Consider the following 98574-nt stretch of genomic DNA (forward strand, 5'->3'; position numbering starts at 1 on the left):
AACGCTCCCGCCGGCAACGCCGCAGCAACCCCGCAAGCGCTGGCCCCGACCAAGCTGCCGCCGGCCAATACGCTGCCCGTGCCCGGCACCCCCGGCGGGCCGCCGCCGGCCAGGGCAGGGGCTGCGCCCGGGACTGTCCCATCCCCTGGCAAGCCCGCCGCGACCGCCACGGCGCCGAGCGGCAACGTTCCGCCGGCGCAGCCGAACGCGGCAACGACGCCTAATCACCCGCCGGCTTCCGGAACCGCGGCGAGCCCGTCCGCGGCCCTGGCCAGGCCGCCGGGGACAACGACCCCGCCTGTGCCTGACCTGCGCGGCAGGCCGGGCGGGCCCCAGCCGGGCGCTTTGCCGCCGCCGAGCGCGGCCACCGGCAAGCCCGCGGCCCCGACTGCGGTCAAACCCGTGACACCTGCGCCGCCGCCCGTAGCGGCGCGGACACCGTCCGGAGTTCAGGGTCATCGGCCCGCGCCACCGCCGCCGCAGGCCGCCAGGCCCGCCGCTCCGCCGCCGCCTCCTCAGGCTCTGGCAAGGCCGACGCCGCCGCCTCCGCCGCGCGTTGCGCCACCTCCGCCGCCGCGAGCGGCGCCTCCGCCCGTGGCCGTGGCACGGCCGGCGCCGCCGCCACCTGTTGCCCGGCCGGCGCCGCCGCCGCCTCCGCCAGTAATGGCGCGGCCGGCACCACCTCCGCCGCCGGTTGCGCGGCCAGCGCCGCCGCCGCCGCCACCTCCGGTCGCCCGACCGGCGCCGCCGCCGATGGCCGCCGCGCCGCATGCGCCTCCGCGGCCGGCCGGACCGCCACCGAAGAGCTGCCCCCCGGGCCAGCCCAGGTGTTAGGAGGCGCGAGGGGCAGGGGATGCCGGGATGCGACAGCAGCCTAGAGGCGTCCCCAAAGGCCGTTATTTCCTTGCTTCTGGCCGAAATGGCGCTATATAGCGCGCCATCTCACACGGAAACATGGCTCACAAGGCCGTCCGGTGGCAACCGGGGCGTGAACGCTCCGTTTTGCTCACACGTTTCCGGAGGAACCAACCGGAGAATTAGAACGATGGCACTGCCCGATTTCACTATGCGTCAGCTGCTCGAAGCTGGCGTGCACTTTGGTCACCAGTCTCACCGCTGGAATCCGAAAATGGCTCCGTTCATTTTCGGCACCCGCAACAACATCCACATCGTCGACCTCGCCCAGACCGTGCCGATGCTGCATCAGGCCCTCCAGGCCGTCAGCGACACGGTGGCCAAGGGCGGCCGCATCCTGTTCGTCGGCACCAAGCGCCAGGCGCAGGACGGCGTTGCCGACGCGGCCAAGCGCTGCGCGCAGTATTTCGTCAATTCGCGCTGGCTCGGCGGCACGCTGACCAACTGGAAGACGATCTCGGCTTCCATCAAGCGCCTGCGTCACCTCGACGACGTGCTCTCGGGCGGCGAAGCCAATTCCTACACGAAGAAGGAGCGCCTGACGCTGCAGCGCGAGCGCGACAAGCTCGACCGCTCGCTCGGCGGCATCAAGGACATGGGCGGTCTGCCCGACCTGATCTTCGTGATCGACACCAACAAGGAAGACATCGCGATCCAGGAAGCCCAGCGGCTCAACATCCCGGTCGCTGCGATCGTCGACACCAATTCGGACCCGAAGGGCATCACCTATGTGGTGCCGGGCAATGACGACGCCGGCCGCGCCATCTCGCTGTACTGCGATCTCGTCGCGCGTGCGGCGATCGACGGCATCTCGCGCGCGCAGGGCGATTCGGGCATCGACGTCGGCGCATCGGCCCAGCCGGTCGCCGAAGAGCTGCCGGCGGCGTCCTCGAGCGGCTTCCAGGGCCTTGCGGGTCCCCGCGGCACTGCCGACGACCTCAAGAAGCTCCCGGGCGTGTCGGGCGCGATCGAGAAGAAGTTCAACGACCTCGGCATCTTCCACTATTGGCAGCTCGCCGAGCTCGACCACGACACCGCGCACACGATCGGCGAAGAAGTCGGTCTGCCGAGCCGTGCGGATGCCTGGGTGGCCAAGGCCAAGGCGCTGACCGCGGAAGCGGAATAGTCAAAAAGAGCGATGGGTTGGCCGGATAGGATCCGGCCACCATTTCAGTTGACGCGAATTCCTGAGATGGACCGCGGCGGGGCGATTCGATGCCGCGCCGCGGCAAACCGGCAGGCACAAAGGATTTTCAACGATGGCAACGATCACAGCTGCGATGGTCAAGGACCTGCGCGAATCGACCGGCGCGGGCATGATGGACTGCAAGGCCGCGCTCACCGAAAACGACGGCAACATGGAAGCGGCGCAGGACTGGCTGCGCAAGAAGGGCCTGTCCAAGGCCGCCAAGAAGTCGGGCCGCGTCGCCGCCGAGGGCCTGATCGGCGCGCTCACCAAGGGCACCAAGGGCGTCGTGGTCGAGGTCAACTCCGAGACCGACTTCGTTGCGCGCAACGGCCAGTTCCAGGGCCTGGTCAAGATGATCGCCCAGGTCGCGTTCGACGTCGGAGCGGACGTCGAGAAGATCAAGGCCGCCAAGGTCGGCGACGTCACGATCGAAACCGCCATCAATGATGCGATCGCCACCATCGGCGAGAACATGACGCTCCGCCGCGCCGCCGCGCTCGAGGTGAGCCAGGGCGTTGTCTCGCACTACGTCCATGGTGCCGTCATCGACGGCGCCGGCAAGATGGGCGTGATCGTGGCGCTGGAATCGCCGGGCAAGGCCGATGAGCTCGCAGCGCTCGGCCGTCAGATCGCGATGCACATTGCGGCCGCCAACCCGCTGGCGCTCGATCCGTCCGGCCTCGATCCGGCCGTGGTCAAGCGCGAGAAGGACGTACTGGCCGACAAGTACCGTCAGCAGGGCAAGCCCGAGAACGTGATCGAGAAGATCGTCGAGTCCGGCCTCAAGACCTACTACAAGGAAGTCTGCCTGCTCGAGCAGGCCTTCATCCACGACACCGGCAAGTCGGTGGCGCAGGCGGTGAAGGAGGCCGAGGGCAAGGTCGGCGGGGCTGTGAAAATCGCGGGCTTTGTGCGCTATGCTCTCGGCGAGGGAATCGAGAAGCAGGAAAGCGACTTCGCGGCCGAGGTCGCCGCGGCCAGCGGCAAGAAGTAAGCGCCGGAAGTTCCTTCCGGCGTGCCGCCGGAAGCGGCGCCCGGACAAGGAAAGTGCTCATGACTGATCCGGTCTATCGTCGCGTCGTGATCAAGCTGTCCGGCGAGTATCTCGCGGGACGGCAAGGCTTTGGCATCGATCAGCCGACCGTCGACCGGGTTGCGGACGATCTGATCGCGGCCCGCCATCTCGGCACTGAGGTCGCGGTCGTGATCGGTGGCGGCAACATGGTCCGCGGCGTCGAGGTCTCATCCCGCGGGGTGTCGCGCACCACCGGCGACACCATGGGCATGCTGGCCACCATGATGAATTGCCTCGCGCTGGAAGCGGCGATCGAGCGCAAGGGAACGCCGGCGCGGACCCTGTCGGCCTTCGTCATGCCCGAGATTTCCGAGCTGTTCACCCGCACTGCGGCACACAAATACCTGGCCGAGGGCCGCATCGTGCTGCTCGGCGGCGGGACCGGCAACCCGTTCTTCACCACCGACACGACCGCGGTACTGCGGGCCGCCGAGATCGGCGCGCAGGCGGTCCTGAAGGCGACGAATGTCGACGGGGTCTACTCGGCCGATCCGAAGCAGGATCCGACCGCGACGCGGTTCGACCGCCTGACGCATTCGCAGGCGATCGAGGGCGGTTACAAGGTGATGGATGCGACCGCCTTCGCGCTTGCCCGCGAGACATCGCTGCCTATCATCGTATTCTCGATCGCGGAGCCGGGCTCGATCGGCGCGATTCTGCGTGGCGTCGGCCACGGAACCATCGTCGCCGGCTGACGGCTCATCTGGCGCGCCGAACGGACGGTGCGGAGCGGTCGCCGGGATTTTGAAGGAGAAACGTGATGGCCACGGGTAATTTCGATCTCAACGAAGTGAAGCGTCGCATGCAGGGCGCCGTCGCCTCGCTCAAGCACGAGCTCGGCGGCCTGCGCACGGGACGCGCCTCCGCCTCGATGCTCGATCCGGTGCAGGTCGAGGCCTATGGCAGCCACATGCCGCTCAACCAGCTCGCCACCGTCAGCGTGCCGGAGCCACGGCTGATCTCGGTGCAGGTCTGGGACAAGTCGATGGTCAAGGCCGTCGAGAAGGCGATCGTCGATTCCAATCTCGGCCTGTCGCCCGCGACCGAGGGCCAGGTGCTGCGCCTGCGCATTCCCGAGCTCAACGAGGAGCGCCGCAAGGAGCTGGTGAAGGTCGCGCACAAATATGCCGAAGCCGCCAAGGTCGCCGCGCGCCATGTCCGCCGCGACGGTCTCGACGTGCTCAAGAAGCTCGAGAAGAATCACGAGATGTCGGAGGACGACCAGAAGCGTCACGCCGACGAGGTGCAGAAGGCGACCGACGGCACCATCGCCGAGATCGACCAGTTGCTGGCCGCCAAGGAAAAAGAAATCCTCACCGTCTAAAGCGCGATGAGTATCATCATCGCGCTTTAGGCTATTGTTCGCGCATGATCTTGTCGGAAAACCGCTTCGCACTTTTCCGGATCATGCTTTAAGGCATCGCCTTCATGTCCAACGCCGCCGCGCCCGCAACCGAAGGACCCGACAGGTCCGAGGCGCCTGCGCATGTCGCCATCATCATGGACGGCAACGGGCGTTGGGCGGCCGCGCGCGGTCTGCCGCGTGCGGAAGGGCATCGCCGCGGCGTCGACGCGCTGCGCCGCGTGGTGCGCGCCTCGCACGAGCTCGGCATCCGCTATCTCACCATCTTCTCGTTCTCGTCGGAGAACTGGTCGCGCCCGGCGAGCGAGATCGGCGACCTGTTCGGCCTGCTGCGGCGCTTCATCCGCAACGACCTGGCGAGCCTGCATCGCGACGGCGTCAAGGTCCGCATCATCGGCGAGCGCGAGGGGCTCGAGAGCGACATCTGCGCCTTGCTGAACGAGGCCGAGGAGCTGACGCGCGACAACACGCGCCTGACGCTCGTCGTCGCCTTCAACTACGGCTCGCGGCAGGAGATCGCGAAAGCGGCGCAGAAGCTGGCCCGCGAGGTCGCGGAGGGCAGGCGGGATCCTGCCACGATCGACGCCGAGACGCTTGGCGCGCATCTCGACGCGCCCGACATCCCCGACCCCGACCTCATCATCCGCACCAGCGGCGAGCAGCGCCTGTCGAACTTTCTGATGTGGCAGGCCGCCTATAGCGAGCTCGTGTTCGTGCCGATCCATTGGCCCGACTTCGACAAGGCGGCGCTGGAAAGCGCGATCGCCGAATTTGCCAGGCGCGAGCGCCGTTTCGGCGGCCTGGTTGCGAAGACCGCCTCGTGAACGAACCCGATCCTGCATCGGCGGGCGCCAAGCCTGCCCCGAGCAATCTGGTGATGCGGGTCCTCGCAGCGCTGGTGCTGGCGCCGCTGGCCATCGCGATCGCCTATGCCGGTGGCTGGTTGTGGGCGCTTCTCGTCACCCTGGTCTCGATCGGGCTGTTCGCGGAATGGCTGATGGTGGTGGGCGCAGCATCGGCCGCGCTGACCGGGGCAGGGACGGTCGTGATCGCCATGATGGGAGCCTCCGTCGCTTTCGGCGCGCTCAAGACCTCCGTCGTCACCGGCCTCATTGGCGGTGCCATCGTGACGCTGATCGCCCGGGGCAAGTTCTTGTGGGCGGCGAGCGGGTTTGCCTATGCGGCGGCGGCGCTGCTGGCCTCGATCCTGGTGCGCAAGGATCTCGTCAACGGCTTCTCCGCGCTGATGTTCGTGCTGCTCGTGGTGTGGGCGACCGACATCGGCGGCTATTTCGCCGGACGCAGCATCGGCGGCCCGAAATTATGGCCGCGCGTGAGCCCGAAAAAGACTTGGGCCGGCGCGCTCGGCGGCTTTGCGGCGAGCCTTGCGGTCGCGGCCGGCTTCGCCGCCTCCGGGATCGGAAAGCTGATTCCGCTGCTGCTCGTCGGCGCCGTCCTGTCGATGGTGTCGCAGCTCGGCGATCTCTTCGAATCCGCCGTGAAGCGGCGCTTCGGTGTCAAGGATTCCAGTCACTTAATTCCCGGCCATGGCGGCCTTATGGACCGCCTGGACGGATTTGTCGCCGCCATCCTGGCGGCCTGGTTTATCGGCTTTTTCCGCCATGGTGTGCATAGCGCCGGAAGCGGTCTTATGGTTTGGTGAGGATATGAGCGCCGTTCCCTTGCGTAACAACAGGCTTGCTGCGTCCGACATTCGCAGCGTCACGGTCCTCGGTGCCACCGGCTCGATCGGCGACAGCACGATGGATCTCTTGCGCGCCTCGCCCGAGCGCTACCGTGTCGAGGCGCTGACGGCGAACGGCAATGTCGCAGCGCTCGCCAAGCTCGCCAAGGAATTCAACGCGCGCTATGTCGCGATCGCCGACACCTCCAAGCTCGCCGAGCTCAAGGCTGCGCTCGCGGGCACCAGTACCGAATGCGGCGCCGGCGAAAGCGCGGTGATCGAGGCCGGCGCGCGTCCGGCCGACTGGGTGATGGCGGCGGTCAGCGGCGCTGCCGGGCTGAAGCCGGCGCTCGCCGCGGTCGATCGCGGCGCGCATGTCGCGCTCGCCAATAAGGAGTGCCTGGTCTGCGCCGGCGACTTCTTCATGCAGCGCGCGGCAAAAGCCGGCGCCTGCATCCTGCCGGCCGATTCCGAGCACAACGCGCTGTTCCAGGCGCTGAGCTCAGGCAATCGGGACGAGCTCGTCCGCGTCATCATCACCGCGTCCGGCGGCCCGTTCCGGACCTGGAAGCCCTCAGACATCGAGCAGGCGACGCTCGAGCAGGCCCTGAAGCATCCGAACTGGAGCATGGGCCAGAAGATCACGATCGATTCGGCCTCCATGATGAACAAGGGGCTCGAGGTGATCGAGGCGTCCTATCTGTTCGCGCTCTCGCCGGACGAGATCGACGTGCTGGTTCATCCGCAGTCGATCATTCACGGCATGGTCGAGTTTTCCGACCGCTCGGTGGTGGCCCAGCTCGGCGCGCCCGACATGAGGACGCCGATTGCCCATTGCCTCGGCTGGCCCGATCGCATCAAGGGCCCGGCGGCCAAGCTCGACCTTGCCAAGATCGGCCAGCTGACCTTCGAAGCGCCGGACTTCGAGCGCTTCCCTGGACTGCGGCTGGCCTACGAATCGCTCCGGACCGGGAAGGGCGCGACCACGGTCTACAATGCCGCCAACGAGGTCGCGGTGGCCGCCTTCATCGGCGGCAAGATCCGGTTCGGTGCGATTGCCCGGCTGGTCGAGGCGACCCTTGAGGATTGGATCAAAGGCGGCAACCAGGCGCCCCTGACCTCCGCAGACGATGCAATCTCTGTTGACCATGTTGCGCGAAATAGGGCTGCCGCCCTATTGCCTCAAATTGCCTTAAAGGCATCCTAGTTGGTTCGGGACCAGGGCCTTGCGGCGCTGGGTGAGGGAATTCGATGATCGACTTTTTCGTCCATAGTTTCAATACTTTGAGCCATGGGCTCCTCGGCTACGCGGTTCCCTTCCTGTTCGTCCTGACCATTGTCGTGTTCTTCCACGAGCTCGGCCATTTCCTGGTCGCGCGCTGGGCGGGCGTACGCGTGTTAACCTTTTCGCTCGGCTTCGGCCCCGAGCTGGTCGGCTTCAACGACCGCCGTGGCACCCGCTGGAAGATCTCGGCGATCCCGCTCGGCGGCTACGTCAAGTTCTTCGGCGACGAGAGCGAGGCCTCGACCCCGTCGGCCCAGACGCTGGCGGCTATGTCGGCCGAGGAGCGCGCCGGCAGCTTCCACCACAAGAAGGTCGGTCCCCGGGCGGCGATCGTCGCGGCCGGACCAATCGCCAATTTCATCCTGGGCGCGCTGATCTTCGCCGGAATGGCGCTCTATTACGGCAAGCCGAGCACGATCGCCCGGGTCGACGGTGTCGTCGCCAACGGCGCGGCGGCTGCCGCCGGCTTCAAGGTGGGCGACGTCGTCATCCAGATCGACGGCAAGCCGATCGAGAGCTTTGCCGACATGCAGCGAATCGTTGCGATGAACGCCGGTTCGGCTCTTACCTTCCAGGTGAAGCGCGACGGCGCCGTCGTCTCGCTGACCGCGACCCCGGCGCTGCTGGAGCGCAAGGACCCGTTCGGCAACAGCCACCGTCTCGGCGTTCTCGGCATCGAGCACAAGTCGCAGGCCGGGGAGGCCTCGACCACCCCGGTCGGCGTCGGCGAAGCGCTCAAGATCGGCGTCGAGCAGGTCTGGTTCATCATCACCAGCACTTTCAAGTTCCTGGGCTCGCTGTTCGTCGGCCAGGGCAATCCGAACGAGGTCAGCGGCGTCCTGGGAATCGCGAAAATGTCGGGGCAGGCGGCCAGCGCCGGGTTCCAGTTCGTGATCAATCTCTGCGCGGTGCTGTCGGTGTCGATCGGCCTTTTGAACCTGTTCCCGATCCCGCTGCTCGATGGCGGCCACCTGATGTTCTATGCGGCCGAGGTGGTCCGGGGCCGGCCTTTGTCCGAGCGGACCCAGGAAATGGGGTTCCGAATCGGGCTTGGCCTGGTGCTGATGTTGATGGTGTTTGCGACCTACAACGACATCCTGCGGATGGCAGCTTCCTGATAGGGGCTTTTTTGTGGCGTTGCTGTTGAGCAACGTCTTGGAATGAAATTGAAATTACGGCGCTTTCGGCCGTTTGCGGCGTCGGCGAAATTGGCTACAAGCGGCCTGAACTTGGGGAATCTCCGGACCGGCGTTGGGGTTGGGTCTGGCAGGGAATGATAAGGGCGCGTTGCGCGATGAAGTTTGGACTGCGACTCCGGGGGGGCTTGCTCGCGACCCTGATCTTGTTCGGCGCGCCGGTGGTTGCCCCGGTTGGGGCTGTTTTCGTGTCTTCGTCTGCGCTCGCCCAGACCGTGCAGTCGATTTCCGTCGAAGGGAATCGCCGCGTCGAGGTGGAGACGATCCGCTCCTATTTCAAGCCGGGTCCCGGCGGCCGGCTGGATCAGGCCGCCATCGACGACGGCCTCAAGGCGTTGATCGAGACCGGCCTGTTCCAGGACGTCAGGATCAACCGCGGTTCCGGCGGCCAGCTCATCGTCTCCGTGGTGGAAAACCCGGTGATCGGCCGTATCGCCTTCGAGGGCAACAAGAAGATCAAGGACGAGCAGCTCACTGCTGAAGTCCAGTCCAAGGCGCGCGGCACCTTCTCCCGCGCCATGGTGCAGTCGGACACGCTCCGTATCGCCGAAATCTATCGCCGCTCCGGCCGCTACGACGTGCGCGTCACGCCCGAGATCATCGAGCAGCCGAACAACCGCGTCGACCTGATCTTCACGGTCGAGGAGGGCGTCAAGACCGGCGTCCGGTCGATCGAGTTCGTCGGCAACAATGCCTTCTCGTCCTACCGCCTCCGCGACGTGATCAAGACGCGCGAGACGAATCTGCTGAGCTTCCTCGGCAGCGGTGACGTCTACGATCCCGACCGCGTCGAAGCCGATCGCGATCTGATCCGCCGATTCTACCTCAAGAACGGCTTCGCCGACGTGCAGGTCGTGGCGGCGCTGACCGAATACGATCCGGAGAAGAAGGGCTTCAACGTCACCTTCAAGATCGAGGAAGGTCAGCAATACCGCGTCGGCGCGGTGGATTTCCGCAGCAGCATTCCGAACTTCGATCCGAGCTCGATGCGCGCCTATTCGCGCCTCAATGTCGGCTCGCTCTACAACGTCGAATTGGTCGAGAAGTCGGTCGAGGAGATGCAGATCGAAGCCTCCCGCCGCGGCTATGCCTTTGCCGTGGTCCGGCCCGGCGGCGATCGCAACTTCGAAGCGCACACCGTGTCCGTCGTGTTCAACATCGACGAGGGCCCGCGCACCTATATCGAGCGCATCAACCTGCGCGGCAACACCCGCACGCGCGACTACGTGATCCGCCGCGAGTTCGACATCTCGGAAGGCGACGCCTACAACCGCGCGCTGGTCGACCGTGCCGAGCGGCGCCTGAAGAACCTCGACTATTTCAAGAGCGTGAAGATCACGACCGAGCCGGGCTCGTCGAGTGACCGCGTCATCCTGATCGTCGACATGGAAGAAAAGTCGACCGGCGACTTCTCGGTCTCGGGCGGTTACTCCACCACCGACGGCGCGCTGGCCGAAGTCTCGATCTCCGAGCGCAACCTGCTCGGTCGCGGCCTGTTCGCCAAGGCTGCGGTGACCTATGGCCAGTATGCGCGCGGCTACTCGCTGTCGTTCGTCGAGCCGTACCTGCTCGACTACCGCGTCGCGCTCGGCCTCGACCTCTATCAGCGTGAGCAGAAGTCCAACAGCTACATCTCCTACGGCACCAAGACGCTCGGCTTCTCGCCGCGCCTCGGCTTCTCCTTGCGTGAAGATCTCTCGCTCCAGGTGCGCTACTCGATCTATCGGCAGGAAATCACCCTGCCGGGCTACCTGGCGAACTGTAACAACGTGGTTGGTTCGGCGGCCTTCAATCCCAGCCCGGCCTTCTCTGCTGCCACCGGTATACCTCTGGATCCGTCCACCAACGGCCTCGGCTGCTACAACGATGGCGAAGCCTCGCTGCCGGTGCGCAAGGAGCTCGCCAACGGCAAGACGCTGACTTCGGCGCTCGGCTACACGCTGACCTACAACACGCTGGACAACAACAAGAACCCGACCGACGGTCTGCTCGTCGACTTCCGGCAGGACTTCGCCGGCGTCGGCGGCGACGTCTCCTATCTGAAGTCGGTCGTCGACGCGAAGTACTACACTCCGCTCGTGTCCGACATCGTCGGCCTCGTCCGCTTGCAAGGCGGCATGCTGAACAAGATCGGCACCGATCTGCGCATGCTCGACCACTTCCAGATGGGCCCGAACCTCGTCCGCGGCTTCGCCCCGAACGGCATCGGTCCGCGCGACTTGAACCCGTTCGGCACGCAGGATGCGCTCGGCGGCACCCAGTATTGGGGTGCTTCGTTCGAATTGCAGATGCCGTTCTGGTTCCTGCCCAAGGAAGTGGGTCTGAAGGGCGCGGTCTATGCCGACGCCGGCGGCCTCTACGACTACAAGGGACCGACGAGCTGGACCACCACCAACGAGGTCAATGCGCCGGGATGTATCCCGTCGAGCATCAATCCCTCGAGCACGGGGACCTGCACCGGTCTCGTCTATGACGACAGCAAGGTCGTTCGCTCGTCGGTCGGTGTCGGCGTGATCTGGCAGTCGCCGTTCGGACCGCTGCGCTTCGACTACGCCGTGCCGCTCAGCAAGGGCAAGTACGACCGCACGCAGGAATTCCGGTTCGGCGGCGGCACCACGTTCTAATTCGATCAGCACGGCACGATCCGGATCACCGGAACCGGTTTCGGAAAGGGATCGTGCCGATCCAGGACATGAGGCATGATGCGGCCTGACCGCTTCATGCCGAAGCCGGACCGCGACGGGGTGGAATGGCGCAGCCGATCTTCTTCACAAAGCCGCCTGCCGCAGCGTTGGCCGACATTGCCACGCTGACAAAGGCGCAGCTGGTCGACCCCGCGAGGGGCGGCCACGTCATCACAGGCCTTGCTTCGCTCGACGAAGCTGGCCCGATGCATCTGGCGTTCTTCGACAACCTCAAATACGCCGATCAGCTCAGGGCGACCAAGGCGGGGGCCTGTCTGGTCAGTCCGCGCTTCGAGGCCGAGGTGCCCGAACATGTGGCCGTGCTGCGGGTGGCGCAGCCATTCCGCGCCTTTGTCCGGATCGCGCGGGAATGGCACGCCGACGCGCTGCGGCCGCAATCCTGGGTCGGCAACGACGGTATCGCGCCATCGGCCATCATCGATCCCACGGCCCGGCTCGAGGACGGCGTGGTCGTCGACCCCCTGGCCGTGATCGGCCCGGACGTCGAGATCGGCAGCGGCACCGTGATCGGCGTCGGGGCGGTGATCGGCCCCGGCGTCAAGATCGGCCGGGATTGCAATGTCGGCGCCCGGACCGCTATCCAGTGCGCCCTGATCGGCAACAACGTGCTGATCCATCCCGGCTGCTCGATCGGCCAGGACGGCTACGGCTTCATCTTCTTCGGCCCGGAGGGCCATCTGAAGGTGCCGCAGACCGGGCGCGTGCTGATCCAGAACGACGTCGAGGTCGGGGCCAACACCACGATCGACCGCGGGTCCTTGCGTGACACCGTGATCGGCGAGGGGACCAAAATCGACAATCAGGTCCAGATCGGCCACAATGTGACGATCGGCCGGCACTGCCTGCTCGCGGCCCAGATCGGGCTCGCCGGCAGCCTGACCATCGGCGACAACGTGGCGCTCGGAGCGAAGGTTGGCATCAACAATCACCTCAAGATCGGCGACGGGGCGCAGGTGACGGCGATGAGCGCGGTCAAGGACGACATCCCGCCGGGCGGCCGCTGGGGCGGGCACTTCGCCAAGCCGACCAAGCAATGGTTCAAGGAGATCATCGCGGTTGAGCGGCTGGTACGCGACAGCAAGGCCGATCCGAAGGACGAGGGACGGGAATGACGGCGGAATCACCTGTTAAGTTCGAGCTGGTGGACATCAACGCGATCCTCCAGACACTGCCGCACCGCTTTCCGATGCTGCTGATCGACCGCGTGATCAACATCCGCGCCGATTACAGCGGCATCGGCATCAAGAACGTCACCTTCAACGAGCCGGCGTTCCAGGGACATTTCCCCGAGCGTCCGGTCTATCCCGGCGTCATGATGATCGAGGCGATGGCGCAGACCGCGGGCGTGATCGGCATCAAGTCGGTCGAGGGCACCGAGAAGCCGCGGGCGGTCTATTTCCTCACCATCGACAAGTGCAAGTTTCGCAAGCCGGTGCTGCCGGGCGATACGATCGAGTATCACATGCGCTCGCTCGGCCGCCGCAAGACCATGTGGTGGTTTCACGGCGATGCAAAGGTCAACGGTCAGGTCGTTGCCGAAGCCGACGTCGGCGCCATGTTGACCGATTGAGCGGCACTGGGCTCAGGTGCAATCGTAGCGGCCGCCGGCCGCCTCCCGCCTGATAGTCCGGTTGAAGAACTGGCCCATGGAGGGCGCGACGAGGAGGCGTTCGACCGTATCGGCCGTCACACCGCAATAGCGGTGATAGGCGCCGTTGCTCGCGACGATCAGGTCCTGCTGCGCGCGATCGTAACAGACCCGCTGAAGCACCGTGCTGCGGGTGATGTCCCGGCACTCGAATGTCCGGAGATCGACCAGGCGGTGTTCGCCGGTCTCGACCGCCTCCGACACGATCGGAGTATCCGCGAGCTGCGCCAGCAGAAGGATCAGGGCCCTGACCACGATCGTTGAAGCTCCGCATGAACCTGACGACGGGACGGGAAGGCCGCCTCATCCGGCACTTGAAACACGGCGAGATGATACGTCACTGGACAGATCGGGCATAGTCGCGCTAACCAGCCGAAAACCGAGCGACTTCAATACATAACCCGACCTTCTTGACGAGTAAGATTGGCTTGATGAGCAAGATTGATCCCACCGCGCGGATCGCGGACGGCGCCGTGATCGGCGAGGGCACCGAGATCGGACCCTATTGCATCATCGGCCCGAACGTCGTCATCGGCGCGAACTGCAAGCTGATCGGGCATGTGCACATCACGGCGCAAACCACGATCGGCGACGACTGCACCATCTATCCGTTCGCTTCGCTGGGCACGCCGCCGCAATCGCTCAGCTATCGTGGCGAGCTGACGCAGCTCAGGATCGGCGCGGGCTGTACCATCCGCGAATCCGTCACCATGAACGCGGGTACCGTCGCTGGCGGGGGCGTCACCTCGGTTGGCGACCGCGGCTATTTCATGAACTGCAGCCACGTCGGCCACGACTGCCATCTCGGCAACGACGTGATCTTCGCGACCTCGGCAACGCTCGGCGGCCATTGCGAGATCGGCGACTTCGTCTTCATCGGCGGGCTGTCCGCCGTGCATCAGTTCACCCGTATCGGACCGCAGGTCATGGTCGGCGGCGTGTGTGGCGTGCGCGACGACATCATTCCGTTCGGTCTCGTCAACGGCCAATATGCCGTGCTCGAAGGCCTCAATCTGATCGGCATGAAGCGTCGCAAGTTCACCAAGCAGCGGCTTGCCACCGTGCGTGCGTTCTACCAGAAGCTATTCCATGGCGCCGGCACCTTCGCCGAGCGGCTGGAGGCGGCGCGGCCGCTCGCGGGCGAGGACCCCGCGATCGCCGAAATCCTCGACTTCATTGGCAAGGGCAAGCGCCCGCTCTGTCTTCCCGCCATCGCGAAGTGATCTTGAAATGATCTTGGAGTGATCTTGGGATGGCCGCGGGCACGACATCGGCGGCTTTGCAGGTTTCGTCACCGGTCGGCATCGTCGCCGGGGGCGGAGCCATGCCGTTTGCGGTCGCCGAGTCGCTCGCCGCGCACGGCATCACGCCGGTGCTGTTTCCGCTACGCGGGGCCTGCGATCCCCAGCGGGTGGAGAAGTACCGGCATCGCTGGATCTCCGTCGGCCAGCTCGGACGCGCGATGCGGCTGTTCCGCGAGGAGGGCTGCCGCGACCTGATCTTCATCGGCACGTTGGTGCGGCCTTCGCTGTCCGAGATCCGGTTCGACTTCACGACGCTGCGCCTGCTCGGCAACGTCATCCGCGCCTTCCGTGGCGGCGACGATCATTTGCTGTCGGGTGTGGGCCGCATCCTCGAGCAGGACGGCTTCCGGATGGTCGGCATCAAGGACGTCGCGCCGGATCTCCTGATGCCCGAGGGCTGCATCAGCCGCGCCTGGCCGAGCGATGCCAGCAAGGCCGACATCGCACGCGGCCGGGCGGTGCTGACCGCGCTCGGCCCGTTCGACATCGGCCAGGCCGTGGTCGTGATCGATGGCCACGTGGTGGCGGTCGAGGACATCGAGGGCACCGACGCGCTGCTCGCCCGCGTCGCGAGGCTGCGCGAGGAGGGCCGCATCCGCGCCGCCACCGGACGCGGTGTGCTGGTGAAGGCGCCGAAGAGCGGCCAGGACCTGCGCTTCGACCTGCCGACGATCGGTCCGCGCACCATCGAGGGCGTCGCGGCTGCCGGCCTTGCCGGCATCGCCGTCATCGCGGGCAACACCATCGCCGCCGAGCCGCAGACGATGATCGCGCTTGCCGATGCCAAATATCTCTTCGTCATCGGCCTGCCCGCGTGATGTCGCGTGATCCCAAGCGGAAGATCTTCCTGATCGCGACGGAGGAGTCCGGCGACAGGCTCGGCAGCGCCTTGATGAAGGTGCTGCGCCAGCGCCTCGGCGACGGCGTGCAGTTCGTCGGCGTCGGCGGCCGCACTATGGCGCGCGAGGGCCTGGAATCGCTGTTTCCGATCGAGGAGCTCTCGATCGTCGGGTTTGCCGCGGTGGTGCAGCAATTGCCGAAGATCCTGCGGCTGATCCGGCAGACCGCCGACGCAGTGACCGAGGCCGCGCCCGACGTGCTCGTCATCATCGACAGCCCCGACTTCACCCATCGCGTCGCCCGCCGCGTGCGCGCGCGCAATCCCGCGATCCCGATCGTCGACTACGTCTCGCCGCAGCTCTGGGCATGGCGGCCAGGACGGGCGCGGACCATGCTCGGCTATGTCGACCACGTGCTCGGCCTGCTGCCGTTCGAGCCCGAGGAATACCGCAAGCTCGGCGGCCCGCCCTGCAGCTATGTCGGCCATCCCCTGATTGAGCAATTGGGCTCGCTGCGGCCGAGTGCGGAGGAGCAGGCGCGCCGCGACAGTGAGCCGCCGGTGCTGCTGGTGCTGCCCGGCAGCCGCCGCAGCGAGGTCAGGCATCATCTCGACGTGTTCGGCGCAACGCTCGGTCGCTTAAGGGGTGAGGGCTGTGCGTTCGAACTGATGCTGCCGACCATGCCGCATCTCGAAGCCACCATCCGCGAAGGCATCGCGAGCTGGCCGGTCAAGCCTCAGATCGTGATCGGCGAGAACGAGAGGCGTGCGGCCTTCCGCATCGCTCACGCCGCGCTGGCGAAATCCGGCACGGTGACGCTCGAGCTCGCGCTGTCGGGCATTCCGATGGTGACGGCCTATCGCGTCGGCGCGATCGAGGCGTTCATCCTGCGACGCGCGATCCGTGTCTCCTCGGTGATCCTTGCCAATCTCGTGATCGGCAAGGATGTCATTCCCGAGTATTTGCAGGAGGAATGCACGCCGGAGAAGCTGGCGCCGGCGCTTCGGGACGTGCTGACGGAGTCTCCGCTGCGCCGGCAGCAGGTCGAGGCCTTCGCCAGGCTCGATCAGATCATGTCGACCGGCAACACATCGCCGAGCGTGCTCGCCGCCGACATCGTGCTCGCAACGATGCGCCAGAGCCGGCGAACGAGCTAGGGTGTTTCAAAAAGGCTGCTTGAGCTGCCCCCTCCAAAGCGTGAGCTGCCCTCAAAGACCAGACGCCAAGAAACGCAACAGCGAAGGCGTGAGTTACGCTAAAGCGACGTGGATCACTCCTGTTGCGAAGGCAGACTAAAGTGAAACACCGCCCCCCGTGGTTCATTCGCACCAGTCCAAAGTCGTCCTCCGTGAGCCTCGATGATCGATTGGCAAATCGACAAGCCCATGCCGGTCCCGTCCGGCTTGGTGGTGTAGAAGGGCTCGAACAGGCGGTCAACGATTGCGACGTCAAGTCCAGGTCCGGTATCCCGTACGGCTACAACAACGCGATTTGAAGCATCCGCAGCCGTGCTGATCCGCATCTCTCGTCCGCCAACGTCGACGCAGTTCATTGCCTCGATCGCGTTGAGGATCAAATTGAGAACCACCTGTTGCAGCTGAACGCGATAGCCCTTCACGAGCGGCAAGCCCGGAGCGAGGTCGGTCTGGATCGAGACATCATGTTTGAGCAGCTCGCTACGGGCGATGGTGATCACGTCCAGGATTGCACCATTGACATCGACGCTCTCCTTCGGCGCCGGAGCTTTCTTGATCAAGGAACGGATCCAACTGATAATCTCGCCGCCTCGCTTGGCTTCTGCGACAATGGATACGAGCGCCTGCTGTGCCTTTTCGAAATTCGGAGATTGTGTTCCTAGCCAGTTCAGTGCGGCCTCTGCGTCGCAGAGCACCGCGGTGATTGGTTGGCTTAGTTCGTGTGTCACCGAAGCCGTGACCTGGCCCATTGCCGCCGCGCGATTGGCGTGTGTTAGTTCAGCCTGCATCTCGCGGAACGTCTCGGCGGTTCGCTTGCGTTCGGTGATGTCGCGGCTCAGACAAATGATTCGTGACTGTCCGACTTCGCAGAACTCGCGCATACGAACTTCGACGGGAAACACAGTGCCATCCTTTCGGCAATAGCGCCTCTCGAGCGTAGCGATGCCGCCGGCCTTGAGACGCTCGCGGTTGCGACGCCAAGTCGCTTCATCCATCTCCAGATCGAACAAGGCCGCAGTTGCCCCAACCAGTTCGGTCCGGCTGTAGCCGAGACTTTCGCAGGCATTCCGATTCACATCGAGAACGTGACCATCTTCACTGTGCAGCATGAACGTATCGGTCGCGTGGTCCACGAAGGTACGAAAACGGGCCTCGCTCTCGATCAGCGCCTGTTCGGCGCGCTTGCGCTCCGTGATGTGGCGCCCCACACCTCGGTAACCCACGAAGTTCCCTGTCTTGTCAAAGATGGGCAGACCAGAGACGGAAATATAGCGCTTGCCGCCGTCGGGCATCGGCCGCGCGAGCTCGAAATCGCGAAACGGGAGGTGAGCGTCGAGTATCTCCCGGTGTTTGCGCCAGCCATCTGCGTCAGGTTCGAGATACGGGACCTCCCATCGCGTCCTGCCGATCTCGGAGACCGGCGGCTCGGGAAGCGTCTCGGCGAACTCTTGGCGGATGAAGCGATGCTCCGCGTCCGTTTCCCAGTACACATCGAAGGAGAATTGCACCAGCGTGCGAAAGCGCTCCTCGCTCTCGCGCAGTGCCTCCTCGGGGCGCTTGCACTCATTCGAATCGAGGGCGACCGACGGCACTTCAATCGCATGTTGCATGATCATCTCTTGCTCACGCGTGATGGATCAATCGACAGATTTCTCGTGCCGGATCGCGTCCCCCCGGAGCCGATCAAGATCGATCGGGAATATGCCTTTGGCGACTATACTCCCGTATACAGGGCTTCTCTATAGCGACGTGGCTGTGACGACCCCGAGCCGAAACAACGCGAGCTAAAACCCGGTTCCATCAACGTATGCGTGTGAGGTGGGCCCTGTTTCTGTCTCGCGGGTGGCCGACGCTCATTTGCAAAGTAACGACGCGGCCGACATGGACGGGAGGGCAAGGACGTTCGTGGTGAGCTCTTAACCAGTGTTTCTGACCGCCTCAGCCAGAATGGCGTAAAGCTGCTGCCGGCTGAATTCCTTTGGCAGCTCCCTCTCTGCTGTACTCGGCGACACCCTCCGCGCGATGGGACGGGCGCAGGCGGCCGACGACGGCCTCAGCTTCGGGGCCGGCCTTATCTGGGGCTGCGCTGTGGGCGGCTTGTGGCCGCGCTTCAGGCCCAGACGGTTCAGCATACCGCATACCGCGTTACGACTGCAGCCGAGATGACGCGCAATCTGCGCCGCGCTCTGTCCCGCGGACCAGAGCCTTTTGAGAAGCGCTATGTCTTTCGCATCCCAGCCCATGAGAGATAGTATAATGGCGACTGCCAGACACCGGCTAGTCTAGTCTTCGTCCGGCTCGCGCACGACCGCCGGTTCGTCGGCATCATCTTGCTCATCCTCGTCTTCGTCCTCCTCGTCTTCGTCCTCCTCGTCTTCATCCTCCTCGTCTTCATCAGGATCCCTGGGTGGCATCACGATGCGCATCCGCATGAGCAGTTTCCTGGCTGTGGTGGAAAATGCTTCGGAGGTGTGTTGCTTCATGGCATTGTGCTCCTCGAAAATTTGCGCAGTCGCCAGATTCTTGGCCGGCATATGCCGGTGTCGGGGCGCGACCGCCGCAAACGCGATGCAGGTCGGGTAGACTGCACGATCAACGGGCGGCGGGCCATGCAACAGGCAGCGTTTTCGGCTACTTGATGCCCGAGGACCCATTGGGCTCTATGTTCACCAAAACCTCGCCGGCAGCGATTTCAGGAACTCCAAGTTCGAGGTCCGGTAGACTGGCTTGAACAAATGCCAGTATCTTGGCGTTCGCTGCGTTGGCGCTTTCGCGGTCGTCAAATATCATCACCGCGATACCGACACCGTCGCCCGCATCCAGCACATGGTAAGATTTGAATCCCTGCGATTGTCTTAGGATCTCACCAACGCCGCTCTTGGCGCGACGAGCGGCGTCCGCGACCGAACGAACCTTGCTGTACTTGCGAATGACCATGTACATGGGGCCACCCACGCGCCATACGCTCCTGCGCATCAAAGCATTTCGGTCCCGCTCGGACTAGTGCCAACTTCCGGGATGGGCCACAGCGTCCGGCTGGCGGACCGCAACGCGCCTGTCCAATGAGCCGTCCTCGCCCGAAGCGGCGAGGTGCTGAGGCTCAGGAGCCCTCGAACTTGAACGATACGTTGAGCTTGGCGCGATAGGCCTCAACTTTTCCCTTGTCATCCAGTTGCATATCGAGCTTGACGACCTCTGCAATGCGGAGATCTCGGAGAGATTTAGCAGCTTGCTCGACTGCGTTAGCGGCCGCCTTCTCCCATGAGTCGCTGCTGGTACCGACCAGTTCAATGACCTTGTAGACGCTATCGGGCATGTTCGTCCTCCCAATCGCTAGGAGCAGGAAGTCTAGCACTGGGATCTCGACGCTGATACATCTCGGGATGCCGCGGAAAGGGTCCGATTGGCTGTCACTTTCCTGTTCGACCCAAAAGAAGAACTCGGGTCGTCCTGTCGGAAATTATGTTCGCATTTTCAGCCCGAACGAACGCGGACAGGTATCTTCTTCGCGCTCTCCGGCTTCCGAGTATAATTTTGCGCGCCTAAGTCGTCATTGCCGCCAAGGTTCCGATCCATGAAGCGATGGCACCGCGTAAGCATCAGCAGCTTGGTGATTGCCCTGAGTCTGGTGTGTGCCGGGGCCCTGGTGGTCAATCAATCGCACGTGCCATCGGAAGCCATAGCGTCATCGGTCACACGTACTCCGGAGCTTATTGAGCGTGCGTGGCACCTGCCTGTGGCAGCAACATTTGAACGACACGTTGATTGGCAGTCAAATGGCTCTCGCTGCGGACCTGCCGCTGTTGCAAACGCGTATCGGTCCCTTGGCGAGGCGGCAAGGACGGAAGGCAAGGTGTTGGCCGGGACGTGGAGTTGCTGGACAGGCGTATGCATCATGGGGCTCACGCTTGACGAACTGGCCAACGTCGCCCAGTCCAACACCAGCCGGAAAGTTACTGTCTTGCGCGATCTCAGCGAAAACGAGTTTCTGGAGCATCTCCGTCGCTCCAACGATCCGCGGCGACGCTACATCGTGAATTTCGATCGCGCTCATATTTTTGGTGCTGGTAGTGGACACCATTCCCCAATTGGGGGCTATTTCGAAGCCGAAGACCTCGTTTTCGTGCTCGATGTCAATTTCGATTTCCAGCCGTGGCTAGTCGAACGGAAGCGGCTGTTCGACGCTGTAAATACGTTTGACGGCGATAAGAAGAGGGGACTGCTGTTCATAGAGTAACATCCCGCTCTAGGTCGCACCGTGTCCCTTAGCCGGATAATTTGAGGCAGCTTGGATGTCGGCTATCGGCGGTGGACAGAACGCGGAGGCCGTCCTTGCCTCGACTGGCGCTTGTGCGCCCTATGACGGCCCGCCACTTGCCCCCGGGGTCTCGCTCCACGCGTACACTGAGCGCGACATACTGACCCCGGGAGGACATTTGGGCGGCAACCAGGCGGACGACACGCTAACCCGGGACGGCATGCGACCCGTGAATTGGCCACTTCCGGCGCCCGCGCAACTCGCCGTAGACGCAGAGCAGGCCGAGTGTTCTATTTCGGAGTGCCGGTCTGGCCACCCGAACCCGTGGTCTGCTCACTTCCCGGTCGGCCCGGAGGATGCGCCGAAGCGGCCGGCTTGTCTTGATCGGCCACGTATCCGGACTCTCCGGAGTTGCGGGTCTTGATCCCTTTGTCCGCATCGCGCTGCATCTGCTCGTTGGGCTGGCCAGCCTTGAGCTCCCGGTCCACGTCGCGCTTCATCTCCTCCTTGGTTTGCTCACTGGGTGCGGCCTTTTGCTGTTGGGCCGTTGCTTGGAAGCTCATTGCGCTTCCGGCAACTACAATCAATGCGAGAATTGCTGTTCGCATGCTTCTCCTCCACGGCTTGCTCCGGCCCCTAAACGCGCGAACCTCCCAAGGTTTCCTAGTTCCAATCACTATTGTCGAACGTCACGTAGGGCCAAGGAAAGGGCACTCGAACGGTCTTATGCGCACCGGCCTAGGCGAGTCCGCCATCAACCCTGAAACACTGGCTGGTGATGCGCTGGCTTTCGTCGGAGGCGAGGAACAGTGCCATATTGGCAATGTCTTCGGGCGTTACCGCATCGGGCACCGCCTGGCGCGAGCGTATCTCGGCGATGACCCGATCGTCCGGATACCACAGCCTGCGCTGGCGCTCGGTGATGACCATGCCCGGCGCGATCGCGTTGACGCGAATGCGGTCGGGACCGACGGAGCGCGCCAGCGAGTTGGTGAAGCCGACGATCGCCGCTTTCGCCGCGGCGTAGACCGGCAGTGCCGGCGCGCCGCGCATCCAGGCGATCGACGACATGTTGATGATCGAGCCGCCGCCGCGCGCCTGCATCTGTGGCACCACCGCTTGCGCCGCGAAGAAGACGTGCTTGAGATTGACGCCGATCATCCAGTCGAACTCGGACGGCGTGACCTCGGCGAGAGCCTGGCGCTGATCGTTGGCGGCGTTGTTGACGAGAACGGCGGCGTCGCCAAGCGAGCGGCGGGCCTCTGCCATCGCGCTGCGCAGGGCATCGATGTCGAGGAGATCGCAGGGCACGAACAGCGGCGCGGGCCCGGACGAGGCCGCTATTTCCCGCACCAGGGCTTCGCCGGCGTCCTTATCGATGTCGAAGCAGGCGACCCGGGCGCCTTGGCCCGCGAAGGCCCGGACGAAGGCGGCGCCGATGCCGCTGGCGCCTCCGGTGATCAGCACCACGCTACCGGCTAGGCTGGAATAGGTCGTCTTCGTCATGCGATCAGGCGCTCCGTCTCGGGGTCGAACAGGCAAATGCGGCGGGTGTCGAGCGCGAAGGCGGCGGACGTGCCGGGCGCGGGGCGGATATCCGGCGAGACTCGTGCCATCGCGGGCTCGCCGCCGAGCCGCAGGAGCACCATCGTCTCGGCGCCGGTGGGCTCGACCAGCTCCACCGGCGCCTCGACGAGGACAGGCGCTTCGCTGGAAAACGTGCGGCTCCCCTCAGCGATGCATTCCGGCCTGATTCCGAACACCACCTTGCGCCCGACAAAGGGTGCTGCGGCGTCATACCCCGTAAGGCGCAGACGAAGCTCGTCGGGCCGTCCCGCGCCGATCACGACGACCGGACCGTCATTTTCGGCCTCGAGCCGCGCCGGCATGGTGTTCATCGGCGGCGAGCCCATGAAGCGTGCGACGAACAGATTGGCGGGATAGCGGTACACGGTGTCGGGATCGGCGAATTGCTGCACGCTGCCCTGATGCATCACGGCGATCCGCGTCGCCATCGTCATCGCCTCGATCTGGTCGTGGGTGACATAGATGATGGTGGCGCCGATGCGCTGATGCAGGCGCTTGATCTCCATCCGCATCTCGACGCGCAGCTTGGCATCGAGATTGGAGAGCGGTTCGTCGAACAGGAAGAGCAGGGGATTGCGCACCAGCGCGCGTCCCATCGCCACGCGCTGGCGCTGGCCGCCGGACAATTGCGAGGGCTTGCGGCCGAGCAGCGGCTCGATCTGGAGCAGTTTTGCGACATTGCCGACCGCAGCGTCCTGCTCTGCTTTGGGAACGTGACGGCATTCCATGCCGAAGGTGATGTTCTGGCGCACGGTCATCGAGGGATAGAGCGCGTAGGATTGGAACACCATGGCGATGTCGCGGTCCTTCGGCGCGACGTCATTGACGACGCGGCCGCCGATTTCGATCGTTCCCGCGCTCGGGCGGTCGAGCCCGGCGACGATGTTGAGCAGGGTGGACTTGCCGCAGCCGGACGGGCCGACCAGCACGGTGAACTCGCCGCTCTCGATGTCGAGCGCGATGTCCTTCAGCACCTCCAGATTGGCGTAACGCTTGGACAGGGCGCGAATGCTCAGTGCTGCCATGACAACTCCATCATTTCACGGCCCCGGCAGTCAGGCCGCGGACGAAGTACTTGCCGCCGAGCAGGTAGATCAACAGCGTGGGCAGCGCGGCGATGATCACCGCTGCGCTCTGCACGCCATGCTGCGGGATATCCGCGACGGCGGCGGACAGCGCGATAAGCGCTGCGGTGACGGGCTGCTGCTGGCCGGTGGTGAACGTCACGCCATAGAGGAACTCGTTCCAGATATGGGTGAACTGCCAGATCACCGTGACGATCAGGATGGGACCTGAGAGCGGCAGGATGATGCGCCAGAAGATGCGGAAGAAGCCGGCGCCGTCGATGCGGGCGGCCCTGATCAGTTCATGGGGAATGGCGACATAATAATTCCGGCAGAACAGCGTGGTGAATGAGAGCCCCTGAATGGTGTGAATCAGCACGAGGCCGGTCAGGGTGTTGATGAGGCCGACGTCCCGCAGCACGATGGTCCAGGGCAACAGGCGCATCTGCTGGGGGAGGAACAGGCCCAGCGTCACGATGCCGTAGATCCAGTTGTCGCCGCGAAAACGCCAGAGCGACACGGCGTAACCGGCGATTGCGCCGAGCAGGGTGGAGAAGATCGTGGCGGGAATCGTGACCAGCGCGGAGTTCAGCATGTAGGGCCGGATGCCGGCGCAGGTCTCGGCGACACAGAAGCCGCTCCAGGCTGCGGCGTAGTTGCTCCAGGCCAGATGCTGCGGCCAGCCGATCATCGATCCCTGCGCGATCTCCTCGTTGGTCCGCAGCGAGTTCAGCACCACGACCACGAGCGGCGCGAGCCAGGCCGCGGCGATCAAGAAGACGGCGAGATAGATCAGGATCCGGGTCGGTGCGAAGCTGCGGTCAGGCATGGGCGCCTCGCCGTCGCTGGATGTATCGCCACGCCGCGTAGGGCAGCAGCACCGCGAGAAGAATGAGCAACATCAGCACGGCCGCCGCCGCGCCGCGGCCGAGCAGGCTACGCTGGAACATCAGGTCGTAGACGACGAGTGCCGGCAGCTGGGTCGCGATTCCCGGTCCGCCGTTGGTGAGCGCGCGCACGAGGTCGAAGGTCGAGATCGCGAACTGCAACTGGATCACCACGACGGTGACCGTGATCGGCCACAGCGACGGCAGGATGATACGCCGGTAGGTTCGGACCGGTCCCGCGCCGTCGATCTGCGCGGCCTTGATGATGTCGGGATCGACCGAGCGAAGGCCGGCAAGGAACAGCGCCATGGAAAAGCCGCAGGATTGCCAGATCGCGGCGATGACAATGGTCCAGATCGCCATGTCGCGGTCGATCAGCCAGTCGAACTTAAAGGAGGTCCAGCCGAGGTCGTGCACCAGCTTCTGGATCCCGAGACCGGGATTGAGCAGCCAGCTCCAGACCGTGCCGGTGACCACGAAGGACACCGCCAGGGGATAGAGGAAGATGGAGCGCAGCACGTTCTCGCCACGAATGCGCTGATCGAGCAGGATCGCGAGGATGAGGCCGGTCGCTGCGCTCAGCAGCACGAAAGCGCTGCCGAACAGCAGCAAATTGTCGAAGGCGATTTGCCAGTTGCGCGATGCCGTGACCGCCGTGTAGTTGCGCAAGCCGACCCAGCCCGCAACGGGAACGAGGGTGGACGGCGTGAACGAGATCCAAATCGTCCAGAGCGAAAACGAGACGAGGTGCGCCGCCGACAGCAGCAGCGGCACCCAGATCGTCAGATATTCGGGCAGCCGGCGCACCCATTCGGGAAGCGCCGGCCGGCCCGGTCTCATCGTGGCGGCATTGCTCAACGCGCGCCCTCGACGGCCTCGGCGAGGCGGGTGGCCGCCTGCTCCGGCTTGATCGTCTTGTTCTTCACGTACTCCGTGATTACGTCGATCATCGCCGCGGTCATTCCGTTTTCCTGCGCCATGTTGTGCGCCATGCTGAGGACGGCCTGATTGCTGGCGATGGCCTCCTTCAAGGCCTTCGAGGTTGTTCGTTGCCCCTCCGACCAGCCTTCGCCTGTTAGATCGACGTCAGTGCGCACGGGGATGGAGCCGGTGATCTGCGAGTACATGGTCTGGATCGCCGGATCCATGACGAGCTGAGCCATCAGGGTCTGGCCGGCTTGCAGGTCCGCCTCCTTGCGCTGCCAGAAGATGAAGGCGTCGGCATTCAACAGGAAGACCGGCTTGCCGTTGTCGCTCGGGCCTGGCGCAATCATGAAGTCCTCGAGCTTGAAGCCGGCATTGCGCAATACGCCCTGCGCCCATCCGCCCATGATCATCATGCCCATGTCGCCGTCGATGAAGCGCTTCAGGTTGGTCGAGAAATGCTGGGCGCCGACGTTGGGGTCCATCCAGTCGGCGATCTTGCGCACCTGGGCGAACGCGGCCTTGATCTCCGGACCCTCGAGGGCCTTCTTCTCGAGATTCATGATGGCCGCGCGATAGGCGAGCGGACTGATGCCCGCGAGAGCCGCCTCGAATTTCTGTCCGTCGTCCGGGCGGGTGCCGCCATTGGCGATAGGAGAGGCGACTCCGCCCGCCTTCATCTTTTCGGCGAGGTCGTTGAAGTCGGCCCAGGTGACGGGGACCTTGTCCGCCTTCGCCTTGTCCATCGCGCGCTTGGACAGGAAGAGCATGTTGGTGCTGTAGATCTGTAGCGGCAGCGCAATCCATTTGCCGCCGGGCTTGTGCAGCTTTGCAAGGTCCGGAGCGACGACCTTCTCGTAGCCGGCGGCCGCGACGAGGGCATCGAGATTGACGGTGGGCGCAATCTTCGACCAGGCCGCAATCTCGGGCCCCTTGAGCTGCGAGCAAGCCGGCGGATCGCCGGCCATGATCTGCGCGCGCAGCTTGTTCATCATCTCGGTGGTGAAGCCGGGGACGGGCGAGTGCTGCCAAACGCCGCCCTTCTCCTCGAATTTCTTGCCGAGCGCCGTAATGGCCGCCCCGTCGCTGCCCGCCGACCATTGCGAGATCGCGGTCAGTCGCGGCTTGGCCGCGCCTTGCGCGCGGGCAAGGTGCGGAAATGCGAGCGCGGCAGCGGAGCCAGCGAGCAGACGACGCCTTGTTGTTGTGATCGGCATGGCAGTTCCTCCCGGTGTGAAATCTTTCGCGCTTTATAGGCCGTTTGGGCTCAGCGCATGTCAGGCCGCCTCCGTCGATGCCGCGGGCATGCCGCCACGGCTGGCGAGACAAAAGGCGGCGAAGGCGAGCGCAGCCTGCGGATCGTTGCCGGTCGACGGCGGCACGAAGGCGAGGGAGACCTGCGCCAGTTTGCGTCCGCCCAGCAGGCAGGCGTCGATGCCATCGACCAGTGCTTGCCGATCCTCTTCAGCGAGAAGCGACGGCCAGCCGCTGATCGCAACGCCGCCGCACGGCTTGACGTTCAGCGTATTGCCGATCGCAAGGCCGAGCCGGAACAGCCGACGGCGCAAATCCTGCCGCACGCGCGATGAGATCGGGACCGTGTTGACCCATTCGTTGCCGAGCTGGAGCAGCTCGGTCTCGGAAACGCCGAGAAGCGCAGCCAGCGCGGGAATCGACGTATAGGCCTCGACGCAGCCGTGATGTCCGCAGCGGCAGCGCGGTCCGTCAGGCCCGAACACCATGTGGCCGAGCTCGATCGGCTGCAGAGCATCGGTCTCGGCCGGATCATCCATCCAGGCGCCGGCGACGCCGTGGCTGACGAGCACGAACAGATGCGTGTCGTTGAACGGGTAGTTTTCCGTGCGGCAGCGGTGAAAGGTGGCATGCGCGACGACCGAATTGGTGAATTCGAGCGGCACGCCGGCGAACATCTCGCCGAACATGTCGCTGATGCGAGCGACGTCGCAGGGAATGATCGGATTGGCCGATATGCTGAGACGGCCGAGGCCGGGAATCGAGACGCCGATCTGCGAGAGGGTGATCCGGCGGCGCCGCGTCCAGTCGCGCAACAACGTCATCGCTTCGCGAAATGCCCGGCCGACGGTCTCGACGTCAGGCGTCTTCGGGAGCGGCACACGCTCGGTGTAGTGCAGCTCACCCGACAGGCCGCCGACCCCGACGCTGAGCCGCTGCGTCGTCAGCTCGAAGGCTGCCAGCGCCACCGCGCCGTCCAGCGACACGAGACCGGTCGGGCCGCCGACGTAAGGGGCAGGGCGCCGCACTTCCTCGATCAGGCCTTCGGCCTTCAGGTCAAGCAGGATGCGCGACAGGCTCGCTTCCGACAGACGCACGGCCTTCGCCAGCGGCGGACGAAACGAGCCGCCCGACTGAAGCAGATGAGTCAAAATGGCAGCGCGCGTCTGCCGCCGACTTCTCGGCTGCTCCGGCATTTCCATCCCTGTCGTCATTCTTACTTAGAGTAAGAATGCGCGCGGAGCATTTCGGCTGTCAAGGCGCTTGCCGCCGTGAGCATGGACTTGTTGTTGTGCGCGGCAGCACGAGGAAAGTGCGGGCGCAAAACAAAACGGCGCCATCTTGCGATGGCGCCGCTGCGAAAGCGTGATGGCCTGACGTTAGCGCTTGTCGATCGGCACGTAATCGCGCTTGGCGACGCCGGTGTAGAGCTGGCGCGGGCGGCCGATCTTCTGCTGGGGATCCTCGATCATCTCGCTCCACTGGCTGATCCAGCCGACGGTGCGGGCGACCGCGAACAGCACGGTGAACATCGAGACCGGGAAGCCCATCGCCTTCAGCGTGATGCCCGAATAGAAGTCCACGTTCGGGTAGAGCTTGCGGTCGATGAAGTACTGGTCGCTGAGCGCGATCTTCTCGAGCTCCATCGCCACCTTCAGCATCGGATCGTCGCCATGGCCGGTCTCCTTGAGCACGGCATGACACATCTTCTGCATGATCTTGGCGCGCGGATCGTAGTTCTTGTAGACCCGGTGGCCGAAGCCCATCAGGCGGACTTCGGAATTCTTGTCCTTCACCTTGGCGATGAACTCGGGGATCTTGTCGACCGTGCCGATCTGATAGAGCATGTTCAGCGCGGCTTCGTTGGCGCCGCCATGGGCCGGGCCCCAGAGGCAGGCGATGCCGGCCGCGATGCAGGCGAACGGGTTGGCGCCCGAGGAGCCGGCGATGCGCACCGTCGAGGTCGAGGCGTTCTGCTCGTGGTCGGCGTGCAGGATGAAGATCTTCTCCAGCGCGTCGGCGAGCACCGGGCTGACCTTGTAGTCTTCGCAAGGCACCGCGAAGCACATGTTCAGGAAGTTCTCGGCAAAGCCGAGCGAGTTCTTCGGATAAACGAAGGGCTGGCCGACGGTGTATTTGTAGGCCATCGCAGCCAGCGTCGGGATCTTCGCGATCATGCGCATCGAGGCGATCATGCGCTGCTTCGGATCGTTGATGTCGGTGCTATCGTGATAGAACGCGGCCAGCGCGCCGACGGCCGCGACCATGATCGCCATCGGATGGGCGTCGCGGCGGAAGCCCTGGAAGAAACGGGCCATCTGCTCGTGCACCATCGTGTGATGGGTCACGCGGTAGTCGAAATCCTTCTTCTGCGCGGCGGTCGGCAGGTTGCCGTAGAGCAGGAGGTAGCAGGTCTCCAGGAAGTCGCCATGCTCGGCGAGCTGCTCGATCGGGTAGCCGCGGTATTCCAGCACGCCCGCGTCGCCGTCGATATAGGTGATCTTGGACTGGCAGCTCGCGGTCGAGGTAAAGCCCGGATCGTAGGTGAACAGGCCGGACTGGCCGTAGAGCTTGCCGATATCGATGACGTCAGGCCCGACGCTGCCGCTGAGGATCGGAAGATCGAAATTCTTGTTTCCGACCGTCAGCGTCGCGGTCTTTGGGCTTTCTTTTGCGTCCATCAGAGGTCCCCGATGTGTGGTGAGACGGGCCGGAGCCGGAGACCCCCAGGGCGACCATGGGGGCAGGCCGGATGTTCCAGAATGTGGGGGAGATGGGTATATTATTGCTATGTGCGCTGCAAGATCGCCGCACGCATGGTCGACTTACGTCGTAGACTGATCCCTAAGCCGGCCGAGGCTTTCCTGGCGTCCAAGCACCTCCAAAACCTCAAATATACCAGGGGACGTCGTCCGTCCGGTGAGCGCCGCCCGAAGCGGCTGGGCGACCGCGCCGAGCTTGAGACTATTTTCCTCGGCAAAGGCGCGCAGCGCGGCCTCGGTGGTGGCGCCGCTCCACGTCTCGACTTTCTCCAGCGCGGAATGTAGCTGGCCGATCAGCTTGCGGTTCTCGGGCGTCAACAGCGCCTGCGCCTTGGGATCCGGCGCCAGCGGCCGGTCGGCGAAGATGAAATGGGCGCCGTCGATCAGCTCGATCAATGTCTTGGCGCGCTCCTTGAGCGCCGGCATGGCCTTGAGCAGCTGCGCGCGCGTGGTGTCGTTTAACTTGGCCTTGATCTCGTCGCGGCTCGGCACGACGTGGTCGAGCACGTCCTCGAACATCTTCACGAGCGATTGATCGTCGGCGTGGCGGATGTAGTGGCCGTTGAGGTTTTCCAGCTTGGCGAAATCGAAGCGGGCGGCGGCGCGGCCGACGCTGCCGAGATCGAACGCGTCGATCATCTCCTCGGTCGAGAAGATCTCCTGGTCGCCGTGGCTCCAGCCGAGCCGGACCAGGTAGTTGCGCAGCGCAGCCGGCAGGTACCCCATCGCGCGGTAGGCATCGACGCCGAGCGCGCCGTGCCGCTTGGAGAGTTTCGAGCCGTCCGGGCCGTGGATCAGCGGGATATGGGACATGCTGGGCAGCTCCCAGCCCATCGCATCGTAGATCTGCTTCTGGCGGGCGGCGTTGATCAGGTGGTCGTCGCCGCGGATCACATGGGTGACGCCCATGTCGTGGTCGTCGACCACCACGGCGAGCATGTAGGTCGGGTTGCCGTCGCCGCGCAGCAGGACGAGATCGTCGAGGTTCTCGTTCTGCCAGACCACGCGGCCCTGGACCTGGTCCTCGATCACGGTCTCGCCGGTCTGCGGCGCGCGCAGGCGGATGGTGGGCTTGACGTGGCTCGGCGCCGTGGCCGCGTCGCGGTCGCGCCACATGCCGTCATAGAGGCGGGTGCGCCCCTCGCTGCGCGCCTTCTCGCGCATGGCGGCGAGCTCTTCGGCGGTGGCGTAGCAACGGTAGGCCTTGCCATCGGCGAGCAGCTGCTCGGCGACCTCGCGGTGCCGGGCGGCGCGGGCGAACTGGTAGATGACCTCGCCGTCCCAGCCGAGCTCGAGCCACTTCAACCCGTCGAGGATGGCGCCGATCGCCGCTTCCGTGGAGCGTTCCCGGTCGGTGTCCTCGATCCGCAGCAGCATCTTGCCGCCGTGCTTCTTGGCATAGAGCCAGTTGAACAGCGCCGTGCGGGCGCCCCCGATATGGAGGAAGCCGGTCGGCGAGGGAGCGAAGCGCGTGACGACGGAATCGGACATTCTTGGCAGGGCCTATGCATTGGAGGCGGTGGTGTATAGCAGGAACGGGACATAACTAAAGGGCGACGGCGGACCCGGCAGGCCTTGCTTAAGCTCTTGTAAGCTCTTGGCGCGGCCACGCGAATTTGGCAGAAGGACCGCTGATTTCCCTACAGGATTTTCGTAATGACAGAACCGGTGGCAGCTGAGGTTGGGCGCGATTTCATTCGTGACATCATCCAGGCCGACCTCGATCAGGGCAAATACAAGGAGATTGTGACCCGGTTCCCGCCGGAGCCGAACGGCTACTTGCATATCGGCCACGCCAAGTCGATCGCACTCAACTTCGGCGTCGCCCAGGAGTTTCCGGGCCGCTGCCACCTGCGCTTCGACGACACCAACCCGGTCAAGGAAGAGCAGGAATATATCGATTCAATCCAGGCCGACGTGCGCTGGCTCGGCTTTGACTGGGGCAAGAACCTGTTCTTCGCCTCGGACTATTTCGACCGCCTGTACGAATGGGCGGAGCAGCTGATCCGCGACGGCCTCGCTTATGTCGACGACCAGACCCAGGAGGAGATCCGCCTCTCGCGCGGCACGTTGACCGAGCCCGGCAAGAATTCGCCGTTCCGCGAACGCTCCGTGGAGGAGAACCTCGACCTGTTCCGCCGCATGAAGGCGGGCGAATTCCCCAACGGCGCGCGCGTGCTGCGGGCCAAGATCGACATGGCCGCGGGCAACATCAATCTGCGCGACCCAGTGCTGTACCGCATCCTGCATGCGCACCATCCGCGCACCGGCAACGCATGGTGCATCTACCCGAGCTACGACTATGCCCACGGCCAGTCGGATGCCATCGAAGGCATCACGCATTCGATCTGCACGCTGGAGTTCGAGGACCACCGACCGCTCTACGACTGGTTCATCGAGAAGCTGCCGGTGCCCTCACAGCCGCATCAGTACGAATTCGCGCGGCTGAATCTCACCTATACGCTGCTGTCCAAGCGCGTGCTGACCCAGCTCGTCCGCGACGGCCATGTCGCGGGCTGGGACGATCCGCGCATGCCGACCATGGCGGGCATGCGTCGCCGCGGCGTGCCGCCGGCTGCACTTCGCGAGTTCGTCAAGCGCATCGGCGTCGCCAAAGCCAACAGCGTGGTCGATGTCGGCATGCTGGAGTTCTGCATCCGCGAGGAGCTGAACCGCACGGCGCAGCGGCGCATGGCGGTCTTGAAGCCGCTCAAGGTGGTGATCGAGAATTATCCGGAAGGGCAGACCGAGGAGCTCGAGGCGATCAATCATCCCGACGATCCCTCGGCCGGCACGCGGAAGATCACGTTCGGCCGTGAGCTCTATATCGAGCAGGACGACTTCATGGAGAACCCGCCGAAGAAGTTCTTCCGCCTGTCGCCTGGCAACGAGGTGCGGCTGCGCTATGCCTATTTCGTCAAGTGTACCGGCGTGATCAAGAACGACAAGGGTGAGGTGGTGGAGCTGCGCTGCACCTATGATCCCGCGACCAAGGGCGGCAACGCGCCCGACGGCCGCAAGGTCAAGGCGACCATGCACTGGCTGCCGGCGGCGGCCTCCAAGCCGGCGGAGATCCGCATCTACAACCAGCTGTTCGCCAATCCGAGCCCGGATGCCTCGAACTTCGCGACCGATCTCAACCCGAACTCGCTGGAGATCCTCGCCGATGCGCGGGTCGAGGCGTCCGTTGCGGAGAGCAATTCGACCGAGCCGATGCAGTTCGAGCGCCAGGGCTATTTCGTGCGTGACAAGGACTCGACGCCCGGCAAGCCGGTGTTCTCGCGCACGATCGGTCTGCGCGACACGTTCGCGAAGGAAGTCGCCAAGGGTTGAGAAGGGCTGAGCAGGACATGAGCAGCGAGGCCGACGCCATCGTTTCCGCCATCATCGCGAAATGGTGCGCCGGCTTCGCGGCGCTCGATGCGGCCGCGCTGTCCTCGCTCTATGCGAGGAACGCGTTCTTCTTCGGCTCCAATCCGAAGCTCTATCGCGGCCGAGATGGCGTCGCCGACTATTTCAACGGCCTGCCGCGCTGGGGGAGGCCGAGCGCGACCTTCTCCGACGTGCACGCCGCGCAGGCCGGCCCTGATCTGATCAACATGGCCGCGACCATCACGTTCGATCTCGCGGGCGAGCGGGATGATCTCGTCGTCAAGATGAGCTGGGTCATCATCCGCGAGGACGGCGAGTGGAAGATCGTCAATCACCACGCCTCCTCGCAGGCGCCGCTGATCTAGCAACGGGCGCCAGCCCGGAGAAAAGTAGGGCGCTCTTCGCCTGTTCCCGATCCGTACCGCTATTCGTGCAGCCGCACGGTCCGGTAGCCTCCGCAGCCGTCGCGTATCGTAAGGTGCAGGGGAATGGCGGAGCCGGGCCGGCCAGGACGGTCCCAGGGAGTTGCCGGGACGTGGCCGGTCGGCCGCGCCGCCCCGGCCGGCGGCTTGGCGCCAGCGGGCCTCGGCATCTGGCCGGCGATCATCGAGACGCTGCGCCAATGGGCTCGGGGCGAGGCCGGGCCTGGCCGGCTGTTGCCGTGGGTGCCGGTCGCCTTCGGCGGCGGCATTGCGCTTTATTTCGCCGCCGATCATGAGCCGGTGCTGTGGGTGGTTGCCGCCACAGCCATCGCGCTGATGCTCGGCGCGGTGCTGCTCCGGCGGAGCCGGCTGTTTGCGCCCGCCATCATGCTCGCGGCGGTCGCGGCTGGTTTTGCCGTGGCGACCTGGAAGACCGCGCGTATCGCGCACACCGTTTTGGCAAAACCGCTCTATTCGGTGTCGCTGTCGGGCTTCGTGGAAGCGCGCGACATCCGCGAGCGCACCGACCGTTTCGTGCTGCGCGTCAGCGCGATGGAGGCGCAGCGCAGCGACGTCAAGCTCGAGCGCGTCCGCCTCTCGGTGCGCAAGGGCACGGCGCCTGAGGTTGGCAGCTTCGTGCAGCTGAAGGCGCGGCTGCTCCCGCCGATCTCGCCGGTGCGCCCCGGCAGCTATGATTTCTCGCGCGACATGTTCTTCCAGGGCATCGGCGCCTCCGGCTTCGTGATGGGCGCGATCACGGCGTCCACGCCGCCGGATGCTGGCGGCCTGCGGCTGCGCTACGCGGCCTTCATGCAGGGCCTGCGCGATGCGATCGATGCGCGCATCCGCGCAACGCTCGAAGGCGATAACCGCGCGATTGCGACGGCGCTGCTCACGGGGCGGCGCGATGCGATCACCGCGCCCGTGAACGATGCCATGTTCGTCTCGGGACTCGGCCATGTGCTGTCGATCTCCGGCTATCACATGGCGGTTGTCGCCGGCGTCGTCTTCTTCGCGGTGCGCGCGCTGCTGGCCTTGATCCCGGGGCTGGCGGCCGGCTCTGCCATCAAGAAATGGTCGGCCGCCGCGGCGCTGGTCGCGGCCGCGTTCTACCTGTTGCTGTCGGGCGCGGAGGTTGCGACGCAAAGATCGTTCTTCATGACGGCGGTGGTGCTGATCGCAGTGATGGTCGACCGCCGCGCCATCACCTTCCGCACGCTGGCGGTTGCCGCGCTGATCGTGCTTGCGGTCGCGCCGGAGGCGTTGGTGCATCCAAGCTTCCAGATGTCGTTTGCGGCAACGCTCGGGCTGGTGGCGCTGGTGCAGATCGGCATGCCGAACCTGCTCGCCTCGCCCGATCATTCCGCGACGGCGCGGATCGCGTTGTGGGGCGGCCGCGAGATCGCGATGCTGTTCCTGGCCTCGCTGATCGCGGGGCTCGCGACCACGCCGTACGCCGCCTTCCACTTCCATCGCGTGACCCCATACGGCGTGCTCGCCAATCTCGGCGCCATGCCGGTGGTCTCGGCGCTGGTGATGCCGGCCGGGCTGTTGGGGCTGCTCGCGGCGCCCTTCGGGCTCGACGGCGTGTTCTGGTGGTTGATGGGGATCGGCATCGAGTGGATGGTCCTGGTCGCGCGCTGGGTGGCGGCCCTGCCGGGCGCCGTCGGCCGCATTCCCGCCTTCGGGATCGCGCCGCTGATCGCAGCGAGCCTCGGGCTCATCGTGATGGGCCTGTTGCGCACGCCCTTGCGCTGGTCCGGCGCCCTGGTGCTGCTGGCAGCGATCCTCTGGGGACTGTCGGTGCGGCAGCCCGATATCCTGATTGCCGGGGATGGCGCGAGCGTCGCGATCCGGGGCGGGGATGGGCGCTTGCAGGTGATCCGCGCCAGCAAGGACAGCTTCCTGCTGAAGGAGTGGTTGGCTGCCGATGCCGATCCGCGCGATGCCGGCAACGCCTCGTTGGCGAGTGGGGTGTCGTGTGACGAGACCGGCTGCGTGGCGCCGCTCGCGGACGGACGACTGATCGCGTTGGCGACGCGTATCGACGCGCTGGCCGATGATTGCAGCCGCGCCGCGCTGGTGGTGACGGCGCGGCCTGCGCCACCCGATTGCGCGGCGATGGTGGTCGATCGGGCGGGTCTTGCCAGTCAGGGCGCACTGGCTCTGACGAGACGCGGCGAGGGCTTTTCGGTGCAGGCGGTGAGGACGAGGGGAGCAAGCCGTCCCTGGCTGCCGGCCGGCGCCGGCGAGGGAGATTTCGACGGCAGCCTCGTGCCGAAGGCGGCCGTGCCCCGCAACCGGGACGCAACGCCATCGGAGGCCGACTTGCAGGCCGACGATTGACGCGGATCACAAATACCAGGCCAGCACGGCGTCAAGCCTTCCGTTGCCGATGACCGGCAGGGCCACCATTCGGCTCAGCCCGGCTGCGCAGGCTTCGGAGCCGGCGATCGAGCCGTCACGGGTGAGATCGTCGTTGAGCGCGGGCATGCCGGCGGCCCAGGCGCCGCCAATGCTGCCTTCGCCCCTGGCGATGGACTGCGCCGCATAGCGTGCGGCGAGGTCGGTCTGCGCGCTGCAATCGCCGGCGCGAAAGACCAGCGCCGAACGGTCCTCGTTCGGGACCCAGATCTCGAAGCGTCGTGCAATCGGCGTTGCCTGCGCGGAGAGGAATGTCAGAACCCAGGTCTGGTCGGTACCGGTTCGGTAGGGCACGCCGACGCCGAGATTGATCCCGACCTTGGCGGCGTCCTCCCAGCGCAGGAAACTCTTGGCGTCGTGCAAGTCCTTGATGATCAGCGGCAGGCCCGCCTTCCAGGTGCGTCCGGGCAGGCCGAAGCCGCGCGGAAATCTGGTGTGGCGGGAGTTGAATTCGAACATGTCCGCGGTGCCGTAATAGCCATCGACGAGCCCCATCTCATGCGAGAGATCAGGATCGTTGTGCCAGAGTTCGATCGCGCCGACGTGCGCCTCGTCGTCGCCACAGAACAGCACCAGCACGGCTTGCAGGAATTCGCCCGCGAACACCGGCACCGCCACGCCGCAGGTGAGGCCGGCCGCAGCGGCCTGATCGGTCCGCTTGAAATAGGAGTTGGCGAATTTCGTGAGGATGACGGGGTGGCCACAGGCCCAGGCCTTGCCGGGAAGTCCCTCGTCATATCCGAAGTGCAGCTCTTCGCTGACGGCTTTGAACGCGGACAGCCCATCGTCGTAGAGGCCGCCGCCGAATTCCAGCCGCCTGCGCGTCCGGTCGGGTACCCAAAGTTCAACGACGCGAATGAAGGTCTTCATCGAGCGTGTCCGCCGCCTCAAACCACGACAGCATCGGTCATTTGGCTGCGGAGCGGACGTTCAAAATGCGGGCAGCACGGCCCAAACTTCGTGCGACGACGAGGCGCGGCGGTGGGCTCGCCGATCGAATGTCCTGAAACACAAACTTGCCGGGCTCGCCGGCCTCGGCCGGCGACGGCAATTTCAATCCCGGGCTCGGCCTGTCGGCCGAAGGGCGTCAGCCGATCGGCAGGCGCGTGATCGTGGGCCGCGTGTCGGCGACGATCTGCGGCTTGTGCTCGCGCTCGGGGGCTGGCTGCGTCACCGGCAATTGCAGCACGGTCGCGCGCTGGCCTTCGACGAGCTGCGTCACCAGCACGTATTTGCCGTCGGGGAATTCGATCGCGTCATGATGGCGATCGGGAATGTGCGGGTCGATCTTGCCGAACTTGCCGACGCGAGAGTTCACGGTGCGCGTCCAGATCCAGCGGTTGTCGTAGCGGACATTGTCGGCGAAAGCGAGCTCCGTCCCCGGCAGCAGACAGACCGCGACGGAGGGATCGGCTTCGGAAGCGAAACCGCGCGTCGAGGTGCCGCGGAAGGTTGTCGTGACGATCGTCTCGCCGACTTCGGCGGGGCGCGTCGCGACGGCATGCAGGCTGTAGTCACACATCGGGTGCTCCTCATGCTGGGATAGCGACCCGCGTCTCTTTCGAGGCGCAGGCCTCTATCAGAGTGGAAGCATACAACGCTCTGCTCGGTTATGGGCAAATCTGCGGCTCGCGTCCGCAGCGCGCGATCACATTATCTTTCCCGGATTCGATAGGAACAAACCTCGCGTCCTTGCATTCGGCCGGAGCTATCAGCACTGCCGGCACAACTCTACCGGCGAAGCAGAAATGGCTGCGCGCCTGCGCGGGGGAATGTCGCGCGGGAAGATGGACCGGACAGCCGGCGCGAGAGACCGGCCGGAGCGGGCAAGTATCCGCTCCGATCCTGGATCGACGATGCCGATCGCAGCGCGCGCGGCGCTTGAGACTTCCGTTATCAGTACTTCCGGTAAAGCCCGATCAGCTTGCCCTGGATCTTCACGCGGTTCGGCGGAAGAATGCGGACCTCGTAGGCGGCATTGGCGGGCTCGAGCGCGATCGAGGCGCCGCGGCGGCGGAAGCGCTTGAGCGTGGCCTCCTCGTCGTCGATCAATGCCACCACGATGTCGCCGGTATTTGCGGTCTCGTTGCGCTGGATCAGCGCCATGTCGCCGTCGAGGATGCCGGCCTCGACCATCGAATCGCCGCGCACTTCGAGCGCGTAGTGCTCGCCCGAGCCGAGCATGTCCGGCGGCACGCTGATGGTATGGCTGCGGGTCTGCAGCGCCTCGATCGGCGTGCCGGCGGCGATGCGGCCCATCACGGGCACCGCGACGGGGCGCTCGCCCTCGTCCGCGGGCGGGCTGGAGCTCGCGCGCACCTTGCCGAGATTGCCCTCGATCACGCTCGGGGTGAAGCCACGGCGATTGCCGGCGGCGGCCTGGAGCTCGGGCAGCTTGATCACCTCGATGGCACGGGCGCGGTTGGGCAGGCGGCGAATGAAGCCGCGCTCCTCGAGCGCAGTGATCAGGCGATGGATGCCTGACTTCGAGCGCAGGTCGAGCGCATCCTTCATCTCGTCGAAGGACGGCGGCACGCCGCTTTCCTTCAGACGTTCGCTGATGAACCGCAGAAGCTCGTATTGTTTGCGCGTCAACATCTCGACCAAAGTCCCCCGGTTGATGTCGTTCGATTCCGACACGATGAAGCCGGCACTAAGCCGCTACATCCTCGAAACAAATCATGAACGGACACTATATGTTCGATATGTGTTCCGCAACTGCTTAATTTATGGTGAACGCGGCCAAGCTCGCGGAATGCGTGTGGCTGGGCGGCTCAGACGGGCAGCCGGAGCACCTCGCAAGGCGTGCCGGCCTCGGCCTTCGGCGCGAACGGTGCGCGCACCAGAAGTACCTGTGCCGCAGCGAGATTCGCAAGAAGGGAGGAGTCCTGATGGCTGACCGGAAGGGCGACGCGCGTGCCGTCGTCGCGCTCCTCCAGCCGCGCACGCAGATAGTCCTCGCGCTGGTCGTTGGCGGCGAGATCGCGGCCCAGCACGGCGCGCTCGCGCCGATGATGAATCGCTGAACGGCCCGACAGGGCGCGAATCAAGGGGACCATGAACAGGAAGGCGCACACGTAGGACGACACGGGATTGCCGGGCAGGCCAATCACGCGCATCGCGCCTATCCGACCGTGCATCATCGGCTTGCCCGGCCGGATCGCGATCTTCCAGAACGCCATCGCGATGCCTTCGCCCTTGAGCGCCTGCTGGACCAGGTCGTGGTCGCCGACCGAGGCACCGCCGGTCGTGATCAGGATGTCGGCGCCGCTCTCGCGCGCGCGGCGGATGCCGGCGGACGTCGCCTCCAGTGTATCGGCGGCAATTCCGAGGTCGATGGTCTCGGCGCCCTCGCTGCGGGCGAGCGCATGCAGGGCATAGCCGTTGGAATAGACGATCTGGCCGCGACCAGGCGTGGTGCCCGGCATCACGAGCTCGTCGCCGGTGGCGAGAACGGCAACCCTCGGGCGGCGGATGATGGCGAGATGCGGATGATTCATTCCGGCGGCAAGGGCGAGATCGCGCTCGGTGAGGCGGATTCCCTTGCGCAGCAGCACGTCGCCTTCGCGGAAGTCGACGCCTGCAGGGCGGATGTGCCGGCCGAAAATGGCGGCTTCCTTGATCGTCACATGTTTGCCGTCGGCAGCTGTGTCCTCCTGGATCACGACGGCATCGGCGCCGTCGGGAACGACGCCGCCGGTGAAGATCCGCACGGCTTCGCCGGGGCCGACGCTTCCCGCGAGCGGCCGGCCCGCCGCGACCTCGCCGACGACGGTCAACCTCGAATCGTTTGCCGCGTCGGCCGTGCGCACGGCATAGCCGTCCATCGCCGACATCGCCTCCGGCGGCTGCGTGCGCCGCGCCGCGACATCGCGGGCTAGCACACGATGGTAGGCCTCGTCGAGGCAAACCATCTGTTCAGCCAGCGGCTCGACGCCGGCCAACACCGCGGCAAGCGCGTCAGAAACCGGCATCAGGGCCACGGGCGAACTCCGCAACAAATCAGGACTGGGTCGGCAAGTTCTAGCCGAGCGGAGGAGCTGAAGCAAAAGGCCTCCCTTGCCAGCCAGGAACCACACTTCCTTTTGGTCTCGACCCGGCTTATCTTCTGCCAATGACAGAACTGCTCGAAAAGGCGCTGAAGGCCGTGCGGCGGCTTCCTGCGGATAGCCAGGACGAGATTGCACGCGCCATGTTGGCGTTGAGCGACGCCGGAGAGGAGGCTGAGGAAGTCGATCCCGGTCATCTTGCGGCGGTCCTCGAGGGGCTCACGCAGGCGAACCTCCGGCAATTTGCGTCTGACGCCGAGATCGAAGCCGCCTTTCGCCGCTTCGAGCGATGAAGCTCAGATTTACGCAACGCGCGGCCAAGGATCTGATTGAGATTGCCGATTATGTTAGGGAGCACAGCCCCAAAGGCGCATTGCGCGTGCGCGCTGCGATCCTTGAATCCCTTCGAGATCTTGTTCGCTTTCCGCAACTTGGACGACGGCAGGAGGTCGAGGGCGTGCGCAAGCTGGTAACGCGGCGGTACCGTTACCTGGTTTACTACCGGCTGGAGGTAGAGGCCGGCGAAATCGTCGTTCTTGCGATCAAGCATCCCGCACAGGAACGCGAGCACTCTGACGTCTGAGCGGGCTCAACTCCGCCGCGGCATGATGCGGAAGGCGAGACAGACCGGAACGAGGATTGCCATGGCAAGGACGAGAATGACGAGCGCCACGGCCAACATCGTTCAACGCCCCGTCGGATCGCCCGGACTGATGTCCGCGACGTCGGGCGGCTTGGGACCCTGATCCTTGTCCGGCAGCGGGTCCGCCTGGGATTTTAGGTCGGCGGCCTTGCTGATCAGCTTGGCGGAGAGGTCAGAATCCGAGGTGGTTCTGGCGAATTCGAGCAGGAGAGAGGCTTGCTTGGTGAGATAGGTCTTGCCCAGCACGTCGATCAGTCCAATGTAGAAGTCCCAACGGACTCATGAGTCCGAAGGGTGGTGTTCCGTTCCCGGAACTCTGTATAAAAGTGATCAGGTTCCACATTTTCAGCAGTTTTTGTTCCGGCAAGTGAGCGCGCTCCGGGCTTTCCCGCGGCTCAGATCCCCAGTGCTTTCAATGCGTTCCCGACATCACGCGGCGAGATGACATGCACGGCGGTCAAGCCGCGCGCCCGTGCTCCCTCGATGTTCTCGGCGAGGTCATCGAAGAACACGATGCGCTCGGCCGGCACGCCGATCGCCGCCACGACATGGTCGAAGGCCTCGGCATCCGGTTTGCGCAGGCCGATGCTGGAGGACAGATACAGCTCGCGGAAATGGCCGAGCAGACCGGCATATTCCTTCGAGAAATGGTCGACGTGCGGCCGATTGGTGTTGGAGAAGGCGTAGAGCGGCATCTGCTTCGCCGCGCGCGGCAGCAGCTCGGCGATATCAGGCATCTCGCCGGCGAAAATCGCGTTCCAGCCTTCCAGGAATTGCGCATCCGAGATGCCGATCCCGAGCGAGGACCGCAGCGAGGCGAAATAGTCCGCATCGCTGATCTTGCCCATCTCGTGCAACCGGTAGGCGTCGTCGCGCACATAGCGCGCGATGATGGCCTCGGGCTGGCAGCCGGCATGTCCCGCCCAGCAGGCGATCGCCTTGGAGAAGTCGATGTCGAGCACAACGCGCCCGAGGTCGAACAGCAGCGCATCCGCGCTGCCGGGAGAGAGCGATGTCATTGCGTCCTTCACTTCGGTATGGCGCGTCAGTAACGATAGGGCTCGTGGTCGAACAGCGGGAACGCGCTGAACACGCTGGGCGCGTTGGTGGCGGCCGCCGGATGCAGGCAGGATTTGTCGAGCTCGGCGAATGAGGTGGCGCCCAGGAGGCCGAGGCAGCGCAGCACCTCGTCTTCGAGCAACTCCAGCATCCGCGCGACGCCGGCTTCGCCGGCTGCCGCCAGCGCCCAGCATTGCAGCCGGCCGATGCCGACGAGGTCGGCGCCCGCCGCGATCGCCTTGACGATGTCGGTGCCGCGGCAAAAGCCGCCGTCGACCATGATCCTGGCGCGGCCCTTCACGGCGTCGACGATCTCCGGCAGCACGTGCATGGCGCCGCGGCCGTGGTCGAGCTGGCGTCCGCCATGGTTGGAGACGTAGATCCACTCGACGCCGTGATCGAGCGCGATCTGCGCATCCTCGGCCGTGGCGATACCCTTGAGGATCAGCGGAATTTTGAACGTGTCCTTGATCATCTTCACGGTCCGCCACTCCAGGCCCTTCTGGAAATCGCCGCCGGTGGCGCGCAGGCGGCTCTCGCGAACGTAGCGCTTGGCGATGTCACGTTCACGACGGCTGTAATGGGCGGTGTCGACGGTCAGGCAGAAGGCGGCATAGGCGTTCTTCTCGGCCCGGCTGACGACGTCGGCGACGAAGGCATCGTCGCCGCGGACATAGAGTTGATAGAGACGCAGTGCATCGGGGGCAGCCTCGGCGGTCGTCTCGAGGCCGGGCTCGGACACCGAGCTCAGCATGTGCGCCGCGCCGAACCCGCCCGCAGCGCGCGCGACGCTCGCCGCGCCATCCGGATCGAAGATCTCGAGTGCGCCGACGGGAGCCAGCACCACCGGCAGACGCAGCTTGCGGCCGAACTGCTCGACGCTGCCATCGATCCTGCGCACGTCGCGCAGCACGCGCGGGCGGAAGGCGATCTCGTCGAGCGCCATGCGGTTGCGCCGCATCGTGGTCTCGGTCTCGGCGGCGCCGATGATGTAGTCCCAGGCATTCTGGTTGAGGTTGGCGCGCGCCTTCCGGATGAACTCGTGCAGGTTCTGGAACGGCTCGTCGCTGGCGCCGAGCTCGACGTTCCGTTCCGGCCGGATGCGGGGCGCTTCATTCATTGTTGTCCTCCCGAGAATTTGAAGTCTTGTCGCCATCGCCTATCGCGTCCGGCCCTCCAAAACCATCCTAAAATCGCATAGCTGCGAAGCGTGGGCGGCCCGGACCGGTGTCGTGTTGCTTGGAAACAGTTTCGGAACGTTGCCAAAAGTTTAGGCCAAGGCGAAGGGATTTCTTCGGTGTACCCGCCAGCGCGGCATCCCGGCCTTGAAGAAACCAGAATGGTATTGTGAGAGATGGACTGGATCGCCATTTGCATGGCGTCTCCCAGCCTCAAGAGAAACGCCAAGCACAAAAGGCACCTTCATGCGGAAAACCCTGCTGTTCCCCCTGGGCACGCTCACGGGAGCGTGCCTGACCCTTCTGGTAGCCAGCCCGCAGGGCGGCGTATGGGCAGCGCGGGCGGCAGTGAGTGCGGGTGATGCTTATTCCCAGCTCAATCTGTTCGGCGCGGTGTTCGAGCGGGTCAAGGCCAGCTATGTCGAGAAGCCGGACAATGCCAAGCTGATCGAGGGGGCGATCACCGGCATGGTGACCTCGCTCGACCCGCATTCGCGCTACATGAACGCCAAGGCCTGGACCGAGATGCAGGAGACCACCTCCGGCGAGTTCGGCGGGCTCGGCATCGAGGTCACGATGGAGGATGGCCTCGTCAAGGTCGTCTCGCCGATCGACGACACGCCGGCTTCGAAGGCCGGCATCATGTCCGGCGACCTCATCGGCAAGATCGACGGCGAGGCCGTGCAGGGCATGACGCTCGAGCAGGCGGTCAACAAGATGAAGGGACCGGTCGACACCAAGACCAAGCTGACCATCATCCGCAAGGGTGCGGATGCGCCGCTCGAGGTTGCGATCACGCGCGAGATCATCCATGTGCGTCCGGTGCGCTTCCGCGTCGAGAACGGCGACATCGGCTATATCCGCATCACCTCGTTCAACGAGCAGACCGCCGACGGCCTGAAGAAGGCGATCGCCTCGGTCTCCAAGCAGGTCCCGCCGGAGAAGCTCGCCGGCTACGTGGTTGATCTGCGCAACAATCCGGGCGGCCTGCTCGACCAGGCCGTGTCGGTGTCGAGCGCCTTCTTGCAGCGCGGCGAGGTCGTTTCGACCCGCGGCCGCAGTCCGGAAGAAACCCAGCGCTTCACCGCCCATGGCGGCGACCTCACCAAAGGCAAGCCGATCGTGGTGCTGATCAACGGCGGCTCGGCCTCGGCCTCGGAGATCGTTGCCGGTGCGCTGCACGACCACAAGCGCGCGACGTTGATCGGCACGCGATCGTTTGGTAAGGGCTCGGTGCAGACCATCATTCCGCTCGGCTCCGGCAATGGCGCGCTGGCGCTGACCACGGCGCGCTACTACACGCCGTCGGGCCGCTCGATCCAGGCCCAGGGCATCGCGCCCGACATCGAGATCCTCCAGGACGTGCCGCCCGAGCTGAAGGGGCGGATGGACACCATGGCGGAATCCCAGATGCGCGGGCATCTGTCGGCCGACGGCACCGAGCAGACCGGATCGCAGTCCTACGTTCCGCCGGAAGAGAAGGACGACAAGGCTCTGCACGCAGCCTACGACTTCCTCCACGGCGTTACGGCAAATGCGGTCGCCGCCAAGCGCGCGACGAAGGCTGCAGTGCCGAACTAGATCTTACGACGTTCCGGATCATGTTTCGCCCGGGAGCGGAGGACCGCTTCCGGGCGATTTCGTTTGCAGCGCCGTTTCGACCTAACCGACCTCGCGGCGGCGGCTCTCGCTGCCTTCGCGCCGGGCGAGCCGGCTGCGGTGCAGTGCGAACAGCTCCAGCATCTTGTCGGCGGGTTTGGCGGCGCTGAACAAATAGCCCTGCATCTCGGAGCAGCCGAGCGTGCGCAGCAGGCGCTGCTGCTCCTCGGTCTCGACACCCTCGGCCGTCGTGGTCATGCGACGGGCGGCCGCCAGGTTGACGACGGCTTGAACGATGCTGGCGGAGCCGTCGGGACGGGCGATGTCCTCGACGAAGCAGCGGTCGATCTTGATCTTGTCGAACGGGAAGCGGTGCAGATAGCTCAGCGACGAGTAGCCGGTGCCGAAATCGTCGAGCGCGATGCGCACGCCGATGGCGCGGAGCTGGTGCAGGATGGCAAGCGCGGCATCGTCGTCGCGGATCAGGACTGCCTCGGTGATCTCGAGCTCGAGCCGGCTCGCCGGCAGGTTCGACGCGGCGAGCGCCGCCATAATCTTCAGCGCCAGCGTGCCGCTCTTGAACTGCACCGGCGAGACGTTGACGGCGAGGCGGATGTCGTCGGGCCAGCTTGCCGCGTCCCGGCACGCGGTCGCCAGCACCCATTCGCCGATCTCGTTGATCAGGCCGGTGTCTTCGGCGATCGGGATGAAATCCGCCGGCGAGACCCAGCCGCGCTCGGGATGGCGCCAGCGCACCAACGCCTCGCAGCCGGTGATGCGGTCGTCCTTCAGGCCGAGGCAGGGCTGGTAATACACCTCGAGCCCGCCTTCGCGATCTCCTTGCGCGATGGCGTGGCGCAGGTCGCCCTCGAGGTCGCGGCGTTCGCGGACCTTGGCGTCCATGTCCGGCTCGAAGAAGCGGTAGGTGCGGCGCCCGGCGGACTTGGCCGCGTACATTGCCATGTCCGCGTTCTTCAGGATCTGGTCGAGCGCCGTGCCGTGTTCCGGCGCGAGCGCGATACCGATGCTGGCGTCGCTGGTGAGATGATGGCCCATGCAGTCGACCGGCGTGCGGATGGTTTCGAAGACACGCGCGACGAGCTCGTTGACCTGATCCAACGACGTCACGGCGCCTTGCACGATGGCGAATTCGTCGCCGCCGAGGCGCGCCACGAAGTCCGCCGGGCCGGCACAGCGGCGGAGGTTCGTCGCGATCGATTTCAACAGCTCGTCGCCGACCAGATGGCCGAGCGCGTCGTTGACGCCCTTGAACTCGTCGATATCGATGTAGTGCACCGCGGTCTGCTCGCCGTCGCGCGCCGTGGCCAGCTCCTGCCGCAGATGCTCGTGGAACATAGCGCGGTTGGGCAGGTCAGTCAGTGCGTCGTAATGGGCGAGGTGGGTGATGCGCTCCTCGATGCGCCGGCGCTCCGTGATGTCCTCGTGGGTCGCCACCCAGCCGCCATCCGCGAGCGGCTCGTTGAGGATGTGGATCGAGCGGCCGTCGGCGGTATCGACCACCATGGAGTTGCGGAGATGAATGTCCTTCAGGACGCGCGCGGCGTAGGCATCGACGTCGCCGGTAAACGAGCCGGTCGTCTTGCGATGGGCGATGATGTCGCGAAAGCTGCAGCCGGGCTTCACGATCTCGGCCGACAAGCCGTACATCTCGATGTAGCGCTGATTGCAGACCACGAGCCGCTGCTCGGAATCGAACAGCAACAGGCCCTGCGTCATGTTGTTGACGGCGCGGTCGAGCCGCTGCTTCTCCAGCGTCAGCTGTTCGCGCGAAAGGCGGTGCTGCTCCAGCAGCTTGCGCACGACGGCAATCAGCACGCCTGCGATCGCGAGCGCGGAAGAGGCTGCGATCGAGATCAGAATGCCGATCTGCTCGCGCCAGTCAGCCAAGGCCGCTGCGCGCGTCGTGGTGACCATCACCAGGATCGGGAAATGGGGCAGGGCACGGGAGGAGATCAGCCGGTCCTCGCCGTCGACGGGGCTGTTGAAGCGGCCGGCGAAATGATCGAGCCCGAACACCCTTTGATGCTCGAACGGTCCGGTCTTGAAGTTTCGCCCCATCAATTCGCCGGACTGCGGGTAGCGGGCGAGCAGTGTGCCGTCGCGATGCAGCATCGAGATCGTCGCGCCTTCGCCGAGCACCACGGAGGCGAAGAACTTCTCGAAATTGGCAGGTTCGATCCCGCGTCCGACCACGCCGAGGAACTCGCCGCGTGGCCCGACGACCCTCCGGGCCACCAGAATGGTCCACGCGCCGGAGATGCGGCTGTGCAGCGGCTCGATCAGGACATCAGGCGCATAGGGATCGTACTTGAAGGTGCGGAAGTAGGCGCGATCGGCGACATTCACCTTGGGCGTCGGCCATGCGGTCGACGAATTGATCAGATTGCCTTCGGCATCGATGATGTTGAGGCCGCCCATATAGGGCAGCGCCTCGATCTTCGACCGCAGCATCCGGTGCACGTCCTCGCCCGAGAGGCGCTTGCGATACTCCTCTCCGGAGGTAATTCCGGTGGTGCGGACGTAGTCGACGAAACCCTTCTGGATGACGGCGAAATCCTGCAATTGCTGATCGAAATGATGAGCAAGCAGCAGCACGGTGTTTTCCAGCTCGCGACCGGAATTGCGCAGCGCCCGCTCCCGGAAGTTCTGCGCCATCAGGACCGAGCCTATGGCGATGGCCGCGATCAGCAGCGTGCCGCCAACCACAAGCCAGCGGATCGGGCCGCTGCGCACGAAGACCTGGTCAAAGAGACGACTGCCGAGTTTCATCTTCATGCTGGATTCGTTGCCGCGCACACGTCAGGATCAATTCAGGACCCCGAGAACATCCGTTGGTTTACGGTGACGGTGTGGAAGCAAAGTTAGGAAGCGCGGTTAACGAGACGTGAATATCCGCGCGCAAAAGCAATCCATGCGCGCGGCGCGAAAGTGGGGCGCTAACGCAAGCCCGCTTCAGGCGCGGTAATGGCCGGATTTGCCGCCGAGCTTCTCGACCAGATGGATGCCCTCGATGCGCACGCCGCGCTCGACGGCCTTGATCATGTCGTAGATGGTGAGGCAGGCGACCGACACCGCCGTGAGCGCCTCCATCTCGACGCCGGTCGGTCCCGTCACCTTCACGGTGGCCCGTACCACGCAGCCCGGCAGCTTGGCGTCAGGCTCGATATCGACAATGACCTTCGACAGGGCGAGCGGATGGCAGAGCGGGATCAGCTCCGAGGTGCGCTTGGCGGCCATGATGCCGGCGATGCGCGCGGTGCCGAGCACGTCGCCTTTCTTGGCGTTGCCGGACACGATCAGATCGAGCGTCGTCTTGGTCATGACGACGCGGCCCTCGGCGACCGCCAGCCGCTCCGTCGCTGGCTTGTCCGAGACGTCGACCATCCGCGCCTCGCCGGAGGCGCCGATATGGGTGAGGGCGGGGCCGGCCTTTGCTTTGGCCTGCTTCGTCTTGGCTGAAATGGTCTTCGCCGGCTTGCGCGCCATGTCAGCGCGTGCCCGCCGCGCGCGCCGTCGCCTCGCGCGCGAGCAGCGAGCGCGTCGCCGCCGTGACGTCGGCCTGCCGCATCAGGCTCTCGCCGACCAGGAACGTCGACATACCGACGCGCTCGAGCCGGGCGAGGTCGGCGGGCGTGAAGATGCCGCTCTCGCCGACCATCAGCCGGTCCGAAGGGATCAGCGGCGCCAAGGCCTCGCTGGTCGCGAGCGTGGTTTCGAAGGTCCGAAGATTACGGTTGTTGACCCCGATCATCGGCGAGCGAAGTCTCAGCGCCCGGTCGAGCTCGGCGCGGTCATGGATCTCGATCAAGACGTCCATGCCGTAGGCGAGGGCGGCGTCTTCGAGGTCTCTTGCCGCGGCGTCATCGAGCGCCGCCATGATGATCAGGATGCAGTCGGCGCCGTGTGCGCGGGCCTCGACCACCTGATAGGGATCGAACAGGAAATCCTTGCGCAGCACGGGGAGCGAGGTTGCTTCGCGCGCGGCTACCATGAAGTCGAGATGGCCCTGGAACGAGGGCGTGTCGGTCAGCACCGACAGGCAGGCAGCGCCGCCGGTTTCATAGGCCTTTGCGAGTGCCGGCGGGTCGAAATCGGCGCGAATGAGTCCCTTGGAGGGCGAGGCCTTCTTGATCTCGGCAATCAGCGCGTAGCCGCCCTTGGCGTGCTTTGCCTTGATCGCGCGCAGGAAGCCGCGCGGCGCGGAGGCGGCCTTGGCCTGCGCCTCGACGGTGGAGAGCGGACGCGCTCGCTTCGCCGCCGCGATCTCCTCGCGCTTGTAGGTCTCGATCTTGGTCAGGATGTCGGACATGCGGGAGCTCAGCTCTTGGAGATCGTGACCAGGTGCTTCAGCTTCGCGTTGGCCGCGCCGCTGTCGATCGAGCGGACGCCGATCGCGACGCCCTCCTTGAGGTCCTTGGCGCGGCCGGCCACGACCAGCGCGGCGGCTGCGTTGAGCAGCGCCACGTCGCGATAGGGGCTCGGCTTGCCGTCGAGCACGCTCTGCAACGCGATCGCGTTGGCATCGGCGTCACCGCCTTTGAGCGCACCGGCCTCGCAACGCGGGAGCCCGGCTTCCTCCGCCGTCACCTCGAAATTCCGGATCTCGCCGTTGTGGAGCGCGGAGACGAAGGTCGGGCCGGTGAGGGTGATCTCGTCGAGACCATCGGACCCGTGCACCACCCAGGCGGAGTCGGAGCCGAGATTCTTCAGCACCTGCGCCAGCGGCTGCACCCATTGCCTGGAGAACACGCCGACCATCTGCCGCTTCACGCCGGCCGGGTTCGACAGCGGCCCGAGCAGATTGAAGATCGTGCGCGTGGCGAGCTCGACCCGGGTCGGGCCGACGTTCTTCATGGCGGGATGGTGGGCGGGGGCGAACATGAAGCCGATGCCGCATTCGCGCACGCAGCGGCCGACCTGCTCCGGCTTGAGATCGATCTTCACCCCGAGCGAGGCCAGCACGTCGGCAGCGCCCGAGCGCGACGACAGCGCGCGGTTGCCGTGCTTGGCCACGGGCACGCCGGCGCCCGCGACGATGAAGGACGCGCAGGTCGACACGTTGACCGAGCCGGAGCCGTCGCCGCCGGTGCCGACGATGTCGACCGCCTCCGGCGGCGCCTGTACGGTCAGCATCTTCGCGCGCATCGCCGCGACCGCGCCGGTGATCTCGTCCACGGTCTCGCCGCGCACCCGCAGCGCCATCAAGAGCCCGCCCATCTGCGAGGGCGTGGCCTCGCCGCTCATCATGGCATCGAAGGCGGAAGCGGCTTCGTCACGCGACAGGCTCGCGCCGGTCGCCACTTTTCCAATGATCGATTTCAGGTCGTCCATCGCGTGCTTTCAACTCACTGGTTCGCGCCGGTCACCTGCGCGAAGGCGGCCTGATTAATGGTGGTCCCGATGTCGGTTTCAAGCTTGTTGACGTAGGAAGCGACCTGCTCCTCGGTTTGGGCGCGGTCGAGGCTCTCCTTCAGCTTCTTGACCGCGTCGGAGACAAAGTCGACCGCGGGATCGACGATGTCGGTGACGCGGAACACGATCACCTCGCTGCCGCCGCTCACGGCCGTCTGTCCGATGCCGTCCTTGGCGGTGCGGAAGGCCGCCGCCACGACGGTGCCGGGCACGCCGACGGGCGAGTCGTCGCGCTTGAAGCCGCTCGCGGTCTCGACCTTGGCGCCGACGGCGGTGGCCTCGTCGGCGAGCTTGCCGCCCGCATCGAGCTTTTGCACCATCTCGGTCGCCTTGGCCTTCAGCTTGGCGGCGATCTGGTCCTGGCGCCATCGCGCCTCGACCTGATCGCGGACCTCGTCGAGATTGCGGTCGCGCGAGGGGGTGATGGCGAGCACGTCGTACCAGACATAGCCGCCTTTGAACGAGATCGCGTCGTTGTCGACGCCGACATCGGTGTTGAAGGCCTGCGATACCACGTCGAGGCCCTGCGGGATGCTGGCGACCGGCTGGCCGTTCGGGGCGCGACCGGAGCGGTCGACGGCCTCGATGGTCACGGCGGTGAGGCCGAGCTTCTGCGCCGCGTCGATCACGCTGGAGCCGCCGCCACGCTCGTCTTCCATCTTGTCGCGGAGGTCGGCGACCTTGACGCGTGCACGCTCAGTCGCGATCTCGCGCTTGATGTCGCCGGCAAGCTTGGCGTAGTCGGCCTCGGCGCCCGGCTCGATCTTGTCGACCCTGACGATCGCGACGCCGAGCCCGCTCTGGATCGGCTGGCTGATCTCGCCGGCAGGCAGCGCGAACGCGGCATCGCCGACGGCGGGCGCGAGCGAAGACTTAGTCACAAGCCCCAGGTCGACGTCGGAGGCGCTCAGCCCGCGTTCCTTGCCGATGTCCTCGAACGACGTGCCGCCGACGAGGCGCTCGCGAGCGGCCTGCGCTTCGGCAACGTTCGGAAAGACGATCTGCTGGATCTGGCGCTTCTCAGGCGTGCCGAGCCGGTCCTTGCGCTGCTCGAACATCTTCCGGGCATCCTCGTCCGAGACCTCGGTCCATTTGCCGATTTCTTCCGGCGAGACCACGACGAAGGAGATCTTGCGATATTCGGGCGCGCGGAACTGGACCTTGTGATCCTCGAAATAGGCGGCAAGCGCCTCGGGCGAGGGCGGGTCGATCGGACCGGCCTGCGCGGCGTCGAGCCGGACGAATTCAATCGAGCGTTGTTCGTTCTGGTAGCGCGTCAGGACGTCGACCATGGCCTTCGGGGGCTCGAGGCCGGCGCCGACCGTGCCGGTGATCTGCCGGCGCAGCGATACTTTGCGCTGCTCGGCGACATAGCGCTGCTCGGTGTAGCCGAAATTGCGGATCAAGGCTTGGAAGCGATTGGGGTCGAAATTGCCGCCGATACCCTTGAAGTTGGGGTCGTTCATGATGAGCTGGCGGATCTGCTCGTCGGATTGGCCAAGGCCGAGCCGGCGCGCCTCTTCGTCGAGCGCGGCCTCGGCAATGGTCTGCTGCAGCACCTGGCGGTCAAGGCCGAACGCGCGCGCCTGGTCGGGCGTCAACGGACGGCCGAACTGGCGGCTGATCTGTTGCAGGCGGTCGGTGTAGATCTGGCGGAACTCGTTGAGCGAGATCTCGGTGCTGCCGATCTTGGCGACCGTGGACTGGCCGAAGCCCTTGAAGATGTCGGCAATGCCCCAAATGCCGAAACTGATGATCAACACGCCCATCACCACGGCCATAACGATCTTGCCGAGCCAGTTCGATGAGGCCTTGCGTATTCCTCGGAGCATTTGGTCCAACTTGTTTGGTCAGGAGGGGAACGGGAGCGCGTCTTAATGCAGATTCCGCAAAAGCGCGTCACCAAATTGATAGATCATCATAAAGTGGCGGCTTTCCCCCCGCAACCTCGCCCCGGGCGACCACTTGAGGCTGCGGCGAAAGGGCCTCTGGTCTCTGGAACTGCAGGAGCACCTCTGCTAGCGCATGAACAAACCTCATTCTGCTGGACATTGACATGACCGACGCCATCCGACCGCTGATCGCGGGCAATTGGAAAATGAACGGCCTGAAAGCCCAGGCTGCTGAATTCGACGCCATGCTCAACGGGGCGGCAGACGTGGCTGGCAAGGCCGACCTGCTGGTCTGCCCGCCGGCGACCCTGGTTGCGGCGTTCGCCGAGAAGGCGCGCGGCAAGAAGGTCGCGGTCGGGGCCCAGGACTGCCACCCCAAGGCCTTCGGCGCCCACACCGGCGATATCGCCGCCGAAATGCTCGCCGATGCAGGCGCGACCGCCATCCTCGTCGGCCATTCCGAGCGCCGCGCCGACCACGGGGAGGGAGACGCGCTGATCCGGCAGAAGGCCGAGGCGGCCTGGCGCGCCAGGGCCGTTGCGATCGTCTGCATCGGCGAAACGCAGGGCCAGCGCGACGCCGGCCAGACCCTGGACATCCTGCGCGGCCAGCTCGACGGCTCGCTGCCAGATGGATCGACGGCGGCCAATCTGGTCGTGGCCTATGAGCCGGTCTGGGCGATCGGCACCGGGCTGACCCCCACAGCCAAGGATGTCGAGCAGATTCATGGGTTTATCCGGGAACTCCTGATCTCCCGGTTCAAGGCTGAGGGCGCCAAGATGCGAATTCTCTACGGCGGCTCGGTCAAGCCCGCGAACGCGGCCGAGCTGATGGCGGTGAAGAACGTCAGCGGGGCGCTGGTCGGCGGCGCCAGCCTGAAAGCGGCCGATTTCCTTGCCATCGCCAAGGGCTGCCCCTAGCTAAGTCCAAACCGCGGGACCGGGCCCGATCGGGGGTGGCAATGCCACCTCCGATCGTGTAACACCGCGCAACTTCAGGAAAACCCGCGAAGCGCGATCGGCCGCCGTCAGGCGCCGCCCGCTTGTGACGGAAGGATATCATGCAGACCGTTGTCATCGTCATCCACCTCATGATCGTCGCCGTCATGATCGGTGCCGTCCTGCTCCAGAAGTCGGAAGGCGGCGGCCTCGGCATGGGCGGCGGCGCGGGCTTCATGTCGAGCCGCGGCACAGCGAACCTTCTGACGCGGACCACAGCGATCCTGGCCGTCGGCTTCTTCCTCACCAGCCTGTTCCTGTCTTGGTATGCCGGTTACGACCGCAAGCCGTCGTCGATCATCGGCCAGCCCTCGCAGACCCAGCCGGCCGGCGGGTCGCCGATCGCGCCGCCGACGTCGGGCGGCATCCTGGATTCACTGAAGAAGGCCGACGAGCAGCAGCAGGCACCGGCTCCGACCGGTCCTCAGGTGCCGCGCTCGCAATAAAGCAGGGGGGCCATGCAGGGCGGTGGCTACCGTCCTGCATCAACAATCCCCATCAAGGCACTGTCATCACTCTTCGTTTCGGCTCACCCACAGGCCCGCAAAATCTTTGGGGCGGAATACGAATCGCTTTGGCGAATCGTATTTAGGGGATTAGAGGTTAAGTCCCATGGCGCGGTACATATTCATCACCGGCGGCGTGGTTTCTTCGCTCGGCAAGGGTCTGGCTTCGGCGGCACTGGGTGCCCTGCTGCAGGCCCGAGGCTACAAGGTCCGCCTCCGCAAGCTCGACCCCTATCTCAACCTCGATCCCGGAACGATGTCGCCGTATCAGCACGGCGAAGTGTTCGTGACCGATGACGGCGCGGAGACCGATCTCGATCTCGGTCACTACGAGCGCTTCACCGGCCGTCCCGCGACCAAGGCCGACAACATCACCACGGGACGCATCTACCAGGACATCATCTCCAAGGAGCGCCGCGGCGATTATCTCGGCGCGACTATCCAGGTTGTTCCGCACGTCACCAATGCCATCAAGGAATTCGTCCTCGACGGCAACGACGATTACGACTTCGTGCTGGTCGAGATTGGCGGCACCGTCGGCGACATCGAGGGCCTGCCGTTCTTCGAGGCGATCCGCCAGCTCAAGAACGAGCTGCCGCGCGATCACGCCGTCTACATCCATCTGACGCTGCTGCCCTATATTCCCAGCGCCGGCGAATTGAAGACGAAGCCGACGCAGCACTCGGTGAAGGAGCTGCGCTCGATTGGCATCCAGCCGGACATCCTGCTCTGCCGCACCGACCGCGAGATCCCGAAGGAGGAGCGGCGCAAGCTCGGGCTGTTCTGCAACGTGCGCGAAAGCGCCGTGATTGAGGCGCGCGACGTCGACAATATCTATGCGGTCCCCGAGGCCTACCACAATGCGGGCCTCGACGACGAAGTGCTCGCCGCCTTCGGCATCGCCTCGCGGATTCCGCCGGAGCTGCGCAGCTGGCAAGAGATCAACGAGCGCATCCGCAATCCCGAGGGCAACGTCACCATCGCCATCGTCGGCAAGTACACCGGCATGAAGGATGCGTATAAGTCGCTGATCGAGGCGCTCTCGCATGGCGGCATCGCCAACAAGGTGAAGGTCAATCTCGACTGGATCGAGAGCGAGATCTTCGAGAAGGAGGATCCGGCGCCGTTCCTCGAGCACGTCAACGGCATCCTGGTGCCCGGCGGATTCGGCCAGCGCGGCGCAGAGGGCAAGATCAGGGCGGCGCAGTTCGCGCGCGAGCGCGACGTGCCGTATTTCGGCATCTGCTTCGGCATGCAGATGGCGGTGATCGAGGCCGCGCGAAACCTCGTCGGCATCGAGGACGCCAACTCCACCGAGTTCGGCCCGACCAAGGAGCCGCTGGTCGGCCTGATGACGGAATGGCTGCGCGGCAACGAGCTCGAGAAGCGCTCGCAGGCAGGCGACCTCGGCGGCACGATGCGGCTTGGCGCCTATCCTGCAACGCTCAATCGCGGCAGCCGCGTCTCGCAGGTCTATGGCGGCGCGACCGAAATCTCCGAGCGTCACCGCCATCGCTACGAGGTCAACACCGCCTACAAGGACCGCCTCGAGCAGCACGGCTTGAAGTTCTCAGGCCTCTCGCCCGACGGCGTGCTGCCTGAAATCGTCGAGTACGAGGATCACCCCTGGTTCATCGGCGTCCAGTTCCACCCCGAGCTGAAGTCGCGCCCCTTTGAGCCGCATCCGCTGTTCGCTTCGTTCATCGAGGCGGCGGCGAAGCAGAGCCGGCTGGTATAGCCGGCTCGGTCTGCCCTGACAAAGTCTTGCTCGCACGTCCGGCTACGCGGCCGCGATGTCCATCCTGCGGCAGAAGCAAGATGCCTTGATCGGCACCTCCGCCCGCGACTGGGCAAGGTCAAGTCGCTGCTTGATCAGCGGCCTCTCGGCCTTGTCGCCACGCCGCATGAGACATTCGTGCAAGCCGTGAAGCGACCACAGATTGTCGGGATGCTGGCAGGCCCGGCTCAGCTTTCCATCGAGGCCGAGATCGGAACGGTACACTGCCTCGGCTTCCTCGATCCGTCCCTGCTCCAGCAGCAGCGCGCCGAGTGCGTGACGCGGTGGCTGCATCCATCCCCACGGCTCGTCATAGGGCAAGGCGTCGCTGAGTGCGACCGATCTGCGCAGCTCAGCGAACGCGAAGTCGTAATTGGCTTTGCGATATTCCAGTTCGCCATTCAACATCGCTTCGGCCACGCCGAGCAGGGCGACGACCTTGTTGTTGTGCACGAGCCGGCTCTCCGGCACGCGTGTCTTCGCCTGAGCGAACAACGCTTTCTCGGTTTCGGCCTCAGTGACGTGGCCAAGCGCTGAATGAGCCACCGCCTTGGCGTAGTGGATCATCGCCGTCACAGAGCAGTATAGCTCTCGATCCTCCGGCAGCTGTTGGGCAATGATGTCGTGCCATTTGCCGAAACGCACGAGAACGTGCTGCTTCATCGTCAAGTAGCCTTCCAGGAAGTCCGCCATGGGGGGCGATTGAATGCGCAGCACTGGCTCGGGCACGGTGGCAATGAGTTCCTCGGCCGCTGCGATAGCGGGGGCGTATTGACCCAGGAACATCGCGCCGTAGATGGCGAAGTGGAAGTTGTGGATGACATAGACCAGGTAGACACCCGGATCGTCCGAATAAGCGAGGAATCTGCGGTCGGTCGCCAGCGCCTTCTGATTGTAGAGCAGGACGTCGTTGTACTGCCCGCACAGCACGTCGAGATGCGTCGGCATGTGGATCAGATGGCCGCTATCGGGAGCGATCCCGCGCAGCCGGTCCCCAGCCCGCATCGCCCGTTGCGGGAAGGGCGACATCTCCATGAGGTGGACGTAGAGATGGAGCAGCCCCGGATGATTCCACGCAGCCGGCCATCGATCGAAAGCTTGTTCGAGCACGGCCCTGCATTCCTCGGTGCCAGCGCCCTTGGTGGGTTCTCCAGACTCAAGGTCCCACATCAGCCACGGCGTCTCGTTCATGATCGATTCGGCAAAGATGGCTCGGACCTCGAGATCTTCGGGATACGTGGCGAAGACCTTTCGCATCTCTCGCGTGAAGGCCTTGTCCCACGGCGCCATGTCCTCGATCGCTTCACGCTGCGGATAGCGCACCGACAAGGCGCGGATCAGCGCTTGCTCGACCGGGCTCGCCCTATCCGCCTGCGCGAGCGCGTCCTGCGTCGCATCGTATGATGCCGCCAGCGCCAATTGACGGCCTTGTGCGTCATAGCGGACCCAGGGCAGGTTGTAGTTGGGACCCGCGGCGTAGCCGATGCCCCAGTGGGCCATGGCGCAGCTGTTATCGAACTCGAGCGCCTTGCGAAAGCATTTGATTGCCTCGCCGTGGTTGAATCCGAACACCCAGTTGAGCCCTCGGTCGAACCAGAGCTGCGCATCGGGCGAAGTCGTGCTGATTTTGCGGCCGTAGGGTCCGAGATCAAAATAGGTCATTGCCTCTGCCCCCCTTTGATCGCTTCCGTCGTTTTGCCGATTGCTCTCGGGCCGTCGCCGGCTGATCCGCCGGACCGAGCCTGCACATTATCAAGAGCGCCGGCCCCGCGCTATCGAGCTATGCGCGAACCGCCATGAGGGTCGCCCGGCCGAGGCTCAAGACAGAGTTGTGGCCAGCAGGTATAACCGCCGCTCCTGTCAGGGAGGGAGCAAGAATGATCTACGAAATGCGCGTCTATCGTTGCGTGCCCGGCCGCCTACCGGCATTGCTCAAGCGGTTCGAGACCGCCACGCTGAAGATCTGGGAGAAGCATGGCATCAAGCAGGCCGGGTTCTTCACCACCCTGATCGGCGAATCCAACCAGGAGCTGACCTATTTCCTCGCCTGGGACTCGCTTGCCGAGCGCGAGAAGAAGTGGGGCGCGTTCATGACCGATCCGGACTGGATGAAGGCGCGCGCCGAGAGCGAAGCCGACGGCCAGATCGTCGCCAACATCGTCAGCCAGATCCTGGCGCCGACCGCCTTCTCGGCGGTGAAGTAGCAGGCGGCGGGCAGGGAACCCTGGCGCAACCCTGATATTCGGACCGTCCGGGCGGAAGAGGGTTGATCCGACCCTCATGCCGGCTATGGTCGCGCCGAAACGAGGGATGTGCCTTGAGCTCTTCGAATTCAGCGGCGCCGGTCGTCACCATCGGCAGGGTCAAGTTCGGCAATGATTTGCCGATCGCGGTCATTGCTGGGCCCTGCCAGCTCGAGAGCCGCCAGCATGCGCTGGAGGTCGCCTCCGCGCTGAAGGAGATCGCGGAGCGGCTGAACATCGGCCTCGTCTACAAGACCTCGTTCGACAAGGCCAATCGCACCAGCGCGGCGGCGGCGCGCGGGCTGGGTCTTGCGCAGTCGCTGCCGATCTTCGCGGAAATCCGATCCTCGCTCGGCTTGCCTGTTCTGACCGACGTGCACGAAGCCACGCAATGCGCCGAGGTGGCGCAGGCTGTGGACATCCTGCAGATTCCAGCCTTTCTGTGCCGGCAGACCGATCTGCTGCTGGCGGCGGCCGCGACCGGCAAGGTCGTCAACGTCAAGAAAGGTCAGTTCCTGGCACCCTGGGACATGGCCAATGTCGTGACCAAGATCACGAGCGCTGGCAATCCCAACGTGCTCGTCACCGAGCGCGGTGCGTCCTTCGGCTACAACACGCTCGTCTCCGACATGCGCGCGCTGCCGATCCTGGCGCGCACCACCGGCGCGCCCGTGATCTTCGACGCCACCCATTCGGTGCAGCAGCCGGGCGGGAAGGGGACGTCCTCGGGCGGCGAGCGCGAATTCGTCCCGGTGCTGGCGCGTGCAGCTGTCGCGGTCGGCGTTGCCGGCGTCTTCATCGAGACCCATCCCGATCCCGATCGCGCGCCGTCCGACGGTCCCAACATGGTACCGCTGCGCGACTTCGAGGGGCTCATCGCCCGGCTGATGGCGTTCGACGCGCTGGCAAAGAATCCGCGCTGATGCAGCAGAGCGAGGCGCGGCCGCAAGATCACGGCTTGCCGACGGCGCTTTACGTCATCTCAGGCGCAAGCTTCGCCGCTGCCTTATCGGCCCGTGCACTCGATCCGGTGCTGCCGCACGTCGCCGAGGATTTTGGCGTCAGCATCGCGACCGCCGCGGGCTTTGCCGCGGTGTTCGCCTTCACCTTCTCGATCATCCAGCCGATCATCGGGGCCGCCGCCGACCTGTTCGGCAAGACCCGGCTGATGATCGGCTGCCTCGCGCTGCTCGGCTTCGCGAACATCCTGGGCGCATTCTCGACGTCGTTCTCGGTTCTGTTCGCAACTCGCATCCTCGCGGGCATCGGCTCCGGCGGCGTATTTCCGGTGGCGCTCAGTCTGACCAGCGATCTCGTCGGTCCCGAGAAACGCCAGGTTGCGATCAGCCGCACGCTCGCCGGCGCCATGACGGGCAATCTGCTCGGCGCCTCGGCCTCAGGCCTGATCGGTGATTTCCTCGGCTGGCGCGGCGTGCTGGCGGTGCTCGGTGTCCTCGTGATCATCGCATCGATCGCGGTCGCGGCCGGCTTTCGCGGCGCCAAGGTCAAGCATCCGCCGAAGACGAGCCTCTCGGCGCTGAAGGCCGGCTATCGCACCATCTTCACCAACCCGAATGCCTATGTCTGCTATTCGGCTGTGTTCATCGAAGGCTGCTGCGTGCTCGGGCTGTTTCCCTACATCGCTTCGTTCCTGTTCGAGCTCGGCCAGACCTCGCTGTCGATCGCCGGCATCGTCATCGCCGGCTTTGCGGTCGGCGGCCTGTTCTACACGCTCACGGTGTCGCGCCTGCTGCCTTGGCTCGGCGTGAAGGGCATGATGATCGCAGGGATGACGCTGGTGGCGTCACAGCTCATCGCCGTCGCCTTCGGTCCACGCTGGGAAGTGCAGGCGCTGAATCTCGTCGTGATGGGCTGGGGCTTCTACATCGCCCATGGCTGTCTCCAGGTCTTCGCCAGCGAGCTCTCGGTCGAGGCGCGCGCCACCGCAATGTCGCTGCATTCGTTCTTCTTCTTCATGGGGCAGACGGTGGGGCCGCTCGCCTACGGCTTCGGGCTCCAGCATGCCGGCAAGATGGCGACCCTGTCGGCGAGCGCCGCGATCATGGTGCTGCTCGGCCTCGTCTGCGCGCGGCTGCTCAAGCAGCGGGCGCCGTCAGATGCGCGCGTCTGAGGGCGCGTCCGGACGAAGCGCCCTCTCAAAAAGCTTCGCAAGCAGTCCTTGTGGCGCTCAGGCGCTCGCGTAGGCCTCCTGCCAGAGGTCAAGCACCTCGTGACGCGTAATGCCACGGGTGATGAACACGATGCGCGAACGGCGGTCGGCAGCATGGGGCCATTTTGCAAGCGCCACCGGCGGATGGAAGACGTGGTGGACGCCATGAACCGCGACCGGCGTCTCTTCATCGCGAAGATTCAAGATGCCCTTGACCCGCAAGAGGTCCTCGCCCCGGGTGGCGCGCAGATGCGCGAGCCAGCGCGATACGGCCATCCAGTCAAGGGGATCGTCGAATGCGATCATGAAGCTGAGGATCGAGGCATCGTGGCTATGATGCTCGTGATGGGCATGACCGTCATCATGATGGTGGCCGCTCTCATGTGCAGCCTTGGCGACGTCGGCGAACGCCTGCTCGTTGAGCCAGCGCTCGATATCGGCTGTCTTCTTTTCGGGGTCAATGAGGGCGGCGCCGAACAGTTGAGCCGGATCGACCTCGCCATGCGCCACGTTCTCGATCCTGGCGCTGGGATTGAGCCGACGAAGCCGCAAGTCCAGTGCGTCAGTATCATTGACCAAATCGCGCTTGGTGATCAGCAGCCGGTCAGCGAGCGCGACCTGCTTCACCGCCTCGTATTGGCGGTCGAGCTGCCGCGCTGCATTGACCGCGTCGACGGTGGTCACCACGGTGTCTAGCCGAAGGAAATGCGAGACCAAAGGGTTGTTCAGCAGCAGCTGAGCGATGGGGGCGGGGTCAGCCAACCCCGTTGTCTCAACCAGAATCCTGCGGAACGGCGGGACCTCGCCACGATCGCGGCGCACCAGCAGCGCGCGCAGGGTCTCTTCCAGATCGCTGCGAATAGTGCAGCAAATACAACCACTCGCAAGCACGGCGACTTCGCCGTCCACGCGTTCCACGAGGAGGTGGTCGAGGCTGACCTCGCCATATTCGTTGATGATGACGGCGCTGTCCTTCATCGCGCCGTGGCGCAGCAGGCGGTTGAGCAGTGTGGTCTTGCCGCTGCCAAGAAAGCCGGTGATCAGTGACACCGGAGTCCGCTCGGCGGATTTGTCGCTCTCGAAAAGGCTCATCGGCGTCCTCAACCCTGGTCTTATTTTTGTCGCTGGACAACAGCCTAATGGAGGACGAGCATTCCGAAAACAGGATCTTAAGCCCGATCTCAGCGGGCACAACCCGGGAGGAAACGATGGACGATGCCAAAGGCGATGAAGAGAGGGGCGGTGCCGCGACCGATCGGCGGACCTTGCTGCGCACGGCAGGCCTTGCTGGTGCGGCTGGGGCGGCATTCGCAGGTGCGATGCACGGCAAGTTCTCACTCGCACCGATCACCGCGGCCCAAGCCCAAACGCCGGCGATGCCAAAGGGCGTGGACAAGCCTTGGTGGCCCTCGAAATGGGGCAAGGACGACGAGGCTGGCGCGTCGAACCACATCACGCCGGCGAAGGTTCTCGATGCCGTGAAGTGGATCAAGGATGGCAAGATCTACAAGATCGGCCGCGTTTACGAGCAAGGCATGCCGTTGTTCGGCGCCCGCGCATTCTCGTTGCGCATTCCCGGCGGGCCGACTGGCGGCCCGTTCGGCGACAACAAGCTCGTCTATCACGACGAGTTTCTCGCCACCGAAATCGGCCAGACCGGGACACAATTCGACGGGCTCGGCCATATCGGCATCCAGATGGGCAAGGACGGCGACAAGAGCGAGATGCGCTTCTACAACGGCTTCACCGCCGCGGAGATCAGCGACGCCTACGGCCTGAAGAAGCTTGGCGCCGAGAAGCTCAAGCCGCTGTTCACACGCGCCCACCTGATCGATATGGTCGCGCTGAAGGGCGGCATGATGGATGCGGGCCAGGAGATCACCTCGGCCGATATCAAGGCGGCGCTCGCGAAGCAAAACATCCAGGAGAGTGACATCAAGCCAGGCGATGCGATCATGTTCCACACCGGCTGGGGCTCCCTGTGGATGAAGAACAATGATCGCTACAATAGCGGCGAGCCTGGAATCGGCCTCGATGCCGCCAAGTGGATCATCGAGAAGGATCTCGCGCTGACAGCGGCCGACACCTGGGCGGTCGAAGTGGTGCCCAATCCCGACAAGTCGCTCGCCTTCGCGGTCCACGGCGAATTGCAGACCAAGTACGGCATTCTCAACCACGAGAACCTGATCTTCGACGAGTTGATTGCCGAGAAGAAGTACCAGTTCGTCTACTCGTTCACGCCATCGCCGATCAAAGGCGCGACCGGCAGCAACGGCTGTCCGATCGCGATCACCTGAGGCGGATAAAAAAGCGGGTGGGCGGGACGTCCCCGCCCACCACGCGAGCTGCGGAGCGGCGTGCGGCTCGCCTCGCATGGTCCCGGCATGGAATTCGGCGAGATGGCGATCCTGGAGCACAGCCGCAGCGCCGACGTCTTCGCCGACACGCCCGTCACCTGCCTCGAACTGCCGCTCGACAGCTTTGCCGATTACCGCCGGCTGCACCCGGAAACGTCGTTGAAGATCGTGCGCAATCTTGCCGCCATCCTGGCGCGGCGGCTGGTGCTTGCGAATGCCAAGGTGGATTTGCTGAGCGCCTACTGACTATACCGAGACATTGTTTTTCGTTCCCCTGATGCGACGCAGCGCGCCGCACTTGCGGCGTGGTGCGTTGCTGGTCCGGGGTCCGGAATTCGTGGCGCTCGGTCCCGGCTGTGCGGGGCGCAGCGTTTCGCGCTGCACCTTGCGCGGAACACGGGTGGGGGCTGTCTCACTTCGTCCACGTCACACTGGGCGGAGGAGGCTAGCTCGCGCAGCTCCTGCGATACTCAGCCGGCGTGACGTTCATGTGTCTGCGGAAAATCCGATTGAGATGGCTTTGATCGGAAAATCCGCTCAAGAGCGCAATTTCCTTCAGGGCGAGCCGATCCTTGCGCAGATGTTGGCGGGCGCGCTCCACCTTGCGGCTCAGGACATAGGCATGCGGCCGCATGCCATAGTGCACCTGGAACTTGCGCGCGAACTGCACCGGCGAGCAGTTGCAGATGTTGGCTAGCTCCTCGAGCGTGATGTTCCTGGAGATGTTCTGTTCGACATAGTCCTCGATCAGCCTTGCATGCGCTGGCCTGAAGCGCCCCTGCGGACAGGGCAGCTTGAATTCCACCGAGGCGTATTTTCGCAAGATGTGCACGCTCGCCTGAAGTGCCAGCGCATCGTAGCAGAGCCGGCCGCCCGGGCCGCCTTCGGACACTTCCTGCACCATCCGGTCACCGATCCAGGTCAGCACCGGATCTTCGATCCTGAGCAGATCGTGGAGTTCGACGCCGTCTGACTCGCGGTCGAATGCCTCGCTCGCGGTCTTCGTCATCAGGCTCGGCGAGATGTAGAAATGGCTGACTTCGAGGTCATTGCTCCAGCGCCAGTTCGAAGGCTCCGCACGTGTCAGCAGGGTTGTGACACCGCGTCCGACGTGATCCTGCTTCCAGGCGCCGGTCACACGGCGGTTCATTGACGTGGTGCCTTCGCGATAGACGACGATCAGGAAATTCTCGGACGGCGGCACCCAGATGTCGGACGGCGCATAGCGGAAGACGCGCAACCGAAAGTCAGCCTTGCCCACGGCGGAACTGTCCAGCATCAATTGGCCGGGAGCGTAGCGGGGGAGCTCCTCAACCGTGATTAATTGGCCCATCGCGCGCGACTCCTTCCCTGATTCTAAGGCGCGGTTGACCGCTTCTGCTTCTCATTGGCCGAACGGCGGAGACGAGCATAAGCCGGTTTTGCCATTTGCCAAGCGAGCCGCGTTGCCGAACTGCAGAACCGGCAACGGACGTCCGGCTTCGTTCAAAGAATTGTCCGATTTGTTCAAGCTCCGGCCGCCGGAATACTCATAGCTTCCCCCGTCCCGCACTGATGGGATCAACAATGACGCGCTGCACCACCATCCGATCGTATGACGGATGGGGAAGGTCGTGCGCACTCAAAAATCACCGAGGAGGAAGAAATGGCGGAAGCCCTGACCAAATCCAATGGAAGCAACGGTTCGCATGGACCAGCGAGATTCGATGCCGTGGTTGTCGGAGCCGGCGTCGCCGGGCTCTATCAACTCTATCGTCTGCGCGAGCAGGGATTGAGCGTCAGGGGGATCGACGCCGCGTCAGGCGTAGGCGGCACGTGGTATTGGAATCGATATCCCGGCGCGCGCTTCGACTCCGAGGCCTACATCTATCAGTATCTTTTCTCCGAGGAGCTCTACAAGGATTGGAGCTGGAGCGAGAAGTTTCCGGGCCAGCCCGAAATCGAGCGCTGGATGAACTACGTCGCCGACCGTCTCGATCTGCGCAAGGACATCCAGTTCAGTACGACGGTCAAGAGCGCGCACTTCAACGAGGCCACGCAGCGCTGGCTGGTCACGACCGACCGGGGCGACGTGATCGACACCCAGTTTCTGGTCACCTGCTGCGGCATGCTGTCGGCTCCCTACGTATCCTTTCCGGGGCAGGAGACTTTCAAGGGACGGTTGTTCCATACGGCGCGCTGGCCGGAGCAGCCTGTCGACCTCGCAGGCAAGCGCGTCGGAGTCATCGGTAACGGTGCGACCGGCATCCAGGTCATCCAGACGATCGCCGGCGATGTCGGCCATCTCAAGGTGTTCATCCGGACGCCGCAATACATCATCCCGATGAAGAATCCGAAATTTGGGGCCGCGGAGGTCGAGGACTACAAGTCGAGATTCAAGTCGCTCACCGAACGCCTGCCGCGCACATTCACCGGCTTTGAATACGATTTCGAGCACGCCTGGGCAGACCTCACGCCGGAGCGCCGCCGCGCGGTGATCGAGGATTGCTGGAATGACGGTTCCCTGAAGCTATGGATATCCTCGTTCGCCGAGCTGTTCTTCGACCCGGAGGTCAATGCCGAGATCTCCGAATTCGTGCGCGGGAAGATGCGCGAGCGGCTCGGGGATCCGAAACTGTGCGATGCGTTGATTCCTGCCGATTATGGCTTTGGAACGCACCGTGTGCCGCTCGAGCAGAACTTCCTCGAGGCCTTCCATCGCCCCAACGTCGAGATCGTCAGCGTCAAGAGCAATCCGATCGATCGCGTCACGCCCACTGGTATTCAGACCGCTGACGGTACGGTCCATGAGCTGGATGTCATTATCCTAGCAACCGGCTTCGACGCCGGCACCGGTGCCTTGACGCGCATCGATATCAGGGGCCGCGACGGCCGATCGCTGAGGGAGGACTGGGGCAGGGACATCCGCACCACGATGGGCCTGCAGGTTCACGGCTATCCCAACCTGTTCACGACCGCCGTTCCGCTCGCTCCGTCCGCCGCGCTGTGCAACATGACCACGTGCCTGCAGCAGCAGGTCGAATGGATCGATGACTGCATCAAGTACATGCGCAGCAAGGATCTGAAGGTGGTCGAGCCGACAAAGGACGCCCAGGACAGCTGGGTGGCCCATCACGATGAGATCGCAAACGCGACGCTGATCGCGAAAACCAATTCCTGGTACCTGGGCTCGAACGTCGAAGGCAAGCCGCGCCGTGTCCTGTCGTACTGCGGCGGCGTCGGCGCGTATCGACAGAAGTGCGACGAGGTCGCGGTGAACGGTTACGAGGGCTTCGCGATGCAATGAGCGCTCGCGACGCGAGCATCGACCACATCAAACAATCCAGCACGGGAGGATGATCATGATCATGAATTTTGGCGCGACGGCAGATGCCGTTCTCGACGGCGTCGTCACATCCACGCCGCGCGTGCCCGGCGTTGTCGCGATGGTGACGGACCGCCGGCGCAACATCTATGAAGGCGCAGCCGGCAAACGCCGTCTCGATCGGCCGGCGGACATGACCACCGACAGCGTCTTTGCCCTTTTCTCCACCACCAAGGCGATTACCGGCACGGCCGTTCTGCAACTCGTCGAGGAGGGCAAGCTCGATCTCGATGCGCCCGCGAAGCGTTACGCGAACGAGATCGGAAAGCTGCAGGTGATCGAGGGCTTCGATGCAGCGGGCGAGCCGATCCTGCGTGCACCGAAGCGCGATATCACCACGCGCATGCTGATGACCCACACGGCGGGCCTGAGCTACGATTTCATCAACCACACCTACAACCGGCTGGCGCAGGAGAAGGGGCAGCCCAGCGTGATCACCGCGACCAAGGCCTCCCTGATGACCCCGCTGCTGTTCGATCCCGGCGAGCGCTGGGACTATGGGACGAATCTCGACTGGTGCGGCCAGATCATCGAGGCCATCACGGGCAAGCGACTCGGTGAAGTCTTCAAGACGCGCATCTTCGAACCGCTCGGGATCAAGAACATGACCTTCGAGCTGACCGACGCCATGCGCCAGAAACTGGCCGGCATCCACGCGCGGAATGCCGACGGGTCGCTGACGCCGATGGATTTCGAGCTTCCGGCAAAGCCCGAAGTCCATATGGGCGGCCACGGCCTGTACGGCACGGTCGGCGACTACATGCGTTTCATCCGCATGTGGCTGAATGATGGGGTTGGCGAACACGGCCGCGTGCTGAAAGCCGAAACCGTTCGGATGGCGGAAAGGAACCACCTGGGCGACAGGAAGGTAACGCCGATCACGGGTGTCATCCCGTCACTGTGCAACGACGCGGAATTCTTTCCGGGCCAATCCAAATCCTGGGCGTTGAGCTTCATGGTCAACGACGAGGAAGCCCCGACAGGACGTCCCGCCGGCGCGCTGGGCTGGGCCGGGCTTGCCAACCTGTTCTACTGGATCGATCGGCAGAACAACGTCGGCGGGTTCTGGGCCACCCAGATTCTGCCCTTCGGTGATCCGACATCATTCATCGGCTATATGAACTTCGAGACGGCGCTCTACCAGAGCCTGAGGAAGCGCTTGGCAAGCTAGGACCGTGCTGCGAGAGCGGCCTCGTCGCTGTCGACCGAGGCCGTTTTCTCTTGATGGTCACACGTGACCGAGCATGCCCTAGCCCCGCCCGCGATAGGGCGCCACGCCTTGCTCCGGCACCCAGAGTCCCTTCGGCACGCGGCCGGTCTGCCAGAACACGTCGATCGGGATGCCGCCGCGCGGATACCAATAGCCGCCGATGCGCAGCCATTTCGGCTTGATCTCGCTGGCGATGCGCTTGCCGATCATGACGGTGCAGTCCTCGTGGAAGGCGCCGTGATTGCGGAAGCTGGCGATGTAGAGCTTGAGCGATTTCGATTCCAGCAGCCAAGCGCCTGGCGCGTAGTCGATCATCAGATGCGCGAAATCCGGCTGGCCCGTAACCGGGCAGAGCGAGGTGAATTCCGGCACGGTGAAGCGCACCAGATAATCCGTGCCTTTCTGCGGATTGGGCACGCGGTCGAGTTGGGCCTCTTCCGGCGTGTGCGGCCATTCGACCGCGCGGCCGAGCTGGAGGGACTTTTTCGCCATCGTCGTCAACATCCTGTGGAGCATGATCCGGAAAAGTGGGCACCGGTTTTCCGAAAGATCATGCTCAATTAAGCAATAGGAGCGCGATAAGATCGCGCTCCAGAGGATGCCGGGATGGACGCAAACGGGCTCGTCGTCAACCGGCGGCGATTGTCTGGATCATGACGATGCGGTCGTTGCCGGACTCGCAGCCCCAAAGCTCGCCCGGCCGCCCGTCGAGCTGGCGGACATTGGCGTTGGCCTTGTCGCTGGCGAAGACGTTGAACTTCTCGGTGGCGGGATCGAAGCGCACGATGGCGTTGGCGGAGAAATCGGTCAGCCAGACCTTGTCCTTGTCGTCGACATAAACGGCATAGGCGCGGGGACGTTCGCCTGGCAGCTTCCAGGTCTTCCACGAGCCGTCCGCGGGATCATGCACCGAGACGTGGCCGCTGTTCCACTCGCTGACCCAGATCCGGCCCCTCGAATCCGACCAGACGCGCCGCGACCCCTGGTTCGGGGTCGGCGGCTCGACCACGGTCGCATTGCCGCCCGCGCGGTCGATCTTCGCGATATGGCTGCCGCCGAGGGAGGCGTACCAGATATCGCCCTTGGGCGTGACCGTGATGCCGTAGGGGCCGACCCCCTTCGGTGCCTTGAACACGTTCATCTCGCCGGTCTTCGGAGACAGCCGGCCGTAATAGCCGGACTGGCCGGTGAACCAGTAGGTGCCATCCCTGTCGAACACGCCGGTGTTGAGATTGGCGGAGGCTAACTTTTCCGGCAGGCGGAACAGCGTCACCTTGAGATCGGCGGGGTCGACCCGCGCAATCGCGTTCTGGCCGCCCTCGGTGATCCAGGGCGCGCCATCGGGCCCGATGGTCACGCCGTGTGGGGCCGCGCCCTGGCCGAGGCTGACCGTCTTGAAACGGCCATCGCGTGGATCGAGGCTGCCGAGCAGGCCCTTGCCCTGCGCGGTGAACCAGATCGTGCCGTCAGGGGCGGGCGTGAGATCGTGCAGGCCGATGCCTGGGCTGATCGGGTAGTATTTCGTCCGGAACGGGCCTTCCTGCGCAAAACCTGGGCGGGTGGCAAGCAGCGCGGCACTCGAAGCAAGAAATTGGCGGCGATTCATGGCGTTACCCCGACTGTTTGAGATTGAGGTTGGGCACGCGGACCAGATGCGGTCGAGCATATTCTGAGGCGCCTTTCGCGTCAGTCGGAGCCGTGCGTCCAAGCGTTCACATTTGCTTGCGGCCCGTGTAAGACCCGCGGCACCGATCAGCCCCAACGAACGGAAGTGGACATCATGACCGCCATCATCGACATCATCGGCCGCGAAATTCTCGATAGCCGGGGCAATCCCACCGTCGAGGTCGATGTCGTGCTGGAGGACGGGGCGCTCGGCCGCGCCGCGGTTCCGTCCGGCGCCTCCACCGGCGCCCATGAGGCCGTGGAACTGCGCGACGGCGACAAGGCGCGCTATCTCGGCAAGGGCGTGACCAAGGCGGTCGGCGCCGTCAATGGCGAGATCTTCGAGGCTCTGAGCGGCCTCGATGTCGAGCAGCAGGCCCAGATCGACCAGATCATGATCGACCTCGACGGCACGCCGAACAAGAGCCGGCTGGGCGCCAACGCCATCCTCGGCGTCTCGCTGGCCTGCGCCAAGGCGGCCGCGAATTCGCTCGACATGCCGCTCTATCGCTATGTCGGCGGCACCTCCGCGCGCCTGCTGCCGGTGCCGATGATGAACATCATCAACGGCGGCGTGCACGCCGACAACCCGATCGACTTCCAGGAATTCATGATCCTGCCGGTCGGCGCCTCGAGCTTTGCCGAGGGCCTGCGCTACGGCGCGGAAGTCTTCCATACGCTGAAGTCCGAATTGAAGAAGGCCGGCCACAACACCAATGTCGGCGACGAGGGCGGTTTCGCTCCGAACCTGCCGTCGGCGGACGCCGCGCTCGACTTCGTCATGAATGCGATCGGCAAGGCCGGCTTCAAGGCGGGCACCGACATCATGCTCGGCCTCGACTGCGCCTCGACCGAGTTCTTCAAGGACGGCAAATACGTCTATGAAGGCGAGGGCAAGACCCGTTCGATCTCCGAGCAGGCGAAGTATCTTGCCGACCTCGTCGCGCGCTATCCGATCGTGACCATCGAGGACGGCATGTCGGAAGACGACATGGACGGCTGGAAGGAGCTCACCGACCTGATCGGCAAGAAGTGCCAGCTGGTCGGCGACGACCTCTTCGTCACCAACGTCAAGCGCCTTGCCGAAGGCATCAAGACCGGCCGCGCCAACTCGATCCTGATCAAGGTCAACCAGATCGGCACGCTGACCGAGACGCTCGCCGCGGTCGAGATGGCGCACAAGGCCGGCTACACCTCGGTGATGTCGCACCGCTCCGGCGAGACCGAGGATTCCACCATCGCCGACCTCGCGGTCGCCACCAATTGCGGTCAGATCAAGACCGGCTCCCTTGCAAGGTCCGACCGGACCGCCAAATACAACCAGCTCTTGCGCATCGAGCAGCAGCTCGGCAAGCAGGCGCTCTATGGCGGCAGGGCGGCACTGAAGGCGCTGGCGTAAGCCGGCGTCTCGATCCGCGCGAACAGAAGGACAGGGGAGGATCGACATGAGTGACGGCAAGACCGGACTGGAATTGCGTTCGCTGCTCAAGAAGAGCGGCGAGCTGGAATTGTCTCTCGTGACGGTCCCGATCGCGGAGCCGGCCGACGATGAGGTCGTGGTTCGCGTCGAGGCCACCCCGATCAACCCGTCCGATCTCGGGCTGCTGATCGGACCCGCCGACATGTCGGCCGCCAAGGCTTCCGGCACCAAGGAGATGCCGGTCATCACTGCCACGATGCCGGAGGCGGCGATGCGGATGATGGCGGCGAGATTCGATCAGTCGCTGCCGGTCGGCAACGAGGGCGCCGGCACGGTGATACGGACCGGATCGTCGGATGCGGCCAAGGCCCTGATGGGCAAGACGGTGTCGATGATCGGCGGCGCGATGTACACGCAGTACCGCGTGCTGAAGGTCCGCGACGTCATGGAGCTGCCGCCGGGCACCACGGCGGCGGACGGCGCCTCCTGGTTCGTCAATCCGCTGACCGCACTCGGCATGACCGAGACGATGCGGCGGGAGAACCACAAGGCGCTCGTGCACACGGCCGCCGCCTCCAATCTCGGTCAGATGCTCAACAAGATCTGCATCAAGGACGGCATCGGCCTCGTCAACATCGTCAGGAACAAGGAGCAGGCCGACATCCTGCACAAGATCGGCGCAAAGTACGTCGTGGATTCCAGCGCGCCCAGCTTCATGGACGATCTGACCAACGCGCTGGTCGAGACCGGCGCCACCATCGCCTTCGACGCCATCGGCGGCGGCAAGCTGGCGAGCCAGATCCTGACCGCGATGGAGATCGCAGCCAACAAGACCGCGAAGGAATACAGCCGCTACGGCTCCAACGTGTACAAGCAGGTCTACATATATGGCAGCCTCGACACGCGGCCGACGGAGCTGAACCGCTCGTTCGGGCTCAGCTGGGGCGTCGGCGGCTGGCTGCTCACGCCATTCCTTCAAAACATCGGCCCGGCCGAGATCGGCCGCCTGCGCCAGCGCGTGGCATCCGAGCTCAAAACCACCTTCGCCAGCCATTACACCAAGGTTGTCTCGCTCGCCGAGGCGCTCGATCCCGCCAATATCGCAGTCTACGCCAAGCGGGCCACCGGCGAAAAATTCCTGATCAACCCGAACAAGTGATCGCTTCGGACCGTTACCGACGGACATCAGGCCGCCGCTTGGCGGCCTGATTGCTGTTGATCTTGGCCGGATGAAGCGCGCGCGCACCCATTTCCAGAAACGCAGCGTTTCCAAATCGGACCGGTTCATGCACTTGCATCTATTGACCCGGATGGCTTAAGTGCCGTCCCGGCATTTCCGCTCGAGCCTTCAAGGACACCCAATGGCCTACAACATCGTCACGATCGCTGGCAGCCTGCGCAAGGACAGCTTCTCGCTCAAGATCGCCAATGCGCTCGCCAAGCTTGCGCCTGCCTCGCTCAAGCTCGAGGTGATCACGCCGGCGGGCATCTCGTTCTTCAACCAGGACCTAGAGGGCGCGCCGCCCGCGGACTGGCTCGCCTTCCGCGAGAAGCTCAAGACGTCGAATGGCGTCCTGTTCGTCACGCCCGAATACAACCGCTCGATCCCGGGCGTTCTGAAGAATGCCATCGACGTCGCCTCGCGCCCCTACGGCAAGAGCTCGTTCCTCGGCAAGCCGGTCGGCATCATCTCCAACTCGCCGGGGCTGCTCGGCGGCGTCAGCGCGGCCAAGCATCTGCAGAACATCCTGCCGGGCATTTCCGGTCCGGTCCTTCAGCAGCCGGAAATCTATCTCAGTAGCGTCGGCGATGCCTTCGATGCGGACGGCAACCTGACCAAGGACTCCCTCAAGACGGTGCTGCAGCAATACATCGACGCCTTCGCCGCGCATGTGGCGAAGAATCAGGGCTGAGCTTCCGGCCAAGCCGACGCTCCGTCATGCCCGGGCTTGTCCCGGGCATCCACGTTCTTCGTTATCGCCGGCAAAGCACGTGGATGGCCGGGACAAGCCCGGCCATGACGCGTCGTGGGAATAGTGCCTCGTTCTGGCAATTAGCACTCCCTTAACCAACCTGTCCCATCTTCCGAAGATGGTCTCCCGCGCGCGCCTGAAATCGATCCTGACCGGTCTTGCCCTCTATGCGATGGCGGCGGCGATCGTCGGCTATTTCGGCGTCAACGCCTACACCGGCAAATACGGTCTCAACGCCCGCCAGGAGCTCGACCAGGAGATCATCGCGCTGACGAGCGAGCTGGCTCAGCTCAAGCGCGAGCGCGCCAGAAGTGAACAACGGGTGTCGCTGCTGCGGTCCGAGAAGATCGACCCGGACATGCTGGACGAGCGGGCGCGCTTCCAGCTCGACTATGTCCATCCGCGCGATCTCGTTCGGATGATCCCGGCGAACTAGCGGCATCCGCAGCTTTCGAAAGCCGCAGGGGAAAGTCGCTGCTGACACCGGCAACCTGCCTCCTCCTGCGAAGGTCGTAACCCAAAACCGTGCCGTTGCCTTGACGGCGGCGCCGCGGCGGGCTCATGCCTTTGCTGGCGTTCGCTGAAGTTGACGCAGATCAACCGGGGAGCACCGGCGCGTCCTACACTGCTATCCGGAGGAAACTGTGATGAATGGGACAATGCCCCGGCATCACGCGGCCCGCGTCGAGGCCGCCATCGCGTCAGGCCAGGCGGCCCGGTCCGCGCTCGTGGCCTCGTGGCGCCGTTCCTCCCGATTGCACCATCTCGATCCCGGCGGCCACGCCGCGCCGATGCGGCTGACCGAAGCCGAGCTGCAGCAGGCGCGCGAGCGCATCGCGCCGCTTCTGGCGGCCGCCCAGGGCGCCATGGACCGGCTATATCAGGCTGTCGGCGCTGCGGGCTGCTGCGTGCTGCTCGCCGATCGCGAGGGCGTGCCGGTCGATCGCCGCGGCACGGTGGCGGACGATGCGACGTTTCAGTCCTGGGGCCTTTGGACCGGTGCACTCTGGAGCGAGGAGCACGAGGGCACCAACGGTATCGGCACCTGCCTCGTCGAGCAGCGTCCGCTGACCATCGATCGCGACCAGCACTTCTTTGCGCGCAACACGCTTCTGAGCTGCACCGCCGTTCCGATCTACGATCACGAGGCGGCGCTCGCGGGCGTGCTCGACGTCTCCTCCTGCCGCGCCGACCGCACCGACGCCTTTGCCAGCCTGATCGCGCTCGCGGCAGGCGAGGCGGCCAGGCGGATCGAGGCCGACCTGTTTCGCAAGGTCTTCGCCCATGCCCGCATCGTGCTGACACAGGCGGCGGATGGAAGCTGCGGCGGCCTCGTTGCGGTCGATGCGGACGATCTCGTGATCGGCGCAACGCGCTCCGCGCGGGCAGCGCTCGGCATCGCGCCCGGCGGTGCGTTGCGGCCGGTGCCCGCGGCCGATCTTCTCGGCGGCGATGCCGCGCGCGATCATCTTGCCGGTGGCCAGCGTGCGGTACTGCAGCGCGCGCTGTTGCGTGCCGGCGGCAATGTCTCCGCCGCCGCCAAGGCCCTCGGCGTCAGCCGCGCGACGCTGCACCGGAAGCTGAAGCGGTTCGAGCTGAACCACTGAGCTCAGCCGTCATTGCGAGCGCAGCGAAGCAATCCAGAATCTTTCCGCGGAGGGACTCTGGATTGCTTCGCTGCGTTCGCAATAACGGTAGGGTGGCTGTGAGCGCTCCATCTCACGCTTACCTCGTCCACGACTGTCGCAGTTCTGCGACAGGTCGGCTCCGCCATCGCGTCCGCCCGGGCTGACAGACATCGCCTCCCGCATCATCGTCGGCGCAAGTCGCAAACAGGCGACGACAAAGCGCAAACAGCAACATCGGGAGTGATCAATGAACAAGGTGGAATTCCTCAGCGTCACCAAAGTGCCCTTTGCCGAACGCTACGACAATTTCATCGGCGGCAAGTTCGTCGCGCCGATCTCCGGGAAATATTTCGACAATGCCTCGCCCCTGACTGGCCAGGTCGTCTGCAAGATCGCGCGGTCCGACGCGCAGGACATCGAGGCAGCGCTCGACGCGGCGCATGCCGCCAAGTCCGCCTGGGGCCGCACCAGCGTCGCCGAGCGCGCCGCGGTCCTGAACCGGATCGCCGACCGCATGGAAGAGAACCTCGAGCGCCTCGCGATTGCCGAGACCTGGGACAACGGCAAGCCGATCCGCGAGACGCGCGCCGCCGACCTGCCGCTCGCGATCGACCATTTCCGCTATTTCGCCGGTGTCGTCCGCGCCCAGGAAGGCTCGATCGGCGAGATCGACCACGACACCATCGCCTATCATTTCCACGAGCCGCTCGGCGTGGTCGGCCAGATCATTCCCTGGAACTTCCCGCTTCTGATGGCCTGCTGGAAGCTCGCGCCGGCGCTGGCCGCCGGCAATTGCGTGGTGCTCAAGCCCGCCGAGCAGACCCCGGCCTCGATCATGGTCTTCGCCGAGGTCATCGCCGACCTGCTGCCAGCAGGCGTCCTCAACATCGTCAACGGCTTTGGCCTCGAGGCCGGCAAGCCGCTGGCGTCGAGCCCGCGCATTGCCAAGATCGCCTTCACCGGCGAGACCACGACGGGCCGGCTGATCATGCAATATGCCAGCCAGAATCTTATTCCGGTCACGCTAGAGCTCGGCGGCAAGTCGCCCAACATCTTCTTCAAGGACGTCACCGCCGAGGACGACGATTTCTTCGACAAGGCGATCGAGGGATTCGTCATGTTCGCGCTGAACCAGGGCGAGGTCTGCACCTGTCCGAGCCGGGCGCTGGTCCACGCCGACATCTATGACCGCTTCATGGAGCGGGCGCTCAAGCGCGTCGCCGCGATCAAGCAGGGCGATCCGCGCGATGCCACGACCATGATCGGCGCGCAGGCTTCCAGCGAGCAGCTCAGCAAGATCCTCTCCTATATCGACATCGGCAAGCAGGAGGGCGCCAAGGTGCTGGCCGGCGGCGGACGCGCCGATCTCGGCGGCGATCTCACCGGGGGCTTCTACGTCCAGCCGACCGTGTTCGAGGGCCACAACAAGATGCGAATCTTCCAGGAGGAGATTTTCGGCCCCGTCGTCTCGGTCACGACCTTCAAGACCGACGAAGAGGCGCTCGCGATCGCCAACGACACGCTCTACGGCCTGGGTGCCGGCGTTTGGAGCCGCGACGCCAATCGCTGCTACCGATTCGGCCGGGAGATCCAGGCCGGCCGGGTCTGGACCAACTGCTACCACGCCTATCCCGCCCATGCGGCTTTCGGCGGCTACAAGCAGTCGGGCGTCGGGCGCGAGACCCACAAGATGATGCTCGATCATTACCAACAGACCAAGAACCTCCTGGTCAGCTACAGCCCGAAGAAGCTCGGCTTCTTCTGATCGGATCGGAGAGGGCGGCGCCGCTTCGGCGCCGTCCGCTCCGCATGTCGGGATTGGCGTCGTGCACCGTTCTTGATCCGGTCACGAATATGCGCGCGCGATGGCGCTCATAGATTTGTTGCCCGATCAGCGCCAAAGATTTTGCAATATTTCGATCACGTTGCAGTGCGGCATAATGAAAGTCGTGCCATGCCGCCGCGGTGCTTTCCAAGGGCGTTTGACTTGGGTTAGAGAGGGCGAAAGTTTTCTCTGACCCGGAATTCCCATGGCCGCACCCAAGAAAGCCGCCGCAAGCGCTCCACAGGACAAGACCGACGGCGGTTCGCCCCCGGAATTCACGAAGGAGCAGGAACTCAAGGCGCTCCGCGACATGCTCCTGATCCGGCGTTTCGAGGAAAAGGCAGGCCAGCTCTACGGCATGGGCGCCATCGGCGGCTTCTGCCACCTCTATATCGGCCAGGAGGCCGTGGTGGTCGGCATGCAGATGGCCCTCAAAGAGGGCGATCAGGTCATCACCGGCTATCGCGACCACGGTCACATGCTCGCGACCGGCATGGATGCCAACGGTGTCATGGCCGAGCTGACGGGACGTCGCGGCGGTTATTCCAAGGGCAAGGGCGGCTCCATGCACATGTTCAGCAAGGAGAAGCACTTCTACGGCGGTCACGGCATCGTCGGCGCCCAGGTCTCGCTCGGCACCGGCCTCGCCTTTGCCAACCACTATCGCGGCAACGACAATGTCAGCGTCACCTATTTCGGCGACGGCGCGGCCAATCAGGGCCAGGTCTATGAGAGCTTCAACATGGCGGAGCTCTGGAAGCTGCCGGTGATCTACGTCATCGAGAACAACCGCTACGCCATGGGCACCTCGGTCTCGCGCGCCTCGGCGCAGCAGGATTTTTCCAAGCGCGGGGCGTCATTCAACATCCCGGGCAAGCAGGTCGACGGCATGGACGTCCGCGCCGTGAAGGCGGCGGGCGAGGAGGCGGCGGCCTGGTGCCGTGGCGGCAAGGGTCCCTTCATCCTGGAGATGCAGACCTATCGCTATCGCGGCCACTCGATGTCCGATCCTGCAAAATATCGTACGCGCGAGGAGGTCGAGAAGGTTCGCCACGACCAGGATCCGATCGAGCAGGTTCGCAATCGGTTGCTCGCCGCCAAGGTCAGCGAGGCCGATCTCAAGGCGATCGACGCCGAAGTGCGCGACATCGTCAACGCCTCCGCCGATTTCGCCCAGCATGATCCCGAGCCGGATGCCGCCGAGCTCTGGACCGACGTGTACCGCTGAACGCGCGCAAGCTTTCTTTGGAGAAGATATGCCAATTCAAGTGCTGATGCCCGCGTTGTCGCCCACGATGGAGAAGGGCAACCTCGCCAAATGGCTGAAGAAAGAGGGCGAGACGATCAAGTCCGGCGACGTCATCGCCGAGATCGAGACCGACAAAGCGACCATGGAGGTCGAGGCGACCGACGAGGGCACGCTCGGCAAGATCCTGATCCCCGAGGGCACCGCCGACGTCGCGGTGAACACCCCGATCGCGACCATTCTCGCCGACGGCGAGAGCGCGGCTGATCTCGCCAAGGCACCCGCAGCGGCGGCGAAGGCTGCGGAGTCCGCGCCGCCGGCCGCAGCAAAGGCCGAGGCGCCCGCGCCGAAAGCCGCGCCTGCTCCCCAGGCCGTCGCCGAGCCCGATCCGGAAGTCCCCGCCGGCACCGAAATGGTGACGCAGACCATCCGCGAAGCGCTGCGCGATGCCATGGCCGAAGAGATGCGCCGCGACGCGGACGTGTTCGTGATGGGCGAAGAAGTTGCCGAATATCAGGGCGCCTACAAGGTGACCCAGGGCCTGCTTCAGGAGTTCGGTGCCAAGCGCGTGATCGACACGCCGATCACCGAGCACGGCTTCGCGGGCGTCGGCGTCGGTGCCGCGATGACCGGTCTCAAGCCGATCGTCGAGTTCATGACCTTTAACTTCGCCATGCAGGCGATCGACCAGATCATCAACTCCGCGGCCAAGACGCTCTACATGTCGGGCGGCCAGATGGGCTGCTCGATCGTGTTCCGCGGTCCGAACGGTGCGGCCGCGCGCGTTGCCGCCCAGCACAGCCAGGACTATTCGGCGTGGTATTCGCACGTCCCGGGCCTCAAGGTGGTCGCGCCGTATTCCGCCGCGGACGCCAAGGGCCTGCTCAAGGCTGCGATCCGCGATCCCAACCCGGTGATCTTTCTCGAGAACGAGGTGCTGTACGGCCACACTGGCGAAGTCCCGAAGCTCGACGACTTCATCATTCCGATCGGCAAGGCGCGCATCGTGCGCGCCGGCAGTCACGTCACGATCATCTCCTGGTCGAACGGCATGACCTATGCGCTGAAGGCTGCGGACGAGCTCGCCAAGGACGGCATCGAGGCCGAGGTGATCGACCTGCGCACGCTGCGCCCGATGGACACGGAGACCATCATCAACTCCGTGAAGAAAACGGGACGTGCGGTTACGGTGGAAGAGGGGTGGGCCCAGAGCGGCGTCGGCGCCGAGATCGCCGCGCGCATCATGGAGAACGCCTTCGACTATCTTGATGCGCCGGTGACGCGCGTGTCTGGCAAGGACGTGCCGATGCCCTATGCCGCGAACCTGGAGAAGCTCGCGCTGCCCTCGGCGGCGGACGTCGTCGAAGCCGCCAAAGCCGTCTGCTACAGGTAGATCATGGCAGGCCCCAAGGAGCAGCCACTGCCGCCAGACGTCATGACCCGCGACGACGCGGTCGAGATCCTGCGCGTGTTCGTCCTGGATGGTGGGCTGTCGATGGCGTTCCAGCGCGCCTTCGAGGAGCCGGACATGTGGGGCCTCCTGCTCGTCGATCTCGCCCGTCATGCCGCGCGCGCCTATGCGCGCGAGAGCGAATATACCGAGGAGGACGCGCTGAACCGGATCCTCGACATGTTCCAGGCCGAGATCGAGCGTCCCACCGACACGGGCACCACCACGCCACGTGGCAAGGGGCACTGACCATGGCGATCGAAGCCCATCATTACGATTTCATGCTGGAGGCGATCCGCGAGGCGGAAGCCTCGATCGCGCAGGGCGGCTTGCCGATCGGCGCGGTGCTGACGCGCGACAACAAGATCATCGCCCGCGGCCACAACAACCGCGTGCAGGAGAACAATCCGATCCTGCATGGCGAGATGAGCTGCCTGCGCGAGGCCGGCGCGATCTCGTTCCACGACACCGTCATGTACACCACGCTGTCGCCTTGCTCGATGTGCGCCGGCGCGCTCGCGCTGTTCAAGGTCAAGCTGGTGGTGATCGGGGAATCCGTCACCTTCGAAGGCTCCAAGGACATTCTCGACAAGTTCGGGATTCCGTGGATCGACCTTGCCGACGACCGCTCCATCACCATGATGAAGAATTGGCGTTCCATCCCAACCAATGAGCGCCTGTGGCAGGGCGACATCGGCAACTAAACCTGGTCTGTTCGTCTTCACATCGAGGACGACGTTTTTGAGAAGTTCTTCTTGAGGTCAGCATGCCCATCAACATCCTGATGCCCGCTCTCTCGCCGACGATGGAGAAGGGCAACCTCGCCAAGTGGCTGAAGAAGGAGGGCGACAAGGTCAAGTCCGGCGACGTCATCGCCGAGATCGAGACCGACAAGGCGACCATGGAGGTCGAGGCGATCGACGAAGGCACGATCGCCAAGATCCTGGTGCCAGAGGGTACGCAGGATGTCCCAGTCAACGACGTGATCGCCGTGCTCGCCGGCGAGGGCGAGGACGTGAAGGCTGCGGGTAGCGCCAAGCCCAGCGCCTCGGCCGCGCCGCCAAAGGCCGCTGAGGCTCCCGCTGCGCCGGCTCCCGCGCCTGCGCCTGCCGCACCGAAAGCTGCTGCGCCCGCCGCGGCACCCGCGCAGCAGGCTGCAGCTCCGGCAGCGCAAGCCAATGGTCATGGCGGCCGTGTATTCTCGTCGCCGCTGGCGCGCCGTCTCGCCAAGGAGGCCGGCATCGATGTCGCCATGGTCGCCGGCACCGGTCCGCACGGCCGCGTGGTCGCCCGCGACGTCGAGCAGGCCAAGTCCGGCAAGGGTCTGAAAGCGCCCGCCGCGGCACCGTCAGGCGCGCCTGCGATCGCGCCGACCATGTCGGACAAGCAGATCCTGTCGCTGTTCGAGCCCGGCTCCTACGACATCGTCCCGCATGACGGCATGCGCCGCACCATCGCCCAGCGCCTGACCGCATCGATCCAGAACGTCCCGCACTTCTACCTCACCATCGACTGCGACATCGGCAAGCTGCTCACTGCCCGCGAGGAGATCAACGCCGCCGCGCCGAAGGACAAGGAGAAGAAGCCGCTCTACAAGATCTCGGTCAACGATTTCGTCATTAAGGCGATGGCGGTCGCGCTGCAGAAGATCCCGAACTGCAACGTCAGCTGGACCGAAAGCGGCATGGTCAAGCATCACCATTCCGACGTCGGCGTCGCCGTCGCGATGCCCGGCGGCCTGATCACGCCAATCATCCGGAAAGCGGAGACCAAGACGCTCTCGACCATCTCCAACGAGATGAAGGATTTTGCCGCGCGCGCCCGCTCGCGCAAGCTCAAGCCGGAGGAATACCAGGGCGGCACCACGGCCGTTTCCAACCTCGGCATGTACGGCATCAGCCACTTCACTGCGGTGATCAATCCGCCTCATGCCACGATCCTTGCGGTTGGCACCAGCGAGGAGCGTCCCGTGGTGCGCGGCGGCAAGATCGAGATCGCGCACATGATGAGCGTGACCTTGTCCTGCGATCACCGCGCCATCGACGGCGCGCTCGGCGCCGAGCTGATCGGCGCGTTCAAGCAGCTGATCGAAAACCCCGTGATGATGATGGTCTGAAGCGGCGGCAGAGGGGGCGACCTTGCATGTCCGGACCCGCTGGCCATGGATATCGCTATTGCTCGGAGTCATCGTCGCGCTCAACCCCGTCGGGCTCGATTTTCTTCACTCTGCGTTCTTTGCCGGCGAGCAGCTGGCACGGAACATCGCCCAGCCGATCGTGCTCACTGCGCTTGCCATCATAGTCCTGGTGGTGCTGCTCGAATGGCTGGTGAGGTCTTTTCTGGTCAAGCGCCGCGCCCGCGGCGCTTCTTGAGTTGAACGGGAGCCGCTATGGCCGACACATCCTTCGACGTCATCATCATCGGCTCCGGCCCCGGCGGCTATGTCACCGCCATCCGCGCCGCGCAGCTCGGCTTCAAGACCGCGATCGTCGAAAAATCCTATCTCGGCGGCATCTGCCTCAACTGGGGCTGCATTCCGACCAAGGCGCTGCTGCGTTCGGCCGAGATCTACCACTACATGCAGCACGCCAAGGACTACGGGCTCTCCGCCGAGAAGGTCTCGTTCGATCCGAAGGCGGTGGTGCAGCGTTCGCGCGGCGTCTCCAAGCGCCTCAATGACGGCGTCGGCTTCCTGATGAAGAAGAACAAGGTCAGCGTGATCTGGGGCGCGGCCTCGATCGATGCGCCCGGCAAGGTCACGGTGAAGAAGTCCGACGTCGAGGGCCCGAAGGGCGCGCTAGGCGAGGGGACCTACCAGGCCAAGCACATCATCGTCGCCACCGGTGCGCGGCCGCGCGTGCTGCCCGGCCTCGAGCCGGACAAGAAGCTGGTCTGGACCTATTTCGAGGCGATGGTGCCGGAGCGGATGCCGAAGTCGCTGCTGGTGGTCGGCTCCGGCGCGATCGGCATCGAGTTCGCCTCGTTCTTCCACACCATGGGAAGCGACGTCACCGTGGTCGAGGTGCTGCCGCAGATTCTGCCCGTCGAGGACGCCGAGATCGCGGGCCTCGCCCGCAAGCGGCTGGAGAAGCAGGGCATCAAGATCATGTCCTCGACCAAGGTCACCAAGCTGGAGAAGAAGGCCGACAGCGTCCTCGCCACCATCGACGACGGCAAGGGCAAGCCTGTCACATCAGAGTTCGAGCGCGTGATCTCGGCGGTCGGCGTCGTCGGCAACATCGAGAATCTCGGCCTGGAAAAAGTCGGCGTGAAGACCGACCGCGGCATCATCGTGGTCGACGGCTACGGCAAGACCAACGTCCCCGGCATCTACGCCATCGGCGACGTTGCCGGCCCCCCGATGCTGGCGCACAAGGCCGAGCATGAGGGCGTGATCTGCGTCGAAGCGATCAAGGGCCTCAATCCGCATCCCCTCGACAAGAACATGATCCCGGGCTGCACCTATTGCCACCCTCAGGTCGCCTCGGTTGGCCTCACTGAAGCCAAAGCGAAAGAGAGCGGCCGCGAAATCCGCGTCGGCCGCTTCCCCTTCGTCGGCAATGGCAAAGCGATCGCGCTCGGCGAGGACCAGGGCCTGGTCAAGGTGATCTTCGACAAGAAGACCGGCCAACTGCTCGGGGCCCACATGGTCGGCGCGGAGGTCACCGAGCTGATCCAGGGCTACGTCGTCGCCATGAATCTGGAGACGACGGAAGAAGAGCTGATGCACACGGTCTTCCCGCATCCGACCCTGTCGGAGATGATGAAGGAAGCCGTGCTGGATGCGTATGGACGGGTGTTGAACATTTGAGGGGCGAGCGCGTCGCCCGCCGCCGTCATTGCGAGCGAAGCGAAGCAATCCAGACTGCTGCTGCGGAAAGATTCTGGATTGCTTCGCTTCGCTCGCAATGACGAGCAGAGAGAGCTGTTTGCAGAACAAGAAGGAAATCATCCCATGCACGACAACGACAATCTCACCATCGAACGTCCGACCTTCGTCACCCATCTCGAATGCGCGATGGAGGGCGATCATTACGCGGCCGACGAGGTTCACAACCTCTCCAAGGCCGGCAAGCCGCTTCTGGTACGCTACGACCTCGCGGGCGTGAAGAAGGCGCTGACCAAGGATGCGCTCGCCCAGCGCCCCGGCGACATGTGGCGCTACCGCGAGCTCTTGCCCGTGCGCAAATGCAAGGACATTGTCTCGCTCGGCGAAGTCACGACGCCCCTGGTCCGGCTGCCGAAGCTCGGCGCAAAACTCGGCGGCGGCGAGATCATCGTCAAGGACGAGGGACGGCTGCCGACCGGCTCGTTCAAGGCGCGCGGCCTCGTCATGGCGGTGTCGATGGGCAAGGCGCTCGGCATCAAGCATATGGCGATGCCGACCAACGGCAATGCCGGCGCGGCGCTGGCGGCCTACGCCACGTCCTGCGGCATCAAGACCACGATCTTCTGCCCGGCTGACACGCCCGAAGTGAACGTCAGCGAGATCGAGCTGCAGGGCGCGACCGTCTACCGCGTCAACGGCTATATCGACGATTGCGGCAAGATCGTCGGCGAGGGCAAGGCCAAGGTCGGCTGGTTCGACACCTCGACCTTGAAGGAGCCGTACCGCATCGAGGGCAAGAAGACGATGGGCCTCGAACTCGCCGAGCAGCTCGGCTGGGACGTGCCCGACGTGATCTTCTATCCGACCGGCGGCGGCACCGGCCTGATCGGGATGTGGAAGGCGTTCGACGAGCTGGAGAAGATCGGCTTCATCGGCTCAAAGCGCCCGCGCATGGTCGCGGTGCAGGCCTCCGGCTGCGCGCCGATGGTACGCGCCTATGACGCCGGCACCGAGCATGCGACGCGCTGGGAGGACGCACACACCATCGCCTCGGGCATCCGCGTGCCGCAGGCAATCGGCGATTTCCTCATCCTGCGTGCCGTGCGCGAGAGCAAAGGTTTTGCCATTGCCGTCGATGACGACAAGATCTCGGCGGCGCTGAACGAGGTCGCGCGCGAGGAGGGGCTCTTGCTCTGCCCCGAGGGTGCCGCGACCTACGCCGCCTACAAGGAAAGTCTCGCCGACGGCCGGGTCAGCAAGACCGATCGCGTCATGCTGTTCAACTGCGCGACCGGCCTGAAATATCCGCTGCCGCCGGTCACCCGCACGCTCGATCGCCACAAGCCGATTGACTATTCGAAGTTCTAACTTGCTTCTCCCTCTCCCCGTTCTTACGGGGAGAGGGAGAAGCAAGTTAGAACTTCGAATAGTCAATCGGCTTGTGGCTTCTCCCTCTCCCCGTTCTTACGGGGAGAGGGTCGGGGTGAGGGGCTGCTTCCGCAAACACAGTGACAGTTGAGTTCGCGGAGACTCCCCCTCACCCGAATTGCTTCGCAATTCGACCTCTCCCCGCAAGCGGGGCGAGGTGAAGAAAAAGACATCACTGGGGAGAAGACAATGAAGAAGGCCTTCTGGGCTGCGCTGATTGCTGTTCTCGCTGTTGCAGGCGCCGCGCGCGCCGACGATTTTCCCTCGCGTCCCATTACCATCGTCGTGCCGTTCGCGGCCGGGGGCCCTTCGGACGCAATGGCGCGGGTGCTCGCCGAGCGTATGCGGGTGCCGCTGGGCCAGCCGGTCGTGGTCGAGAACGTCACCGGAGCAGGCGGCTCGATCGGTGTCGGTCGTGCCGTGCAATCGCCGCCCGACGGCTACACCATCTCGTTCGGCCATCTCGGGACCCACGTCGCCAACGGCGCCGTCTACAAGCTCAAATTCGACCTCGTTGCCGACCTCGAGCCGGTGGTGCTGCTGCCGAGCAACCCGATGATCGTGGTCAGCAAGAATGCGGTGCCGGCGACCTCGCTGAAGGAGCTGATCGACTGGCTGAAGTCGCGGCCGTCGCCGCCGACCGCCGGCACGGCCGGCGCGGGCTCCGGCAGCCACATCGCCGGCGTCTATTTCGAGAGCGTCTCCGGCATCAAGCTGCAATTCGTGCCGTATCGCGGCACTGCACCGGCATTGAACGATCTCATCGCCGGCCAGATCGACATCATCGTCGACCAGACCTCCAATTCCATCAGCCAGGTCCGCGCCGGCACCATCCGCGCCTATGCCGTCACCGACGACAAACGCCTCGCCTCCGCACCCGAGATCCCGACCGCGGAGGAGGCGGGCCTGAAAGGCTTCAACATGACGCTGTGGTCGGGCATGTGGGTGCCGAAGGGCACACCGAAGGAGATCGTTGCAAAGCTCAACGCCGCGGCCGTGGAGGCGCTGAACGATCCTGCGGTGCGCAAGCAGCTCGAAAGCCAGGGTCTCGAGATGACACCCAAGGATCAGCTCACGCCCGAAGCGCTCGGCACGCGGCAAAGGGCCGAGATCGCCAAATGGTGGCCGATCATCAAGGCGGCGAACATCAAGGTGGATTGAACCGGGCGGCGCACTCCTCGCGGCGTCACCGCCGCGTTTGCTGGCGGCGGGGCGCTCACGACGTGGTTTGGTGACCTGGTGCCAGCGCACGGTCCAGGCATTGCATCAGATCCGAGGCGGCGAACGGCTTACCGAGAAAACAGATTGCGCCCGCATCGAGCGCCCGCACACGCACGCCCTCATCCGGGAAAGCTGTGATGAATATGAACGGCGTAGCCGACCCCTGCGCCCGCATTTGCGTCAACAGATCGATTCCGCTCATCAGCGGCATCTGCACGTCGGCGATCACGCACGAGGTGTCGCTCGAATCGGTCGAGCTCAGGAACTCTTCCGCCGAGGCGAATGTGTGGACGTTGTATCCGCGCGATTCCAGGAGATTGTTGATCGCGGCCCGAACGTAGGGGTCGTCGTCAAGCACCGAGATGACCGAAGCCACTGACAAGACGTCCGCTCCTCGCCGGGAATTACGCTTGCCGTCGCCACGGCTAGAACATAAAGGCGCAAGGTGGACCTGCCGGTCACGATTGGAAACTCATACTTAGGTTTGTGCATCGGGCTTGTTCGGGCCGATCCCGAGCGCCTCGCTCATTCTCACCAGATCGGCCAGCGACTTCGCGCCCATCTTCCGCATGATCTGGCCGCGGTAGATCTTGACGGTGATTTCGGCCAATCCGAGCTGGGCGGCGACCTGCTTGTTCATCAGGCCGGACGTCACCAGTGACAATACGTCTCGCTCCCGCGAGGACAGTGACTCGAAGCGTGATCTGACCGTCGAGACCAACCTGTTGAGGTCGCGGCGCTTGCGGTCTCGCTCGATCGCGGCCTGAACTGCGTCGAGAATGTCCTGATCGCGGACCGGCTTGGTCAAGAAGTCGATCGCCCCGCTCTTCATGGCCCGAACCGTCATGGGGATATCGCCATGACCGGTAATGAAGATGATAGGCGTGTGGATATTTGCCTTTGCAAGGTCGGCCTGCAGCTCGAGGCCGCTCGTTCCGGGCAGGCGGATGTCGAGCACCAGGCAGCTCGGGACGTCTGGCGGCTTGGCCTGCAGGAGCTGCGGCGCCGAGCCGAATGCTTCGACCTTGAGACCGACCGACTCGAACAGATTGGTGAGCGCACGGCGCATGGACGCGTCGTCGTCGACGATGAGGACAAGGGGCTGATCGCCGTCCTTCTGCGGCGGCGAAGAGTCCGCGCGCTCGGTCACGATGCTTCCTCTCGGTGGAGGGGCAAGGTGATCTGAAAAGTCGCGCCGCGCTCCTGGTTTGATATGGCGGAAAGTCGCCCGCCATGGGCCTCGATGATCGATCGACAGATCGACAGGCCCATGCCCATGCCGGAGGACTTCGTGGTGAAGAACGGCGTGAACAGGCGGTCTATCGCCTGTTCGCTGATGCCGGTTCCGCAGTCGGAAACGCTCACCTGCATCGCGCTATCGCCGCTCGCCTGTGAGCGAATCGCCAGCTCGCGCGGGCGATCGTGGACGTCTGCCATGGCCTCGATCCCGTTCATGATCAGGTTGATCAGGACCTGCTGCAATTGGATGCGATCGCCAAAGATCCTCGGCAGTGCCGACGACAGCTCCATGCGGACGGACACGGCGTGGCTGGCCATCTCGCGTTGAACCAGCGCGACGGCCTCCCGCACGACCGCATTGGCGTCGAGCGGAACCATCTCGATGTCAGAACGCTTGGCGAGCGCCCGAACGTGACGGATCACGTCGCCGGCACGCCTGCCGTCCTCGATGATCCACTCGACCGAGCGGCGGGCCGCTTTGAGATCCGGCGGACTGCGTTGCAGCCAGGCGAGGCAGGCGTCGGCGTTTGCGATCACTGCAGCGAGCGGCTGATTGATTTCGTGCGCAATCGAAGCGGTCAGCTCACCCAGTGTCGTGACACGTGTCACATGGGCGAGCTCGGCCTGGGCCTTGCGCAGCGCGTCTTCGGCTTGGTTGGCCCGGATGGCGGCGGTTACGTCCGTGCAAACGCCACGGTAGCCCAGGAAAGTGCCGTCCGCGTCGAAGAAGGGCTTGCCGCTGGTCCGGACGTAGATCGGCTGCCCACTACGGTCTTTGCTGCGGTACACCAAGTCGCGGAACGGGACGTGGGAGTCGAGCGCCGCTCGATGTTGTCGCCATTTTTCGGGCTCGAGAGCGGCGTCGGGCGCAATGTCCCAACGCGCGAGCCCGATCAGGCCTGCGGGGGCGGTGTTGGTATCGGAGTGCTCGGATATCTGGGTGACCCGGTGGTCCGGCCCGGTTTCCCAGAACCAGTCAGACGCAGTTTCGGCATAATCGCGAAAGCGCTGCTCGCTGTCACGAAGCCTGCGTTCTGCCTCCTTGGTAGCGGTGATGTCGGTTACCGATCCGACGAACTCAACGCGACCGCTCGCATCTCGCGTTGCCCGTGCCACCGCTCGGACGTATTTGATGGAACCGTCGGGCATCACCAGCCGGTATTCGTGATCATAGTCCTTGCCCTCGCGCGCCGCCCGGCCCGTCGTCTGCTGCACGGCGAGCCGGTCCTCCGGATGGATCCGCTGGAGCATGAAGGGGATCGCGGGCTTCGTCCCTTCCTCGCATTCGAAGATGCGATAGGTCTCCTTGGACCAGGTGATCTCGCGGGTTGCGGCCTTCCAGCCAAAACTACCAGTGTGGCTCAATTCCTGCGCCTGGGCGAGATAAGCCTCGCTCTGTCGCAGCGCGTTCTCGGCCTCCTTCCGCTCAGTGATGTTCTCGCAGGCGACCAGCACGATCGGCCCGCCATTGGCTCGCAGCATGGCCTTGGCGTTCTCGCGCACCCATAACATCGAGCCGTCCTTGCGAACCTTCCGGATCTCCCAGGTGTGTGACTGATCAAGGGTCTTGAGGCACATCGCGACACAGGCGCGGACAGTGGCGCGATCTTCCGCGAGGAAGACATCCAGCACGGATCGGCCGATCAACTCCGCCGGCGTGTAGCCCAGCTGCTCGGCGCCGAATGTGTTCACGTTGATCACGGTACCGGCCGGATCCACCATGAAGTACATGACCGGCGTGTGCTCGAAGACCTGCTGCCATTGCTTGACCGCCTCGAGCAAGTCGGCGGCATTGGCATCGGTGCGCTGCTTGGCGGGAACAGTTTGCCTCAAGCAGCCGACGAGGAATTGCGCGGCTGACTTTCCGAACGTCGCTGCCCGGCCAGGCTTCATCGCTGACGCTCCCGGCACTCTCTGCGTGAACAGGAGTAGAGCACGTTGCGGCCAGAGGAGCAATTCCAGCCAAAGTCGGGTCGGCCGTCATGACGTTCGCCTTTGGACCGTCCGCTCACCGCCAGGTCCATTGCGGCGCCTCACGGACACCGTGCCGGCCGAGGTTCACGGTGACCGTGCAGCCGGTGCGTCGTGCGCCGTCTCGTTGAACTCGGGCCGCGTGGGCCCGGGCGAATACGGGACAAACTTAGGTATAGCTCCTCCATGCCTAGTCATGTCGGCCATTTTACCTCCGTACAATTGAGCGTTTCGTGCCCGGCGGACTAGCCTCTCGACCATCGGGAGTGTCGAAGCGAACAGCCGAGAAAAGCGCAAGCAACAGAGGGAGACAGCAATGTGCGATATGTCGGTACTTCCTGAGCGTCGCCCATCGGCGTCCGAAAGTTGCTCCTCAGTCAAGGGCTGTGCGGTGTGCGGCGGCAAGTTTGGCCTGATCCGCTACTATTCCTGGCGCACGGCGCTCTGCTCCAAGAAGTGCGTTGATCGTTTCCGCACGCGAAGCGAACGCGACCGCCGGTGGTTGTTTCGGGCCCAGGTCGCATAAGGCTGGATTGGAGAGTTGATCCGGGAGGCCGTGCGTTGAACCGCTCATGCAAGCTCTTCTGCTGGATCGTTCTCATCGCCCCCATCGCGGCCGGCCAGGCACAGGAGACGGGACACGGTGCCGTTCATCGCAAGCACCCACCCCGGGACCAGGCGCTGCACGAAAAGTTCTATTCCACCTGGCACATGCCTGATAACCCGAGCCTCAGTTGTTGCAACAGCGCCGACTGTTATCCGACCGACATCAAGTACATCGACGGCCAGATCTATGCGCGGCGCCGGGAGGACGGGAGATACATTCTGATCCCACCGCAAAAGGTGGAGCGAAACAGGGATAATCCGGACGGCCGGAATCATCTGTGCGCTCCACCGCCCGCACTGTCTCCGCTCGACAGCGTTTACTGCTTCGCTTTGGGAGGTGCCACATGAGATTCGCTTTCGTGCTGGTCAACGGCCGGACCCCGTTCCGGCAGACCTCGTGCATGCAGTGCTGCGAGCCGATCAGCGGCAGTTATTTGCGCGAGATCGCGACCCGTCTGCCTTACTGCGATCATCAGTGCTACGCGCTGTTCTGCGAGACGCTCGCCAAAGATGGCGTGAGAGCGGCTTCATGAAATTCGTGGTGGTCAATCACGAGCCGCCGTTGCACGCGGCCGCGTGCAGCACATGCTCGCGGTCGCTCCGCTCCGGCTATGTCCGCCATGCGCGGACGCAGCGCCGTTACTGTGACGACGATTGTTACCGGCGCGGCGAATTCTCCACGCTGTTCATGCACTGGCCGGTGCCTGGGCGGACGGAACCAATTGCCGGCAAGGTCGAGCTCGCCGCTGGCAGCATGATCCAGACGTTGACGGTGATGAGTGCCGTCTGGTGCTGGGGCTGCACGATCACTGCCTGGACCTTCGCGAGAGCTTTGACCGGCGCCTATTTGGACAGTCGCGACCCGATCACGATGGAAGGAGGTGATACCTAGAGCATGATCCGGAAAAGTGTGAAGCGGTTTTCCGAAACGATCATGCTCAAACAATAACGTAAAGCGCGATGACGATTCATCCTAATCGCATCGCGCTTTAGCTGCGCGGCTGCACGCGCGTAGAAGCCGCAGCACCGTATTCTTGCAGGCGCCGCGTCCAGCCCCGGCGGCGTTGATCAGGGAATGGGTGCTGCGGCCGCCGCTGGCTCCGTTGCGCTGGCCTCGTGCGTCACCACGCGCTGGTCGCTCTTGCCGGCGATCATGCTGCTGCCCTCGAACCTTGCCCGGTAGACCAGCACGTTCTCCATCACGCGCTGGACGTAGTTGCGCGTCTCGGACAGCGGGATGCGCTCGACCCAGTCGACCGGATCGATGTTGGGGTCCCGGGGATCACCGCGCTTCTGCACCCATTCACGCACGCGGCCGCGGCCGGCATTGTATCCGGCGAAGGTCATGATCTGGTTACCGCGATATTCCGAGAACAGCGCGCTGAGCTCGGCGGCGCCCATCTGCGTGTTGTAGACGGGGTCGGAGACCATCCTGTCCCAGTCGTAAGTCAGGCCGAAGCGCTTCGCGGTGTCGCGTCCCGCTTCCGGCGTCACCTGCATCAGCCCGACCGCGTTGGCATGCGACTTGTCGCGCTGCTCGAACGAGCTCTCGGTGCGTGCCACCGAATAGATCACGCTGGTCTCGATCGCCGGTGCGACCTGCTTGTGCTCGGGGATGCCGATGGTCGGGAAGGCGTAATGGTCGAGCGCGAGCCCGCGCGCCAACGCGGTCTTGCCGACCTCCAGCATCACGCGCGCATCGTTGCGCCGGCCCGCAAGCTCGCCGAGCGCTTCCAGCGCGGCGACGTCGGTGCTCTCTTTGGCGAAATCCTCGGCGTAATAGAACACCATGTCGCGCTCGCCGATGCCGTAGAGCATGTCGGCGGCGCGCACGCGCTCGTCCGCAAGCTGCGCATCGGCCGAGGCCAGCACCGGCGAGGGCGGACGCAGTTCGATGCCGTCGAGGCCGAGCCTGGCGCGGGCGAGCTGGCCGTAATAGGCGGTGTGATAGCGCGCCGCCGCCCGGTAGCTCATGCGCGCGTCGGCCGCCGCGCCCATGGCTTCGGCCGCGCGGCCGCGCCAGTAATGCGCCCGCGACAGCGCGATCGGATTGGACGAGCCAGCGTCGATCGAGGCGAAATGCACCATCGCCGTCTTGGGATCGTCGAGATAGCGTAGCGCGATCCAGCCGCACATGAAGTGATAGTCGACGCGGTAGACCTCCTTTTCCGGCACCGCGGCCGTATGCACCACGTCATAGGCGATCCTGGCCTTGCCCTGATCGAGCAGCTTGCGCGCCAGCATGCGGCGCTCGCGCCACCAGGCATCGGTGTCCTGCGCGGCCATCATGTCGGGCTTGGCAGCGAGGATCACCTCGGCCGCGTCGTCGATGCGGTCGTTCTGAAGATGCCACTGCGCGCGGCACAGCACGTAACCGAGATCGCGTCGCTCCTCGGCCGCGACGTCCTCGAGCAGATCCTTGGCCTTGCTCGCCTTGCCGGTGACGGCGGCGCAGGCCTTCACGATCGCGAGCGCGTCCTCGCCGAGCCGCTTCGCCGCGCGCCGCGCACCTGCATAATCCTTGGCGCCGAGGCGCTTGTCCATGCGCGCGCGGTGATCGTCGGCGGACAGAAGGTCGCCGAACGCCGCATAGGAGTCCTCTTCGCTCCGCTCGGACAGTTCCTCCGCGCGCCAGGTTTCCCGGACCAGCCGCGCAGCCCTGTCGGTCTCACCTTCGGCGAGCAGGACGCGCGCGAGTGCGAACTTGCCCTTGGCGCTGGTCGGGCGATCCATCGTGAACTTGTGCACGATGGCCGCGTCGGCCTTCTCCTGCCACAGCCGTGCCTCGGCACGGCGGCGGAGCAGGGCGCTGCTCGGCCAACCGGGATTGGCGGCGAGGAAGGCGGCGTAGCGCTTGAAATTCGCGGTACTGTCGGGATGGCGCAGCATGAACCAGTCGGCGAGCTTCTGTCCGGCAGGGTCCGTGATGCGGTCGCGCGCAGCGCTCGCGTCTTCGGTCTTGCCCTTGCGCGTCAGGTCGATGGCGTCCTTCAGCGCGGCGAGATCGCCGGTCAGCGGCGGCAGCGCCGGCTTGGCCGCGGGCTCCTCGACCGCCTTCTTCGATTTGCGCTTGGCCTCGGCGTGCTTGCCGTGCCGCGCTTTGCCGGCGGAGGCGTGGCGGTGCTTGCCCGCTTTCGCCTCATGCGTCTTCTTCGGTGCGGATGATTTTTGACTGCTCTTCGCCGCAAGCTCGGTGGGAAGGAGGGCCATCGCGGCCACGGCAACGACACACGCGAGCGAGCGTAGGCACTGGTTCATTGGATGGTCCCCCCTGCGAAAACCACTACAAACCAAGGTCCGCGACATGCGGCTTGCGAATCAAAGTACCGAACGATGCGTCGGCATCGTGTCGCATCCTCAGGCTGTCGCAACAATGCGGCAAAATACGGATTGGAACTGGGGAACTTCCGAAAGGACGGAAGAGGCAGTGGCTTTAACCTTTGTTAACGATCTGGACTCGCGCGACGATTGCGCACGGTACAGGACGCCGGAACGGCCAGATTGCGCGTGTTCCCTCGGCGAAATCCGGTGTATGAGTTCCTTCTCTTCATCCTTTCAACCTTTGCCCTGTACCTATGCCGATTTTCAACCAGTCGATCCGGCGCAAGATCGTCGGCATCGCGCTCGGATTGATCGTCCTGATGCTGGTCACCTCGATCCTGTCGATGGTGATGTCTAGCCAGGTCGGCATTTTGCTCGACGAGCTGACCAACCGCTACATCCCGGCCTATAGCCATCTGGCGCGCGCGAACATCCGCTCGCTGGAACGGGCGCTGGCGCAGCGGCGGATGGTGATGACCAGGATGGAGGCGCCGTCGGACGAGGAGGCCTACGCGGCGCGGCTTCGCGACTTCGAGGCCTTGGACCGCAATTTCGAGCGGGAGGCCGAGGCCGCTCGCAAGCTCATCAACGCGATCATCGACGACCCCAGGACGTATTCCGACAACGCCGCGCTGGCACGGCTCGACGTCCGGATCGAAAGCTCCGTCACCGAGCTGCGGCGCGATCTGGACGAGGGCAATGCGAAACTGCTCAAGCAGGTCGACGCCAAGGATATGGCCGCGGCCCGCGGCACGCTGGAACACCTCGACACGCTGCGCGATGCGTTCAACCGGAAGGTCGATGCGATCCGCGCCGACATGCTGGCGCAGGTCTATTTCTCGACGTCTCAGGTGATCGGCCGCCAGCACCAGACCATCATCGTCTCGGGGGTCGTAACCCTGCTCGCGGCGATCGTCGGCTTCGTGTTTGCGCTGCTGGTGAGTAGCGGCATTACGCGACCGGTGCGCCTGCTGCTGGCCGGCGCCCGCGAGGTCGAGGCGGGCCGGTTCGACAAGCCCATCACCGTCTCGACACAGGACGAGATCGGCGAGCTCGCCGCCGCCTTCAACCGCATGATCGAGCAGCTCAGGCACAACGAGCGCATTCGCGAGACCTTCGGCCGTTACATCGACCCGAAGGTGGTGCAGGGCCTGATCGACCGGCCGGAGGTCGCCATCGACGGTGAGCGCCGGGTGATGACCATCTTGTTCTGCGACATGAGCGGCTTCACCTCGATGAGCGAGGGCATGACGCCGCGCGGCCTCGTCAAGGTGATGAACCACTACTTCACCGTGATGTCTGCTCCCATCAGGAACAATCGCGGGATCATCGACAAATATATCGGCGACGCCATCATGTCCTATTGGGGGCCGCCCTTCATCGAGGAGGAGGAGCAGGGTCTGCTCGCAGGGCTCGCCGCCGTCGAGATGACCGATCAGGTGCCCGCGCTGCAGAAGCAGCTGCCGGACCTGCTCGGCATCCGCGCCATGCCGGCGCCGTGCGATCTTCGCATCGGCATCGCCACGGGCGAGGTCCTGACCGGCAGTATCGGTTCCGAGCTGATGATGAGCTTCACCGTGATGGGCGATGCCGTGAATCTCGCCTCGCGGCTGGAGGCCGTCAACAAGGTCTACGGCACCCGCATCCTGATCTCGCAGGCGACCGCGGACGGGATCGGATCGCGCCTGGAATTGCGCGAGATCGATCGTCTGGCGGTCGCGGGCCAAAGCGCGCCGCAGGCGATCTTCGAGCTGATGGCGAGACCGGGCGCGCTCAGCGATGCGCAAGTGAGCTTGCGCACGCATTATGCCGATGGTCTCGCCGCCTATCGTGCGCGGCGCTTCGACGATGCCCGCGCCGCCTTCAACGCGGCGCTCGAGGCGGTCCCCGGCGACGGCCCCTCGCGCACGATGCTCGGCCGCATCGCTCAATTTGTGGCCAATCCGCCGGATCCCGATTGGGACGGCGTCTGGCGGCTGGAGCAGAAATAGCCGTGCCTTTGCGGTCGGCACGCCGCGCCGGAAAAAAGATGCTACTCCATAACGATGTTCGCCGTGACCTATTTCCCGGGCTTAGGTTGGGTGTCCATGAGGCGTCTGATGGGGACACGCCGATGACACATCTCGAGGACAGGCTGGAACGGTTCGAGACGCTCAGCGCCGAATGCGAGCTGATCGCCAAGCTCGCCACCGACAGCAGCAAGCGCGAGTTCTATTTGAAGCTCGGGGAACAGTACCGTCAGCTGGCCGTCGATATCCGGCAGGCGATCGCGACGACGGCTGCGGCCTGAGCCGGCTGAAATCCGTTCTTAACGTTTGGCGCGCATCCTTGGAGCAAGCGAGCATCGCCGGTCGGCGACACTCGTTGGTGGGAAGGCCGGGGTTCGCTGCAATGCAGCGCGCCTCGTGAGTGTGATTTGCCATGTCTGACAGGGCAATCCCATGCGCCTCGTTGCAGTGATCATATTCGCGCTCATGACGGCGGCCTGCGATCAGGAGCAGGACATCACCGGCTCGACGAATCCGGCCTGTCCGTTGCGCAACTACAGCTACAATCCACGCGACATGAACCAGTGCGTCAGCGCCTGCAAAACGTGCGACCGCGGCACGACGGTCACCTGCACGACCTCCTGCACCCTCAAGGGCGCCCGCTGAGCACTTTGCGGATGCGCGGAACCGGTAGGGCACTCGAGCCAATGCCGGCGGTGCTGTAGCACCGGAACGATTCACATGCATTAATCATTGAAGGAGGCGGCAGGACGCGGAGTCCAATGGAATGGGTATGCTCGATCCCGGTCGATTTCTGGTGTCGTGCTCGCATTGCGATGCCTGGCCGATGGCGGCCAATGTGAAACGGTCGAGCTGGTCGGCGTCGCCGCACGAGGTCCGCTTCGTCTGCACGCGTTGCCGCCGCGAAGAAACGGCGATCGTCTCGGCCTCCGGCGAATTGACCCCCATCAAGCGCGTCGATGCCCCGCCACGCGATGTCGCTGTCGCCTGGGCCCAGGCGCAACGCTCGCGCGGGCGGTCCTGATGTTCGGCGTCGCCGTCTCGTCGATGTTTCGCTTCTCTGTCAATCTGCCCGCTCTAAAATATTCCACTTTACCGAAATTCGGAAATGACGTATGTGTCGCCCATCCCGGCTCAATCTCGAGGGGCGATCATGAGGTCGTCATTGTCGCGAGCCGGGCTTGCGGTGGACGCGGCAGCGTCGTGTACGAGAGCTGAGGGCAGGGCGGATTGCTCTCCGTGAGCCCGAGGCTTCGTACGGACGAGCGGCGCTGTCAGGTTCGTCGCGCCGGCATTTCGATGGCAACGTGCACAACGCCGTCGAACCCTGCGGCGCCAACGAACCGCGCGTACGGCAAAACCGTGTGGTCCTGGCCGTCGTTGCTACGGCCAAGCTCTGGCGAATGCGGCATTGACGTCAACCGGCGCGGTGCCGGCGACTTTCGCGGGAGCGAGGGAGGCCAGAGGGAACTCGGCTCCCGGGAGAGCGCGGCATAAGCCGTCCGACCATCGCGCAGGGAAGGCCGTGTGTTGGGCTTCACCTGTATGCTGCTGTGCGGTTCTTCCTGCGTGTGCTTTTCGCGCAGCGGACCGCGGGTGCCAGCCGGCACCCGGCCTTCCCTGCGCCCTCTTGGCTATGAGGGCAGCGAGACGAAGCAAAGCTCGGGCGAAGCAGCCGCGAGGCCGAGTACGCACGTCTGCGTCACACATTCGGTGTCATCGCCCGGCTTGACCGGGCGATCCAGTACTCCGAGACGCCAGTGATTGAATCGAGAGGCCGCGGCGTACTGGATTCCCCGCCTTCGCGGGGAATGACAAGTGTTACTTGGAGAACGCAGCGTCGCCTCACACTCCGTCATTGCGAGCGCAGCGACTTGTCCGCGGAAGCCTTTGGCGAAGGCGGAAGCAATCCAGAATCTTTCCGCGGCGGGATTCTGGATTGCTTCGTCGCAAGGGCTCCTCGCAATGACGAGGAGGAGAGAGCGAGCGCTACTCTTCGCTCTCGTGCCCTGGACGCAGCGCAGCGTCCCCCGGCGATGCGAAGCATCGTCCGGTTCAACGGTGCGCTGCCGAGCCGGCGCCCATCTATCCGCAATCGCCGTGTTGCCTGGCGTGCCGACTCCGCGCCGCAACGCCCGCGCGTTGCAACTTGTCCGGGACACGAGCGATGCGCATCGGTTCGCGTGGGGCTGCCGCCGACTCACTTCGGGAATGCCCGCCTGTTGTCCAGAGTGGATGTTCTGTGCCTTCCGAAAGATCTCAGGTTGTCGATCGTCACTTTAGCGAGGTATCCACGTAAGCAAACCCGTGTCTTCCCGGTAACGATTGTGCTGTCTGTGCAACACCCACATCGGATTTAACCCTTATCACCGGCGGTTCGCATCGCCGCCGCTTTTTGGCCACACCCGGACATGAATAAAATCGCTCTAATGTTTTAAGGGCAGTGGCGGTCTTCGAAGGCGACGAGAAAATCCCAAGGTCGATTCAAATCTTGGCTCTGATTTTTCGGGTCTGAAAGGGTTGGCCGGAGAAGCTGGTTGCGATGGGCGCGAAGATCAACAAGCAAAGGCTGCCGAGCCGTCACGTGACGGAAGGCCCTGCGCGCGCGCCGCACCGGTCCTATTTCTACGCCATGGGTCTGACCACCGAGCAGATCCACCAGCCCTTCGTCGGCGTCGCCTCGTGCTGGAACGAAGCTGCTCCCTGCAACATCGCGCTGATGCGTCAGGCTCAGGCGGTGAAGAAAGGCGTCGCGTCCGCCGGCGGCACGCCGCGCGAATTCTGCACCATCACCGTGACCGACGGCATCGCCATGGGCCATGACGGCATGCGCTCCTCGCTGCCGTCGCGCGAATGCATCGCCGATTCGGTCGAGCTGACCGTGCGCGGCCATGCCTATGACGCGCTCGTCGGGCTCGCCGGCTGCGACAAGTCGCTGCCGGGCATGATGATGGCGATGGTCCGCCTCAACGTGCCCTCGATCTTCATCTATGGCGGCTCGATCCTGCCCGGCAATTTCCGCGGGCAGCAGGTCACCGTGCAGGACATGTTCGAGGCGGTCGGCAAGCATTCGGTCGGCGCCATGTCGGACGAGGACCTCGACGAGATCGAGCGCGTCGCCTGTCCCTCGGCCGGCGCCTGCGGCGCGCAGTTCACCGCCAACACCATGGCGACCGTCTCAGAGGCGATCGGGCTGGCGCTGCCGTACTCGGCCGGTGCCCCGGCGCCCTACGAGATCCGTGACGCCTTCTGCATGACCGCGGGCGAGAAGGTGATGGACCTGATCGCCCAGAACATCCGGCCGCGCGACATCGTCACCCGCAAGGCGCTGGAGAATGCGGCCGCCGTGGTCGCTGCATCCGGCGGCTCGACCAATGCTGCGCTGCACCTGCCTGCGATCGCGCACGAGGTCGGCATCAAGTTCGACCTGTTCGACGTCGCTGAAATCTTCAAAAAGACACCATATGTCGCGGATTTGAAGCCGGGTGGCCGTTATGTCGCCAAAGACATGTTTGAAGTAGGTGGCATACCGCTTCTGATGAAGACGCTGTTCGACAACGGCTTCCTGCACGGTGATTGCCTTACCGTCACAGGCCGCACGATCGCCGAAAACCTCAAGAGCGTGAAATGGAATCCGCACCAGGACGTGGTGCACCCGGCAGACAAGCCCATCACCGTGACAGGCGGTGTGGTCGGCCTGAAGGGCAATTTGGCGCCAGAAGGTGCGATCGTGAAAGTCGCGGGAATGTCCAACCTCAGGTTTACCGGTCCGGCCAGGTGCTTCGACCGTGAGGAGGACGCGTTCGAGGCGGTCCAGAACCGCACCTACCGCGAAGGCGAAGTCATCGTGATCCGCTACGAGGGGCCGAAGGGCGGTCCCGGCATGCGGGAAATGCTCCAGACCACGGCAGCGCTGACCGGCCAGGGCATGGGCGGCAAGATCGCGCTCATCACCGACGGCCGCTTCTCCGGCGCCACCCGCGGCTTCTGCATCGGCCATGTCGGGCCGGAGGCGGCGGTCGGCGGCCCGATCGGGCTGCTCGAGGACGGCGACGTCATCGAGATCGACGCGGTGGCCGGTACCCTTAACGTAAAATTGAGCGACGCCGAGCTCGCCCAGCGCAGAACCAAATGGAGCGCCCGCGCGACTAACCACACGTCGGGTGCGCTCTGGAAATATGCTCAGCAAGTTGGACCGGCGGTCGGGGGGGCAGTGACCCATCCGGGCGGCGCGCACGAGAAACAGTGCTATGCGGACATTTAGGCGTGCCACAGTTGCGTTTGTGTTGGGGGCGGTTGCGCTGGCCGTGCCGGCGTTCGCCTTCGACGGTTCGCCGGTCAACCCGAAGGACGCCACCATCCCGGTCGTGACGACCTTGCCCGGCGCTGCGGGTGCGGTGCGCACTAAGGTTCCGCCGCAGGTCGCAACCCAGGAAACCTCGCTCAGCGCCTTGCAATATGCCGCCGAGGGCGGCCACCCCATCGCGCAGTGGAAGCTCGGCCGCATGTACGCCAACGGCGACGGCGTCGCCCAGGACGATCTGCGTGCCTTCGAATATTTCAGCCGGATCGCCAACGCGCATGCCGAGGACAGCCCGTCGGCGCCGCAGGCGCAGATCGTGGCCAACGCCTTCGTTGCCCTCGGCCGCTACTATCTGGCCGGCATCCCGAATTCGAAGGTCAAGGCCGACCCGGACCGCGCCCGCGAGATGTTCTCCTATGCCGCATCCTATTTCGGCAATGCAGACGCGCAGTACGACCTCGCCCGTCTGTACCTGAAGACCCCGGACGCCTCGCGCGAGGACTACCGCTATGGCGCGCGCTGGCTTGGCCTCGCCGCGCAGAAGGGCCAGCACCAGGCCCAGGCCTTGCTCGGCCAGATGCTGTTCAACGGCGACCGCCTGCCGCGGCAGGCCGCGCGCGGCCTGATGTGGCTGACGCTGGCGCGCGACAGCGCCGGTGCCGACGAGGTCTGGATCAAGGAAAGCTACAACCGCGCCTTCGCCAAGGCCTCCGACGACGACCGCGCTATGGCCCTGCAAATGCTGGAGCAATGGGTGCAGGGGCGTCGGGAGTGATCGGCTGAGGCGGCCTTAAGCCGCCTCGAGATCCAGATCCGCCCACACCGGCACGTGGTCCGACGGCTTTTCCCAGCCGCGCACATAGCTGTCGATGCCGACATTGGCGAGCTTGTCGCTGGCCTGCGGCGACAGCAGCAGGTGGTCGATCCGCAGCCCCTGGTTCTTCTGCCAGGCCCCGGCCTGGTAGTCCCAGAACGTGTAGAGCCCGCCCTCGTCGGTGACGGCGCGCAAGGCGTCGCTGAGGCCGATGCCGAGCAGGGACTGGAAGCTCTCGCGCGTCTCGGTCTTGAACAAGGCGTCCTCGGTCCAGGCGGCCGGATTGTGCACGTCGCGGGCATGCGGGATGACGTTGAAGTCGCCGGCCAGGATCAGCGGGACCTCCTCCTTCAGTCGCTCCTTCGAATAATCAAGAAGCCGCGACATCCATTTGAGCTTGTAGGGATATTTATCGGTCCCGACCGGATTGCCATTGGGCAGATAGAGGCAGGCGATGCGCAGCACGCCGGACTTCAGCGTGACCACGCCTTCGAGGAAGCGGGCATGGCTATCCTCGTCGTCGCCGGCAAGGCCCGACTTGGTCTCGTCGAACCTGAGCTTGGACAGCAGGGCGACGCCGTTGAACGTCTTCTGCCCGTGCGTCACCACGTTGTAGCCGAGTGCCTCGATCTCCAGCCGCGGAAAGGCCTCGTCGACGCACTTGATCTCCTGCAGGCAGACGATGTCCGGCTGGCACTCTTTCAGCCAGGTCAGGAGCAGATCGATCCGCTGCCGGACCGAGTTCACGTTCCAGGTGGCTACTCTGATGGGCATTGGCAGGGCTCCGGGCGGGGG

At 64.7% G+C, this 98574-nt stretch carries 93 protein-coding genes (1 of these 93 running past the window's edge); 56 read left to right on the top strand and 37 right to left on the bottom strand.

What is annotated here, in order from left to right:
- The 12 genes from I6F21_RS17675 to fabZ all read left to right on the top strand — a co-directional run.
- On the top strand, window positions 1–834 hold the end of the coding sequence (locus I6F21_RS17675) for a caspase family protein (protein ID WP_225140034.1). Its footprint begins 1977 nt before the window's first position; 834 of the gene's 2811 nt are visible here — the last part of the coding sequence; its start codon lies off the left edge, out of view; its stop codon occupies window positions 832–834.
- A gap of 211 nt (window positions 835–1045) precedes the next feature.
- Window positions 1046–2041 carry a 30S ribosomal protein S2 gene (locus I6F21_RS17680; protein ID WP_036010040.1) on the top strand — a complete coding sequence of 332 codons (996 nt, stop codon included), beginning with the start codon at window positions 1046–1048 and terminating at the stop codon, window positions 2039–2041.
- A 133-nt stretch (window positions 2042–2174) separates the two neighbouring features.
- Complete coding sequence (tsf, locus tag I6F21_RS17685; RefSeq protein ID WP_225112543.1) at window positions 2175–3098, top strand: translation elongation factor Ts; 924 nt, start codon at window positions 2175–2177, stop codon at window positions 3096–3098.
- Between the two features lie 59 nt (window positions 3099–3157).
- A complete protein-coding gene (gene pyrH / locus I6F21_RS17690) occupies window positions 3158–3874 on the top strand; it encodes a UMP kinase (RefSeq protein WP_036010035.1) in 717 nt (238 codons plus the stop codon).
- A 65-nt stretch (window positions 3875–3939) separates the two neighbouring features.
- Window positions 3940–4503 (top strand): ribosome recycling factor, encoded by a 564-nt coding sequence (gene frr, locus I6F21_RS17695; RefSeq protein ID WP_025036556.1) that lies wholly within the window; start codon window positions 3940–3942, stop codon window positions 4501–4503.
- A 104-nt stretch (window positions 4504–4607) separates the two neighbouring features.
- Entirely contained in the window at window positions 4608–5366 is a 759-nt protein-coding gene (locus tag I6F21_RS17700; RefSeq protein WP_036010029.1) for an isoprenyl transferase, read from the top strand.
- The gene (locus I6F21_RS17705) at window positions 5363–6205 is read left to right on the top strand and encodes a phosphatidate cytidylyltransferase (protein ID WP_036025246.1); all 843 of its coding nucleotides are present in this window, start codon (window positions 5363–5365) and stop codon (window positions 6203–6205) included. Before I6F21_RS17700 ends, I6F21_RS17705 begins: the two co-directional genes overlap by 4 nt.
- Window positions 6206–6209: 4 nt before the next feature.
- Entirely contained in the window at window positions 6210–7433 is a 1224-nt protein-coding gene (dxr, locus tag I6F21_RS17710) for a 1-deoxy-D-xylulose-5-phosphate reductoisomerase (protein WP_225125195.1), read from the top strand.
- Between the two features lie 44 nt (window positions 7434–7477).
- Complete coding sequence (gene rseP / locus I6F21_RS17715; protein WP_225140033.1) at window positions 7478–8629, top strand: RIP metalloprotease RseP; 1152 nt, start codon at window positions 7478–7480, stop codon at window positions 8627–8629.
- A 176-nt stretch (window positions 8630–8805) separates the two neighbouring features.
- Window positions 8806–11331 (top strand): outer membrane protein assembly factor BamA, encoded by a 2526-nt coding sequence (gene bamA, locus I6F21_RS17720; protein ID WP_036010019.1) that lies wholly within the window; start codon window positions 8806–8808, stop codon window positions 11329–11331.
- A gap of 125 nt (window positions 11332–11456) precedes the next feature.
- Entirely contained in the window at window positions 11457–12524 is a 1068-nt protein-coding gene (lpxD, locus tag I6F21_RS17725) for a UDP-3-O-(3-hydroxymyristoyl)glucosamine N-acyltransferase (RefSeq protein WP_036010017.1), read from the top strand.
- A complete protein-coding gene (gene fabZ / locus I6F21_RS17730) occupies window positions 12521–12982 on the top strand; it encodes a 3-hydroxyacyl-ACP dehydratase FabZ (protein WP_036010015.1) in 462 nt (153 codons plus the stop codon). Before lpxD ends, fabZ begins: the two co-directional genes overlap by 4 nt.
- Before the next feature lie 12 nt (window positions 12983–12994).
- On the opposite strand, the gene I6F21_RS17735 is transcribed toward fabZ, so the two are convergent.
- Entirely contained in the window at window positions 12995–13315 is a 321-nt protein-coding gene (locus tag I6F21_RS17735; RefSeq protein ID WP_225140032.1) for a KTSC domain-containing protein, read from the bottom strand.
- Window positions 13316–13491: 176 nt separating this feature from the next.
- Between I6F21_RS17735 and lpxA the strand changes: the two genes are divergently transcribed.
- From lpxA to lpxB, 3 genes are read left to right on the top strand one after another with little or no spacing between them, the layout of a single operon-like run.
- Window positions 13492–14283 (top strand): acyl-ACP--UDP-N-acetylglucosamine O-acyltransferase, encoded by a 792-nt coding sequence (lpxA, locus tag I6F21_RS17740; protein WP_036025239.1) that lies wholly within the window; start codon window positions 13492–13494, stop codon window positions 14281–14283.
- Between the two features lie 29 nt (window positions 14284–14312).
- Window positions 14313–15182, top strand: coding sequence for a UDP-2,3-diacylglucosamine diphosphatase LpxI (gene lpxI, locus I6F21_RS17745; protein ID WP_036025237.1), 870 nt, complete (start codon window positions 14313–14315; stop codon window positions 15180–15182).
- The gene (lpxB, locus tag I6F21_RS17750) at window positions 15182–16360 is read left to right on the top strand and encodes a lipid-A-disaccharide synthase (protein WP_225140031.1); all 1179 of its coding nucleotides are present in this window, start codon (window positions 15182–15184) and stop codon (window positions 16358–16360) included. Before lpxI ends, lpxB begins: the two co-directional genes overlap by 1 nt.
- Window positions 16361–16473: 113 nt before the next feature.
- On the opposite strand, the gene I6F21_RS17755 is transcribed toward lpxB, so the two are convergent.
- The 5 genes from I6F21_RS17755 to I6F21_RS17775 all read right to left on the bottom strand — a co-directional run bounded on the left by I6F21_RS17755 (window position 16474) and on the right by I6F21_RS17775 (window position 19715).
- Window positions 16474–18009: a PAS domain-containing sensor histidine kinase gene (locus tag I6F21_RS17755; RefSeq protein WP_225183351.1), complete on the bottom strand. Its 1536-nt coding sequence runs from the start codon at window positions 18007–18009 to the stop codon at window positions 16474–16476.
- Window positions 18010–18315: 306 nt separating this feature from the next.
- A complete protein-coding gene (locus I6F21_RS17760; protein ID WP_036010004.1) occupies window positions 18316–18642 on the bottom strand; it encodes a GcrA family cell cycle regulator in 327 nt (108 codons plus the stop codon).
- 39 nt (window positions 18643–18681) lie between these two features.
- Window positions 18682–18933 (bottom strand): hypothetical protein, encoded by a 252-nt coding sequence (locus tag I6F21_RS17765; RefSeq protein WP_225140029.1) that lies wholly within the window; start codon window positions 18931–18933, stop codon window positions 18682–18684.
- 97 nt (window positions 18934–19030) lie between these two features.
- Entirely contained in the window at window positions 19031–19342 is a 312-nt protein-coding gene (locus I6F21_RS17770; protein WP_036009997.1) for a hypothetical protein, read from the bottom strand.
- A gap of 157 nt (window positions 19343–19499) precedes the next feature.
- Entirely contained in the window at window positions 19500–19715 is a 216-nt protein-coding gene (locus I6F21_RS17775) for a dodecin family protein (RefSeq protein ID WP_035699963.1), read from the bottom strand.
- Between the two features lie 258 nt (window positions 19716–19973).
- On the opposite strand from I6F21_RS17775, the gene I6F21_RS17780 reads away from it, so the two are divergent.
- Complete coding sequence (locus tag I6F21_RS17780) at window positions 19974–20636, top strand: phytochelatin synthase family protein (RefSeq protein ID WP_057030485.1); 663 nt, start codon at window positions 19974–19976, stop codon at window positions 20634–20636.
- A 311-nt stretch (window positions 20637–20947) separates the two neighbouring features.
- Here I6F21_RS17780 and I6F21_RS17785 read toward each other — a convergent pair whose 3' ends face one another.
- The 9 genes from I6F21_RS17785 to gltX all read right to left on the bottom strand — a co-directional run bounded on the left by I6F21_RS17785 (window position 20948) and on the right by gltX (window position 30626).
- Window positions 20948–21265, bottom strand: coding sequence for a hypothetical protein (locus I6F21_RS17785; RefSeq protein WP_156447357.1), 318 nt, complete (start codon window positions 21263–21265; stop codon window positions 20948–20950).
- A 130-nt stretch (window positions 21266–21395) separates the two neighbouring features.
- A complete protein-coding gene (locus I6F21_RS17790; RefSeq protein WP_225140028.1) occupies window positions 21396–22163 on the bottom strand; it encodes a glucose 1-dehydrogenase in 768 nt (255 codons plus the stop codon).
- Window positions 22160–23269, bottom strand: a complete 1110-nt coding sequence (locus I6F21_RS17795; RefSeq protein WP_225140027.1) for an ABC transporter ATP-binding protein — start codon at window positions 23267–23269, stop codon at window positions 22160–22162. Before I6F21_RS17795 ends, I6F21_RS17790 begins: the two co-directional genes overlap by 4 nt.
- Window positions 23270–23279: 10 nt before the next feature.
- Window positions 23280–24137 carry a carbohydrate ABC transporter permease gene (locus I6F21_RS17800; protein WP_036010046.1) on the bottom strand — a complete coding sequence of 286 codons (858 nt, stop codon included), beginning with the start codon at window positions 24135–24137 and terminating at the stop codon, window positions 23280–23282.
- Entirely contained in the window at window positions 24130–25053 is a 924-nt protein-coding gene (locus I6F21_RS17805; RefSeq protein ID WP_225140026.1) for a sugar ABC transporter permease, read from the bottom strand. The genes I6F21_RS17800 and I6F21_RS17805 overlap by 8 nt, the downstream gene beginning before the upstream one ends.
- Entirely contained in the window at window positions 25050–26336 is a 1287-nt protein-coding gene (locus I6F21_RS17810) for an ABC transporter substrate-binding protein (protein ID WP_225140025.1), read from the bottom strand. The genes I6F21_RS17805 and I6F21_RS17810 overlap by 4 nt, the downstream gene beginning before the upstream one ends.
- A gap of 60 nt (window positions 26337–26396) precedes the next feature.
- On the bottom strand, window positions 26397–27575 hold the full coding sequence (locus I6F21_RS17815) for an ROK family transcriptional regulator (protein WP_193375100.1): 1179 nt from the start codon (window positions 27573–27575) through the stop codon (window positions 26397–26399).
- Between the two features lie 177 nt (window positions 27576–27752).
- On the bottom strand, window positions 27753–29054 hold the full coding sequence (gene gltA, locus I6F21_RS17820; RefSeq protein ID WP_036009984.1) for a citrate synthase: 1302 nt from the start codon (window positions 29052–29054) through the stop codon (window positions 27753–27755).
- A gap of 144 nt (window positions 29055–29198) precedes the next feature.
- Window positions 29199–30626, bottom strand: a complete 1428-nt coding sequence (gene gltX / locus I6F21_RS17825) for a glutamate--tRNA ligase (RefSeq protein WP_225125209.1) — start codon at window positions 30624–30626, stop codon at window positions 29199–29201.
- A gap of 165 nt (window positions 30627–30791) precedes the next feature.
- On the opposite strand from gltX, the gene I6F21_RS17830 reads away from it, so the two are divergent.
- The 3 genes from I6F21_RS17830 (at window position 30792) to I6F21_RS17840 (ending at window position 35275) form a co-directional block, all read left to right on the top strand.
- A complete protein-coding gene (locus I6F21_RS17830) occupies window positions 30792–32468 on the top strand; it encodes a glutamine--tRNA ligase/YqeY domain fusion protein (protein ID WP_036009979.1) in 1677 nt (558 codons plus the stop codon).
- A 17-nt stretch (window positions 32469–32485) separates the two neighbouring features.
- Window positions 32486–32872 (top strand): nuclear transport factor 2 family protein, encoded by a 387-nt coding sequence (locus I6F21_RS17835; RefSeq protein ID WP_225140024.1) that lies wholly within the window; start codon window positions 32486–32488, stop codon window positions 32870–32872.
- Between the two features lie 123 nt (window positions 32873–32995).
- The gene (locus I6F21_RS17840) at window positions 32996–35275 is read left to right on the top strand and encodes a ComEC/Rec2 family competence protein (RefSeq protein WP_225156902.1); all 2280 of its coding nucleotides are present in this window, start codon (window positions 32996–32998) and stop codon (window positions 35273–35275) included.
- 6 nt (window positions 35276–35281) lie between these two features.
- Here I6F21_RS17840 and I6F21_RS17845 read toward each other — a convergent pair whose 3' ends face one another.
- From I6F21_RS17845 to glp, 4 genes are all read right to left on the bottom strand, one after another.
- Complete coding sequence (locus tag I6F21_RS17845) at window positions 35282–36223, bottom strand: GAF domain-containing protein (protein WP_225140022.1); 942 nt, start codon at window positions 36221–36223, stop codon at window positions 35282–35284.
- A gap of 217 nt (window positions 36224–36440) precedes the next feature.
- Window positions 36441–36875, bottom strand: a complete 435-nt coding sequence (locus I6F21_RS17850) for a hypothetical protein (protein ID WP_025036527.1) — start codon at window positions 36873–36875, stop codon at window positions 36441–36443.
- A gap of 374 nt (window positions 36876–37249) precedes the next feature.
- Complete coding sequence (gene lexA, locus I6F21_RS17855) at window positions 37250–37951, bottom strand: transcriptional repressor LexA (protein ID WP_036009965.1); 702 nt, start codon at window positions 37949–37951, stop codon at window positions 37250–37252.
- A gap of 176 nt (window positions 37952–38127) precedes the next feature.
- A complete protein-coding gene (gene glp / locus I6F21_RS17860) occupies window positions 38128–39336 on the bottom strand; it encodes a gephyrin-like molybdotransferase Glp (protein ID WP_225140021.1) in 1209 nt (402 codons plus the stop codon).
- Window positions 39337–39467: 131 nt separating this feature from the next.
- On the opposite strand from glp, the gene I6F21_RS17865 reads away from it, so the two are divergent.
- Both I6F21_RS17865 and I6F21_RS17870 read left to right on the top strand, forming a co-directional pair.
- Window positions 39468–39695 (top strand): hypothetical protein, encoded by a 228-nt coding sequence (locus I6F21_RS17865; protein WP_109143629.1) that lies wholly within the window; start codon window positions 39468–39470, stop codon window positions 39693–39695.
- Window positions 39692–39985 (top strand): type II toxin-antitoxin system RelE/ParE family toxin, encoded by a 294-nt coding sequence (locus tag I6F21_RS17870; protein WP_109143630.1) that lies wholly within the window; start codon window positions 39692–39694, stop codon window positions 39983–39985. Before I6F21_RS17865 ends, I6F21_RS17870 begins: the two co-directional genes overlap by 4 nt.
- A 102-nt stretch (window positions 39986–40087) precedes the next feature.
- Here the strand turns inward: I6F21_RS17870 and I6F21_RS17875 are convergent, their stop codons facing one another.
- From I6F21_RS17875 to I6F21_RS17885, 3 genes are all read right to left on the bottom strand, one after another.
- Window positions 40088–40291: a hypothetical protein gene (locus I6F21_RS17875; RefSeq protein ID WP_036009959.1), complete on the bottom strand. Its 204-nt coding sequence runs from the start codon at window positions 40289–40291 to the stop codon at window positions 40088–40090.
- A gap of 149 nt (window positions 40292–40440) precedes the next feature.
- Window positions 40441–41064: an HAD family phosphatase gene (locus tag I6F21_RS17880; RefSeq protein ID WP_225140020.1), complete on the bottom strand. Its 624-nt coding sequence runs from the start codon at window positions 41062–41064 to the stop codon at window positions 40441–40443.
- Between the two features lie 26 nt (window positions 41065–41090).
- Window positions 41091–42224 (bottom strand): alpha-hydroxy acid oxidase, encoded by a 1134-nt coding sequence (locus tag I6F21_RS17885; RefSeq protein ID WP_225140019.1) that lies wholly within the window; start codon window positions 42222–42224, stop codon window positions 41091–41093.
- 304 nt (window positions 42225–42528) lie between these two features.
- Here I6F21_RS17885 and I6F21_RS17890 point away from each other — a divergent pair, with 304 nt between their 5' ends.
- Window positions 42529–43863, top strand: a complete 1335-nt coding sequence (locus I6F21_RS17890) for a S41 family peptidase (RefSeq protein WP_225125221.1) — start codon at window positions 42529–42531, stop codon at window positions 43861–43863.
- Between the two features lie 81 nt (window positions 43864–43944).
- On the opposite strand, the gene I6F21_RS17895 is transcribed toward I6F21_RS17890, so the two are convergent.
- From I6F21_RS17895 to I6F21_RS17915, 5 genes are all read right to left on the bottom strand, one after another.
- On the bottom strand, window positions 43945–46677 hold the full coding sequence (locus I6F21_RS17895) for an EAL domain-containing protein (RefSeq protein ID WP_225140018.1): 2733 nt from the start codon (window positions 46675–46677) through the stop codon (window positions 43945–43947).
- Between the two features lie 177 nt (window positions 46678–46854).
- A complete protein-coding gene (moaC, locus tag I6F21_RS17900) occupies window positions 46855–47388 on the bottom strand; it encodes a cyclic pyranopterin monophosphate synthase MoaC (protein WP_036025198.1) in 534 nt (177 codons plus the stop codon).
- A gap of 1 nt (window position 47389) precedes the next feature.
- Window positions 47390–48211 carry an indole-3-glycerol phosphate synthase TrpC gene (gene trpC, locus I6F21_RS17905; RefSeq protein WP_225140017.1) on the bottom strand — a complete coding sequence of 274 codons (822 nt, stop codon included), beginning with the start codon at window positions 48209–48211 and terminating at the stop codon, window positions 47390–47392.
- 8 nt (window positions 48212–48219) lie between these two features.
- Window positions 48220–49233, bottom strand: a complete 1014-nt coding sequence (gene trpD / locus I6F21_RS17910) for an anthranilate phosphoribosyltransferase (RefSeq protein ID WP_036009921.1) — start codon at window positions 49231–49233, stop codon at window positions 48220–48222.
- 14 nt (window positions 49234–49247) lie between these two features.
- A complete protein-coding gene (locus I6F21_RS17915) occupies window positions 49248–51146 on the bottom strand; it encodes a SurA N-terminal domain-containing protein (RefSeq protein ID WP_036009918.1) in 1899 nt (632 codons plus the stop codon).
- A gap of 224 nt (window positions 51147–51370) precedes the next feature.
- On the opposite strand from I6F21_RS17915, the gene tpiA reads away from it, so the two are divergent.
- The 3 genes from tpiA to I6F21_RS17930 all read left to right on the top strand — a co-directional run bounded on the left by tpiA (window position 51371) and on the right by I6F21_RS17930 (window position 54448).
- A complete protein-coding gene (gene tpiA, locus I6F21_RS17920) occupies window positions 51371–52126 on the top strand; it encodes a triose-phosphate isomerase (protein WP_036009915.1) in 756 nt (251 codons plus the stop codon).
- 140 nt (window positions 52127–52266) lie between these two features.
- On the top strand, window positions 52267–52650 hold the full coding sequence (gene secG / locus I6F21_RS17925; RefSeq protein ID WP_036009912.1) for a preprotein translocase subunit SecG: 384 nt from the start codon (window positions 52267–52269) through the stop codon (window positions 52648–52650).
- A 166-nt stretch (window positions 52651–52816) separates the two neighbouring features.
- Window positions 52817–54448: a CTP synthase gene (locus tag I6F21_RS17930; RefSeq protein ID WP_057030501.1), complete on the top strand. Its 1632-nt coding sequence runs from the start codon at window positions 52817–52819 to the stop codon at window positions 54446–54448.
- 42 nt (window positions 54449–54490) lie between these two features.
- Here I6F21_RS17930 and I6F21_RS17935 read toward each other — a convergent pair whose 3' ends face one another.
- On the bottom strand, window positions 54491–55906 hold the full coding sequence (locus I6F21_RS17935; protein WP_225140016.1) for a hypothetical protein: 1416 nt from the start codon (window positions 55904–55906) through the stop codon (window positions 54491–54493).
- Window positions 55907–56364: 458 nt separating this feature from the next.
- Here I6F21_RS17935 and I6F21_RS17940 point away from each other — a divergent pair, with 458 nt between their 5' ends.
- The 3 genes from I6F21_RS17940 to I6F21_RS17950 all read left to right on the top strand — a co-directional run bounded on the left by I6F21_RS17940 (window position 56365) and on the right by I6F21_RS17950 (window position 58861).
- The gene (locus I6F21_RS17940; RefSeq protein WP_057030503.1) at window positions 56365–56691 is read left to right on the top strand and encodes an NIPSNAP family protein; all 327 of its coding nucleotides are present in this window, start codon (window positions 56365–56367) and stop codon (window positions 56689–56691) included.
- A gap of 113 nt (window positions 56692–56804) precedes the next feature.
- Complete coding sequence (gene kdsA, locus I6F21_RS17945; RefSeq protein ID WP_036009900.1) at window positions 56805–57653, top strand: 3-deoxy-8-phosphooctulonate synthase; 849 nt, start codon at window positions 56805–56807, stop codon at window positions 57651–57653.
- Window positions 57653–58861 (top strand): MFS transporter, encoded by a 1209-nt coding sequence (locus I6F21_RS17950; RefSeq protein ID WP_225140015.1) that lies wholly within the window; start codon window positions 57653–57655, stop codon window positions 58859–58861. Before kdsA ends, I6F21_RS17950 begins: the two co-directional genes overlap by 1 nt.
- Window positions 58862–58918: 57 nt before the next feature.
- Here I6F21_RS17950 and I6F21_RS17955 read toward each other — a convergent pair whose 3' ends face one another.
- Entirely contained in the window at window positions 58919–59992 is a 1074-nt protein-coding gene (locus I6F21_RS17955) for a GTP-binding protein (RefSeq protein WP_225140014.1), read from the bottom strand.
- A gap of 116 nt (window positions 59993–60108) precedes the next feature.
- Here I6F21_RS17955 and I6F21_RS17960 point away from each other — a divergent pair, with 116 nt between their 5' ends.
- Window positions 60109–61197, top strand: coding sequence for a cyclase family protein (locus I6F21_RS17960; RefSeq protein WP_225140013.1), 1089 nt, complete (start codon window positions 60109–60111; stop codon window positions 61195–61197).
- A 60-nt stretch (window positions 61198–61257) separates the two neighbouring features.
- Window positions 61258–61503 (top strand): cyclic nucleotide-binding domain-containing protein, encoded by a 246-nt coding sequence (locus I6F21_RS17965; RefSeq protein WP_225140012.1) that lies wholly within the window; start codon window positions 61258–61260, stop codon window positions 61501–61503.
- Window positions 61504–61702: 199 nt separating this feature from the next.
- On the opposite strand, the gene I6F21_RS17970 is transcribed toward I6F21_RS17965, so the two are convergent.
- On the bottom strand, window positions 61703–62590 hold the full coding sequence (locus I6F21_RS17970) for an AraC family transcriptional regulator (RefSeq protein WP_225183352.1): 888 nt from the start codon (window positions 62588–62590) through the stop codon (window positions 61703–61705).
- Window positions 62591–62902: 312 nt separating this feature from the next.
- On the opposite strand from I6F21_RS17970, the gene I6F21_RS17975 reads away from it, so the two are divergent.
- Both I6F21_RS17975 and I6F21_RS17980 read left to right on the top strand, forming a co-directional pair.
- Window positions 62903–64543, top strand: coding sequence for an NAD(P)/FAD-dependent oxidoreductase (locus I6F21_RS17975; protein WP_225140010.1), 1641 nt, complete (start codon window positions 62903–62905; stop codon window positions 64541–64543).
- A 55-nt stretch (window positions 64544–64598) separates the two neighbouring features.
- On the top strand, window positions 64599–65792 hold the full coding sequence (locus I6F21_RS17980; protein ID WP_225140009.1) for a serine hydrolase domain-containing protein: 1194 nt from the start codon (window positions 64599–64601) through the stop codon (window positions 65790–65792).
- A gap of 78 nt (window positions 65793–65870) precedes the next feature.
- Here the strand turns inward: I6F21_RS17980 and queF are convergent, their stop codons facing one another.
- Together queF and I6F21_RS17990 are read right to left on the bottom strand one after the other, a co-directional pair.
- Window positions 65871–66347: a preQ(1) synthase gene (gene queF / locus I6F21_RS17985; RefSeq protein ID WP_225140008.1), complete on the bottom strand. Its 477-nt coding sequence runs from the start codon at window positions 66345–66347 to the stop codon at window positions 65871–65873.
- A gap of 112 nt (window positions 66348–66459) precedes the next feature.
- A complete protein-coding gene (locus tag I6F21_RS17990) occupies window positions 66460–67437 on the bottom strand; it encodes a lyase (RefSeq protein ID WP_225140007.1) in 978 nt (325 codons plus the stop codon).
- Window positions 67438–67611: 174 nt separating this feature from the next.
- On the opposite strand from I6F21_RS17990, the gene eno reads away from it, so the two are divergent.
- The 15 genes from eno to I6F21_RS18065 all read left to right on the top strand — a co-directional run bounded on the left by eno (window position 67612) and on the right by I6F21_RS18065 (window position 83456).
- Window positions 67612–68895 (top strand): phosphopyruvate hydratase, encoded by a 1284-nt coding sequence (gene eno / locus I6F21_RS17995; RefSeq protein WP_036009930.1) that lies wholly within the window; start codon window positions 67612–67614, stop codon window positions 68893–68895.
- A 46-nt stretch (window positions 68896–68941) separates the two neighbouring features.
- Complete coding sequence (locus I6F21_RS18000; RefSeq protein WP_225140006.1) at window positions 68942–70075, top strand: zinc-binding dehydrogenase; 1134 nt, start codon at window positions 68942–68944, stop codon at window positions 70073–70075.
- A 202-nt stretch (window positions 70076–70277) separates the two neighbouring features.
- On the top strand, window positions 70278–70829 hold the full coding sequence (locus I6F21_RS18005; RefSeq protein WP_036009870.1) for an NAD(P)H-dependent oxidoreductase: 552 nt from the start codon (window positions 70278–70280) through the stop codon (window positions 70827–70829).
- 178 nt (window positions 70830–71007) lie between these two features.
- Window positions 71008–71325 carry a septum formation initiator family protein gene (locus I6F21_RS18010; RefSeq protein WP_025036496.1) on the top strand — a complete coding sequence of 106 codons (318 nt, stop codon included), beginning with the start codon at window positions 71008–71010 and terminating at the stop codon, window positions 71323–71325.
- 211 nt (window positions 71326–71536) lie between these two features.
- A complete protein-coding gene (locus tag I6F21_RS18015) occupies window positions 71537–72496 on the top strand; it encodes a GAF domain-containing protein (RefSeq protein WP_225140005.1) in 960 nt (319 codons plus the stop codon).
- Window positions 72497–72764: 268 nt separating this feature from the next.
- Window positions 72765–74282, top strand: coding sequence for an aldehyde dehydrogenase (adh, locus tag I6F21_RS18020; protein WP_225183353.1), 1518 nt, complete (start codon window positions 72765–72767; stop codon window positions 74280–74282).
- Between the two features lie 265 nt (window positions 74283–74547).
- Entirely contained in the window at window positions 74548–75570 is a 1023-nt protein-coding gene (gene pdhA, locus I6F21_RS18025; protein ID WP_036025165.1) for a pyruvate dehydrogenase (acetyl-transferring) E1 component subunit alpha, read from the top strand.
- Between the two features lie 28 nt (window positions 75571–75598).
- Window positions 75599–76981 (top strand): pyruvate dehydrogenase complex E1 component subunit beta, encoded by a 1383-nt coding sequence (locus I6F21_RS18030; RefSeq protein WP_074447972.1) that lies wholly within the window; start codon window positions 75599–75601, stop codon window positions 76979–76981.
- Between the two features lie 3 nt (window positions 76982–76984).
- The gene (locus tag I6F21_RS18035) at window positions 76985–77287 is read left to right on the top strand and encodes a DUF5076 domain-containing protein (protein WP_008547332.1); all 303 of its coding nucleotides are present in this window, start codon (window positions 76985–76987) and stop codon (window positions 77285–77287) included.
- Between the two features lie 2 nt (window positions 77288–77289).
- Window positions 77290–77742: a nucleoside deaminase gene (locus I6F21_RS18040; RefSeq protein ID WP_225112501.1), complete on the top strand. Its 453-nt coding sequence runs from the start codon at window positions 77290–77292 to the stop codon at window positions 77740–77742.
- Window positions 77743–77804: 62 nt separating this feature from the next.
- A complete protein-coding gene (locus I6F21_RS18045; protein ID WP_036044339.1) occupies window positions 77805–79154 on the top strand; it encodes a pyruvate dehydrogenase complex dihydrolipoamide acetyltransferase in 1350 nt (449 codons plus the stop codon).
- 49 nt (window positions 79155–79203) lie between these two features.
- The gene (locus tag I6F21_RS18050) at window positions 79204–79410 is read left to right on the top strand and encodes a hypothetical protein (protein WP_225124159.1); all 207 of its coding nucleotides are present in this window, start codon (window positions 79204–79206) and stop codon (window positions 79408–79410) included.
- A gap of 17 nt (window positions 79411–79427) precedes the next feature.
- The gene (gene lpdA / locus I6F21_RS18055) at window positions 79428–80849 is read left to right on the top strand and encodes a dihydrolipoyl dehydrogenase (RefSeq protein WP_225140003.1); all 1422 of its coding nucleotides are present in this window, start codon (window positions 79428–79430) and stop codon (window positions 80847–80849) included.
- Between the two features lie 144 nt (window positions 80850–80993).
- Window positions 80994–82235 (top strand): threonine synthase, encoded by a 1242-nt coding sequence (locus I6F21_RS18060; protein WP_225140002.1) that lies wholly within the window; start codon window positions 80994–80996, stop codon window positions 82233–82235.
- Between the two features lie 249 nt (window positions 82236–82484).
- Entirely contained in the window at window positions 82485–83456 is a 972-nt protein-coding gene (locus I6F21_RS18065) for a tripartite tricarboxylate transporter substrate binding protein BugD (RefSeq protein WP_225140001.1), read from the top strand.
- A 55-nt stretch (window positions 83457–83511) separates the two neighbouring features.
- Here I6F21_RS18065 and I6F21_RS18070 read toward each other — a convergent pair whose 3' ends face one another.
- From I6F21_RS18070 to I6F21_RS18080, 3 genes are all read right to left on the bottom strand, one after another.
- A complete protein-coding gene (locus I6F21_RS18070) occupies window positions 83512–83898 on the bottom strand; it encodes a response regulator (protein WP_109143649.1) in 387 nt (128 codons plus the stop codon).
- 96 nt (window positions 83899–83994) lie between these two features.
- Window positions 83995–84666 (bottom strand): response regulator transcription factor, encoded by a 672-nt coding sequence (locus tag I6F21_RS18075; protein ID WP_225133699.1) that lies wholly within the window; start codon window positions 84664–84666, stop codon window positions 83995–83997.
- Window positions 84663–86648: a PAS domain S-box protein gene (locus I6F21_RS18080; protein ID WP_225183354.1), complete on the bottom strand. Its 1986-nt coding sequence runs from the start codon at window positions 86646–86648 to the stop codon at window positions 84663–84665. Before I6F21_RS18080 ends, I6F21_RS18075 begins: the two co-directional genes overlap by 4 nt.
- Before the next feature lie 639 nt (window positions 86649–87287).
- Between I6F21_RS18080 and I6F21_RS18085 the strand changes: the two genes are divergently transcribed.
- Genes I6F21_RS18085 through I6F21_RS18095 form a run of 3 tightly spaced genes read left to right on the top strand, consistent with a single transcriptional unit; the run spans window position 87288 to window position 88224 of the window.
- The gene (locus tag I6F21_RS18085) at window positions 87288–87680 is read left to right on the top strand and encodes a hypothetical protein (protein ID WP_225139999.1); all 393 of its coding nucleotides are present in this window, start codon (window positions 87288–87290) and stop codon (window positions 87678–87680) included.
- On the top strand, window positions 87677–87865 hold the full coding sequence (locus I6F21_RS18090; protein WP_036009825.1) for a hypothetical protein: 189 nt from the start codon (window positions 87677–87679) through the stop codon (window positions 87863–87865). The genes I6F21_RS18085 and I6F21_RS18090 overlap by 4 nt, the downstream gene beginning before the upstream one ends.
- The gene (locus I6F21_RS18095) at window positions 87862–88224 is read left to right on the top strand and encodes a hypothetical protein (RefSeq protein WP_036031661.1); all 363 of its coding nucleotides are present in this window, start codon (window positions 87862–87864) and stop codon (window positions 88222–88224) included. Before I6F21_RS18090 ends, I6F21_RS18095 begins: the two co-directional genes overlap by 4 nt.
- 176 nt (window positions 88225–88400) lie before the next feature.
- Here the strand turns inward: I6F21_RS18095 and I6F21_RS18100 are convergent, their stop codons facing one another.
- Window positions 88401–90590 carry a lytic transglycosylase domain-containing protein gene (locus tag I6F21_RS18100; RefSeq protein WP_225139998.1) on the bottom strand — a complete coding sequence of 730 codons (2190 nt, stop codon included), beginning with the start codon at window positions 90588–90590 and terminating at the stop codon, window positions 88401–88403.
- 317 nt (window positions 90591–90907) lie between these two features.
- On the opposite strand from I6F21_RS18100, the gene I6F21_RS18105 reads away from it, so the two are divergent.
- The 6 genes from I6F21_RS18105 to I6F21_RS18130 all read left to right on the top strand — a co-directional run bounded on the left by I6F21_RS18105 (window position 90908) and on the right by I6F21_RS18130 (window position 97740).
- A complete protein-coding gene (locus I6F21_RS18105) occupies window positions 90908–92644 on the top strand; it encodes an adenylate/guanylate cyclase domain-containing protein (protein ID WP_225125264.1) in 1737 nt (578 codons plus the stop codon).
- Between the two features lie 122 nt (window positions 92645–92766).
- Window positions 92767–92943 (top strand): hypothetical protein, encoded by a 177-nt coding sequence (locus I6F21_RS18110; protein ID WP_192893196.1) that lies wholly within the window; start codon window positions 92767–92769, stop codon window positions 92941–92943.
- A 151-nt stretch (window positions 92944–93094) separates the two neighbouring features.
- Complete coding sequence (locus I6F21_RS18115) at window positions 93095–93307, top strand: hypothetical protein (protein WP_109143656.1); 213 nt, start codon at window positions 93095–93097, stop codon at window positions 93305–93307.
- A 121-nt stretch (window positions 93308–93428) separates the two neighbouring features.
- On the top strand, window positions 93429–93686 hold the full coding sequence (locus I6F21_RS18120) for a hypothetical protein (RefSeq protein ID WP_036009816.1): 258 nt from the start codon (window positions 93429–93431) through the stop codon (window positions 93684–93686).
- A 1518-nt stretch (window positions 93687–95204) separates the two neighbouring features.
- Window positions 95205–96926 (top strand): dihydroxy-acid dehydratase, encoded by a 1722-nt coding sequence (gene ilvD, locus I6F21_RS18125; RefSeq protein ID WP_225139997.1) that lies wholly within the window; start codon window positions 95205–95207, stop codon window positions 96924–96926.
- Complete coding sequence (locus tag I6F21_RS18130) at window positions 96913–97740, top strand: tetratricopeptide repeat protein (protein WP_225139996.1); 828 nt, start codon at window positions 96913–96915, stop codon at window positions 97738–97740. Before ilvD ends, I6F21_RS18130 begins: the two co-directional genes overlap by 14 nt.
- Window positions 97741–97755: 15 nt before the next feature.
- On the opposite strand, the gene xth is transcribed toward I6F21_RS18130, so the two are convergent.
- Window positions 97756–98553: an exodeoxyribonuclease III gene (gene xth / locus I6F21_RS18135; RefSeq protein ID WP_225139995.1), complete on the bottom strand. Its 798-nt coding sequence runs from the start codon at window positions 98551–98553 to the stop codon at window positions 97756–97758.
- Window positions 98554–98574 lie beyond the last annotated feature (21 nt).

Origin of the sequence: Bradyrhizobium sp. NBAIM03 (genome assembly GCF_020194055.1) — a bacterium.
Classification (GTDB): Bacteria; Pseudomonadota; Alphaproteobacteria; order Rhizobiales; family Xanthobacteraceae; genus Bradyrhizobium; species Bradyrhizobium yuanmingense.

Coding starts and splice junctions, on each gene's coding strand:
- I6F21_RS17680 (WP_036010040.1), top strand. CDS start 1,046: ATGGCACTGCCCGATTTCACTATGCGTCAGCTGCTCGAAGCTGGCGTG.
- tsf (WP_225112543.1), top strand. CDS start 2,175: ATGGCAACGATCACAGCTGCGATGGTCAAGGACCTGCGCGAATCGACC.
- pyrH (WP_036010035.1), top strand. CDS start 3,158: ATGACTGATCCGGTCTATCGTCGCGTCGTGATCAAGCTGTCCGGCGAG.
- frr (WP_025036556.1), top strand. CDS start 3,940: ATGGCCACGGGTAATTTCGATCTCAACGAAGTGAAGCGTCGCATGCAG.
- I6F21_RS17700 (WP_036010029.1), top strand. CDS start 4,608: ATGTCCAACGCCGCCGCGCCCGCAACCGAAGGACCCGACAGGTCCGAG.
- dxr (WP_225125195.1), top strand. CDS start 6,210: ATGAGCGCCGTTCCCTTGCGTAACAACAGGCTTGCTGCGTCCGACATT.
- rseP (WP_225140033.1), top strand. CDS start 7,478: ATGATCGACTTTTTCGTCCATAGTTTCAATACTTTGAGCCATGGGCTC.
- bamA (WP_036010019.1), top strand. CDS start 8,806: ATGAAGTTTGGACTGCGACTCCGGGGGGGCTTGCTCGCGACCCTGATC.
- lpxD (WP_036010017.1), top strand. CDS start 11,457: ATGGCGCAGCCGATCTTCTTCACAAAGCCGCCTGCCGCAGCGTTGGCC.
- fabZ (WP_036010015.1), top strand. CDS start 12,521: ATGACGGCGGAATCACCTGTTAAGTTCGAGCTGGTGGACATCAACGCG.
- lpxA (WP_036025239.1), top strand. CDS start 13,492: ATGAGCAAGATTGATCCCACCGCGCGGATCGCGGACGGCGCCGTGATC.
- lpxI (WP_036025237.1), top strand. CDS start 14,313: ATGGCCGCGGGCACGACATCGGCGGCTTTGCAGGTTTCGTCACCGGTC.
- lpxB (WP_225140031.1), top strand. CDS start 15,182: ATGTCGCGTGATCCCAAGCGGAAGATCTTCCTGATCGCGACGGAGGAG.
- I6F21_RS17755 (WP_225183351.1), bottom strand. CDS start 18,009: ATGCAACATGCGATTGAAGTGCCGTCGGTCGCCCTCGATTCGAATGAG.
- I6F21_RS17760 (WP_036010004.1), bottom strand. CDS start 18,642: ATGGGCTGGGATGCGAAAGACATAGCGCTTCTCAAAAGGCTCTGGTCC.
- I6F21_RS17765 (WP_225140029.1), bottom strand. CDS start 18,933: ATGCCGGCCAAGAATCTGGCGACTGCGCAAATTTTCGAGGAGCACAAT.
- I6F21_RS17770 (WP_036009997.1), bottom strand. CDS start 19,342: ATGTACATGGTCATTCGCAAGTACAGCAAGGTTCGTTCGGTCGCGGAC.
- I6F21_RS17775 (WP_035699963.1), bottom strand. CDS start 19,715: ATGCCCGATAGCGTCTACAAGGTCATTGAACTGGTCGGTACCAGCAGC.
- I6F21_RS17780 (WP_057030485.1), top strand. CDS start 19,974: ATGAAGCGATGGCACCGCGTAAGCATCAGCAGCTTGGTGATTGCCCTG.
- I6F21_RS17785 (WP_156447357.1), bottom strand. CDS start 21,265: ATGCGAACAGCAATTCTCGCATTGATTGTAGTTGCCGGAAGCGCAATG.
- I6F21_RS17790 (WP_225140028.1), bottom strand. CDS start 22,163: ATGACGAAGACGACCTATTCCAGCCTAGCCGGTAGCGTGGTGCTGATC.
- I6F21_RS17795 (WP_225140027.1), bottom strand. CDS start 23,269: ATGGCAGCACTGAGCATTCGCGCCCTGTCCAAGCGTTACGCCAATCTG.
- I6F21_RS17800 (WP_036010046.1), bottom strand. CDS start 24,137: ATGCCTGACCGCAGCTTCGCACCGACCCGGATCCTGATCTATCTCGCC.
- I6F21_RS17810 (WP_225140025.1), bottom strand. CDS start 26,336: ATGCCGATCACAACAACAAGGCGTCGTCTGCTCGCTGGCTCCGCTGCC.
- I6F21_RS17815 (WP_193375100.1), bottom strand. CDS start 27,575: ATGGAAATGCCGGAGCAGCCGAGAAGTCGGCGGCAGACGCGCGCTGCC.
- gltA (WP_036009984.1), bottom strand. CDS start 29,054: ATGGACGCAAAAGAAAGCCCAAAGACCGCGACGCTGACGGTCGGAAAC.
- gltX (WP_225125209.1), bottom strand. CDS start 30,626: ATGTCCGATTCCGTCGTCACGCGCTTCGCTCCCTCGCCGACCGGCTTC.
- I6F21_RS17830 (WP_036009979.1), top strand. CDS start 30,792: ATGACAGAACCGGTGGCAGCTGAGGTTGGGCGCGATTTCATTCGTGAC.
- I6F21_RS17835 (WP_225140024.1), top strand. CDS start 32,486: ATGAGCAGCGAGGCCGACGCCATCGTTTCCGCCATCATCGCGAAATGG.
- I6F21_RS17840 (WP_225156902.1), top strand. CDS start 32,996: ATGGCGGAGCCGGGCCGGCCAGGACGGTCCCAGGGAGTTGCCGGGACG.
- I6F21_RS17845 (WP_225140022.1), bottom strand. CDS start 36,223: ATGAAGACCTTCATTCGCGTCGTTGAACTTTGGGTACCCGACCGGACG.
- I6F21_RS17850 (WP_025036527.1), bottom strand. CDS start 36,875: ATGTGTGACTACAGCCTGCATGCCGTCGCGACGCGCCCCGCCGAAGTC.
- lexA (WP_036009965.1), bottom strand. CDS start 37,951: ATGTTGACGCGCAAACAATACGAGCTTCTGCGGTTCATCAGCGAACGT.
- I6F21_RS17865 (WP_109143629.1), top strand. CDS start 39,468: ATGACAGAACTGCTCGAAAAGGCGCTGAAGGCCGTGCGGCGGCTTCCT.
- I6F21_RS17870 (WP_109143630.1), top strand. CDS start 39,692: ATGAAGCTCAGATTTACGCAACGCGCGGCCAAGGATCTGATTGAGATT.
- I6F21_RS17880 (WP_225140020.1), bottom strand. CDS start 41,064: ATGACATCGCTCTCTCCCGGCAGCGCGGATGCGCTGCTGTTCGACCTC.
- I6F21_RS17885 (WP_225140019.1), bottom strand. CDS start 42,224: ATGAATGAAGCGCCCCGCATCCGGCCGGAACGGAACGTCGAGCTCGGC.
- I6F21_RS17890 (WP_225125221.1), top strand. CDS start 42,529: ATGCGGAAAACCCTGCTGTTCCCCCTGGGCACGCTCACGGGAGCGTGC.
- I6F21_RS17895 (WP_225140018.1), bottom strand. CDS start 46,677: ATGAAGATGAAACTCGGCAGTCGTCTCTTTGACCAGGTCTTCGTGCGC.
- moaC (WP_036025198.1), bottom strand. CDS start 47,388: ATGGCGCGCAAGCCGGCGAAGACCATTTCAGCCAAGACGAAGCAGGCC.
- trpC (WP_225140017.1), bottom strand. CDS start 48,211: ATGTCCGACATCCTGACCAAGATCGAGACCTACAAGCGCGAGGAGATC.
- trpD (WP_036009921.1), bottom strand. CDS start 49,233: ATGGACGACCTGAAATCGATCATTGGAAAAGTGGCGACCGGCGCGAGC.
- I6F21_RS17915 (WP_036009918.1), bottom strand. CDS start 51,146: ATGCTCCGAGGAATACGCAAGGCCTCATCGAACTGGCTCGGCAAGATC.
- tpiA (WP_036009915.1), top strand. CDS start 51,371: ATGACCGACGCCATCCGACCGCTGATCGCGGGCAATTGGAAAATGAAC.
- secG (WP_036009912.1), top strand. CDS start 52,267: ATGCAGACCGTTGTCATCGTCATCCACCTCATGATCGTCGCCGTCATG.
- I6F21_RS17930 (WP_057030501.1), top strand. CDS start 52,817: ATGGCGCGGTACATATTCATCACCGGCGGCGTGGTTTCTTCGCTCGGC.
- I6F21_RS17940 (WP_057030503.1), top strand. CDS start 56,365: ATGATCTACGAAATGCGCGTCTATCGTTGCGTGCCCGGCCGCCTACCG.
- I6F21_RS17950 (WP_225140015.1), top strand. CDS start 57,653: ATGCAGCAGAGCGAGGCGCGGCCGCAAGATCACGGCTTGCCGACGGCG.
- I6F21_RS17955 (WP_225140014.1), bottom strand. CDS start 59,992: ATGAGCCTTTTCGAGAGCGACAAATCCGCCGAGCGGACTCCGGTGTCA.
- I6F21_RS17960 (WP_225140013.1), top strand. CDS start 60,109: ATGGACGATGCCAAAGGCGATGAAGAGAGGGGCGGTGCCGCGACCGAT.
- I6F21_RS17970 (WP_225183352.1), bottom strand. CDS start 62,590: ATGGGCCAATTAATCACGGTTGAGGAGCTCCCCCGCTACGCTCCCGGC.
- I6F21_RS17975 (WP_225140010.1), top strand. CDS start 62,903: ATGGCGGAAGCCCTGACCAAATCCAATGGAAGCAACGGTTCGCATGGA.
- I6F21_RS17980 (WP_225140009.1), top strand. CDS start 64,599: ATGATCATGAATTTTGGCGCGACGGCAGATGCCGTTCTCGACGGCGTC.
- queF (WP_225140008.1), bottom strand. CDS start 66,347: ATGCTCCACAGGATGTTGACGACGATGGCGAAAAAGTCCCTCCAGCTC.
- I6F21_RS17990 (WP_225140007.1), bottom strand. CDS start 67,437: ATGAATCGCCGCCAATTTCTTGCTTCGAGTGCCGCGCTGCTTGCCACC.
- eno (WP_036009930.1), top strand. CDS start 67,612: ATGACCGCCATCATCGACATCATCGGCCGCGAAATTCTCGATAGCCGG.
- I6F21_RS18000 (WP_225140006.1), top strand. CDS start 68,942: ATGAGTGACGGCAAGACCGGACTGGAATTGCGTTCGCTGCTCAAGAAG.
- I6F21_RS18005 (WP_036009870.1), top strand. CDS start 70,278: ATGGCCTACAACATCGTCACGATCGCTGGCAGCCTGCGCAAGGACAGC.
- I6F21_RS18010 (WP_025036496.1), top strand. CDS start 71,008: ATGGTCTCCCGCGCGCGCCTGAAATCGATCCTGACCGGTCTTGCCCTC.
- I6F21_RS18015 (WP_225140005.1), top strand. CDS start 71,537: ATGAATGGGACAATGCCCCGGCATCACGCGGCCCGCGTCGAGGCCGCC.
- adh (WP_225183353.1), top strand. CDS start 72,765: ATGAACAAGGTGGAATTCCTCAGCGTCACCAAAGTGCCCTTTGCCGAA.
- pdhA (WP_036025165.1), top strand. CDS start 74,548: ATGGCCGCACCCAAGAAAGCCGCCGCAAGCGCTCCACAGGACAAGACC.
- I6F21_RS18030 (WP_074447972.1), top strand. CDS start 75,599: ATGCCAATTCAAGTGCTGATGCCCGCGTTGTCGCCCACGATGGAGAAG.
- I6F21_RS18035 (WP_008547332.1), top strand. CDS start 76,985: ATGGCAGGCCCCAAGGAGCAGCCACTGCCGCCAGACGTCATGACCCGC.
- I6F21_RS18040 (WP_225112501.1), top strand. CDS start 77,290: ATGGCGATCGAAGCCCATCATTACGATTTCATGCTGGAGGCGATCCGC.
- I6F21_RS18045 (WP_036044339.1), top strand. CDS start 77,805: ATGCCCATCAACATCCTGATGCCCGCTCTCTCGCCGACGATGGAGAAG.
- lpdA (WP_225140003.1), top strand. CDS start 79,428: ATGGCCGACACATCCTTCGACGTCATCATCATCGGCTCCGGCCCCGGC.
- I6F21_RS18060 (WP_225140002.1), top strand. CDS start 80,994: ATGCACGACAACGACAATCTCACCATCGAACGTCCGACCTTCGTCACC.
- I6F21_RS18065 (WP_225140001.1), top strand. CDS start 82,485: ATGAAGAAGGCCTTCTGGGCTGCGCTGATTGCTGTTCTCGCTGTTGCA.
- I6F21_RS18080 (WP_225183354.1), bottom strand. CDS start 86,648: ATGAAGCCTGGCCGGGCAGCGACGTTCGGAAAGTCAGCCGCGCAATTC.
- I6F21_RS18090 (WP_036009825.1), top strand. CDS start 87,677: ATGAGATTCGCTTTCGTGCTGGTCAACGGCCGGACCCCGTTCCGGCAG.
- I6F21_RS18095 (WP_036031661.1), top strand. CDS start 87,862: ATGAAATTCGTGGTGGTCAATCACGAGCCGCCGTTGCACGCGGCCGCG.
- I6F21_RS18100 (WP_225139998.1), bottom strand. CDS start 90,590: ATGAACCAGTGCCTACGCTCGCTCGCGTGTGTCGTTGCCGTGGCCGCG.
- I6F21_RS18105 (WP_225125264.1), top strand. CDS start 90,908: ATGCCGATTTTCAACCAGTCGATCCGGCGCAAGATCGTCGGCATCGCG.
- I6F21_RS18110 (WP_192893196.1), top strand. CDS start 92,767: ATGACACATCTCGAGGACAGGCTGGAACGGTTCGAGACGCTCAGCGCC.
- I6F21_RS18115 (WP_109143656.1), top strand. CDS start 93,095: ATGCGCCTCGTTGCAGTGATCATATTCGCGCTCATGACGGCGGCCTGC.
- I6F21_RS18120 (WP_036009816.1), top strand. CDS start 93,429: ATGGGTATGCTCGATCCCGGTCGATTTCTGGTGTCGTGCTCGCATTGC.
- ilvD (WP_225139997.1), top strand. CDS start 95,205: ATGGGCGCGAAGATCAACAAGCAAAGGCTGCCGAGCCGTCACGTGACG.
- I6F21_RS18130 (WP_225139996.1), top strand. CDS start 96,913: ATGCGGACATTTAGGCGTGCCACAGTTGCGTTTGTGTTGGGGGCGGTT.
- xth (WP_225139995.1), bottom strand. CDS start 98,553: ATGCCCATCAGAGTAGCCACCTGGAACGTGAACTCGGTCCGGCAGCGG.